This window comes from Paraburkholderia diazotrophica (genome assembly GCF_900108945.1).
Taxonomy (GTDB): Bacteria; Pseudomonadota; Gammaproteobacteria; order Burkholderiales; family Burkholderiaceae; genus Paraburkholderia; species Paraburkholderia diazotrophica.
Genome location: NZ_FNYE01000011.1, coordinates 1 through 115,343, shown reverse-complemented (window position 1 = coordinate 115,343; position 115,343 = coordinate 1). Strand labels below are relative to the sequence as shown.

107 protein-coding genes and 1 pseudogene (1 of these 108 running past the window's edge) are annotated in these 115,343 nt (G+C 63.3%); 49 read left to right on the top strand and 59 right to left on the bottom strand.

From position 1 onward, the window contains the following. A protein-coding gene (gene ald / locus BMW76_RS16250) for an alanine dehydrogenase (RefSeq protein ID WP_090866738.1) crosses the window boundary here: on the top strand, window positions 1–782 show its 3' portion. Its footprint begins 337 nt before the window's first position; 782 of the gene's 1,119 nt are visible here — the last part of the coding sequence; its start codon lies off the left edge, out of view; it ends in the stop codon at window positions 780–782. Between the two features lie 113 nt (window positions 783–895). Here ald and BMW76_RS16245 read toward each other — a convergent pair whose 3' ends face one another. Further along, window positions 896–1,327 (bottom strand): CBS domain-containing protein, encoded by a 432-nt coding sequence (locus tag BMW76_RS16245; RefSeq protein ID WP_090866736.1) that lies wholly within the window; start codon window positions 1,325–1,327, stop codon window positions 896–898. Between the two features lie 541 nt (window positions 1,328–1,868). Here BMW76_RS16245 and BMW76_RS16240 point away from each other — a divergent pair. From BMW76_RS16240 to BMW76_RS16200, 9 genes are all read left to right on the top strand, one after another. Then, window positions 1,869–2,594: an ABC transporter permease gene (locus BMW76_RS16240; RefSeq protein ID WP_090866734.1), complete on the top strand. Its 726-nt coding sequence runs from the start codon at window positions 1,869–1,871 to the stop codon at window positions 2,592–2,594. A 2-nt stretch (window positions 2,595–2,596) separates the two neighbouring features. Further along, on the top strand, window positions 2,597–3,715 hold the full coding sequence (locus BMW76_RS16235) for an ABC transporter ATP-binding protein (protein ID WP_090866732.1): 1,119 nt from the start codon (window positions 2,597–2,599) through the stop codon (window positions 3,713–3,715). After that, window positions 3,712–4,443 (top strand): ABC transporter permease, encoded by a 732-nt coding sequence (locus BMW76_RS16230; RefSeq protein WP_090866730.1) that lies wholly within the window; start codon window positions 3,712–3,714, stop codon window positions 4,441–4,443. Before BMW76_RS16235 ends, BMW76_RS16230 begins: the two co-directional genes overlap by 4 nt. 36 nt (window positions 4,444–4,479) lie before the next feature. After that, entirely contained in the window at window positions 4,480–5,376 is an 897-nt protein-coding gene (locus BMW76_RS16225; protein WP_090866728.1) for a glycine betaine ABC transporter substrate-binding protein, read from the top strand. Window positions 5,377–5,411: 35 nt separating this feature from the next. Beyond that, on the top strand, window positions 5,412–6,290 hold the full coding sequence (locus BMW76_RS16220) for a nitrilase-related carbon-nitrogen hydrolase (protein WP_090866726.1): 879 nt from the start codon (window positions 5,412–5,414) through the stop codon (window positions 6,288–6,290). A gap of 13 nt (window positions 6,291–6,303) precedes the next feature. Next, window positions 6,304–7,494, top strand: a complete 1,191-nt coding sequence (locus BMW76_RS16215; RefSeq protein ID WP_090866724.1) for an acyl-CoA dehydrogenase family protein — start codon at window positions 6,304–6,306, stop codon at window positions 7,492–7,494. A gap of 18 nt (window positions 7,495–7,512) precedes the next feature. Continuing rightward, on the top strand, window positions 7,513–9,102 hold the full coding sequence (locus BMW76_RS16210; protein ID WP_090866722.1) for a class I adenylate-forming enzyme family protein: 1,590 nt from the start codon (window positions 7,513–7,515) through the stop codon (window positions 9,100–9,102). Between the two features lie 2 nt (window positions 9,103–9,104). Next, on the top strand, window positions 9,105–9,905 hold the full coding sequence (locus BMW76_RS16205; RefSeq protein ID WP_090866720.1) for a crotonase/enoyl-CoA hydratase family protein: 801 nt from the start codon (window positions 9,105–9,107) through the stop codon (window positions 9,903–9,905). A 100-nt stretch (window positions 9,906–10,005) separates the two neighbouring features. Then, window positions 10,006–11,076, top strand: coding sequence for a GlxA family transcriptional regulator (locus tag BMW76_RS16200; RefSeq protein WP_245763253.1), 1,071 nt, complete (start codon window positions 10,006–10,008; stop codon window positions 11,074–11,076). Window positions 11,077–11,153: 77 nt separating this feature from the next. Here BMW76_RS16200 and BMW76_RS16195 read toward each other — a convergent pair whose 3' ends face one another. Further along, window positions 11,154–11,822 (bottom strand): helix-turn-helix domain-containing protein, encoded by a 669-nt coding sequence (locus tag BMW76_RS16195; RefSeq protein WP_090866718.1) that lies wholly within the window; start codon window positions 11,820–11,822, stop codon window positions 11,154–11,156. Between the two features lie 102 nt (window positions 11,823–11,924). On the opposite strand from BMW76_RS16195, the gene BMW76_RS16190 reads away from it, so the two are divergent. The 4 genes from BMW76_RS16190 to BMW76_RS16175 are packed head-to-tail and all read left to right on the top strand — an operon-like array spanning window position 11,925 to window position 16,408. Beyond that, window positions 11,925–13,211, top strand: coding sequence for an MFS transporter (locus tag BMW76_RS16190; protein ID WP_090866715.1), 1,287 nt, complete (start codon window positions 11,925–11,927; stop codon window positions 13,209–13,211). Window positions 13,212–13,251: 40 nt separating this feature from the next. Continuing rightward, a complete protein-coding gene (locus BMW76_RS16185) occupies window positions 13,252–14,778 on the top strand; it encodes an amidase (protein WP_090866713.1) in 1,527 nt (508 codons plus the stop codon). A gap of 18 nt (window positions 14,779–14,796) precedes the next feature. Then, complete coding sequence (locus BMW76_RS16180; RefSeq protein WP_090866711.1) at window positions 14,797–15,150, top strand: RidA family protein; 354 nt, start codon at window positions 14,797–14,799, stop codon at window positions 15,148–15,150. A 25-nt stretch (window positions 15,151–15,175) separates the two neighbouring features. Continuing rightward, window positions 15,176–16,408: an NAD(P)/FAD-dependent oxidoreductase gene (locus tag BMW76_RS16175; protein ID WP_090866709.1), complete on the top strand. Its 1,233-nt coding sequence runs from the start codon at window positions 15,176–15,178 to the stop codon at window positions 16,406–16,408. 92 nt (window positions 16,409–16,500) lie between these two features. Here BMW76_RS16175 and BMW76_RS16170 read toward each other — a convergent pair whose 3' ends face one another. Beyond that, window positions 16,501–17,628: a formylglycine-generating enzyme family protein gene (locus BMW76_RS16170; protein ID WP_090866708.1), complete on the bottom strand. Its 1,128-nt coding sequence runs from the start codon at window positions 17,626–17,628 to the stop codon at window positions 16,501–16,503. A 51-nt stretch (window positions 17,629–17,679) separates the two neighbouring features. Continuing rightward, window positions 17,680–19,329 (bottom strand): sulfatase-like hydrolase/transferase, encoded by a 1,650-nt coding sequence (locus tag BMW76_RS16165; protein ID WP_090866706.1) that lies wholly within the window; start codon window positions 19,327–19,329, stop codon window positions 17,680–17,682. A 230-nt stretch (window positions 19,330–19,559) separates the two neighbouring features. On the opposite strand from BMW76_RS16165, the gene BMW76_RS16160 reads away from it, so the two are divergent. After that, window positions 19,560–20,498 (top strand): LysR family transcriptional regulator, encoded by a 939-nt coding sequence (locus tag BMW76_RS16160; protein ID WP_090866704.1) that lies wholly within the window; start codon window positions 19,560–19,562, stop codon window positions 20,496–20,498. A 1-nt stretch (window position 20,499) separates the two neighbouring features. Here the strand turns inward: BMW76_RS16160 and BMW76_RS16155 are convergent, their stop codons facing one another. From BMW76_RS16155 to BMW76_RS16145, 3 genes are all read right to left on the bottom strand, one after another. Further along, complete coding sequence (locus BMW76_RS16155; RefSeq protein ID WP_090866931.1) at window positions 20,500–22,896, bottom strand: phosphoketolase family protein; 2,397 nt, start codon at window positions 22,894–22,896, stop codon at window positions 20,500–20,502. Window positions 22,897–23,093: 197 nt separating this feature from the next. Continuing rightward, window positions 23,094–23,369: a hypothetical protein gene (locus BMW76_RS40365; protein ID WP_143062274.1), complete on the bottom strand. Its 276-nt coding sequence runs from the start codon at window positions 23,367–23,369 to the stop codon at window positions 23,094–23,096. Window positions 23,370–23,399: 30 nt separating this feature from the next. Next, a complete protein-coding gene (locus tag BMW76_RS16145; protein WP_090866700.1) occupies window positions 23,400–24,455 on the bottom strand; it encodes a LacI family DNA-binding transcriptional regulator in 1,056 nt (351 codons plus the stop codon). Window positions 24,456–24,661: 206 nt separating this feature from the next. Between BMW76_RS16145 and BMW76_RS16140 the strand changes: the two genes are divergently transcribed. From BMW76_RS16140 to BMW76_RS16120, 5 genes are all read left to right on the top strand, one after another. Continuing rightward, window positions 24,662–25,684: a TRAP transporter substrate-binding protein gene (locus tag BMW76_RS16140; protein ID WP_090866698.1), complete on the top strand. Its 1,023-nt coding sequence runs from the start codon at window positions 24,662–24,664 to the stop codon at window positions 25,682–25,684. 93 nt (window positions 25,685–25,777) lie between these two features. Continuing rightward, entirely contained in the window at window positions 25,778–27,688 is a 1,911-nt protein-coding gene (locus tag BMW76_RS16135) for a TRAP transporter large permease (RefSeq protein WP_090866696.1), read from the top strand. 80 nt (window positions 27,689–27,768) lie between these two features. Next, complete coding sequence (locus BMW76_RS16130) at window positions 27,769–28,308, top strand: VOC family protein (RefSeq protein WP_090866694.1); 540 nt, start codon at window positions 27,769–27,771, stop codon at window positions 28,306–28,308. Beyond that, window positions 28,305–29,591 (top strand): ribulose-bisphosphate carboxylase large subunit family protein, encoded by a 1,287-nt coding sequence (locus BMW76_RS16125; RefSeq protein WP_090866692.1) that lies wholly within the window; start codon window positions 28,305–28,307, stop codon window positions 29,589–29,591. The genes BMW76_RS16130 and BMW76_RS16125 overlap by 4 nt, the downstream gene beginning before the upstream one ends. Beyond that, a complete protein-coding gene (locus BMW76_RS16120) occupies window positions 29,588–30,907 on the top strand; it encodes a four-carbon acid sugar kinase family protein (RefSeq protein WP_090866690.1) in 1,320 nt (439 codons plus the stop codon). The genes BMW76_RS16125 and BMW76_RS16120 overlap by 4 nt, the downstream gene beginning before the upstream one ends. Window positions 30,908–30,911: 4 nt before the next feature. Here BMW76_RS16120 and BMW76_RS16115 read toward each other — a convergent pair whose 3' ends face one another. Continuing rightward, window positions 30,912–32,576, bottom strand: a complete 1,665-nt coding sequence (locus BMW76_RS16115) for an alpha-amylase family protein (protein WP_090866688.1) — start codon at window positions 32,574–32,576, stop codon at window positions 30,912–30,914. Between the two features lie 53 nt (window positions 32,577–32,629). Between BMW76_RS16115 and BMW76_RS16110 the strand changes: the two genes are divergently transcribed. Next, entirely contained in the window at window positions 32,630–34,204 is a 1,575-nt protein-coding gene (locus BMW76_RS16110; RefSeq protein ID WP_090866686.1) for an alpha-amylase family glycosyl hydrolase, read from the top strand. 169 nt (window positions 34,205–34,373) lie between these two features. After that, window positions 34,374–36,794, top strand: coding sequence for a penicillin acylase family protein (locus BMW76_RS16105; RefSeq protein ID WP_090866684.1), 2,421 nt, complete (start codon window positions 34,374–34,376; stop codon window positions 36,792–36,794). Between the two features lie 94 nt (window positions 36,795–36,888). Here BMW76_RS16105 and BMW76_RS16100 read toward each other — a convergent pair whose 3' ends face one another. The 3 genes from BMW76_RS16100 to BMW76_RS16090 all read right to left on the bottom strand — a co-directional run bounded on the left by BMW76_RS16100 (window position 36,889) and on the right by BMW76_RS16090 (window position 38,589). After that, window positions 36,889–37,365 (bottom strand): hypothetical protein, encoded by a 477-nt coding sequence (locus tag BMW76_RS16100; RefSeq protein WP_090866930.1) that lies wholly within the window; start codon window positions 37,363–37,365, stop codon window positions 36,889–36,891. A 119-nt stretch (window positions 37,366–37,484) separates the two neighbouring features. Further along, window positions 37,485–38,135 carry a BON domain-containing protein gene (locus BMW76_RS16095; RefSeq protein ID WP_090866682.1) on the bottom strand — a complete coding sequence of 217 codons (651 nt, stop codon included), beginning with the start codon at window positions 38,133–38,135 and terminating at the stop codon, window positions 37,485–37,487. Window positions 38,136–38,268: 133 nt separating this feature from the next. After that, window positions 38,269–38,589 (bottom strand): HPF/RaiA family ribosome-associated protein, encoded by a 321-nt coding sequence (locus tag BMW76_RS16090; protein WP_090866680.1) that lies wholly within the window; start codon window positions 38,587–38,589, stop codon window positions 38,269–38,271. Window positions 38,590–39,054: 465 nt separating this feature from the next. Between BMW76_RS16090 and BMW76_RS40360 the strand changes: the two genes are divergently transcribed. Continuing rightward, window positions 39,055–40,020, top strand: coding sequence for a hypothetical protein (locus BMW76_RS40360; protein ID WP_143062273.1), 966 nt, complete (start codon window positions 39,055–39,057; stop codon window positions 40,018–40,020). A gap of 492 nt (window positions 40,021–40,512) precedes the next feature. Continuing rightward, the gene (locus tag BMW76_RS16075) at window positions 40,513–42,186 is read left to right on the top strand and encodes a phospholipase C (protein WP_090866673.1); all 1,674 of its coding nucleotides are present in this window, start codon (window positions 40,513–40,515) and stop codon (window positions 42,184–42,186) included. A 107-nt stretch (window positions 42,187–42,293) separates the two neighbouring features. Here BMW76_RS16075 and fba read toward each other — a convergent pair whose 3' ends face one another. From fba to BMW76_RS16030, 9 genes are all read right to left on the bottom strand, one after another. Further along, a complete protein-coding gene (gene fba / locus BMW76_RS16070; RefSeq protein ID WP_090866671.1) occupies window positions 42,294–43,340 on the bottom strand; it encodes a class II fructose-bisphosphate aldolase in 1,047 nt (348 codons plus the stop codon). 87 nt (window positions 43,341–43,427) lie between these two features. Beyond that, the gene (gene gap / locus BMW76_RS16065; RefSeq protein ID WP_090866669.1) at window positions 43,428–44,444 is read right to left on the bottom strand and encodes a type I glyceraldehyde-3-phosphate dehydrogenase; all 1,017 of its coding nucleotides are present in this window, start codon (window positions 44,442–44,444) and stop codon (window positions 43,428–43,430) included. 35 nt (window positions 44,445–44,479) lie between these two features. After that, entirely contained in the window at window positions 44,480–45,145 is a 666-nt protein-coding gene (gph, locus tag BMW76_RS16060) for a phosphoglycolate phosphatase (protein WP_090866928.1), read from the bottom strand. Then, entirely contained in the window at window positions 45,145–47,190 is a 2,046-nt protein-coding gene (gene tkt / locus BMW76_RS16055) for a transketolase (RefSeq protein ID WP_245763252.1), read from the bottom strand. Before tkt ends, gph begins: the two co-directional genes overlap by 1 nt. Before the next feature lie 36 nt (window positions 47,191–47,226). Next, on the bottom strand, window positions 47,227–48,105 hold the full coding sequence (locus tag BMW76_RS16050) for a phosphoribulokinase (RefSeq protein WP_090866665.1): 879 nt from the start codon (window positions 48,103–48,105) through the stop codon (window positions 47,227–47,229). Between the two features lie 39 nt (window positions 48,106–48,144). Next, window positions 48,145–49,224, bottom strand: a complete 1,080-nt coding sequence (locus BMW76_RS16045; protein WP_090866661.1) for a class 1 fructose-bisphosphatase — start codon at window positions 49,222–49,224, stop codon at window positions 48,145–48,147. A gap of 9 nt (window positions 49,225–49,233) precedes the next feature. Beyond that, window positions 49,234–50,112: a CbbX protein gene (cbbX, locus tag BMW76_RS16040; protein WP_090866659.1), complete on the bottom strand. Its 879-nt coding sequence runs from the start codon at window positions 50,110–50,112 to the stop codon at window positions 49,234–49,236. A gap of 64 nt (window positions 50,113–50,176) precedes the next feature. After that, the gene (locus BMW76_RS16035; protein ID WP_090866926.1) at window positions 50,177–50,596 is read right to left on the bottom strand and encodes a ribulose bisphosphate carboxylase small subunit; all 420 of its coding nucleotides are present in this window, start codon (window positions 50,594–50,596) and stop codon (window positions 50,177–50,179) included. A gap of 14 nt (window positions 50,597–50,610) precedes the next feature. Further along, a complete protein-coding gene (locus BMW76_RS16030) occupies window positions 50,611–52,095 on the bottom strand; it encodes a form I ribulose bisphosphate carboxylase large subunit (RefSeq protein WP_090866657.1) in 1,485 nt (494 codons plus the stop codon). A gap of 444 nt (window positions 52,096–52,539) precedes the next feature. On the opposite strand from BMW76_RS16030, the gene BMW76_RS16025 reads away from it, so the two are divergent. Then, window positions 52,540–53,121 carry a hypothetical protein gene (locus BMW76_RS16025; protein WP_090866655.1) on the top strand — a complete coding sequence of 194 codons (582 nt, stop codon included), beginning with the start codon at window positions 52,540–52,542 and terminating at the stop codon, window positions 53,119–53,121. Between the two features lie 54 nt (window positions 53,122–53,175). Here BMW76_RS16025 and BMW76_RS16020 read toward each other — a convergent pair whose 3' ends face one another. From BMW76_RS16020 to BMW76_RS16010, 3 genes are all read right to left on the bottom strand, one after another. Continuing rightward, entirely contained in the window at window positions 53,176–53,922 is a 747-nt protein-coding gene (locus tag BMW76_RS16020) for a lipoyl protein ligase domain-containing protein (protein WP_090866925.1), read from the bottom strand. Between the two features lie 85 nt (window positions 53,923–54,007). Further along, entirely contained in the window at window positions 54,008–54,922 is a 915-nt protein-coding gene (locus BMW76_RS16015; protein WP_090866653.1) for a LysR family transcriptional regulator, read from the bottom strand. A gap of 267 nt (window positions 54,923–55,189) precedes the next feature. Continuing rightward, window positions 55,190–56,398, bottom strand: coding sequence for an NAD(P)/FAD-dependent oxidoreductase (locus tag BMW76_RS16010; protein WP_090866651.1), 1,209 nt, complete (start codon window positions 56,396–56,398; stop codon window positions 55,190–55,192). Between the two features lie 319 nt (window positions 56,399–56,717). Between BMW76_RS16010 and BMW76_RS41150 the strand changes: the two genes are divergently transcribed. Then, a complete protein-coding gene (locus BMW76_RS41150; protein ID WP_177200401.1) occupies window positions 56,718–56,858 on the top strand; it encodes a hypothetical protein in 141 nt (46 codons plus the stop codon). A gap of 10 nt (window positions 56,859–56,868) precedes the next feature. On the opposite strand, the gene BMW76_RS16005 is transcribed toward BMW76_RS41150, so the two are convergent. Next, the gene (locus BMW76_RS16005; protein ID WP_090866649.1) at window positions 56,869–57,252 is read right to left on the bottom strand and encodes a cupin domain-containing protein; all 384 of its coding nucleotides are present in this window, start codon (window positions 57,250–57,252) and stop codon (window positions 56,869–56,871) included. Window positions 57,253–57,368: 116 nt separating this feature from the next. Between BMW76_RS16005 and BMW76_RS16000 the strand changes: the two genes are divergently transcribed. Both BMW76_RS16000 and BMW76_RS15995 read left to right on the top strand, forming a co-directional pair. Next, window positions 57,369–58,226 carry a LysR substrate-binding domain-containing protein gene (locus BMW76_RS16000; protein WP_090866647.1) on the top strand — a complete coding sequence of 286 codons (858 nt, stop codon included), beginning with the start codon at window positions 57,369–57,371 and terminating at the stop codon, window positions 58,224–58,226. A 159-nt stretch (window positions 58,227–58,385) separates the two neighbouring features. Then, a complete protein-coding gene (locus tag BMW76_RS15995) occupies window positions 58,386–59,231 on the top strand; it encodes an FAS1-like dehydratase domain-containing protein (RefSeq protein WP_090866645.1) in 846 nt (281 codons plus the stop codon). A gap of 183 nt (window positions 59,232–59,414) precedes the next feature. Here the strand turns inward: BMW76_RS15995 and BMW76_RS15990 are convergent, their stop codons facing one another. From BMW76_RS15990 to BMW76_RS15910, 17 genes are all read right to left on the bottom strand, one after another. Beyond that, window positions 59,415–60,095, bottom strand: a complete 681-nt coding sequence (locus tag BMW76_RS15990; RefSeq protein WP_090866643.1) for a GntR family transcriptional regulator — start codon at window positions 60,093–60,095, stop codon at window positions 59,415–59,417. 57 nt (window positions 60,096–60,152) lie between these two features. Continuing rightward, window positions 60,153–60,911: a 2,3-bisphosphoglycerate-dependent phosphoglycerate mutase gene (locus BMW76_RS15985; RefSeq protein WP_090866641.1), complete on the bottom strand. Its 759-nt coding sequence runs from the start codon at window positions 60,909–60,911 to the stop codon at window positions 60,153–60,155. A gap of 11 nt (window positions 60,912–60,922) precedes the next feature. After that, window positions 60,923–61,159: a hypothetical protein gene (locus BMW76_RS15980; protein WP_090866639.1), complete on the bottom strand. Its 237-nt coding sequence runs from the start codon at window positions 61,157–61,159 to the stop codon at window positions 60,923–60,925. A 7-nt stretch (window positions 61,160–61,166) separates the two neighbouring features. Then, on the bottom strand, window positions 61,167–61,958 hold the full coding sequence (locus tag BMW76_RS15975; protein WP_090866638.1) for a carboxymuconolactone decarboxylase family protein: 792 nt from the start codon (window positions 61,956–61,958) through the stop codon (window positions 61,167–61,169). A gap of 85 nt (window positions 61,959–62,043) precedes the next feature. Beyond that, window positions 62,044–62,439: a cupin domain-containing protein gene (locus BMW76_RS15970; RefSeq protein ID WP_090866636.1), complete on the bottom strand. Its 396-nt coding sequence runs from the start codon at window positions 62,437–62,439 to the stop codon at window positions 62,044–62,046. A gap of 26 nt (window positions 62,440–62,465) precedes the next feature. Then, a complete protein-coding gene (locus tag BMW76_RS15965) occupies window positions 62,466–63,374 on the bottom strand; it encodes an NAD(P)-dependent oxidoreductase (protein WP_090866634.1) in 909 nt (302 codons plus the stop codon). Between the two features lie 30 nt (window positions 63,375–63,404). After that, window positions 63,405–64,754: an MFS transporter gene (locus BMW76_RS15960; protein WP_090866632.1), complete on the bottom strand. Its 1,350-nt coding sequence runs from the start codon at window positions 64,752–64,754 to the stop codon at window positions 63,405–63,407. Between the two features lie 73 nt (window positions 64,755–64,827). Next, window positions 64,828–65,223: a carboxymuconolactone decarboxylase family protein gene (locus tag BMW76_RS15955; protein WP_090866630.1), complete on the bottom strand. Its 396-nt coding sequence runs from the start codon at window positions 65,221–65,223 to the stop codon at window positions 64,828–64,830. Between the two features lie 138 nt (window positions 65,224–65,361). After that, a complete protein-coding gene (locus BMW76_RS15950) occupies window positions 65,362–66,792 on the bottom strand; it encodes an aldehyde dehydrogenase family protein (protein WP_090866923.1) in 1,431 nt (476 codons plus the stop codon). A 22-nt stretch (window positions 66,793–66,814) separates the two neighbouring features. Next, a complete protein-coding gene (locus tag BMW76_RS15945) occupies window positions 66,815–67,726 on the bottom strand; it encodes an NAD(P)-dependent oxidoreductase (RefSeq protein WP_090866628.1) in 912 nt (303 codons plus the stop codon). A gap of 12 nt (window positions 67,727–67,738) precedes the next feature. Beyond that, a complete protein-coding gene (locus BMW76_RS15940; RefSeq protein ID WP_090866626.1) occupies window positions 67,739–68,065 on the bottom strand; it encodes an NIPSNAP family protein in 327 nt (108 codons plus the stop codon). A 44-nt stretch (window positions 68,066–68,109) separates the two neighbouring features. Beyond that, a complete protein-coding gene (locus tag BMW76_RS15935) occupies window positions 68,110–69,033 on the bottom strand; it encodes an NAD(P)-dependent oxidoreductase (protein ID WP_090866624.1) in 924 nt (307 codons plus the stop codon). Between the two features lie 31 nt (window positions 69,034–69,064). Further along, complete coding sequence (locus BMW76_RS15930; RefSeq protein ID WP_090866622.1) at window positions 69,065–70,462, bottom strand: MmgE/PrpD family protein; 1,398 nt, start codon at window positions 70,460–70,462, stop codon at window positions 69,065–69,067. Continuing rightward, entirely contained in the window at window positions 70,452–71,237 is a 786-nt protein-coding gene (locus BMW76_RS15925) for an SDR family oxidoreductase (RefSeq protein WP_090866620.1), read from the bottom strand. Before BMW76_RS15925 ends, BMW76_RS15930 begins: the two co-directional genes overlap by 11 nt. A 13-nt stretch (window positions 71,238–71,250) precedes the next feature. Next, complete coding sequence (locus BMW76_RS15920) at window positions 71,251–72,051, bottom strand: N-acyl homoserine lactonase family protein (RefSeq protein WP_090866616.1); 801 nt, start codon at window positions 72,049–72,051, stop codon at window positions 71,251–71,253. 54 nt (window positions 72,052–72,105) lie between these two features. Next, window positions 72,106–73,539, bottom strand: a complete 1,434-nt coding sequence (locus BMW76_RS15915) for an MFS transporter (RefSeq protein ID WP_090866614.1) — start codon at window positions 73,537–73,539, stop codon at window positions 72,106–72,108. A 151-nt stretch (window positions 73,540–73,690) separates the two neighbouring features. After that, complete coding sequence (locus BMW76_RS15910; protein ID WP_245763251.1) at window positions 73,691–74,332, bottom strand: response regulator transcription factor; 642 nt, start codon at window positions 74,330–74,332, stop codon at window positions 73,691–73,693. 615 nt (window positions 74,333–74,947) lie between these two features. On the opposite strand from BMW76_RS15910, the gene BMW76_RS15905 reads away from it, so the two are divergent. The 4 genes from BMW76_RS15905 to BMW76_RS15890 all read left to right on the top strand — a co-directional run bounded on the left by BMW76_RS15905 (window position 74,948) and on the right by BMW76_RS15890 (window position 78,097). Next, window positions 74,948–75,325 carry a transposase gene (locus BMW76_RS15905; protein WP_143062272.1) on the top strand — a complete coding sequence of 126 codons (378 nt, stop codon included), beginning with the start codon at window positions 74,948–74,950 and terminating at the stop codon, window positions 75,323–75,325. After that, complete coding sequence (locus tag BMW76_RS15900; RefSeq protein ID WP_090866608.1) at window positions 75,325–76,146, top strand: EAL domain-containing protein; 822 nt, start codon at window positions 75,325–75,327, stop codon at window positions 76,144–76,146. Before BMW76_RS15905 ends, BMW76_RS15900 begins: the two co-directional genes overlap by 1 nt. 327 nt (window positions 76,147–76,473) lie before the next feature. Continuing rightward, window positions 76,474–77,163, top strand: coding sequence for a response regulator transcription factor (locus BMW76_RS15895; RefSeq protein ID WP_090866606.1), 690 nt, complete (start codon window positions 76,474–76,476; stop codon window positions 77,161–77,163). A 556-nt stretch (window positions 77,164–77,719) separates the two neighbouring features. Further along, a complete protein-coding gene (locus BMW76_RS15890) occupies window positions 77,720–78,097 on the top strand; it encodes an ESPR-type extended signal peptide-containing protein (protein WP_090866604.1) in 378 nt (125 codons plus the stop codon). A gap of 17 nt (window positions 78,098–78,114) precedes the next feature. Here the strand turns inward: BMW76_RS15890 and BMW76_RS15885 are convergent, their stop codons facing one another. After that, window positions 78,115–78,780 carry a response regulator transcription factor gene (locus BMW76_RS15885; RefSeq protein ID WP_090866602.1) on the bottom strand — a complete coding sequence of 222 codons (666 nt, stop codon included), beginning with the start codon at window positions 78,778–78,780 and terminating at the stop codon, window positions 78,115–78,117. Window positions 78,781–78,903: 123 nt separating this feature from the next. Continuing rightward, window positions 78,904–79,332: a hypothetical protein gene (locus BMW76_RS15880; RefSeq protein ID WP_218162539.1), complete on the bottom strand. Its 429-nt coding sequence runs from the start codon at window positions 79,330–79,332 to the stop codon at window positions 78,904–78,906. Window positions 79,333–80,190: 858 nt separating this feature from the next. Here BMW76_RS15880 and BMW76_RS15875 point away from each other — a divergent pair. The 9 genes from BMW76_RS15875 (at window position 80,191) to BMW76_RS15835 (ending at window position 92,477) form a co-directional block, all read left to right on the top strand. Further along, entirely contained in the window at window positions 80,191–81,600 is a 1,410-nt protein-coding gene (locus tag BMW76_RS15875; protein WP_090866598.1) for a NarK family nitrate/nitrite MFS transporter, read from the top strand. An 18-nt stretch (window positions 81,601–81,618) separates the two neighbouring features. Continuing rightward, window positions 81,619–85,452 (top strand): nitrate reductase subunit alpha, encoded by a 3,834-nt coding sequence (locus BMW76_RS15870; protein WP_090866596.1) that lies wholly within the window; start codon window positions 81,619–81,621, stop codon window positions 85,450–85,452. Beyond that, window positions 85,452–86,975 carry a nitrate reductase subunit beta gene (narH, locus tag BMW76_RS15865; RefSeq protein WP_090866594.1) on the top strand — a complete coding sequence of 508 codons (1,524 nt, stop codon included), beginning with the start codon at window positions 85,452–85,454 and terminating at the stop codon, window positions 86,973–86,975. The genes BMW76_RS15870 and narH overlap by 1 nt, the downstream gene beginning before the upstream one ends. 3 nt (window positions 86,976–86,978) lie before the next feature. Then, window positions 86,979–87,764: a nitrate reductase molybdenum cofactor assembly chaperone gene (narJ, locus tag BMW76_RS15860; RefSeq protein ID WP_177200400.1), complete on the top strand. Its 786-nt coding sequence runs from the start codon at window positions 86,979–86,981 to the stop codon at window positions 87,762–87,764. Continuing rightward, window positions 87,761–88,483: a respiratory nitrate reductase subunit gamma gene (narI, locus tag BMW76_RS15855; RefSeq protein ID WP_090866592.1), complete on the top strand. Its 723-nt coding sequence runs from the start codon at window positions 87,761–87,763 to the stop codon at window positions 88,481–88,483. Before narJ ends, narI begins: the two co-directional genes overlap by 4 nt. A gap of 16 nt (window positions 88,484–88,499) precedes the next feature. Next, window positions 88,500–89,279: a peptidylprolyl isomerase gene (locus BMW76_RS15850; protein WP_090866590.1), complete on the top strand. Its 780-nt coding sequence runs from the start codon at window positions 88,500–88,502 to the stop codon at window positions 89,277–89,279. A 49-nt stretch (window positions 89,280–89,328) separates the two neighbouring features. Beyond that, window positions 89,329–89,730, top strand: a complete 402-nt coding sequence (locus BMW76_RS15845; RefSeq protein WP_090866588.1) for a SirB2 family protein — start codon at window positions 89,329–89,331, stop codon at window positions 89,728–89,730. 213 nt (window positions 89,731–89,943) lie between these two features. Further along, a complete protein-coding gene (locus BMW76_RS15840) occupies window positions 89,944–91,815 on the top strand; it encodes a type IV pili methyl-accepting chemotaxis transducer N-terminal domain-containing protein (protein ID WP_090866586.1) in 1,872 nt (623 codons plus the stop codon). Beyond that, window positions 91,812–92,477, top strand: coding sequence for a response regulator (locus tag BMW76_RS15835; protein WP_090866584.1), 666 nt, complete (start codon window positions 91,812–91,814; stop codon window positions 92,475–92,477). The genes BMW76_RS15840 and BMW76_RS15835 overlap by 4 nt, the downstream gene beginning before the upstream one ends. Before the next feature lie 17 nt (window positions 92,478–92,494). On the opposite strand, the gene BMW76_RS15830 is transcribed toward BMW76_RS15835, so the two are convergent. Further along, window positions 92,495–96,619 carry an ATP-binding protein gene (locus BMW76_RS15830; protein WP_090866582.1) on the bottom strand — a complete coding sequence of 1,375 codons (4,125 nt, stop codon included), beginning with the start codon at window positions 96,617–96,619 and terminating at the stop codon, window positions 92,495–92,497. Window positions 96,620–96,798: 179 nt separating this feature from the next. Between BMW76_RS15830 and BMW76_RS42600 the strand changes: the two genes are divergently transcribed. Next, window positions 96,799–97,164, top strand: a complete 366-nt coding sequence (locus tag BMW76_RS42600; protein WP_322789272.1) for a ChaB family protein — start codon at window positions 96,799–96,801, stop codon at window positions 97,162–97,164. Here BMW76_RS42600 and BMW76_RS15820 read toward each other — a convergent pair. Both BMW76_RS15820 and BMW76_RS15815 read right to left on the bottom strand, forming a co-directional pair. Beyond that, a complete protein-coding gene (locus BMW76_RS15820; protein WP_090866577.1) occupies window positions 97,115–98,179 on the bottom strand; it encodes a 1-phosphofructokinase family hexose kinase in 1,065 nt (354 codons plus the stop codon). The genes BMW76_RS42600 and BMW76_RS15820 overlap by 50 nt on opposite strands. Window positions 98,180–98,299: 120 nt before the next feature. Next, window positions 98,300–98,989, bottom strand: coding sequence for a CBS domain-containing protein (locus tag BMW76_RS15815; protein ID WP_090866574.1), 690 nt, complete (start codon window positions 98,987–98,989; stop codon window positions 98,300–98,302). Between the two features lie 203 nt (window positions 98,990–99,192). On the opposite strand from BMW76_RS15815, the gene BMW76_RS15810 reads away from it, so the two are divergent. Beyond that, a complete protein-coding gene (locus BMW76_RS15810) occupies window positions 99,193–99,789 on the top strand; it encodes a rhomboid family intramembrane serine protease (RefSeq protein ID WP_090866571.1) in 597 nt (198 codons plus the stop codon). 184 nt (window positions 99,790–99,973) lie between these two features. Here BMW76_RS15810 and BMW76_RS42450 read toward each other — a convergent pair. After that, window positions 99,974–100,096, bottom strand: a pseudogene (locus tag BMW76_RS42450) (hypothetical protein); the annotation flags it as partial. 65 nt (window positions 100,097–100,161) lie between these two features. Then, window positions 100,162–100,809, bottom strand: a complete 648-nt coding sequence (locus BMW76_RS15800; protein WP_177200399.1) for a BON domain-containing protein — start codon at window positions 100,807–100,809, stop codon at window positions 100,162–100,164. Between the two features lie 226 nt (window positions 100,810–101,035). Here BMW76_RS15800 and BMW76_RS15795 point away from each other — a divergent pair, with 226 nt between their 5' ends. The 3 genes from BMW76_RS15795 to BMW76_RS15785 all read left to right on the top strand — a co-directional run bounded on the left by BMW76_RS15795 (window position 101,036) and on the right by BMW76_RS15785 (window position 105,145). Next, on the top strand, window positions 101,036–101,998 hold the full coding sequence (locus BMW76_RS15795; protein ID WP_177200398.1) for a polysaccharide deacetylase family protein: 963 nt from the start codon (window positions 101,036–101,038) through the stop codon (window positions 101,996–101,998). A gap of 142 nt (window positions 101,999–102,140) precedes the next feature. Further along, window positions 102,141–103,448, top strand: a complete 1,308-nt coding sequence (gene phaZ, locus BMW76_RS15790; RefSeq protein WP_090866919.1) for a polyhydroxyalkanoate depolymerase — start codon at window positions 102,141–102,143, stop codon at window positions 103,446–103,448. Then, on the top strand, window positions 103,445–105,145 hold the full coding sequence (locus tag BMW76_RS15785) for a bifunctional aminoglycoside phosphotransferase/ATP-binding protein (RefSeq protein WP_090866565.1): 1,701 nt from the start codon (window positions 103,445–103,447) through the stop codon (window positions 105,143–105,145). The genes phaZ and BMW76_RS15785 overlap by 4 nt, the downstream gene beginning before the upstream one ends. Before the next feature lie 13 nt (window positions 105,146–105,158). Here BMW76_RS15785 and BMW76_RS15780 read toward each other — a convergent pair whose 3' ends face one another. Continuing rightward, the gene (locus BMW76_RS15780) at window positions 105,159–105,443 is read right to left on the bottom strand and encodes a DUF1488 family protein (RefSeq protein ID WP_177200397.1); all 285 of its coding nucleotides are present in this window, start codon (window positions 105,441–105,443) and stop codon (window positions 105,159–105,161) included. Window positions 105,444–105,684: 241 nt separating this feature from the next. Here BMW76_RS15780 and BMW76_RS15775 point away from each other — a divergent pair, with 241 nt between their 5' ends. Then, the gene (locus tag BMW76_RS15775) at window positions 105,685–106,347 is read left to right on the top strand and encodes a SagB/ThcOx family dehydrogenase (protein ID WP_090866915.1); all 663 of its coding nucleotides are present in this window, start codon (window positions 105,685–105,687) and stop codon (window positions 106,345–106,347) included. A 95-nt stretch (window positions 106,348–106,442) separates the two neighbouring features. Here BMW76_RS15775 and BMW76_RS15770 read toward each other — a convergent pair whose 3' ends face one another. The 10 genes from BMW76_RS15770 to atpD are packed head-to-tail and all read right to left on the bottom strand — an operon-like array spanning window position 106,443 to window position 113,559. After that, window positions 106,443–106,898: a hypothetical protein gene (locus tag BMW76_RS15770; RefSeq protein WP_245763250.1), complete on the bottom strand. Its 456-nt coding sequence runs from the start codon at window positions 106,896–106,898 to the stop codon at window positions 106,443–106,445. An 8-nt stretch (window positions 106,899–106,906) separates the two neighbouring features. Further along, window positions 106,907–107,800, bottom strand: a complete 894-nt coding sequence (locus tag BMW76_RS15765) for a F0F1 ATP synthase subunit gamma (RefSeq protein WP_090866563.1) — start codon at window positions 107,798–107,800, stop codon at window positions 106,907–106,909. After that, the gene (locus BMW76_RS15760; protein ID WP_245763249.1) at window positions 107,781–109,355 is read right to left on the bottom strand and encodes a F0F1 ATP synthase subunit alpha; all 1,575 of its coding nucleotides are present in this window, start codon (window positions 109,353–109,355) and stop codon (window positions 107,781–107,783) included. The genes BMW76_RS15765 and BMW76_RS15760 overlap by 20 nt, the downstream gene beginning before the upstream one ends. A gap of 1 nt (window position 109,356) precedes the next feature. Further along, window positions 109,357–110,103 (bottom strand): F0F1 ATP synthase subunit B family protein, encoded by a 747-nt coding sequence (locus BMW76_RS15755; RefSeq protein ID WP_090866558.1) that lies wholly within the window; start codon window positions 110,101–110,103, stop codon window positions 109,357–109,359. A gap of 8 nt (window positions 110,104–110,111) precedes the next feature. After that, on the bottom strand, window positions 110,112–110,357 hold the full coding sequence (locus BMW76_RS15750) for a F0F1 ATP synthase subunit C (protein ID WP_090866556.1): 246 nt from the start codon (window positions 110,355–110,357) through the stop codon (window positions 110,112–110,114). Beyond that, the gene (locus tag BMW76_RS15745; RefSeq protein WP_090866554.1) at window positions 110,354–111,052 is read right to left on the bottom strand and encodes a F0F1 ATP synthase subunit A; all 699 of its coding nucleotides are present in this window, start codon (window positions 111,050–111,052) and stop codon (window positions 110,354–110,356) included. The genes BMW76_RS15750 and BMW76_RS15745 overlap by 4 nt, the downstream gene beginning before the upstream one ends. Beyond that, a complete protein-coding gene (locus BMW76_RS15740; protein ID WP_407668965.1) occupies window positions 111,049–111,342 on the bottom strand; it encodes an ATP synthase subunit I in 294 nt (97 codons plus the stop codon). Before BMW76_RS15740 ends, BMW76_RS15745 begins: the two co-directional genes overlap by 4 nt. After that, complete coding sequence (locus tag BMW76_RS15735; protein WP_090866552.1) at window positions 111,335–111,649, bottom strand: AtpZ/AtpI family protein; 315 nt, start codon at window positions 111,647–111,649, stop codon at window positions 111,335–111,337. Before BMW76_RS15735 ends, BMW76_RS15740 begins: the two co-directional genes overlap by 8 nt. Beyond that, window positions 111,646–112,077, bottom strand: a complete 432-nt coding sequence (locus BMW76_RS15730; protein ID WP_090866550.1) for a F0F1 ATP synthase subunit epsilon — start codon at window positions 112,075–112,077, stop codon at window positions 111,646–111,648. The genes BMW76_RS15735 and BMW76_RS15730 overlap by 4 nt, the downstream gene beginning before the upstream one ends. 15 nt (window positions 112,078–112,092) lie before the next feature. Further along, a complete protein-coding gene (gene atpD, locus BMW76_RS15725) occupies window positions 112,093–113,559 on the bottom strand; it encodes a F0F1 ATP synthase subunit beta (protein WP_177200396.1) in 1,467 nt (488 codons plus the stop codon). Between the two features lie 221 nt (window positions 113,560–113,780). Between atpD and BMW76_RS15720 the strand changes: the two genes are divergently transcribed. Then, a complete protein-coding gene (locus tag BMW76_RS15720) occupies window positions 113,781–114,416 on the top strand; it encodes a LemA family protein (RefSeq protein WP_090866909.1) in 636 nt (211 codons plus the stop codon). 86 nt (window positions 114,417–114,502) lie between these two features. Continuing rightward, on the top strand, window positions 114,503–115,343 hold an 841-nt coding region (locus BMW76_RS15715), incomplete at its 3' end, for a zinc-dependent alcohol dehydrogenase (RefSeq protein WP_090866907.1).

The following is a 115,343-nucleotide window of genomic DNA, read 5'->3' as shown; positions in this document are numbered from 1 at the left end:
TCTGCATCGCCTACGAGACAGTCACGCAGCCGGGCGGCGGACTGCCGCTGCTAGCGCCGATGTCGGAGGTCGCGGGACGCATGTCGATTCAGGCAGGCGCCTTTTGCCTGGAGCGCGCGCACGGCGGCAAGGGCATTCTGCTCGGCGGCGTGGCAGGCGTTCCATCCGCGAAGATCGTGATCCTTGGCGGCGGCGTGGTCGGCTCCAATGCCGCGCAAATTGCAGTGGGCACGGGTGCGCAGGTCGTCGTCATCGACCGGAACGTCGACGTGTTGCGCCGCATGGACCGGCTGCTTGGTGCACGCGTGGTCACTGTGTATTCGAATCAGGACAACATCGAGCAGCACGTGCTCGACGCCGATCTCGTGATCGGCGGCGTACTGGTGCCCGGCGCGGCCGCCCCAAGGCTCGTCACGCGCAAGATGGTCGACGCGATGCGTCCGGGCTCGGCAATCGTCGACGTGGCGATCGACCAGGGCGGATGCTGCGAGACGGCAAAAGCCACGACTCACGCGGAACCGACGTACAAGGTCGGCGAAGTGGTTCACTACTGCGTGGCCAATATGCCCGGCGGCGTGCCGCGCACGTCCACGTACGCGCTGAACAACGCCACACTGCCCTTTGTCCTCCAGATCGCGGACAAGGGCTGGCGTAAGGCACTCACCGACGACGAGCATTTGCGCCGCGGTCTCAACGTGGCCTTCGGCAAGGTGACGTGTCCGGAGGTTGCGACGGCATTGAGCTACGCATGCGAAGACGCAGGGGCCGTCGCCGCAGGATAACGAATGGTGTGGACCGGGCCGGCCGCCGGATGCTTCGGCGGCCGGCCCGCAACGCTTGCATAGGCATCTACAGGCGCCGGCTGCGGGCATCGGGAGTTCGTCGGCCGGGGGCTTTATTTCCCCTCTTCGGCCTGTGCCGTATCTGCTGCTGGCCACGCCTTGAAAATATCCCGCCAACTGACGATTCCGACCGGCCTGAATTCGCCATCGACAATGGGAATGCACGAGATCGGCTTGTCGAGAAACAGGCTGATTGCCGCTGACACCTCGGCATCGGGCGTGAGCGTGGCGGGCTTACGGCTCATGATCTGATGCACCCGCTTGTTGAGCGTCGCGACATCGCGCGGCGACTCGACGACGCTATCGATGAACGGGCTTATCGCGCGCAACAAATCCCGATCCGACACGACGCCTTGCAGTTGCCCGTCCTCCACCACCAGCAAATGGTGAAAAGCGACTGAGTCGAAGATCTCCTTTACTGTCGCCAACGTGTCGTCAAAACCAACCGTCACGACACGACGCGTCATGATCTCTGCGATTTTCATTTGATGTTCTACCCCGTTCGCCGCTCGCCTCTTCGTCATTGCTTTCCGTTACTGGCTGAACAGGCGCGGCGCGCCAGGCGTGCGATTTAAAGAACGGATTATAGGGTTTTGCCACTTTCCGATTGAAAGAACGTCAGCGAGAAAAAGAAATAGAACGCCCGTCGGCAACCCCGGATGCAAACGTTCGACAGTCTGTCGCTTTCAAGCAAGGGATAACCCGTAATCATCTGGCCTGCCGCCCCTTGCCCGATAAAGGAACCGCACCGCAGCAAAATCGCGATGTCGCATTTGTGACAAAGAAGGTCGACAACAGATGAGAGGCTCAGGATTTTGTCCGGCTATCTTTTGCTCAACGCAAACGAAGCAAGAAACACCTGAATACGCCGTAGGGCATGGGACCGGAGTAAGTGCTCTGCATGGGGCGGGAGTAAGTGCTAAAGCACCAACTTCCGCCGACAGCTAAAGCACCAACTCTGGTCGACTGCTCTGCATGGGACCAGAGTAAGTGCTCCGCACTAACTCTGGTCGACAAGGAGACAACGTGGAAACACTTGCTTTTATCGTCGACAACTTCGCGTCGATCGTCCGGCTCACCGTCGAACACATCGAGATCGTCGGCGTCGGTGTCGGCTTCGCGATCCTCACTGGCGTGCCGCTCGGCATCGCGATCACAGCCAGTCCGCGCGCCGCAAAGATCGTGTTGTACACGGCCGCCATCGTGATGACGATTCCATCCGTCGCGCTGTTCGGCCTGATGATCCCGATTCTTTCCGTGATCGGCCAGGGTATCGGCTTCCTGCCGACAGTCATCGCGCTCTTCCTGTATTCGCAACTGCCCATCGTGCGCAACACGTACACGGCGATCACCAACATCGATCCTGCGTTGCGCGAGGCCGCACGCGGCATCGGCATGACGACGCGCGAGCGTCTGTGGAAAGTCGAGATTCCGATCGCGCTGCCCATCATCATGGCGGGCGTGCGGATGGCCGTCGTGATCAACGTCGGCATTGCAGCCGTCGCCGCGTACATCGGCGCGGGCGGGCTCGGCAAGCTGATCAGCCGCGGCATTTCGCAATCGGACCCGCGCCAGCTGATTGCCGGCGCGATCCTCGTCAGCGTGCTCGCCATAGCCGCCGACTACGGCCTCGCCTGGGTGCAGCGCCTGCTGACGCCGAAAGGCCTGCGCGGGCCGTCGCGCACCGCCACGCTCGCACTGCGTCTCGGCGCATGGGCTTCCCTCCGTAAATCTCCTCGTCACGCGCAATAACCATGATCAAGCTCTCCAACATCACGAAGCGCTATGAAGGCGCAAGCGCCCCGGTGGTCGACGGCATCGACATGGAAGTCGGCGCGGGCGAAATCTGCGTGCTGCTCGGCCCTTCCGGCTGCGGCAAGACGACCACGCTGAAGATGATCAACCGTCTGATCCAGCCGAGCTCGGGCAAAATCTTCATCGACGGCCGCGACACTGATGAATTCGATGTCGTCGAACTGCGCCGCCAGATCGGCTATGTGATCCAGCAGATCGGCCTCTTTCCGAACATGACGGTCGAGGAGAACATCGGCGTCGTGCCGCGTCTGCTCGGCTGGGACAAGGCGAAGACGAAGCGCCGCGCCGCCGAGTTGCTGGAGATCGTCGCGCTCGATCCGTCGATCTACCTGTCGCGCTATCCGAAGGATCTGTCAGGCGGGCAGCAGCAGCGCATCGGCGTGGCGCGCGCGCTGGCAACCGACCCGCCCGTCATGCTGATGGACGAACCGTTCGGCGCGATCGACCCGATCAACCGCGAGCTGATCCAGGACGAGTTTCTGCGTATCCAGCAACAGGTGAAGAAGACGATCATGTTCGTGAGCCACGACATCGACGAAGCGGTGAAGATGGCGGACCGCATCGCGATCTTCAGCGGTGGCAGGCTCGAACAGTTCGATACGCCGGACACGATCCTCGCGCGGCCCGCGAGCCAGTTCATTGCAGGCTTCGTCGGCGCGGATCGTGCGTTGAAGCGGCTGCGCCTCGTGCGCGCAAAGGATGCGTTGTCGGCGTGCGAGTGCGCGGCGCGTGTCGGCGAAAGCAGCGACCGCGCGCGTGCATTGCTCGAACAGCACGGCATCGAACAGATCATCTTGCTCGATGCCACGGACAAGCCGCAAGGCTATCTGAGCGCCGCCGAACTGCGCACGATCGACGGGAACCTGATGGCCGCGCACGCGAATCCGGTGGAGGGCTTCGCGCGCCAGAGCGACGATCTGCGCAGCGTAATTTCGTCGATGTTCGCGCTCGGCCAATCATGGCTGCCGACTGTCGACGACGACGGCCGCTTCGTCGGCTACGTGAATCAGGCGCATATCGTCGACATGCTGCGGCTGCCCTCGGAGACACGCGCATGAACACCCGCAAGAAAGCGCTCTTTTCACGCTGCGTCGCGCTTGCCGCATGCACCGCGCCCGCGCTCGCACACGCCGAAAACCTGCTCGCCTCGATCGGCCAGTATCGCGGCGACATCCTCTACCAGTCGATCCAGCAAATGACGATGGTCGCGATTGCAGGCGGCCTCGCGATTATCGTCGCCGTGCCGCTCGGCATCTATCTGAGCCGCGCGTCGGGCAAGCAGGCGCACGTCGCGCAAGCCGTCCTGCAAACGATCAACGTGGGCCAGGCGGTGCCGAAGCTCGCGTTGCTCGCACTCGCGATGAGCGTGCTCGGCATCGGCCGCTGGCCGTCGATCTTCGGGCTCTGGGTGGCGACCTTGCTGCCGATCGTGTTGAACACGCTCGAAGGCTTGCGCGCCGTCCCTCCCGCACTGATCGAAGCAGCGACGGGCATGGGCATGACGCCCACGCAGATCCTGCTGCGCGTCGAATTGCCGAACGCGCTGTATGTGATCTTCGCGGGCATCCGCACCGCGCTCGCGATCACGGTCGGCACGGCGCCGCTCGCCTTTCTCGTCGGCGGCGGCGGGCTGGGCGAACTGATCTTCACCGGCATCGACATGAACGACTTTTCGATGCTATTGGCGGGCGCGATTCCGACTGCGCTGCTCGCGATTCTCACTGACTTGCTCGTCGGCCAGATGCAGGCGCATCTCGTGTCGAAAGGCGTCAATCCGCAACGCTAGTTCAACCACACGCTAACGCGTTTCTTCGAGGACATCATGAAGACTGCCTTTTTCAAGCGAGCCTGCGCGCTCGTCGCCCTCTCGTTTGCCTCCTCCTGGGCCATCACGTGCGCGGCGGCGAGTGTCGTCGTCGGCGGCAAGAACTTCACCGAACAGCAGTTGCTCGCCGAAATGACGACCGAGCTTTTGCAGGCCAAGGGCTTCGACGTCACGAAAAAAGACGGCATGGGCAGCGCCGTGCTGCGCCAGGCACAGGAAAACGGACAGGTCGACGTGTACTGGGAATACACGGGCACGTCGCTGATCACGTACAACAAGATCAATGACCGCCTTTCGCCCGAAGATACCTACAAGAAGGTGAAAGAGCTCGATGCCGCAAAGGGTCTCGTGTGGCTCGATCCGTCGCGCGCGAATAACACCTACTCGTTCGCGATGAATCAGGACGAAGCGAAGAAGCTCGGCATTGCGACACTCAGCGATCTCGCGAAAGCGATCAAGGCGGGCAAGACGCTCACCTTCGCATGCAACTCGGAGTTCTATGCGCGTCCGGATGGTCTGCGTCCGCTGCAAAAACTCTACGGCTTCGACTTCTCGCAGGACGAAATCAAGCGGATGGATTCGGGCCTCACGTATCAGGCGCTCAAGGACCGTCAGGTTGACATCGCGCTCGTGTTCGCCACCGATGGCCGCGTGCCCGCGTTCAACTTCGTGATTCTCAAGGACGACAAGGGCTTTTTCCCGTCGTATGCGCTGACGCCCGTGATCCGCAAGGCGACGCTCGATGCCAACCCGAAGCTCGGTCCGATCCTGAACGCGCTTTCTGCAAAGCTCGACGCACCGACCATGGCGCGCCTGAACGCCTCCGTCGACGTGCAAAAGAAGTCGTTCAGCGAGGTCTCGCATGACTTCCTGAAGGAAGCGGGTCTGCTCTAACGCATCAAGAACACGCAAACCTGAGAGACAAGAACATGCCTTCCCCTTCTTTCGATACGGCGCGCGGCGGCGCGCTGACGGTTGCAGCCGCGCAGATCGACAGTTCATACGGCGATCTCGATGCGAATCTCGCGAAGCATCTGCGCATGATCGACGAGGCGCGCAAGCGCGCCGTCTCGATGCTGCTGTTCCCCGAGCTGTCGTTATGCGGCCATAGCGCCGGAAAAGACGCATTGCGGCTCGCGATGCGACTCGACCACCCTGCGCTCGCCGCGCTTGCGGAAGCGAGCGTCGACCTGCATACGTCGTTCGGCTTTATCGAAGAAGCGCCCGGCGGCCAGTTCTACAACAGCCAGGCAACGGTGACGCGCGGACAGATCGTGCACGTGCATCGCAAGGTGCAACTCGCGACGTACGGCAAGCTGCGCGACGGTCTCTATTACGCGCCGGGAGCGGAACTCGGCGCATTCGATATCGACAGCCGCTGGCGCATCGCCACGCCGATCTGCAACGACCTGTGGAATCCCGGCCTCGTGCACGACCTGATGTGCGACGGCGTCACGCTGCTCGCGGCTCCCATCAGCTCGGCGCGCGAGGCCGTGGGCGGCGGATTCGACAATCCGTCGTCATGGGAACTGAACCTGCGCTTTTACGCGGTGACGTATGGCGTCGCCGTCGTGATGGCGAATCGCATCGGCACGGAAGGCATGCTCGGCTTCTGGGGCGGCTCACGCATTCTCGATCCGTTCGGCAACACGGTCGCGATGGGCTCGACCACCGAAGAAGAACTGGTTGTCGGCGAACTCGACTTCGCCTCGCTACGCGAAGCACGCTTTCTGCTGCCGACGGTACGCGATTCGCGCGTATTCGCCGAGCGCGGCATTCGCACCACACGTCAACCTGCCACGAACTGAAGCGTCGTCAGCCATGCAAGACTTTCTCCTCACCGAAGAAGACCGCGCGTTTCGCAGCGAAGTGCGCGCCTTTCTGCAACGCGAGCTTGCGCCGCGCGCCGTCGATATCGAAGACCGTCAGGACTGGAACGCCGTCAAACATGTCGTGCGCGCATTGGGCGAAGCGGGCTACTTGCGGCTGATGTTTGCGGATCTCTATCGAGGCTCGCTGAAGAAGCCGGGCCTCACGCACGCAACGATCCTTTCCGAAGAAGCATCGGCGATCAACTACGCGTTCGAAACGACCATTGCGACGGCATTGAGCTGCGCGTATCCGTTGCATCGCCATGCGAGCGCACGGCTGCGCGACACGTACCTGGAGCCGATCCTCGATGGCCGTGCAATCGGCGCGATCTGCGTGACGGAGCCCGGCACGGGCAGCGATTCGGCGGACATGCAGACACGCGTCGAATACGATGCGCGCACCGACGAATGGGTGATCAACGGGTTCAAGCGCTACATCTCGAACGCATCGGTCGCGGACGTGTATATCGTCTACGGCATCACGCCGCGCGATGACGGCGCGAAGCCTGGCGTCACGGCCATCGCCGTGCCGAAGGGCGCGCCGGGCATCAGCTTTCCACGCAACTACACGTTCATGGGACGACGCGGCTGCATCGTCGGTGAAGTGAAATTCGACGATTGCCGCGTCAGCGCCGATCATCTGTTGGGCGAGCCTGGAGACGCTTTCAGGATCATGCGCGGCATGTTCAACTTCGAGCGCGCGATTCTCGGCGGCTCCGGTCTCGGCGTCGCGCGCAGCGCGTTCGAGATTGCGCGCCAGCATGCGCAAAGCCGTAGGACGTTCGGTCAGCTCCTCGGCTGCAAGCAGCTCATCTGGGACAAGATCGCGCAGATGAGCTGGCGCATCGACGCAGCCGAGCTCATCACCTATCGCGCAACGAAGATGTACGACGCGGGCACGGACGGCAAGGCGCTGATGAAGGAAGCGGCCATGGCCAAGCTCGTCGCGACCGAGACCGCGAATTTCTGCGTGAACGAAGCGGTGCAAATCCTGGGCGGCGACGGCCTGACGAAAGAATACGGCCGCACCGAGCAGCTCTATCGCGACGCGCGTGCGCTGACGATCGTCGGCGGCACATCGGAAATGGTGAAGTATCTGATCGCCTCGCGCGATCTGCCGGAACTCAAGATCAACCTTTGACCGTATTCCATTTCCATCATGCTGACTATTACCTCGCTGTTCGACAATACGGTCGCGAAGTATCCGGAGCGTCTCGCGCTCGTCTGCGGCGACACGCACCTCACCTACGCGCAATGGGACGTGCGCGTGCGCGGATTCGCGCAGGCGCTGTTCGATCTGGGCGTGCGGCAGACGGATCGCGTTGCGATCTTCCAGAAGACGTCTGACGCAACGGCGACCGCCTATTTCGCGTGCCAGTTGCTCGGCGCGATTGCCGTGCCGATGAACTATCGTTTGTCCGCGAACGAAGCGGCGTTCATCATTCGCGATGCGGGCGCTCGCGCGCTGATCTACGACGAGTCGATGTTGCCCGTCATCGCCAAGACCGAGCAGGCGCTCCCCGATCTGCGCCTCTACATCTGCGTGACGGGACACGGCGAAGAAGCCGTCGATACATACTCGCCCCTGCACCATCACAACTTCGACGCGCTGATCGACAGCACGCGCCATCGCGACGCGCCGCTGCCCACGCTCGCGCCCGACGACATCTCGGCGCTCGTCTACACGTCGGGCACGACGGGCCGCCCGAAAGGCGCGATCCACACGCATGGCAACGACGTCGCGATCGCGACGAACTGCGTGATGGAGTACAGCCTGACGAGCACCGATGCTGCGTTGCATATCGCCCCGCTCTATCACGTCGGCGGCATGCAGGCGTATTTCATGCCGCATCTGATGGTGGGCGCGGCGAACATCGTGCTGCCCCGCTACGACCCGCAGCGCACGCTGGCCGCGATCGCCCGGCATCGCATCACCACGCTCTTCGCGGTGCCGACGCAGATTCAGGACATGCTGTTCCACCCCACGTTCGCGCAGACGGATCATCGCAGCCTGCGCATGATCACGACGGGCGGCGCGGCCATTCCCGCCGCGACCATGCAGCGTGTGATCGACGAGTTCTGCCCGAACATCTATAACGGTTACGGGATGACGGAAGCGAGCCTCACGTTGCTGCTGCATCCGCGCGATGCGCTGTCGCGCCTCGGCTCGTGCGGCAAGCCGACGTTGATCAGCACGTGCCGCATCGTGACGAACGACCCGGAGCGCGCGGTGCCGCCGACCGAATGCGTCGAAGCGGGCACAGTCGGCCAGTTGATCGTGCGCGGCCCGCAACTGGCGCGCGCATACTGGAACAACCCCGTCGAGACGGCGAAAAAGTTTCGTGACGGCTGGCTCTATACGGGCGATCTCTTCAGCGTCGACGAAGGCGGCTACTTCCACTTCCACGGCCGCGCCGACGACATGATCGTCTCAGGCGGCGAAAACATCTATCCGCGCGAAGTCGAGGAAGTGCTGTATCACTGCCCAGGTGTGCAAGAGGCCGCCGTGATCGGCATACCGGATGCGAAGTGGGGGCAGGCCGTGACGGCGTTCGTCGTGCGCAGCGACACGCAGTTGACGGAGGACGCAGTCATCGCGTTCTGCAAGGCCAGCGACGACCTCGCGCCATACAAGCGGCCGAAGAAAGTGCTGTTCGTCGACAGGCTGCCGCTGAATCCGAGCGGCAAGGTGCTTCGGCGCGAGCTCGCGGCTTCCGTGGCTCAGGACCTCTTGCAAACGGGAACGTAATCATGAATGAACCGGTACTGTACGAATTCGACGGCGGCGTGACGACCATCACGCTGAACCGCCCGGAAACGCGTAACGCGTTGACGGAGATGGAAGTGGTCGATGCGCTCGTCGCGAGTCTCGAGCGCGCGCAAGCCGATCTGTCCGTGCGCGCGATCGTGCTGACGGGAGCAGGCCCGGCGTTTTCGTCGGGCGGCAACATCAAGCACATGCGCGACGAGGTCGGCACCTTCGGCGGCAACTCGGCGCAGATACGGGAGAACTACCGGCGCGGCATCCAGCGCATCCCGCGTGCGTTTCATGAACTGGACGTGCCCTGCATCGCCGCCGTCAACGGCCCGGCGCACGGCGCGGGCTGCGATCTCGCGTTGATGTGCGATATCCGCATCGCTGCGCAAAGCGCACTGTTCGCGGAAAGCTTCGCGAAAGTCGGCATTATTCCCGGCGACGGCGGCGCGTGGCTGCTGCCGCGCGCGATCGGCATGTCGCGCGCTGCCGAAATGATTTTCACGGGCACGCCCATCGACGCCCAATGCGCGCTCGAATGGGGTCTCGTGTCACGCGTCGTGCCCGATGCGCAGTTGCTGTCCGCCGCAAAAGAACTGGCGCAACGGATCGCGAGCAATCCGCCCAACGTGCTGCGCATGAGCAAGCGCCTCATACGCGAAGGTCAGCGGATGGATCTGCCGAGTCTGCTGGAACTGTCGGCGGCGTTTCAGGGCATCGCGCATCGCACGGCGGATCACCGTGAGGCCATCGCCGCGACCTTCGAGAAGCGCGCGCCCAACTACACGGGCGAATGACGCCGGCGCTGGCCTGAGCGCCCCATGGCACGCATGACGCGATGGACCCGCGCATCGCGATATGCGACAGTCTCCTTATCTTGGCCCCTCCACCATGGACATGCGCAGGAAAAGCAACGAGGCGCCGAAGCTGGCGGCGGCGCTGCATCTGGAACGGCGGACAGCCGACGCGGGCGCGGACGCGGCCGGCATTGCGCGCAGTGCGCACGAGCGGCCCGTCGTCACGCAACGCATCGGCTTTTTTCTGGTGCCGAACTTCTCGATGATGGCGCTCAGCTCGGCAACCGAGCCTCTGCGCGCCGCGAACCGGATGAGCGGCAAGCCGCTCTATAGCTGGCATCTGATCAGCGCCGACGGCGAGCCCGTGTCGTCGAGTTCGGGTTTTTCGCTGCTGCCGGAATCGGCGATGACGTCGTCGATTGCCGTCGATCAGCTATTCGTGGTGGCAAGCATCGATGTCGAGAACTACCGCAACGCGTCGGTGTTCGACTTTCTGCGCCGCTATGCGGCGAGTGGCCGGCCGCTGGGCGGCATCAGTCTGGGCACGATGATCCTCGCGCGCGCCGGGTTGCTCGACAGGCGCCGCTGCACGATCCACTGGGAGGCGTTGAAAGCGCTCGCCGACGAGTTTCCGTCATTGACGGTGACGCGCGACCTCTATTGCATCGACGGCGACCGGCTCACGTGCGGCGGCGGCACGGCCGCCATCGATCTGATGCTCGACATGATTGCTCGCGCGCATAGCCACCGGCTCGCTGCCGACGTCGCCGATCAGTTCCTGCACACGCGCATTCGCGCATCGCAGGAAAGCCAGAAAATGGCGATTCAGTGGCGCTACGGCATCGAGGACCGGCGCATCGTCAATGCGATCACGTTGATGGAACAGAACATCGAACGGCCCGTGCCAGTGCAGACCATCGCTTCACTGGTGGGCATTTCGCCGCGTCAGATCGAGCGCATGTGGCTAAAGCACTTCGGCATGGGGCCGTCGCAGTTCTATCTCGACGTACGCCTGAAGGCTGCGCAAAAACTGCTGCACGAATCGACCTCGTCCATCTTCGATATCGCGTTGCAGTGCGGATTCACGAGCGCCTCACATCTCGGACGTTGTTATCGCAAGGCTTTTTCCATCACGCCGGGACAGGAGCGCGCGTCGAAGGCGAACATCTGAGGCCCTCGACATCCCATCGAATCGTTGCAAGAAAGCGCGGTAGCGGCCGGAACGCCGGCGCGTCCGCTGAACTGCAATCAGATCGCGTCAGCAGGCCGATGCGCATCCGTGTCGACGCAACACACCAGCACTTCCGCGGGCTTTTTGCCCGTGCTCAGATACACGTGCCCGACAGAACTGTCGAAGTACAGGCTGTCGCCGGGTTTCAGTTCGAACACCGCTCCCGTGTCGAACCGCAGTTCAAGCGAGCCGTGCAAGAGAAACACGAACTCTTCGCCGCTATGACGAATGAAGTCGGGGAAATCGGATAGCTTGCGCGCCCTCACATGCGCGCGCATCGGCACCATGCGCTTGCCCGTCAGATCGTTCGCGAGCATGCCGTACTCATAATTGGGCGTGTCGTAGATCATCTGCTGGCCCGACGCCGTAAAGGTCGGCGTGATGTGACTCACAGCGGAACTAGCAGCGGACCCCGCAGCGGCTCTTCGCCCGCGTCCGAAGATGGCGTCGAATTCGAGTTTCAGCGCGTGCGCGAGCGCGGCGAACTTGTCGTAGGTCAGCGCGATGTCGCCGCGCTCCGCCTTCGAGATCGTCGACACGGCAATGCCCGACTGCTCCGACAGCTGCATCAGCGTGAGGCCACGCGCCTTGCGCGCGTCGCGCAGCCGCGCGCCGACCGCCTTGTGATCGATCTGCGATGAAGCCTCGGCGGCTACGGGCTCTCTTCGCCCGACAGATTTGGCCATGAGACACGCTCTGCGATGGTGAGGGTTTTGTCGTATACGAGAATTTATTTTTTCTCGTATATGATAACCCGCGTCGATGCCAGTCCCTGAGGAGCGGTCACCGTGTCAACGCTTGCATTGCAAAAAGCCGGCCTGTCGAAGACCCAGGTCATCGCCGCGACGACGCTCGGCACGGCGCTGGAGTTCTACGACTTCACGATCTACAGCTTCTTTGCGATCCAGATCGGACAGTTGTTCTTTCCGTCCGCCTCGCCCGTGAACCAGTTTCTGCTGTCGATCGGCGTGTTCGGCGTGGGTTTCGTCGTGCGGCCGCTGGGCGGCATCGTGATCGGCGCCTATGCGGACCGCGCGGGACGCAAGAAGGCGATGGTGCTGACCATCATGCTGATGGCGCTGAGCTGCGCGCTGATCGCCTGCGCGCCGACGTATGCGGTGGCGGGCATGGCCGCACCGTTTATCGTGCTCGCGGCGCGGTTGATCCAGGGCTTCGCGGCGGGCGGCGAGTTCGGCCCCGGCACGACACTGCTTGTCGAATACGCATCGGATTCGACGCGCGCTTTTTTTGCCAGCTGGAACTTCGCCGCCACGGCACTCGGCCTTGCGCTCGGCGCGGCCGTCGCGACGCTCGTCAACGTCACACTGCCGAAGGATGCGGTGCTCGCATGGGGCTGGCGCATTCCGTTCCTGCTGGGCATCGTCGCGGCGCCCGTCGGCATGCTGATCCGCCGGCGCCTCGAAGAGACGCTGAGCAATGCATCGTCGAGTAATACACATCGGCGCGGCGCGTTGAAAGCGGCGCTCACCACACATCTGAAACTGACGATACTCGGCACGTTCGCCGAACTCGGCGGCTCGGTCTCTGTGTACATCACGGCGTTCTTTTTGCCGAGCCACGCGGTGCGCACGCTGCATCTGTCGTCGACGGCATCCGTTGCATCGGGCGTGATCAGCTCGCTCGTGCTGTTCGTCGCGGCGCCCATCGCGGGCAAGCTCGCGGACCGCTATAGCCGCAAGCGCGTGCTCGTCGTGTCGCGCGTGATCCTGCTGCTGACCATCTATCCCGCGTTCGCGTGGCTGTCCGCTGAGCCTTCGATGCTGATGCTGTGCGCCGTGTCGGCTTTTCTCGCGGTGTTCGTCGCCGGGCAGATCGTGCCCGTGCTCGTGATGATCCCGGAGCTGTTCCCGAAGCACGTACGGGCAACGGGTATCGCGCTAACCTATGTCGTGAGCGCTTCGTTCTTCGGCGGCTTCTCGCCGTTCGTGGCAAGCTGGCTCGTCGCGCTGACGGGCAATCCGCTTGCGCCCGCGTGGTACGTGGCGGCCGCGTGCGCCATCTCGCTCGTCCCCGTGATCTGGCTGCGCGACCGCACGGGTGAAGCGCTCACCTGACCTTACTTCTGGCCTTACTTCGCCCCGAGGATTTCGAACCATGTCTGCTCACGACGATCTCGTCAGCCGCAATGCCGTCGAGCTGCGCCGGATGATCGGCGCAAAAGAGATTTCGCCCGTCGAACTGCTCGATGCGTGCATCGAACGGATCGAAGCGATCAACCCCGCCGTCAACGCGATCACGGCAACCTGTTACGACGATGCGCGCGAAGCCGCGAAGGCCGCCGAGCGCAAGGTCCTCGCGGGCGAGCCGCTCGGACTGCTGCATGGCCTGCCGCTCGGCGTGAAGGATCTCGAAGACACGGCGGGCCTGCTCACCACCTACGGCTCGCCGATGTCACGCGGCCACGTGCCTTCGCGCGATGTCACGCTGGTTGAACGGCTGCGCGCGGCGGGCGCGATTCTCGTCGGCAAGACGAATGTGCCGGAACTCGGCGCCGGCGCGAACACGCGCAATCCGGTATGGGGCGCGACGGGCAATCCGTTCGACACCGAACTGAACGCGGGCGGTTCATCGGGTGGCTCGGCGGCGGCACTCGCGTGCGACATGCTGCCCGTCTGCACCGGCTCGGATACGGGCGGCTCGCTGCGCATTCCGGCATCGAAATGCGGCGTGGTCGGCTTTCGACCTACTCCCGGACTCGTGCCGAACTCGCGTCGACTGCTCGGCTGGACGCCGATTTCGGTAGTCGGTCCGATGGGCCGCGATGTCGAAGAAACGGCACTGCAGCTCGCGGCGACGGCGGGCCTGTCGGCAAGCGACCCGCTCAGCTACGAAACCGATCCGCTCGGTTTCGCGGCGCTGCCTGCGCTCGATCTCGCCACGCTGCGCGTCGGCTACACGGAAGACTTCGGCTCGTGCGATGTCGACGACGATATTCGTGTGCTGTTCCGCTCGCGCATGGCCGCGCTCGCCAAGCTGGTGCGCACGTGCGAGCCCGTCAACTTCGATCTCGGCGACGTGCACCGCTCGTTCGATGTAATCCGCGCGGAGAGCTTCGTCGCGGGGCTGCGCGATGCGTATGCGCGCGACCCGGGCGCGCTGGGTCCGAACACGCGCGCGAACTACGAAATGGGCGCGGCGATGACGCTCGCCGACAGCGCATGGGCGCAGGCGGAACAGACGCGCATCTTCCGGCGCTTTCAGTCTGCGTTCGAGCGCTACGACGTGATCGTGTCGCCGACGACGCCCGTTTCGCCGTTTCCGTGGCGCGAGCTGTACGCGGCGCAGATCAACGGACGCGCGCAGGAGAACTACTATCGATGGCTCGCGCTGACCTACGTCGTGACGCTGACGACGCATCCCGCGCTGTCGCTGCCGTGCGGCGTCGATCATGCGGGCATGCCGTTCGGTTTGCAGATCGTCGGGCCGTATCATGGCGATCTCAAGACGCTGGCCGTCGCGCGCGCGATGGAACAGGCTTTCGACAGGGAGCCTGCATTGCGCCGTCCGCGACCCGATCTGTCGCGTCTCACACAGCCGAACGCAGCGCTGAAGTCGATCGTCACCGCGCCGCCCATTTTCAACTCTGCTGGCGACGGTGATGCCAGCCTGTCATCCATGTAACTCACACACAAGAACATCATGTCCAGCGAAATCAAAAGACTGCAAAGCAACGCACGCATGAGCCAGGTGGTGATCGCCAACGGCATCGCCTATCTGTCCGGCCAGGTGCCCGATACAGCCGGCGCGTCGATCGCCGTGCAGGCGACGGAAATCCTCACGCGTATCGACACGCTGCTCGCATCGGCAGGCGTCGACAAGACGCGCGTTCTCACCGCCAACGTGTGGCTGAGCGACCCGAAACACTTCGATGAATTCAATGCCGTGTGGGAAGCGTGGGTGCCGTCGGGCCATGCGCCTGCGCGCGCCTGCGTGCAGGCATTGCTGATGAGGCCCGGCCTCGACGTCGAAGTCGCCGTGACCGCGCTCGCATGACATCATCGGCAAGGAATACGCTGCAATGAAGTTCGATACCGTCGTACTCGGCGCGGGCATGGTGGGCGTATCGGTGGCCGTGCATCTGCAACAGCGCGGACTGTCCGTTGCGCTCGTCGACCGCAAGGCGCCCGGCAACGAGACATCGTTCGGCAACGCGGGACTGATCCAGCGCGAGGGTGTCTATCCGTACGCGTTCCCGCGCGATCCGGCGACGCTGCTGCGCTATGCGCGCAACCGCTCGCTCGACGTGCGCTACCACCCGCGCGCGATGCCGAAGCTGCTGCCGTTCCTGTACCGCTACTGGTATCACTCGCGCGCGGACCGGCACGCGGCAATCGCGCGCTCGTACTCGACGCTGATCGAGCATTGCGTCAGCGAGCATCGCGCGCTGATCGCGGCGTCGGGGGCGCAGGAGTTGCTGCGCACGGGCGGCTGGCTGAAAGTCTTCCGCAGCGCGCGCAAGCAGGACTCGGAACTACGCCAGGTCGAGCGATGGAGCGCGGAATATGGCGTCGCATTCGAGGCACTCGATGCAGCCCGGCTGCGGCGCGAAGAGCCGTCGCTGAGTCACGCATTGCTGGGCGCGCTGCGCTACACCGATGCTGATTCCATCAGCGATCCCAATGCGCTCGTCACCGCTTACGCGCGTTACTTCGAGCAACTGGGCGGCCGCATCTTCATCGGCGATGCGATGACACTCGAACCGCACTGGAGCGTGAATACGGAAGCTGGCCGCATCGACGCGCATTCGGCCGTTGTCGCGCTGGGACCGTGGTCGGATACCGTCAGCGCGCGGCTCGGCTATCGTCTGCCGCTCGCCGTCAAGCGCGGGTATCACATGCATTACTCGACAGTGAACGGCGCGCGCCTGAAGCAGCCGGTGCTCGATACGGAGATCGGCTACATGATCACGCCGATGGCGCGCGGCATCCGCCTGACGACGGGCGCCGAACTGGCCACGTGCGATGCACCTGCAACGCCCGTGCAACTGGACGCAATCGAACCCATCGCGCGTAGGACCTTTCCGCTCGGCGCCAGACTCGACGAGCGCCCCTGGCTCGGCCGACGTCCCTGCACGCCCGACATGATGCCGATCATCGGGCCGGCGAAACGTCACAAGGAATTGTGGTTCGCGTTCGGCCACGCGCATCACGGACTGACGCTCGGTCCCATTACAGGGCGTCTGCTCGCGGAGATGATGGTGGGCGCCGAACCGGTTGCAGATCCGTTTCCGTTTCGGGTCGATCGCTTTTAGGTACCAACGGGTTTGCTGCGTTTCGCAATCAGGGACTACGGCCGCCTGTCTTGCAGATCGAAACAGCTTTCGGCAGCCGATCGCTACCCGAACTATCGACCCGATTCGCGCTGCCATTCGCTTTCATCCATCGCAAGGCGAAATCCGAGGTGCGACATGCTGTTCATTGGATCGGTACCACGCCGTGCGCTCGTCCGATAACTCACGCAATACGTCTCGCTGCACAAGAACGAACCGCCTCTTGTAACCCTGGCAGGCGCGTGCGCGAGCGCCCCCCGATCGGGATCGAAACTGTTCGTCGGGCCCGCCGGATCGGTGATCATCCGCCCGCCTGCTGCCTCGATACGAAATGCGTCCGCGCGATACCGGTCTCCCACCCACTGCCATACGTTGCCCGCCATATCGTAGAGACCGTAGCCGTTAGGGGCATACGTACCTACCGCCGACGTGCCCACTTGAACCTTTTCGCTTGAGTTGCGTACCGACGTCACCGGGAATGGTCGCGCGCTGTCTTCCCATGTGTTGGCCATCTTCTTCCCGCCAGGCGAGAACTCGGCGCCCCACGCGTAATCGGCCTGTTCGAGCCCGCCCCGTGCCGCGTATTCCCATTCCGCTTCGGTGAGCAGGCGTTTGTGAGCCCACTTCGCGTAGGCCAGCGCATCCTCGTATGAAACCTGCACGACCGGGTGATTGTCCTTTCCGGCGATCGAACTGCCCGGACCCATGGGATGCCGCCAGTTCGCCCCGGGCACGAACTTCCACCAGCGGGAGTAGTCGTCCAGCGGTACGGGCGCGTCCGTACCGGTGAATACCAGACCACCGGGCTGAAGGACACTGTCATCAGGCTTTGGGGTGCCTGGCGGCAATTGAATCCTGAGGTCTTCCCACTTCGGCTTTCTCTCCGCCGTCGTGACGTAGCGCGTCGCCGCGACGAAACGCGCGAATTGCGCGTTCGTCACGTCGTGCCGGTCGACCCAGAATCCACTCAGCTTCACGCGGTGCGCGGGACGTTCGTTGGGCAGTGCGTGCGGATGTTCGCTGCCCATTGTGAACTTGCCGCTCGGAATCCAGACCATGTCGTTCGGGCCGGTCCTGCCATCGCCGACTGTCAGAGCGGCCGGCATCCGGCTCCATCGGTACGCGGCGAGGCCGGCCGCGGAGATGACTGCGGCCAATGCCAGCGCTCCCCACAAGCGCCTGTTGCGACTTACCAGTTTCATTCGAAATCCTTGCAACATGGCGCCGCCGTCCGCGACGACGCCAACGCATCCCTATTTGACGGATAGCTGGTGCCGCGGCGGGTACTTCTTCAGCACGGCAAGATAGCGTCGATATTCCGCGAGCAAGAAGACTTCCAGCGGCGTGTGACGCGCAAGAACCGACTCCTCTTCCTTAGGATCGCTATACAGATTGAACACCATCGCAGTCCACGCCTGCCCGACCGTCCCCGCGAATCCACCGTTGTAGCCCATGCGGTTGACGGAATCCGGCAGCTGCGCCTTGAACATCATCTTGAACTCGTCGACGCGCACAGCCGAGACTTCGTCGTTCCAGAAGTAGAAGATGCTCTTGCGGTTCGACACGCCCTTGTCGGCGAGAAGGAATGACGTCTGGTCGATGCCGTCGATATAGGTCGTCGACGGTACGGCTTTCGCCACCTCCGCGCCGGGCAGACCCGCCAGGGACAGCGACGTGTTGAACATGTCGGCGAAGTCGAAGAGGCCGTCCGATCTGCGGGGCGCGATCATGCCTTTCCAGTACACGAAGAACGGACTGCGTACCCCGCCTTCCCACGTCGAGCCCTTGCCGCCGCGAAACATCGTTTTCGCAGCCGGCTGGATCTCCTGCTCCGGGCCATTGTCGGAGCCGAAGAAAATGATCGTGTTATCCAGCTCGCCATTTGCTTCCAGGGTATCGACCAGCTTCCTGAATATGTCGTTCACCTCGACCATGCAGTCGCCATAGTTCGTATGCGCCGCGGACCTTCCACGGTAGTAGTCGTTCGGGTAATTATCGTAATGACACGCGCGCGGTGCGTAGTACAGAAAGAATGGCTTCGTGGCGTCCTTCTGCCGGTTCAGGAAACCAACGGTGTAGTCGAGCCACTTCTGGTCGAGATCCTTGATGTTGTCCGTGTTGATCTCGTACAGATTCTCCAGTTGGCCGCCTTTGGCGGCATGCACGTCGCTCTTGTTGAAAGGGAGATTGAGGATGTAGTTATAGCGTTGCGGACTCAACGCCACCTCGGGGTTGTACTGCGGGTCGCGCCACTCCGTGTACATGTCGGAAACGGAAAGGAAGCCGCGGAAATCGTCGAAGCCGACGTTTTGCGGCAGCGACGCCGTGTTTTCGCCCATGTGCCATTTTCCGACTGCTTGCGTGGTGTAGCCCTGTCGCGACATGAGCGTGGCAAGCGTGGTCATTCCAGCGAGGCCACCCGGCTGACCATACATCACGGGAATCTGGATGCCGTGGTGCGCCATGTTCTCGCCAGTCATGATCGTTGCGCGCGTGGGCGAGCAGCTCGGCTGCGAATAGGCGGAACTGAGAATCAGGCTCTGGCTCGCGACGCGGTCGACATCCGGCGTATCGTTGCCGACGGCCTGCCCGCCACCGTTAAACCCAAAGTCGCTGTAGCCGACATCGTCGAGCAGAAAGATCACCACGTTCGGACGTTTGCCGGCCCGCTTTTGCAGCGCGTCCAGCTTCTGCCGCGCGTCGGCGGTCTGGTCCGCGTTGTTGATGACCGGCTCCATGTTATCGGCCAGCCTGACGGTTTGGCCCGTCAGATACTGATTGGGCTGGTTGTAGCCGGGCTGGCCGGTCACTCTCGTCGGCTCGGTAATCGTTGACGCAGCAACCGCCTGGGTTGCCCAAATCGCGCCCCAGAGTGCAGCGATAAACCACACCGGGATCATCATCCGTTTCACGTTGTCTCCTGCAGTTCGTTACGGCAAGTACGATCAGTACATGCGTTTGTCCTGGCTGTATCGGCGGCGCGCGAATGCCTGCGCCTATCCGTTGTGCGCCCCCGGCAAGCATCGCCGGGGCACGTCGCGGACGTCCCCTATTTCGCAGCCTCCAAATCTAGACCAGACCGATCTATACTTCCATTGCAAATTACGAATGCCATCGTTGAGCGGAACTCATAATGAACCTGCGCCAGTTCGAACACCTTGTTGCCCTTGCAGATGAAGGCGCATTCGCAAGAGCCGCCGAAAAAGTGCACCTGACGCAATCTGCGCTCACGCGAAGCATTCAGTCGCTGGAAGACGAACTCGACATGCGGCTATGCGATCGTCATCCTCGTGGAATCGTCCTGACGCCGGGTGGAAGGCTGGTTGTCGAGCGTGCGCGGCGAGCGCTGTTTGAAATCCGGGCGCTTGATCGCGACGTGAAGCTCTTCAACAATCATGAGCTTGGCGAAGTCATGATCGGCGCGGGTCCCATTCCCGCTGCGGCGCTCTTGAGCGACGCGATCGCCGCGCTCGCGCGGTCTCACCCGCGCCTTTCCGTGCGTGTCAGTGTGGACGACTGGAGCGCGCTCCTCGATCGGCTCCACGCAGAGACCATTGATTTCATGATTACGGTGGAATCTGCCGTGTCGCCGTCACCGGAACTGGCGATCAGGTCGTTGCCATCCTGCCAATGCGGATGGTTCGCGAGGCCGGAACACCCTGTTTTTTCCGGCAGCCGGCGCAGGATTTCGATGCTGAGAGAACTTCAGGTGGCTTCGGTGCCGGCCCCGAAACACACGCTGGAGAATTTTCGCAAGCTGATGCAACTCAAGCCCTTTGAACAGCCTAAGTTCGCGGTCGAATGCAACAGCTTTCACACGCTAAAGGAGTTGGCAACAGACTCCGATATGGTGGTCTACGGTCCTTTCTCGGCGGTATGGCGAGAACTCGACAGCGGAGCGCTGCGAACGATCGACTTCGAAGACGCGAAGGAACTGACGACGCGATTCGCGATTGTGAGTCTGGCGCATCGCACCTTATCGCCCAGCGCCGAAAAGGCGATCGAAACCATCGTCGAATGCAACCAACGTCTGGAAGAACGCGCGACGAAGAGCCGAAAAAAGAAGCGATGATTTAACCCGCATCGCCGCTCTTCCACGTCCAGTTGCGAATTTCTTCCCGATCGATTCCTTCGGCATGCGCATACGTGACGTGTTCGATCCGCTGATCGCGCAAGCGCTCTTTTGCATGGTCGCCCACGCCGCGCAGCGCCGCGACACGGTCGATCACGTCGATGGCGAGCGTGAAGCGATCGATCCCGTTGATGATCGCGAGTTCCAGCGGCGTATTGATGTTGCCCTTCTCCGCATAGCCATGCACATGAATGTTCTCGTGATTGGCGCGGCGATACGTGAGCTTGTGAACAAGCGATGCATACGAGTGGAAGTTGAATATCACGGGCTTGTCCGTAGTGAACAGCGAATCGAAATCGCGCGATGACAGTCCGTGCGGATGATCGGTGTCGGGCATCAGACGGAACAGGTCGACCACGTTCACGAAACGCATCTTCAGATCCGGGAACAGCCCTTTGAGGATTTCGACGGCAGCGAGTGCTTCCATCGTCGCGATATCGCCCGCACTTGCAATCACGACATCCGGTTCCTGCCCCTGATCGGTCGACGCCCAGTCCCAGATGCCGACGCCCTTCGTGCAATGCGTGATCGCCGCCTTCATGTCGAGATACTGCAAATGCGGCTGCTTGTCGGCGACGATCACGTTCACGTAATCGCGTGAACGCAGGCAGTGATCGGCGACACTCAGCAGGCAGTTCGCATCGGGCGGCAGATAAATGCGCACGACGTCGGGGCTTTTGTTGGTCACGACATCGAGAAAGCCGGGGTCCTGATGCGTAAAGCCGTTGTGATCCTGGCGCCATACGAGCGACGTGATCAACAGGTTCAGCGATGGCACGGGTTGCCGCCAGCGCAATTCGCGCTTCGCTTTTTCGAGCCACTTCGCGTGCTGATTGAACATCGAATCGATCACATGCACGAATGCTTCGTACGTCGCAAAGAGTCCGTGTCGGCCCGTCAGCGTGTAGCCTTCGAGCCAGCCTTCCAGCGTGTGCTCGCTGAGCATTTCCATCACGCGTCCGTCGGCGGCCAGTTCGCCACCGTCGCTATCGCTTTCTTCCGCGAGCGCAAGCCACGTCTTCTTCGAAGCCTTGTAGATCGCCGAGAGCTTGTTGCTCGAGGTCTCATCCGGTCCGAATACACGGAAGCTCGTCATGTTCCGGCGCATCACGTCGCACAGGTATTTCGCGAGCGCATCGGTCGGCGACAGATAGGTTGCGGCCGGAACCTTAACGTCGACGGCATGATCTTCGAAGGGCGGCAGATCGAGCGACTTGCACAACGCCCCGCCGTTCGCGTGAGGATTCGCGCTGATGCGGCGGTCGCCTCGCGGCGCGAGCGCGCGCAGTTCTTCGATCAGTCTCCCCGACTTGTCGAACAGTTGTTCCGGTTTATAGCTGCGCAGCCATTCTTCGATGAGCTTGAGACTATCCGGATTGCTCTCCGGGTCCGCGATGGGAACCTGGTGCGCACGCCATGAACCCTCAACCTTGTGCCCGCCAACTTCACGCGGGCCTGTCCATCCCTTTGGCGTGCGCAGCACGATCATCGGCCAGCGCGGACGGCTGAGGTCACCATCTATACGCGCGCGCGCCTGGATCGTCCGGATTTCTTCGATGCAACGATCGATCGTCGCAGCCATCGTCTGATGCATCGTCTGCGGATCGTCGCCTTCGACGAAATACGGATTGTGTCCGTAGCCCGTCATCAACGCGGCAAGTTCCTCGTGTGGAATGCGGGCGAGAACAGTCGGATTGGCGATCTTGTAGCCGTTCAGATGAAGAATGGGCAGTACGGCGCCGTCGCGGGCGGGATTGAGGAATTTGTTCGAATGCCATGACGTGGCGAGCGGCCCCGTTTCCGCTTCGCCGTCGCCGATCATCGCCGCGACGATCAGATCGGGGTTATCGAACGCAGCACCGTAAGCATGCGAAAGGCTGTAACCCAGTTCGCCGCCTTCGTGAATCGAGCCCGGCGTTTCGGGCGTGCAGTGCGAGCCGATGCCACCCGGAAAGGAAAACAGCCGGAAAAAGCGTGCCATGCCTTCTTCGGTTTCAGCGCGGTCCGGATAGATCTCCGAATAGCGCCCTTCCAGGTAGCTATGCGCCAACGTCGCCGGCGCGCCGTGGCCTGGCCCGGATATAAAAATGACATCCAGGTCCTGCCGCGTTATTACTCGGTTCAGATGCACGAGCACGAAGCTTTGCCCGGGATCGGAACCCCAGTGGCCGAGCAATCGCCTTTTGATGTGCTCTTTTGCAAGCGGCTCGCGCAACAGCGGATTGGCGCGCAGGTAAATCATGCCGGCCGACAGATAATTGCACGCCTGCCAATACCGGTCCATGTCGTGCAGTTCGTCGGCGCTCAACGGGGTGGCATCGAGGAGAACATCGTCCATTTCGAGCATCTCCATAGTCGTGGTTCCGCGTGCGCAACATGGCCACCGCTCGATCACGCATCGGACGATGCACCCGGCCGCGTCGGACCTTCGTATCATAGGCGGCAATGTGGAATTTTTCATTTTCACGGCCACGCGACGGGCTGCGCTCGTGTACGCATTCGTCGATTCGGCAAGCTTTTCCGCAGCCGTACCGCTCAGCTTTTTCCTGAATGGCGTAGATGTTTAATGGCGAGTACGCACGCCGCCGGGACATGAACCACGCCGAATCCGACGACCAGCACGAGCCACGGCGAAGCAACCGACCCGAATACCATCGCGCTGACCGCACCGAAAAGAATGCCCACGACTGCCAGCGACAAATGAGCGATCACGCTTCTCGATCCCCTCAACGTATAGCGCGGGATGGTTGCATGAACGTATATGACGACCAAAGCAGACGCGACGGCGGCGACGGCATAACCCGATTGCATGGCGGCCTCTCCTCTGCGCTGAAGCTTGCTTCAGGGAAGATTCTCGCGCAACACGATGCTGAACTGCACGGGCTTCACGCCATCGAGCGCATCGCGGCCTTCGTGCACGTTACGGAAAATTTTCAGGGCGTTGCCGACCATCGATTGCGGCGTCTGTGTGATGAGCGCGTCCATTGTCCCGTCGATCAGCAATGCGCGCGTATCGGGCGTGAGTCCATGTCCGACGAAGAGAATCTTCTGCTCGGTCTTTGCCTCGATGATTGCGCGCGCGACGCCATCCGAGCCGCCGCCGCTGTTGTAAATCCCGGCAAGGTCCGGATGCTGCGCGATCAGATTGCGCGTCTGCACGTAGTTGCGTTCGCTGTCGTCCTGCCCTTCGCGCAGCCCGATCACCTTCACCTGCGGAAACGTCGATTCGATCAGATGCAAAAAACCGATCTCGCGCTCCTCGTGCCCGCGATAGTTGAGGCTGCCCGCAAGCATCGCGATCTTGCCCGACGGACGCGGTCCCATGAAGCGTCCCAGCAGCAGCGCCGCCGTGCGTCCCGCCGAACGGTTGTCGATGCCGACATAAGCGAGCCTGCGTGAATTCGACAGGTCGGAAATCAGCGTGATCGCGGGCACGTTCTGTTCCGCGAGCGCGTTCACGGCATCGCGGACGACGGGATGTTCGAGCGCCATGAACACCACGCCATCCGCGCGCTGGCCATAGTGCAACAGACGCGCGGCCAGTTCATTCGGGTTGAAGCTCTCCACGTAATGCACGCGGCAGCGCATGCCTTGTGCGGCCCACTGGTTGTGCGCGAACTCGATGTAATCGCCGAGCATGCGCAGATAGCGGTTCGTGCCGGCCGGCACCAGAAACTCGATCTTCAATGGCCGCGCGGCTTGGGTCTCGGGCGCCGGCGCGTCGATCACATAGCCCGCCTGCGCGGCGGCCTGCATCACGCGACGCGCCGTCATCGGCCGCACGCCGTCGCGGCCGTTCAATACGCGATCGACGGTCGCCGTCGAAACACCCGCCGCAGCGGCGATGTCGGCGATCCGCGCGCGCGGCGGAAAAAGAGGAATGGGCGCGTCAGCCATGCTGATTTCTGAGGGCGTAATCCATCAAAAACAATCAGGATTGTGGTTTGACACGGCGAGTGGCCGTCCCTAGTCTTGCAGCAACATCATGCAGACAGCACAGAGCGTAACCAAAAAGACGCATTGGCGCCTGTGCGGATCGTGATGGTTTTTGATTGAGCATGATGCCACAGCGGCACACACAAACAAAACCTGGAGACATTCGAATGACCAACCTTGTCAGGCGCTCGCTGCTGCGCGCCGCGGCGGCCGCGCCCGTCGCCGGTGCGCTGGGCTTTCCCGCCATCGTCCGTGCCGCTGCGCCACAGTACGTGTTCAAGTACGGCAACAACCTGCCGCTCACGCACCCCCTCAACGTTCGCGCGAAAGAAGCGGCGGACCAGGTGAAGGAGCAGTCCAAAGGTCGGATGGAAATCCGCATCTTCCCGAACAATCAGCTAGGCGGCGATACCGACATGCTCGCGCAGGTGCGCAGCGGCGGCATCGAAATGTTCACGCCGTCGGCGCTCGTCGTGTCGACGCTCGCGCCCGTTGCCGCGATCAACGCAATCGGTTTCGCATTCAACGACTACTCGCAGGTGTGGAGCGCGATGGACGGCAAGGTCGGTGCGTATGTGCGCGCGGCGATGGCGAAAGCCGGTCTCGAGTCGTTCGAAAAGATGTGGGACAACGGCTTTCGCGAGACCACGTCCAGTTCGCGCGCAATCGCGAACGCGTCGGACATGCGCGGCCTGAAGATCCGCGTGCCCGTCAGTCCGCTGAGCATCGACATGTTCAAGGGCCTGGGCGCAGCGCCGACGAGCCTGCAGTTCAGCGAGGTCTATTCGTCGCTGCAGACGCATATCGTCGATGCGCAGGAAAACCCGCTGCCTATCGTGCAGGTGGCGAAGCTGTACGAAGTGCAGAAGTACTGCTCGCTGACGAATCACATCTGGGACGGCTTCTGGTTCGTGCTGAACCAGCGCGCGTGGCAGAAGCTGCCGAAAGAACTGCAAGGCATCACGTCCGATGCGTTCAACCAGGCGGCACTGCGCCAGCGCGACGACGTGCGCAAGCTCAACGACGCCGCCGTCGCCGATCTGCAAGGCAAGGGACTGTCGATCAACCGGCCTTCGCCCGACACGTTCCGCGCCGCGCTGCGGCAAGCGAACTTCTATTCCGACTGGAAGGGCCGCTTCGGCAACGAAGCGTGGTCGCTGCTGGAAAGCTACACGGGCAAGCTCGCTTGAATTCACGCACGCTCGCGCAACTTCGCGCGCGACGCCGCGCGGCACGTGCTGGGGCGTAACGTGCCGCGCGCATCGCGGACTGGGGAGATCGACATGACGGATCAGGCGCTGCCGCATGCAGCCATCGCCGATGCCACGGCCGCTTCATCGTTCGACACGGCGCTCGCCGCAAGCGGCCCGAGGCGCTGGCTGCGCCACTTCGACCGCGCGTTGATCGCACTCGTCGAATGCGCGTGCGCGCTGCTGCTCGCTGTCGAAATCGTCGTGCTGCTGGCGGGCGTCGTGTTCCGCTACGCGCTGCATCAGCCGCTCGTGTGGTCGGACGAACTGGCGGGCATGCTGTTCCTTTGGATGTCGATGCTCGGCGCAGTGTTGGCGCTGCGGCGCGGCGAGCACATGCGGATGACGGCCTTCGTCAGCCGCCTGTCGCCGCAGCGGCGTGCGCTCGTCGATACGCTCGCGATCGTGCTGTCGATTGCGCTGCTCGCGCTCGTGCTGTGGCCCGCGTACGACTTCGCCGCCGCCGAGACCGTGATCCTCACGCCCGCCTTGCAGATCAGCGATGCATGGCGCGCGTTCGCGCTGCCCGTCGGCGCGGCGCTGATGCTGCTCGTCGGGCTGATACGGCTCGCGCAGGTGGGCCGCATGCGCGACATCGCGATTGCGCTCGCGTTCGTCGGCGTCGTGGCGGGCGCCATCGCGTGGGCCGCGCCCGCGCTGCCCGATCTCGGCAAGGCGAACCTGCTGATCTTCTTCGTCGGTGTCGTCGCAATCGGCATCTTCTCCGGCGTGCCGATCTGCTTTTCGTTCGCGCTCGCGACGTTCGGCTATCTGAGCCTCACGACGGATACGCCGCTCGAAGTGATCGTCGGCCGCATGGACGAAGGCATGTCGCATCTGGTGCTGCTCGCGGTGCCGCTGTTCGTATTCCTCGGCCTGATGATCGAGATGACGGGCATGGCGCGCGCGATGATCCAGTTTCTCGCGAGCCTCGTCGGCCATGTGCGCGGCGGGCTGTCGTATGTGCTGATCGGCACGATGTATCTGGTGTCGGGCATCTCGGGCTCGAAGGTCGCCGACATGGCCGCGATCGCGCCCGTGCTGTTCCCCGAAATGAAGCGGCGCGGCGCGGACGAAGGCGATCTCGTCGCGCTGCTGTCGACGGCGGGCGCGCAGACGGAAACCGTGCCGCCCAGCATCGTGCTGATCACGATCGGCTCGGTCACGGGCCTGTCGATCTCCGCGCTCTTCACGGCGGGCATGCTGCCCGCGCTGGTGCTCGCGCTGATGTTGTGCTTCGTCGTGTGGCTGCGCTATCGCAAGGAAGACCTGAGCCGCGCGCAGCGCTTCAACGGGCGCGAGATCGGCCGCATGTTCATCGCCGCGTTCCCCGCGCTCGCGCTGCCGTTCGTGATTCGCGGCGCGGTCGTCGAAGGCATCGCGACGGCGACGGAAGTATCGACGATCGGCATTGCCTACTCGGTGCTGATCGGCCTCTTCGTTTACCGGCGCTTCGCGTGGTCGCGTCTGCCGCGCATGCTGATCGACGCGGCGACGTTGTCGGGCGCGATCATCTTCATCATCGGCTGCGCGACGGCGATGGCCTGGGCACTCACGCAGTCGGGGTTCTCGCAGGATCTCGCGTCGCTAATGACATCGCTGCCCGGCGGCTCATCGAGTTTTCTCGCGCTGTCGATCGTCGTCTTCATCGTGCTAGGAAGCGTGCTCGAAGGCATTCCCGCAATCGTGCTGTTCGGCCCCCTGCTCTTTCCGATTGCGCGCGCCGCCGGCGTCAACGAAGTGCATTACGCGATCGTCGTGATTCTCTCGATGGGCGTCGGGCTGTTCTCGCCGCCGTTCGGCGTCGGCTATTACTCGGCGTGTGCCGTGAGCCGCATCAATCCCGATGCCGGCATGCGGCCCATCGTCGGCTATATGAGCGCGCTCGCGCTCGGGCTGATTCTCGTCGCGTTCGTGCCGTGGATATCGACGGGCTTTCTCTGAGCGCCTGTCTTTCCCGACTGTTCGCATCAACCGTTTCGCAGTTTCATCGCCATCCCTTCTCTGGCATTGGGAGTGTATTCATGAGTCGTTTTTTCGGCGAGATCCGTCAGGCCGGTTATGTCGTGCGCGACATCGAAGCGGCGATGGACCACTGGAGCCGCGTGCTCGGCGTCGGTCCGTGGTTCTATAACGAACGCGTGCCCATCGAGGATTATCGCTATCGCGGCGAACGCTACGAGGTCCACAACTCGGTTGCGCTCGCAAACTCCGGCGATTTGCAGGTCGAGCTGATCCAGACGCGCAACGACGCGCCGTCGATGTATCGCGACTTTCTCGCAGCGGGCCATACGGGTTTGCAACACAACGCATACTGGACCACTTCGTTCGACGCCGACCTCGAACGTCTGCTGAAACAGGGCTTTACGGTGGCGATGAGCGGCAACGTCGGCAAGAACGGACGCTTCGTCTACTTCGACACGGAGCAGCATCCGGGCACGGTGATCGAGCTGTCAGAGATCGCGGGCCCGAAAGGCAAGCTCTTCGACATGATCCGCGAGGCGTCGCTGAACTGGGACGGCCGCGATGCCGTGCGTCCGTTTCCCGATCTGGGCACGCTATGAGCGCGCCTTCATCACGCGACGACAGCATCGAAGCCGATTATCTGATCGAGACGCCGCTCGATCTCGCGAAAGTCGCGGAGACAATGGCGGGCGAGCAGTCGAGCGGCACGTTCGTGCGCGTCGCCGGCGAAAGCGACGAACTGCGCGCGCGCAGCCGTGCAAGCGTGCTGCGCATCGACGAACGGGAGCCCGTACCTCACGCATCGCTGCCGAGTGCATGGCTCACGCGGCAGCGCGTGAATGGGCCGTTCAGGCGCGCACGCGTGACGCTGTCGTTTCCCGTTGCGAACATCGGCGCCAATCTGCCGACGCTTGCCGCGACGGTCGCCGGCAATCTCTACGATCTCGGGGAAGTGACGGGCATGCGGCTGCTGTCGCTGCGCGTGCCGCGTGCGTATCGCGAGCGCTTCGATCTGCCCGCGCACGGCGTCGCTGGCACGCGGCGGCTGACGGGCGTCCAGCAAGGGCCGATGGTCGGCACGATCATCAAGCCCAACGTCGGGCTGTCGACGCAAGAGACCGCGCATCTGGTGCGCACGCTATGCGAGGCGGGCGTCGATTTCATCAAGGACGATGAAGTCTGCGCGAATCCATCGCATGCGCCCCTCGATCAACGTGTTCGCGCCGTGATGCGCGAAGTCCGCGCGTTTCGCGAGCGCACGGGCAAGCGCGTGATGGTCGCGTTCAACATCACCGACGATACCGATGCGATGCGGCGTCACGCGGAACTGGTCGAGCGCGAGCAAGGCGACTGCGTGATGGCGAGCATCAACTGGTGCGGGTTCTCTGCGATCCAGACGCTGCGCCGCTCGACGCCCCTTGTTCTGCACGCGCATCGCAACGGCTTCGGCATGATGTCGCGCGATGCGGCGCTCGGCATCGGCTTTCACGCGTATCAGACGTTGTGGCGGCTCGCGGGCGTGGATCACATGCATGTGCATGGGCTCGCAGGCAAGTTCGCGCAAAGCGATACGGAAGTGACCGAGTCGGCGCGCGATTGCGCGACGCCTCTCGCCGAGCGTCTCGACGATTGCGTGCTGCCCGCGTTTTCGTCCGGCCAATGGGCGGGCACCGTGCCCGCGACGTTCGCTGCGACCGGCAGCGCGGATCTGCTTTTCATGTCGGGCGGCGGCATTCTCGCGCATCCGGACGGACCGGCGGCCGGCGTGCGCAGCGTTCGCCAGGCGTGGGACGCTGTGCAATCCGGCACGCCGCTGCACGACCATGCGGCCCACGCGCCGGAACTGCGCGCCGCGCTCGCGTTCTTCGGTGCGCGCACATGAGCGCATCGAGCGCCGCGCCGTACGGCTTCTACGGCGACGACTTCACGGGCGCGACGGATACGCTCGCGCATCTCGCCCGCGCCCGTCTGCGGACGCTGCTGTTTCTCGCGCCGCCGACTCGCGCGCGCCTCGACAGCGTGGGCCCGCTCGACGCGATCGGCATGGCGGGTGCGGCGCGCGCGATGTCCCCCGCCGCAATGGCCGACGAACTCGCGCGTGTCGGCGCATGCTTCGCCGCGCTCGGCGTGCGCGTGATGCACTACAAGGTCTGCTCGACATTCGACAGCGCGCCGCAAACCGGCAACATCGCGACGGCCATTGCTACGCTGCGCCGCCATTTTGCGAATCCGTTCGTGCCCATCGTCGGCGGTCAGCCTGGATTGCTGCGCTACTGCGCGTTCGGCCAACTGTTTGCGGCCGCGGGAAGCAGTACGCACAGTACGCACGAAGTCCATCGGATCGACCGCCATCCGACGATGAGCCGCCATCCCGTCACGCCGATGAACGAAGCCGATCTGCGCGTGCATCTCGAACGGCAGAGCATGCGCGACGTGGCGCTGATGGACTGGCGCGCATACGCATTGCCGTTTGACGAAGTGGATGCAATGGTCGATGCGAAGCTGTCGGCGGGCGCGTCCGCGATACTGTTCGACGTGCTGCGTGACGATGACCTCGCGACGATCGGCCGGCTGATCGATAAACGCTCTCGCCATGCGCCGATGCTTGCCGTTGGCGCGAGCAGCGTCGCGCAGGCATGGTGTGCCGCGGTGCCTTCAGCGGCTTCGGATGTATTGCATGCGGATACCGCATCGCAAGCGCTCGGCCGCGCGCAAGGCCCGGTGTTCGCGCTCGCGGGCAGCCTGTCCCCGTTGACGGCCGCGCAGATCGAAGCCGCTCACTCGTACTGGAAGATCGAACTCGATCCGCTCGGGCGCGACGGCGACACGTTGCGATTCGACGCTGCACCTATCGTCGATATGTTGCGCGAAGGCCGGCATGTGCTCGCCTTCACGCGGCGTGCGCACAATCAAAACGACGCAAGCCGCGTGCAGACCGCGCACGCGACGGCAGCGCTGCTGCGCGAGGTGGTCCGGGCTGCGCGCCCCCGGCGCATCGGCATTGCGGGCGGCGATACGTCGAGCCACGCGGCGCAGGCGCTCGACGCATGGGGCCTTTCGTATCGCGCGCCGCTGACAACGGGCGTCACAGTCTGCCGCCTGCATGCAGACGAGCCTTCGCTCGACGGCACCGAAATCATGTTCAAGGGCGGGCAGATGGGCGGCACGGATGTGTTCGAGCGCCTGATCACGGGCTGAACATCTAAACCTCGGTGCGCCTCAGCAGATAATCGAGTCCGCCGACGCGATACCACCTGTACCCGTAAGGCTCGAGCACGACGGCATGCCGGCCGTCATCGCCCGCGTGGCTGTGATCGTCGGACAGCAGATTGATCAGCCTGTCGTCACCCGTTTCGTTGTAGCCGGAGCGGAATCTCACGGTGCACGCCTCGTCGCCGAAGTTATGCACGCACAGCACCGAGTTGTTGCGCCAGTCGTAACGCAGCGCGAACACATCGTTTCGCGACGTGCGCAGCACTTCGAAATCGCCCCAACTGATTTCCGGCACTTCGCGGCGCATACGGATCATTCGCTCCATCCAGTTCAGAAACGAATTCGGATCGCGTCTCTGGCTCGCCACATTGACGCGCTCGAAGCCATAAGCCCCGCCCGAAATCACGCGGACGGGCGGCTTCGGATGCTTCGTAAAGCCGCCCTGCTGTTCCGTCGACCATTGCATCGGCGTGCGCGTGCTTTCGCGCTCGTGCCGGCGCAGGTCGTCGCCCATGCCGATCTCGTCGCCATAACGGAACACGGGCGTGCCGGGCAAAGTCAGCATCAGGCTGTACGCGAGTTCGAGGCGGCGTCTGTCGCCCGCCAGCATCGGCGCGAGTCTGCGGCGAATGCCGCGCCCGTAGAGCTGCATGTCGGGCTCCGGAGCGAACTCGGCGAACACAGCCGCGCGCTGGTCGGGCGTGAGGCGCCCCAGATCGAGTTCGTCGTGATTGCGCAGGAACACGCCCCATTGCGCAGTCGGCGGGCGTGGCTTTGTCGCGATTAGCGCTTTCTTCAATGGATTCGTGTCGCCCGTCGCGAGCGTGTAAAACGTGTTCTGGTTGAGCTGGAAGTTGAACATCATCGGCAGGCGCTCGCCTTCGTCGCCAAAGTATTCGAGGTCCGTATCGGGCATCACATTGGCTTCCGCGAGAATGATCGCGTCGCCCTCGCGCCACTGCAAGAACTCGCGAAAGGTCCGCAGCATGTCGTATTGCTCGACGGGTCGTCGCACCTTCGTGCCCTTCGTCGCAATCACGAACGGCACGGCATCCATGCGAAAGCCCGACACGCCAAGCTGAATCCAGAAGCCCATGATCTTCAGCAACTCGGCCTGCACGTAAGGATTGGACGTGTTCAGGTCCGGTTGAAAATCATAGAAGCGATGGAAATACCAGCGCTTTGCGCGCTTGTCGAAACTCCATGTCGACTTTTGCACGCCCGGGAATACCACACCGCTTTTCGCATTGGACGGCTGGCTGTCCGACCAGACATACCAGTCGCGATATTTCGAAGCGGGATCGCTACGTGCTTCCTTGAACCACGGATGCTGGTCGGACGTGTGATTCACCACGAGATCGATGATCACGCGCATGCCCCGCTCGTCGCATGCGTGCGTGAATTCGGCGAAATCACCAAGCGTGCCATATTTCGGGTCGACGTTGTAATAGTCCGAGACGTCGTAGCCGTTATCGCGCCCCGGCGATGGCTGAAACGGCATCAGCCAGATCGTCGTCACGCCCAGGCCCTGCAAATAAGCGAGCCGGCGCATGAGACCCTGAAAGTCACCGACGCCGTCGCCATTCGCGTCCATGAACGTGCCCACCGACAGGCAATAGATGATCGCGTTCTTGTACCAGAGATCGTTTAGCATGGGCTTCGCTTCGCGGGTGTCGCCAGAACAGTCAATCGTTGAGAGGAATTGCAATGTCGAAGCTGGCGTGGTGGCAACGCGGCGTGATCTACCAGATCTATCCGCGCTCGTTTCAGGACAGCAACGGCGACGGCATCGGCGATCTGCGCGGCATCGACGCACGCCTGGACTACCTCGTTTCGCTGGGCGTCGATGCAGTCTGGATCTCGCCGATCTACCCGTCGCCCATGGCCGACTTCGGCTACGACGTCGCCGACTACTGCAACATCGACCCGATGTTCGGCACACTCACCGACTTCAAGCAATTGGTGGACCACGCACATCGGCTCGGGCTCAAGGTGCTGCTCGACTTCGTGCCGAATCACTCGTCGGACCGCCATCCGTGGTTCGAGGAAAGCCGCTCGTCACGCGACAATCCGAAGCGCGACTGGTACCTGTGGCGCGATCCCGCGCCCGATGGCGGCCCGCCGAACAACTGGCTGAGCCGCATGGGCGGCTCCGCGTGGGAGTGGGACGAGCATACGCGTCAGTACTACTACCACGCGTTCCTGCGCGAACAGCCCGACCTGAACTGGCGCAACCAGCAAGTGCGCCGCGCGATGAACGATGTGCTGCGTTTCTGGCTGGATCGGGGCGTTGACGGATTCCGCGTCGACGTGCTGTGGCTCCTGATCAAGGACGCGCAGTTTCGCGACAACCCGTTGAATCCCGCGTATGGGCCTGGTGCTCCCGACCATCATCGGCTATTGCAGACTTACACCGAGGATCAGCCGGAAGTGCATGAAATCGTGCGCTCGATGCGCGCGACGCTCAGTGAGTACGGCGAGCGCGTGCTGATCGGCGAGATCTACTTGCCTGTCCCGCAACTGGTGAAGTACTACGGCACGAACGGCGATGGCGCGGACATGCCGTTCAATTTCCAGTTGCTGAGCGCGGCCTGGAACGCGGGCGAGATCGCCCGCATGATCCGCGATTACGACAGCGCGTTGCCCGAGCACGCATGGCCCAACTGGGTGCTCGGCAATCACGACAATCCGCGCGTCGCGTCGCGCGTGGGCACGGCGCAGGCGCGCGTGGCCGCCGTGTTGCTGCTGACGCTGCGCGGCACGCCGACGCTTTACTACGGCGACGAAATCGGCATGACGGACGGCGCCATTGGGCCCGATGAGATTCAGGACCCGGCCGAGCGCCGGCAACCCGGCATCGGCCAGGGACGCGACCCCGAGCGAACGCCGATGCAATGGGATAGCTCTCTGCCGAATGCAGCCTTTACAAGTGGCAAGCCGTGGCTACCCATTGCCACGACCACGAGCGTGCGCGACCAGGACAGCGATGCGTCAAGCGTGTTGTCGCTCTATCGCCGCCTGTTGATCTTACGGCGCAACAACGCGGCGCTCGTGCAGGGCACGATCGAGCATGTCGCCGCAAACGGCGATGTGCTGACTTATGAACGGCGCTACCACGATCAACGGCTGTTCATCGCGCTGAACATGGGCGTCGAAGAGGCGACCGTGCAAACAGGCGCGGGCGTGGTGCTGCTATCGACGCTTGCGGACCGTGACGGTGAAGTGCTTGTCGAAGGTGCCAATCGGCTTGCGGCCGGCGAAGCGCTTATCGCGTCCTTCTGAGTTTCTATCGGCGTCCTGCCGCCAGCGCCTCCACTCACGCAGAATGTTGCGCCCGCAAACGCACTCTCGTCGCGCATAGCGCAAAACGCCATTAGCGCAAATACGAAGAACTCCGGTACATTCGATACGCTCGAGTAGACATTGCATTCCAACCATAAGGAGGAAACAAGTGAAGGCAAGACACACTCTCGCAGTCGTTTTTACATGCGCGGCGCTTGGCGCATTGCCCTTGCAACATGCGCGCGCCGACACCGCGCCCGAAGAAACGATCACTGTCGAAGGGCTGACGCATCCAACAGACATCCTGATCGACAAATGGGGCGTACCGCATATCTTCGCGGATAACGAGCACGACGCATTCTTCGTGCAGGGTTTCAACGCGGCGCGCGACCGCATGTTTCAGATCGACTTGTGGCGCCGTCGGGGCCTTGGACAATTGGCCGAAGTATTCGGCCCTGCGTATGTCGAGCAGGACAAGGCGACGCGGCTCTTTCTCTATCGCGGGGACATGTCGGCGGAATGGAAACGCTATGGTCCCGATGCGAAGCCCGTCGCGATGCGTTTCGCTGCGGGCGTGAATGCGTATATCGACTGGCTCGCCGCGCATCCGGACCGCTTGCCTTACGAGTTCCGCAAGGTCGGCTACTGGCCCGCGAAGTGGTCGGCCGATGACGTCGTGCGTATCCGCAGTCACGGTCTCACGCGCAATCTGACGAGCGAAGTGGCGCGCGCAAAGGTCGCGTGCAAGAGCTCGCTTGCCGCGGATTCGGTGCGCTTCGGTTTGCAGCCGCCGTGGCAGCCGCAGATGCCCGAAGGACTCGATCCGTGTCTGCCCGACGATGTGCTCAAGGTCTTCACGCTTGCCACGCAAAGCGTGCACGTGACCCGCGATTCGCTGAAAAGCGCGGACGCATCGACCACGATGATCGCCGCCGCCGACAATCCCGAAGAGGTGACGGAAGGCAGCAACAACTGGGTGATCGCGCCGGGCAAATCGGCGACGGGCCGCGCGATCATGGCCAACGATCCGCATCGCGCATACGCGGCGCCGAGCCTGCGCTACATTCAGCAGGTCAGCGCGCCGACGCTCGATATCATCGGCGGCGGCGAGCCGTCGGCGCCCGGTGTGTCGATCGGACACAACGGCACGATCGCGTTCGGTCTCACGATCTTCAACATCGATCAGGAGGACCTGTACGTCTACGAGCTGAATCCGGCGAACCCGCATGAGTATCGCTACAAAGGCCACTGGGAGCCGATGCGCATCGTGCACGAGATGATCGCTGTGCGCGGCGGCCCGCCCGTGAAGGTGGACTTGGCCTTCACGCGGCACGGCCCCGTGATCTATACCGAGAACGAGAAGCATCGCGCGTTTGCCGTGCGCACGGCATGGCTCGCACCCGGCATGTCGCCGTACTTCGATTCGATGCGCTACATGCGAGCGAAGAACTTCACGCAATTCAAGCGCGATCTTTCGACATGGGGCGCGCCGACCGTCAACCAGGTCTATGCGGACACGCATGGCGACATCGGCTGGGTGCCGAGCGGTCTCTCGCCAAGGCGCCCGAACTGGGATGGCCTGATGCCCGTGCCCGGCGACGGCCGCTACGAATGGGCGGGATTCTGGCCGCGCGACGACATGCCCTCCGCTTTCGATCCGCGCGACGGCTACTTCACGACGTCCAACGAGATGAACCTGCCCGCTGGCTATCCGTACAAGGAGCGCAAGCTCGGTTTCGAGTGGACCAACGGGTCGCGGCATCAGCGCATCGACGAAGTGCTGAAGGCGTTGACGAAGGTATCGATCGAGGACAGCGAGCGCTTGCAGAACGACGACGTATCGATTCCGGCGCGCCGGCTCGTCGCGCTGCTTACACCGCTTACGAGCGAGGACGCCGATACGCGCGCCGCGCTCTCGATGCTCAAGGGTTGGGATGCGCACATGCGGGCGGATTCCCCCCAGGCGGCGCTCGAAGAAGTGTGGCTGAGCCATCATCTCGGACGCGCGTTCAAGCAGGCCGTATTGCCGAAGGAAGCCGCCGATTCGTTCGGCGCGCCCGACACGGCCGTCATGCTCGACACGCTCGAACATCCCGAGACGCGCTTCGGCGATAACGCGCCGGCGAAACGCGATGCCGTGCTGCTCGCGAGCCTGCACGATGCGTATGGCGAAATGGTGCGTCTGCAAGGCGCGGATGCGGGCGCATGGCGATGGGGCAAGCTGCAGACCAACCTCAATGCGCATCCGTTCGCCGATCTCGTCGATAGCGACATGCGCGCGAAGCTCAACGTGGGGCCGATCGGCAAAGGCGGCAGCGCGTACACGCCGAACCAGTCGACGTATCGCGCGAACGATTTCCGGCAGACCAACGGACCGTCGTTTCGCGTGATCGTCGACGTGGGCAACTGGGACAACTCGCGTGCAGTGAACCTGCCTGGAGAGTCGGGTGATCCGGACAGCCCGCATTATCGCGACCTTGCGCAGATGTGGCTGAACGGGGAGTATTTCCCGTTGCTCTATACCCGCGCCTCCGTCGAAAAGGCGACGGAAAAGCGCATTCATCTCGTGCCCGGCACGCGGACGCAATGACACGTTAGCGCGCTAAATCAATCAGGCGGTTCGCGCGACCGGCTACTGATCGGCCGCGCGAAACCAGTCCCTCGCGCGCCACTAGATCTCTCCGCTAAAGCTTCGCCGACGGGCGACAACGCGGACACATCGCGGCCGCATCGGGCGTGACGGATTCCTGCAGCGAAACGTGCAGATCGACGCCCCCGCGACGCGGCACGTCCACCAGCCTGACTACGTCCGCGCGCCCCGCATTCGCGACGATCCGATAGCGCCCGGCGGGCAGCATCACATAGAGGAACGGACCGTCGGTGCGCGCGTCGAGAATGGCCTTGCCGTCCACAGTTGCAATTTTCACGTCGACATCCGCGAGGTAATTGCCTTTCCCCGATGTCAACATCAACCGCAGGCTGTAGCGAGGCGCAAGCGCAAGAAACGTCTTCGCCTCGTCTTCGCCGATTCCACCCGTCATGTACAGCACGCCGTTTCGGCTCACCGCCTCCGGCAACGATTGCGCCGACGCCGCCACGCTCGCGACGCCCAATGCAAAGGCGACGCACAGTCGAATCAGTATCGGATTAAGGAATTTCATATCGAGCTCAACCTTCAGATAACGCTGCGATGAGCGAGCAAGCGCGAGTACGGCATCCTCGCCTGGAAGAACGCCGATTGATCTGCCGCCCAATCGTCGCTGCGCGACAGCGCCACATCTCATTCGACAACGAGATCGTCCACTACGGCATGCACGCCGGGCGCGCTCCAGGCGGCTCCTCGCGCGACAGCGCGTTCCGCGTAAGAACCCACTCTGCCCGTCAACGTCACCATTCCATCCTTGACATGAATGCCGATGTGTTTGACTTCGCGTTCGGCATGCCGCTGCATGGCCTGCGCGATCTTTTCGCCGATGTCCTCGGACGCGATCTTGCCGCGCACTTCGATGCGATTAAGCACACCGCGCACGCCGCGCATATGGCTGACAGCGCGCGCGGCGACATGGCTCTGATACGCCCAATCCACCGTGCCCCTCAGCGTGATCCACCCTTTCTCCACCTGAACCTTCACCGAATCGTCCGGCAGGCCGACCGTCCAGTGCAGAATCGCGTGGACGGCGTTGGCGATTTCTTCATCGGTGCGCTCGTCTTTTTGCGGCAAGTGAACCTGCATTTCCACCACGACTGCCTTCACGCCCGCCACCCGATGCGCGGCCTTTTCTGCTGCGAGCTTTTCCGCAAAGCTCGGCGGATGCCCCGAAAGCGTGACGACGCGATCCGTTACCTCCACGCCGATGTCCGTCGACGTGACGGCCGGGTCCCAATCGAGTTCCGCTTCGATTTCGTTCTTCAACTCCCGGTCTGTTTTCATCGCGCATCTCCTCGAAGCAAATCGTCGCATGAACCACCATGAGAAGAGCTTCCGTCCGCGACAAGGTGGGGCGTCTGATGCAGATCAATCGCATGCGTGTTCGCGGCGTCGATCGATGCACGAATGCCTGAGTTCAATGCCGTCGTTGTGCTGACGCATCGGCTGCTGTATGGAGTTCTTTCTCTGCGACGTCGAACGCACAGCGAATGGCTTCCTCCGCGTTCTCGCCCGAGTAGTGCGCGATGGGTTTGAGATCGTGCGTGGGTGTGATGAGGTCGAGGCGAACATCGTATGTCGGCTTTCCCGATTGCGAGCGTATCGCTTCGATCGCCAGATGACAGTTCGATATAAGCGCACTATAGCGATCGAGCCTCACTAACTGTGCGGCGGCTTCCGATTCCAGCTGCTTCGTCCCGCAGAAGCCGAGATAGACAATCTGCATACCAATGCCCATCTTCGTCTCCGTTCGATATCGATGTTGGACGCGGCTTGCGAAACACGCAGGCCTTCATCGCATCATCGCGTGACGCGGACTGTCGTCGTTGACCTGGGTCAATCGGTGCAATCGCGTGCGTTCCTTCCCGGCGCGTATCGATTCCAAGTGGTGCTCTTCTGTGCAATGGGTCGTCACGTTGCGCTGACGCGCAACGAAAAGCGAAGAGCCGTTTTGGCTCGCAAGAGCAGAGAAAAGCACCCACATCGAATTCACGAGCGTGCGGCTGCTTGCGGCGTGCGCTTGCCGTTGCGGGCTTGCGGCATATAGAGGCGCACATCCTGCACGATGCACTTGCCACCCGAACCGTCGATTTCGAAGCATGAGGACAACAGCAACGCTTGGCATTACCCACACTCCTGCGATATTTTTCGACAACGGGCAGGCAATTCATGCGTCCCATGCCGACCGGGAGGGTGGATACAAATGAAGTTCACTCGTCGAAATTGTGCGGGCGTGCTATCCGGGCTGCTCGCGCTGCTTTGTGCCGACCCGACGGTCGTCGCGAAGCATGATCGCGTGTGGTGGCCGCCGCAATGGCAACTGGCTGCTGGGCGCGTCCGGGTTACGCCATCCAGTAAGAGCGTCCTGATCGAGCGCGTGAATTTTGTTCTGGACCAGGAGGCCCAGACTAAGGAAGAGGAAGCAAAAAAGAAACGCAAGGCCGAGCAGCAGCATCGTGCCGCAACGGCCAAGCCGAAGCCCGGTCCAAAGGCTGCTTCCGCCGCTGCAGCGTCGATCGTGCAGCCGACAGCGAGCCAACCACAGGCATCTTCCAGCTCGGCCGCCGCCACACGAACCGAGCATGGGGCGCAATCAACTGCGTCCGAGCCCACGCCCGCACAGGGCGGCGCATCCGCGGCACCTGCTGCGAAACTCGCGCCTGCGTCATCCGCTGCATCTTCTGCCGCCGTCGCGAGCGCAGCCGCGCCGGCATCGCCACATGGCGGGAATCCGGGTACATCGACAAATGCGGCTACAACAGCGGCACTGAACCCGGCCGAGCCGGGTAATGCGTCGCGCCAGGGCGCCAGCCAACTTTCGCGGCTGACCAGGGAGCAACTGATTCCGTTGATGCGGGGCGCCACCATACTGCGGACGAACACGTCGGGCGCGCTGAGACAGTGGGTCAATGGCCCCGACGGTACGCTGACGGTTTACTGGGCGGGCGGCGGTTTTCTTCAGTCACACAGCGCCAGCGGCAAGTGGAGCGTGACCGAGGACGGCCGCTTTTGTCTTCAGATCGATTGGCCCGACGTGCCCGAAAACTGGTGCCGCTTTATGGAACGGACAGCCAACGGCGCGTATCAACCCATCCCCGACTCCGCCGACGCGACCTGGACTCCGCCGAAGGATAAAACCGAGTGGAGACCCATGACCATTCGCCGCTAGCACAACGGGTGACGCAACCGCGATCCAACTGGACAGATATCGTTTTCGGTCTGCGTATTCAAAGCGACGCCAGCGAACTACGCGATGTATATAAAGCGGTATAGCGGATCGCCTTCATCCATTCAGAAGTACTCCCGTATCCGATGCCTGTCACTCACACCATCGAATAAGTGACACTCGCACGCATCTATTCGCCCCTCGCATTCAGCCATCGCATGGCGTCAAAGAACGACTAATAGGGCTTCATTTGCGACGCCCTCTCAAAGAGTACTCGCAATCCGACGCCTGATTTTCAGGGGCGAAAATATTCCGTAAGGACTCTGACGCTCAGCATTCATACGTCGATGCTTTAATGACTTCGCTTTCCTGTACCCCCACTGCCGCGTAGCTTCCCCCTCCGAACGGCGTCAGCGATGTGATGCGGATTTAATTCCCTCTGCGCCCGGGCGCCGCGGTCATTACCGCCAATACGAATCCAAACAGGAGCCTGATATGCAATGGCGTCAGATAGCACTTGGTTCGCTTACAGCAGCAGCATTCGCATCGACAGTAGCGTGGAGCGCCTCCGACGAGCATGACAAAAACCGGCCGGACGAAGTTCATACGGCTACGCCCATCAAGCATCTGGTCGTGATCTATGGCGAGAACGTTTCGTTCGATCACTACTTCGCGACCTATCCGCATGCGACCAACCCGTCTGGTGAGCCCGAATTCCGCGCGCTGCCCGGCACGCCTCAAGTGAACGGTCTCTCCGGCACCTTGCTCACGAACAACCCGAACTTCGCGAATACGGCCAATGGAACAGGCGCCGCCAATCCGTTCCGTCTCGACCGCACGCAAGCGTCCACTGCCGACCAGAATCACGCCTATACGGCCGAGCAGCAAGCGTACGACAACGGTGCTGCCGATCTCTTTCCGAAGTACACGGGTAAAGGTTCGAGCGGCGGTGCCGGCGCATTCGGCACGACGGGCCAGGTGATGGGCTATTTCGACGGCAACACGATCACGGCTCTGTGGAACTACGCGCAACGATTCGCGATGAGCGACAACGCCTATACGTCGACCTACGGACCGTCGACGCCGGGCGCGCTCGAAGTGGTGTCAGGCCAGACCAACGGCATGAAGGTCGTGCTGACGACGAAGCAGCCTTCCGCCTCAGGCTCGTACTATGTGAACGACGGGCAAGACGGATTCACGATGATCAATGACGTCGACCCGGCCTACGACAGCTGCTCCAGCACGACCGATACCGCGTTGATGACTGGCAAGAATATCGGCGACCTGCTGAACGCGCGCAACATCACGTGGGGCGGCTTCATGGGCGGCTTCAACCTCGCGACAGTCAACAGCAACGGCACGACGGGATGCAAGCGCAGCACGCTGTCGACGGTCGTCGGCTCCGCGACGGCCGACTATATTCCCCACCACAACTGGTTCCAGTACTACGCGTCGACGGCTAATCCGAAACACTTGCGCCCGAGTTCGATCCAGGCAATCGGCCACAGCATGCAGAAGGATAGCCACAGCGCGGACCCCGCCAATCACCAGTACGATACCGACGATTTCTTCAACGCGGTGAACGCAGGCAATTTCCCGGCAGTGAGCTTCCTCAAGGCCCCAGCGTTCCAGGACGGCCATGCTGGCTATTCCGATCCGCTCGACGAGCAGGCTTTCGTCACGAAGGTGGTCAACTTCCTGCAGCAGCAAAAGGACTGGAACGATACGGCCGTCATCGTGGCATGGGATGACTCCGACGGCTGGTACGACCACGCCTATGCGATGCCGACGAGTGCATCGTACGATTCCGTCGCCGACCAGTTGAACGGTGCTGGAATCTGCGGCACGGGCTCGGCGGACAATGGTGTGAAGGGCAAACCGGTGAACGGCCGCTGCGGTCCGGGCACGCGTATTCCGTTTGTCGTGATTTCGCCGTGGGCCAAGGAGAACTTCGTCGACCATACGCTGATCGATCAGTCGTCGGTTGCGCGCTTCATCGAAGATAACTGGCTCGATGGACAACGCATCGGCGGCGGATCGTTCGATGCGAAGGCGGGCAGCATCATGGGCATGTTCGACTTCAACCGCCGTGGCGACGGCCGCTATCAACGCAAGCTCTTCCTCGACCCGACGACGGGCGTGCAAGTCGAGCGGCCGCCGAAGATCTGATGCGCGAACTCAACTGACCATCGAAGCATGACGGGAGTGCGCCCTTCCCCGCTGCCAATGCAGCAGGGCGGGCGCACGCTTCCATTCAAATCGGGTGCTTTCTGACGTCAGGCTGTCACCGCATAACGCTCGGCCATCTGCTCGAGCGGAACAGGCTTGATCCGGGGCGCCTGCCCTGCGCAGCCGAACGCTTCGAAGCGCGCGGCGCACATGCCGCGCGCAGCCTTTCTCGCGGCCGCGAATGCCTTGCGCGGATCGAATTCCGACGGCTGCTCCGCAAAGACCTGCCGCATCGCCCCCGTCATCGCGAGGCGGATGTCGGTGTCGATGTTGACCTTGCGCACGCCGCTGCGAATCCCGCGCTGAATCTCTTCGACGGGCACACCGTACGTCTCCTTGATCTCGCCGCCGAACTTGCGGATGATCGCCAGCCATTCCTGCGGCACCGAAGACGATCCGTGCATCACCAGATGCGTGTCCGGAATCTGCGCATGAATCTGCGCGATGCGGTCGATCGCGAGAATGTCGCCGCTCGGCTTGCGGGTGAACTTGTACGCGCCATGGGACGTGCCGATCGCAATCGCCAGCGCATCGACACCCGTGCGCTCGACGAAATCGCGCGCCTGTGCGGGGTCCGTCAGCAGCATGTCGTGCGACAGCTTGCCCTGCGCGCCGACGCCGTCTTCCTCGCCGGCATCGCCCGTCTCGAGCGAACCGAGACAGCCAAGCTCGCCTTCGACGGACACGCCGACGGCATGCGCCATCTCGCACACGGTGCGCGTGACGCGCACGTTGTACTCGTAGCTAGAAGGCGTTTTCATGTCCTCTTCCAGCGAGCCGTCCATCATCACACTCGAAAAGCCCGAACGGATCGACATCTGACACACGGACGGACTCCCGCCGTGATCCTGATGCAGCACGACGGGGATGTCGGGATGCGATTCCGTCGCGGCGAGCACCATGTGACGCAGATAAGGCTCGCCCGCATACTTTCGCGCGCCGGCGGAAGCCTGCAGGATCACGGGGCTTTGCGTGTCTTCGGCGGCCTCCATGATCGCCTGGATCTGTTCGAGGTTGTTGACGTTGAAAGCGGGGACGCCGTAGCCGTGCTCGGCGGCATGGTCAAGCAGTTGGCGCAGCGAGATGAGTGCCATGACAAGTCTCCTGATGATGACGCGATTGCTTGCGAGACCGTCGAGTGCAACCGCGTGCTCGACGGCGAATCGTTCGGCAACGGCGCGTCATGGCGCCGCCTTCATCCACGCGACCGTGGTGTCCAGCATGCGGTTGCTGAAGCCCCACTCGTTGTCGTACCAGCTCAGCACCTTGACGAGCGTGCCGCCTGTCACGCGCGTCTGCGTCGCGTCGAAGATCGATGAGCGCGCGTCGTGATTGAAATCGACGGAGACCAGCGGCGCGTCGTTGTAGCCGACGATGCCTTTGAGCTCGCCTTGCGCGGCCTCCTTGACGATCGCGTTGACTTCGTCGGCGTTCGTCGGACGCATCGACGTGAAGGTCAGATCGACGACCGACACGTTGATCGTCGGCACGCGAATCGCGAAGCCGTCGAGCCGCCCGTTCAGTTCGGGAATCACGAGACCGACAGCGGCGGCCGCGCCCGTCTTCGTCGGAATCATCGACTGCGTGGCGGCGCGTGCGCGGCGCAGGTCCGTGTGATACACGTCCGTCAGCACCTGATCGTTCGTGTACGAATGAATCGTCGTCATCAAGCCGTGCTCGATGCCGATCGCCGCATGCAACGGCCTGACGAGGGGCGCGAGGCAATTGGTCGTGCACGACGCGTTCGAAATGACGGTGAACGACTGTCTGAGCAGTCCGTCGTTGACGCCGTAGACGATCGTCGCGTCCACATCCTTGCCGCCCGGCGCGGAAATCATCACCTTGCGCGCGCCCGCTGCAAGATGGGCAGAAGCCTTTTCCTTGCTCGTGAAGAGACCCGTGCATTCGAGCACGACATCGACGGCAAGCGCGCGCCACGGCAGTTCCGCCGGATTGCGCACGGACAGCACCTTGATACGGTCGCCGTTCACGACCAACGCATCTTCTTCCACGTCGACCGTGCCGACAAACGGACCATGAACGGTGTCGAAGCGCGTCAGATGCGCGTTGATCCGCGCGTCGCCGAGATCGTTGATCGCGACAATGCGGATTTCGTCCGTCCGCTTCGATTCGTACAGCGCACGCAGGATGTTGCGGCCGATACGGCCATAACCGTTGATCGCCACGTTGATGGGCATGTCGACTCCTTTATCGTGAGTACATGTCGAATCGCTCAGTGCGGCGACACGACGTGATCGGCCATCTCGTCGATGGTCGCGAATACGCGGTCCGGTCGCGCGTTTGCAATCGGCTCTCCGTGGTTGTAGCCGTAGGGCACGGCCCATGCCGCGACGCCGGCGCGGCGCGCGGACTGCACGTCGGTGCGCGAATCGCCGAGATGCGCCGCCGCATGCACGGGCACCTTCAGATGATCGAGGCAATAGCGGATCGGCAGCGGATGAGGCTTCTTGTACGGAAGGCTGTCGCCGCCGAGCACCACGTCGAAGTACGACGCAAGCCCCGCTTGCTGCAACAGGCGCTGTGCGAAGCGAAAGTCCTTGTTCGTGACGACGGCCATGTGTATATCGGCGGACCGCAGGCGCGCCAGCGCATCGTGCACGCGCGGATACGGCTGCACAGTGGTGCCCGCGATAGTGTCGTAGTGCGCGTCGAACACGGGCATGATCTCGTCCAGCGCGATATCCGCTTCGACGCCCAAGCCCGTCAGTACCTGCTGCATCAACACGCGTGTGCCGTTGCCGATGTGCCCGATGACGGTATCGAGCGTGACAGCGGGATAGCCGTACCCGTCGAGTACACGGTTGACGGCCATCGCGAGTTCCGGCGCCGTGTCGATCAGCGTTCCGTCGAGGTCGAACGTGATGAGCCGCGTTTTCATCACACGCATGCCTCGACGACGCGTTCGACCGTCACGCCGAAGTGCGCATACAACTCGCCCGCCGGAGCCGATTCGCCGAACGACGCGAGGCCGATTACGCGCCCATCGGGTCCGACGTATTTGTGCCAGAAGTCGCTGTGCGCGGCTTCGACCGCGACACGGCGCACGCCCGGTGGCAACACTTGCGCGCGATACTCGGCATCCTGCCGGTCGAACACGGATGTCGACGGCATCGACACGACGCGCGCACACACGCCCTGCTCGTCAAGCTGGCGTTGTGCGGCAAGCGCGAGCGCGACTTCCGATCCCGTCGCGATGATCACCACGTCGGGCGAGCCGCCCGTCGCCTCGCTCAGCACGTAGCCGCCTCTGCGCACGAGCGCCATCTGTGTGTCGTCGCGCGTCGCCTGCGGCAGGTTCTGACGCGACGCGACGAGCGACGTCGGGCCGTTCGCGCGTTCGATCGCCATCTGCCACGCGATCGCTGTCTCGACGGTATCGCATGGACGCCACACGTCGAGGCCCGGAATCAGACGCAAGCTCGCAAGATGCTCGATTGGCTGATGCGTCGGGCCGTCTTCACCGAGGCCGATCGAATCGTGCGTGAGCACATGGATGACGCGCTGCTTCATCAACGCGCTCATCCGTATCGCGTTGCGCGCGTAGTCGGAGAACACGAGAAACGTGCCGCCGTATGGAATGAAGCCGCCGTGCAGCGTCATCCCGTTCATGATCGCCATCATCCCGAACTCTCGCACGCCGTATGACAGGTAGTTCGCGTGCGGATCGATCGCTTGCCCCGGCACGAATCTCCGCGACGCCTTCACGGCCGTCAGGTTCGAGCCCGTCAGATCCGCAGAGCCGCCGAACAGCTCGGGAAGTTCGGGCACCAGCACGTCGAGCGCGATCTGCGATGACTTGCGCGTCGCGGTCGGCCCGGTCGCGTCGCGCGCGACATCGACAAGCTGCTGCGTGATGCGTGGCCAGTCTGGCGGCAGTTCGCCGCGCATGCGCCGCTCGAATTCCGCGGCGTCGTCCGGATATTCGACGCGATACGCTTCGAGCATCGCGTTCCATTCGCGCACGCGTGCCGCGCCGCGCTCGCGCTGGCTCCAGTTCGCGCGAACGTCATCGGGAATCTCGAACGGCGGATGGTCCCAATCGAGCGCGCGCCGGGTTGCGTCGATTTCATCCGCGCCGAGCGGCGCGCCGTGCACGTCGTGCGTATCCGCCTTGTTCGGCGAGCCCCAGCCGATCGTCGTGCGACACACGATCAGGCTCGGACGCGCGCCGCTCGCTTTCGCGTTCGTGTGCGCATCGCGTATCGCCGCATCGACCGCCAGCGCGTCGTGGCCGTCTATCGGTCCGATCACATTCCAGCCGTATGCGCGAAAGCGCGCCGCCGTATCGTCGGTAAACCAGTTGCTCACGTGACCGTCGATCGAGATGCCGTTGTCGTCGTAGAAGCAGATCAGCTTGCCGAGCCCGAGCGTGCCCGCGAGCGAACCGGCTTCGTGGCTGACCCCTTCCATCAGGCAGCCGTCGCCGAGAAACACATACGTGTGGTGATCGACGATGGGGAACCCTGCGCGGTTGAAGCGCGCGGCGAGCAGCTTCTCCGCGAACGCCATGCCGACGCCATTCGCAAGCCCTTGCCCGAGCGGGCCCGTCGTCGTCTCGACGCCGGGCGTGAGGCCGACTTCCGGATGCCCAGGCGTTTTCGCGTGCAATTGCCGGAAGCGCTTCAGTTCGTCGAGCGGCAGATCGTAACCAGACAGATGCAGCGCCGCGTAAAGCAGCATCGAGCCGTGACCGTTCGACAGGACGAAGCGGTCGCGATCGGGCCACGACGGATCGGACGGGCTGTGCCGCAGATGATCGCGCCACAACACTTCGGCGATATCGGCCATGCCCATCGGCATGCCCGGATGGCCCGATTTCGCGGCCTCGACGGCATCGATTGCGAGAAAGCGGAGCGCGTTCGCGAGACGGCGCCGGCTCTGCGGCAACGCCGCCTCCAGGCACATGTGAGCGGAATCATTCATTGCGAGAGTCCTCCTTCATGACATCGGCACGCGCCTTCACATCGTGGCCTGCTCGCGGTTGCCCATCAGGCGCAGGATCATCGGCGTGAAGATCAGTTGGATCGCGAGGCCCATCTTGCCGCCAGGGCACACGATCGTGTTCGGACGCGACATGTACGAGTCGTGCAGCATCGACAGCAGATACGGAAAGTCGATTCCTTTGGGATTCGCGAAGCGGATCACGAGCATGCTTTCGTCGAGCGACGGGATATCGCGTGACGTGAACGGATTCGATGTGTCGACGACGGGCACGCGCTGGAAATTCACATGCGTGCGCGAGAACTGCGGGCAGATGTAGCTCACGTAGTCGGGCATCCGGCGCAGGATCGTGTCGACGACGGCCTCTTGCGAATAGCCGCGCATGTTCTTGTCGCGATGCAGCTTCTGAATCCATTCGAGGTTGATGATGGGGACCACGCCGACGAGCAGGTCCGCATGCTGCGCGACGTTGACGCGATTCGTGACGACCGCGCCATGCAGTCCTTCGTAGAACAGCAGGTCGGTGCCTTCGTCGACGTCGGCCCACGCCGTAAACGTGCCCGGCGGTTGTCCGTGCGCCGCGCCTTCCGCCTCATCGTGCAGATACTTGCGGGACTTGCCCGTGCCCGTCGAGCCGTATGTGGAGAACAACTGCTCCAGCTCTTCGAACAGATTTCCCTCCGGTCCGAAATGGCTGAAGTGCTGATCGCCCGTCTCTTCGGCTTCTTTCAGCTTCTGCCGCATCTGCTGACGATCGAACGCATGGAACGAATCGCCTTCGATGATCGCCGCCTTGACCTTCTCGCGCCGGAAGATGTGCTGAAACGATCGCGTAATCGTCGTCGTGCCCGCACCCGACGAACCCGTTATCGCGACGATCGGATGTTTAGTCGACATGTCTCTTCCTCGTGTTCGATATCGTGGAGCCCGGGCGCGTCACTGGGTTGCGCGGAACAGCGAGCGCGTGTTGAACAGCGGCGACTCGAAGCGCTCGTCGGTGCCGCTGTCGTACTCGACGTGATAACGCTCGAGCCGCTCGACTTCTCGCCGCGAGCCGAGGATCACGGGCACGCGCTGATGCAGCGCCTGCGGCATGACATCGAGAATGCGTCCGCGTCCCGTCGATGCACGCCCGCCCGCCTGCTCGACGATCATCGCCATCGGATTGGCTTCGTAGAGCAACCGCAAGCGTCCGGGTTTCGCCGGGTCCTTGTAGTCCTTCGGGTACATGAACACGCCGCCGCGCATCAGGATGCGATGCACCTCGGCGACGAGCGACGCGATCCAGCGCATGTTGAAGTCCTTCTGCCTTGGACCGGCCTGGCCCTTCACGCACTCGTCGATGTAGCGCTGCACGGGCGGCTCCCAGAAGCGCCTGTTCGACGCGTTGATCGCGAACTCCTGCGTGTCCTCGCCGATGTGCAGATCGGGATGAGTCAGGATGTATGCGCCGATCTGCGGATCGAGCGTGAAGCCGTGCACGCCACGGCCGAGCGTCAGCACGATCATGTCGGCGGGACCGAACAGCGCGTAGCCCGCGCAGACCTGCTTGCTGCCCGGCTGCAAGAAATCTTCGACGCGCGGATCGGTAATGCCCGGCGGCGCTTCGAGCACCGAGAAGATCGTGCCGACGGTCAGATTGACGTCGATGTTCGACGAGCCGTCGAGCGGATCGAATAGCAGCAGATAGCGTCCGCGCGGATACTCGGCGGGAATCTCGTACGCGTGCTCCAGTTCCTCGGAGACCATCCCCGCGAGCTGCCCGCCCCACTCGCAGCACGACAGCATGATCTCGTTCGAAATCACGTCGAGCTTCTGCTGCGTCTCCCCCTGCACGTTCTTCGCGCCCGCAGCGCCGATCGCGCCGTCGAGCGCGCCGCGCGCGACGCGCGTGCCGATGTACTTGCACGCGGTCTGGATGTCGTTGATGAGCGCCGTCAGCTGCTCGTCCTGCGCCGGATGGCGGCGGTGCTCTTCGATGATAAACTTCGAGAGCGTCGTTCGGCCGTGCTGCATGTCTGCCTCCTATTGGGTATTGCGGAACACGCGGCTTGCGCGAATATCGGCATCGACGATCGTCTCTAGCACGTCACGCGTCACCGTTCCTGTCGACGAGAAGACGCGGTTGGCCTGGCGCAGCCGCGCACGATCGAGTGCGTTGCGAATCGAGCGCGCATTCGCGAAGTTCGGTTGGCTCTTGCGTCGCCCGATGTACTGGCGCAGCGCGACCTTCGCGTCGGCATCGAGCCTGTAGTGCATGTCGCGCAGCATCAGTTCTGCGATCTCGAACAGCTCCTCGTCCGTATAGTCCGGAAAGTCGATGTGATGCGCGATGCGCGACGTCATGCCCGGATTGCTCCTGAAGAACGTGTCCATCCGGTCCTTGTAGCCCGCGAGAATCACGACGAGATCGTCGCGCTGGTTCTCCATGATCTGCAGCAGAATCTCGATTGCTTCCTGGCCGTAGTCGCGCTCGTTCTCCGGGCGGTACAGGTAATACGCCTCGTCGATGAAGAGCACGCCGCCCATCGCCCGCTTGATCACCTCCTTTGTCTTCGGCGCTGTGTGGCCGATGTACTGGCCGACGAGATCATCGCGCGTGACGGCCACGACGTGCCCCTTGCGCACATAGCCGAGGCGATGCAGGATTTCCGCCATGCGCATCGCCACCGTGGTCTTGCCTGTGCCGGGATTGCCCGTGAAGCACATGTGCAGCGACGGCGCGGCGGTCGCCATGCCCAGCTCCTTGCGCGCGCGCTCGACGACAAGGAACGCGGCGATCTCGCCAATGCGCGACTTGACGGGTGCGAGCCCGACCAGCTCGCGATCGAGCCGTTCCAGCACATCGTGGATTTGCGCGTCGCGCACTATCGCTTGCAGGTCAATGGCGTTTTCGGTGCTCATGGGCGTCGAGTCTCGTCAACGGGTTGGACTATGCGGCGATCCGTTCGGGTACTACGTTCGGGCACTACTCGTAGCGCTCGCCCTCCGGCCGGTCGTCTGCATACGGACGCAGCCGGTAGCGGATCGTGCGTGCTTCGCCTTCGTCGCGCACGAGGCAGAAACCACGCTCGTTGTCCGGGCGGGCCACGATGAACGACAGCCGCATCGTCTCGAAGCCGGGCGTCGAATCGAACGCATTGACCTTCACGTAGTGCCCCGGCTTCGCCTTGCGGCACGCATCGACTTCGAGCATCACGCCCGCCGCGTCCTTGAGGTCGAACATCGGCAGGCCCCACATGTCCCAGAACGAATTGCGCGGATGCGGATCGTCGGTGAATTCGACGGAACAGGCCCATCCCTGGCGCAGTGCGTATTCGATCTGTCCGCGAATGTCGTCGTCGGTCAAATCGGGCAAGAAAGAAAACGTTCCCTGAGTGAGTCGCATGTCGTTCTCCATCTTTACGATGCCGTTGCTGTCGGCACGAAGTCGGGCGTATCCGTCGACGTGTAGTTGAAGGTCACGTCGCGCCATGTGTCGAGCGCCTGCTTGAGCGGCGTGCACCAGCGCGCCGCGGCTTCGAGAATCGCTGGTCCTTCGTTCGCGATGTCGTGCCCTTCGTTGCGCGCCTTCGTCATCGCTTCGAGCGCGACGCGGTTCGCCGTCGCGCCGGCCTGGATGCCCATCGGATGGCCGATCGTGCCGCCGCCGAACTGCAGCACGACGTCGTCGCCGAACAGCGCAAGCAACTGATGCATCTGTCCCGCGTGAATGCCGCCCGAAGCGACGGGCATCACCTTCTTCAGCGCGGCCCAGTCCTGCTCGAAGAACAGACCGCGCTGCAGATCGACCTCGTTGCGCGATTCGCGGCACACGTTGTAGAAGCCCTGCACGGTGTGCGGATCGCCTTCGAGCTTGCCGACGGCCGTGCCCGCGTGCGCATGGTCGACGCCCGCGAGGCGCAGCCACTTCGCGATCACGCGAAACGACACGCCGTGATTCTTCTGCCGCGTATAGGTGCTGTGACCGGCGCGGTGCATGTGCAGGATCATGTCGTTCTTGCGCGCCCAGTTCGACATCGACTGGATCGCAGTCCAGCCGATGACGAGATCGACCATCACGATGCACGAGCCGAGCTCCTTCGCGAATTCGGCGCGCTCGTACATGTCTTCCATCGTCGCGGCGGTGACGTTCAAGTAATGTCCCTTGATCTCGCCGCTCGACGCTTCTCCGCGCTTAACCGCTTCCATGCAGAACAAAAAGCGGTCTCGCCAGTGCATGAAAGGCTGCGAATTGATGTTCTCGTCGTCCTTCGTGAAGTCGAGGCCGCCCTTGAGCGCTTCATACACGACGCGCCCATAGTTCTTTCCGGACAGGCCGAGCTTCGGCTTCATCGTCGCGCCGAGCAGCGCGCGGCCGAATTTGTCGAGACGTTCGCGCTCGACGACGATGCCTGTCGGCGGCCCCTTGAACGTCTTCACGTACGCAACGGGAATGCGCATGTCCTCGAGACGCAGCGCCTTCAACGGTTTGAAGCCGAACACGTTGCCGATCACCGACGCGGTCAGATTCGCGATCGACCCTTCCTCGAACAGATCGAGCTCGTATGCGATGTACGCGAAGTACTGCTGCTCGGTCGGCGTGCCCGGCCCGGTGTTCGGCACGGGATCGACGCGGTACGCCTTCGCGCGATACTTGTCGCAGGCGGTGAGCCGGTCGGTCCAGACCACCGTCCATGTCGCCGTCGACGATTCGCCCGCCACGGCCGCCGCTGCCTCGTCGGGCTCCACGCCCGGCTGCGGCGTGATGCGGAACAGTGCGATGACGTCCGTATCCTTCGGTTGATAATCCGGCTGCCAGTACCCCATCTGCCTGTACTTGAGTACACCCGCTGCATAACGCTGCCTGGCATCGGTGATCACGCTGCTTTCCACGGGAATGGTCATCGTCTCGCTCCTCGTTGGCTGACCTCATGGAAAACAAGGTTATGCGGCCTGGTAATCGTTAGGAATTCATTTCTTCTTTGGTCTCGATTAAGCGTTGCTTAGTGATGGGTTTTACGCTTCGGCAGCTTCGCGTATTCGTGGCCGTCGCGCGTCATCTGAACTTCACGTGAGCCGCCGGGACGTCGGGTCTGTGCCCCGGCATATTGCAGCGCCGCAACCCGCCTGCATGTATGGCCGGGAGCCTGCCTCCGTCACTGTCGACGGGACGGGCGAAGCGGGTGACGAACGGGGTGCGGGATCAGGCCATGCAGCCCAAGGACATGTCCCTGTGCACGCCATCGCGGGATGTGAGAAAGTCCAATTGAATGGGAGCAACCGATTTGATAGTGAGGCTAGTTCCGCATCGAGCGATGCTGCCTCACCGCCATCCCGAGGAGCACGGCAATGAAGATCCAGCATTTCCTTGTGGCCGCCGTCATCGCGATGACGGGCTGCCCGGCATTTGCCCAGCAACAGCCGTCTGTGGAGATCAAGCAGGGACCAGGCAAGAGCACCGTGACAGGAACGACAACCGTCGTCGCCACGGTCGTCTCCATCGATCCCGCGACCCGGACCGTCACGCTCAAGGACAAGAACGGCCGCGTCGAACAACTTGCGGCAGGCGACCGGGTGCGCAACTTCGATCAGCTCAAGGTCGGCGATGTGGTCACCACCGAGTACCAGGAGGCGCGCTCTCTGAGCCTGAAAAAAACGAGCGGCCCGCGCTCTTCCAGCGAGCGGCAGACCTTTCAGCCGGCCGCGTCCGGGACCAAACCGGGGGGCACAATCAGTCGTGAGATAACGGTAGTGGGCGATGTCGTTGCGGTGGATGCAACGCGGAACCACGTCACGATAAGGGGGCCGCAGGGTGCAATGGATGTGCTGGTGGACCCCGAGCAACTGAAGGACATTCGCAAGGGTGATCAGGTCGAGGTCGTGCACACCGAAGCGGTTGCGATATCCGTCACGCCAGGAGCGAGCAAGTAGTCAACGGGCAGAGTCAGACGTCGCGTTTTGCGCCATTCTGTAGCGGTCTCCGGACTATTGCGGCAATGCGATGCCGTCGAGGCCTTCCTTCAGCGCACGCGAAACCATCGACATCAGCGACCCTTCCCGGCCAACCGCGACATCGCCCATCGCTTCCTGAACGCTCACCACCTTGCGCGCGTCATAGTGACGGCCGCTGCCTGCTTCGTTCTCGAAGGCATTGGCCCGCTGATTGATCTCGTCGATATCCGCGCTCACCACTAGCACCGCGTGTGCAAGAACAAGGTGTCGTTGATTGTCGTCCGTTTGCATGCTGGCTGGCGCGCGCCGCCAGTACTGGGCGGTGCCGGCGATCTTGCGCGCCTGTTCCGCCGGCCCCCAGGCGAGATTGAAACGGCCGTCGCAGAACGACCCATCCACGGACTGCCAGTGAGTAGCTACGCCAAGCGAGCGCAACGCACCGCCGACGACCTCGCACAGATGCAGATAGACCGCCTCGCTCAACGCTCCGGGCGGCCGCGTCACCGCATACGCGAGGCTCAGATTGAGGATGCCGGGTCCCTGTGGAACCAGCCCGCCGCCCGACATGCGCAGCCAGACGGGACAGCCGCGCCCGGCGAAGCTCGCACGTGCCGTCTCGAACCCCGGATAGCGCAGATAGCTGCGCGGCACCACCAGCGACACGGGCGCTTCCCATAGCTGCGCCGCGCGGCGACCTTGCGCCGCCAAGTCCAGCAGCGCCAGCTCTTCTTGCAGCGGGTCAGTCCCGGATGGATCGGACTCGACGAATACGAATGGCATGTTCTTCATCATTGCGCGGGCGGTTCGACAAGGTCTTCACAAAGCGATTATGAATGGTCTTCGTGCTTCCGCACGTGCCCGTTCTTCAATGCACAGGCGAGCGTGCGAACTCCGTCGCCTTGACGGCCTCGACCAGATAATCGACGAAGGAAGCGATCCGCGCCGATATCGCCGTGTTGCGGTAGTAGACGGCATTGATCGGTTGACGGACGTCCTGTGTCTGTCGCGGGAAAAGCTGAACGAGCCTGCCCTCTCGACGGTCGCGGCCCGTCATGAAGTCGGACAGACAGACGATGCCCGCACTTTCCAACGCAAGCTGTCGCAGCGTTTCGCCGCTGGATGCCGCGATAGTCGGTTCGATTCGACAGGGCTCGTTGTCCGGTCCGATCAACGGCCATACATTGAGCGACTCGGGCTGCGTGAATCCGAGCAGCGAATGCTTCGCGAGGTCGTCCACGCGTTTCGGATGACCCTGTGCTTTCAGATACTCGGGCGTGGCCAGTACCCGTATCCGGCTGCTGCCGACGGGACGGCTGTGCAAGGTCGAATCTTTGAGCTTGCCGATCCGGATCGCGACATCGGTGCGCCGTTCGAGCAAATCGATAACGCCTTCGTTGCTGTTCAGTTCCAGTTCGACTTGCGGATAACGCGCCCGATAGCCTGCCACGAGAGGCACGATCACGTGGAGCATGAACGGCGTGGCGGCATCGACGCGCAAACGTCCGGAAGGCCGCTCCCGCCGCGCGGCGAGTTGCTCTTCGGCGTTTTCTACCGCGCCGATGATCTCACGCGTATGTTGAAGAAAGGCTTTTCCTTCTTCCGTCAATTCGAGGCGCCGTGTGGTCCGGCGCAGCAGCGTGGTTTGCAGCTTTTCTTCGAGTCTGCCCAGCGTCCGGCTCGCACCCGACACGGTCTGATCCAGTTGCTCGGCTGCGGCTGTGATGGAGCCGGTGTCGACTACTGTCGCAAAGGTCTGCAGTTCGTCGAGGGTGACTTTCATATTTGATCTGGAATCAATAGTGCCTCCTTTATAGATCAGTTTTTCCGCAAAAGTAAAGAACCAGGCCTGGGAACTGGATTTGCCTCTTTGCGGCAGAGGAATGAGGATGTTCGTGGAGCCGGGGAAATGCGGACGCGATTCTATTGACACGCCCGATTGCGGGTTTCAGGAGATTCGACGGACACGCGTTTATGCGGGCACAAAGACCTCGATCGAAGCCCTTTGCCCGCAGTCGAATTGCTGGCGCTCTTCTAGCGCAGAGTTCTTCTAGCCGAATGACGCTTGCGGATTACCCGCTGCCAATGCTTCCGCACGATTGGGCGCCGGCGGATAGATCCACTTCGTGTTGATCATCTGCTTGCGCGCCTTGCCTTCGGCGTGCGTGAGTTTGACCTGTCGATCCCAACCTTCCGAATAGATCGCGCCCCACTCGCCGAGATCGACGCAAGTGGCGTAGAACGGCTGACGATATTCCAGAGTCGGAACGCCGATCAAATCGGCGGCAACATTGTGCCCGCCGAATTGGCCCATCACGATGGCGTGCTGACACGACATCAGCGCGAAGTGACCGTCATCGTCGGTCCGCGCCCGCGCAACATCGCCCGCGACGAAGACATCGGGTGCTTCCGGCACACGCAGATCCGGCGCCACTTCGGCACGTCCGAGCGGATCGACATGCGACGAAACTTGCGCGGCCAACGAGCTTGCACGCATGCCGCCTGCCCAGATCACCGTTTTCGCTTCAATGCGCGTGCCCGATGCGGTGCGAACGCCGTCCGCATCGACTGACACCACGCCAGAGCCCAGCACCGTTTCGACGCCCAGCGATTGAAACGCCTCAGCGATAAACGGACGCGGATTCGGCCCAAGATCAGGACCGATCGTGTCCTGCGAGCCGATCACGACAACGCGAACGGCCGCATCGGCACCGAACGATGCGCGCAGCCGCTTCGGCAGTTCGGTCGCAACCTCGATACCCGTAAAGCCGCAGCCGACAACTGCGACGGTATTGCGCGCAGGCGAATCCGGCAGCTTCGCCAATTCCGCGAAGTGGTTGTCGAGCGCGACCGCATCCTCGATTCGATCGACGGAAAAAGCGTACTCCGCGAGGCCTGGAATCGGCGGCCTGTTCAGCTTGCTGCCGCTGGTCAACAGCAGCCGGTCGTATGCGAGCGAACGCTTTTGTCCGTTGGCCGACACGACACTCAGCGTCTTCTCCTTCACGGAAATCTCGTCGACGCTGCCTTCGACGAATTTCACGCCAATGGCATCGAGCAAAGGCAGCAGCGGTGCAGCCATCTTCTGCGGCTCGCTTTCATACATCCGCGGACGGATTTGCAACTCAGGCTTCGGCGAGATCAACGTGACTTCAACGTCACTGCTCCTTACGCCAGCTGCGTCGAGCACGCGTGCTGCGCCGAGTGCGCCCCACACTCCGGCAAAGCCGGCACCCACGATCAGGATCTTTTGCGACATGACATTACCTTCCGTTAGAAAGTTGCGGAGTCGACGACAGTTCGAAATGACTGAGCATGATCGACATAGGGGACGTTGTTTGTGCAATTGCTTGCGCGACTGCATGTGCAATTGCCTATGCCCCTCGTCGACACGAATTCTAGGTTTGGCCATCGAGCGCGAGTAGCGCCGCGGATGCGTTCACCGTGTTGCCCGCACGGCAACAATCGACAGAGTGAACAACGGAACTCGTGTGGGGCGCCGCAGGCTGAGCCGCTATTCGTGAGATGCATCGCGGCGCGACACGCAAGCACGCACCGCATTTGGCCGAAGCGCGTCGGTGGGCATCGGCGTGCGGCTCACCGACAGCCGGCACTACATCCTCGATCTGTCGATCGCAAAAGCAGTCGGCGATGCGCCGATCGAAAGCGCATCGCGCAGCACGCGCGTCAACGCAACGTTTTCGTATCAGCTGTTGTGATCGCGCTCTGTCACGCGAGCTGCTGGTCGATGGTCTTTGTCAGCGGCGACTTGACGTCGCCTGTGTGCTTCGTCGATGCAAGCTCGACGAGCATGATCCAGCATTCTTCGTCTGCGACGGGGTTGTGACGTGTGCCGCGCGGCACTACATGCATCGAGCCGGCGGGCAGTTCGACTTCCCGGCCCCCTTCGTACTGGATGCGCAAGCGGCCTCGTACCACGTAGAACAGTTCATCCTCTTCGTCGTGGCTGTGCCAGACGAGTTCGCCGCGCACTTTCGCGACTTTGATGTACTGGTCGTTGACCTGCGCGACGACTTTGGGAGACCAGTACGACGCAAGCTGATCGAACTGCGCAACGAGGTCGAACGTGTCGGCAAAGGGAGGGGCAATCATATTTATCTCCAGCGTGTGAATTGGGTTCTCTATAGCGAGCGAACACTGTAGCCAGTCGATCGAAATCAGAAAAACCAAAAATCTTGATGCCGCCCATTACGCGGCATAATGAACGGATGACGCGAAACCTGGACATGGCGCTCGTGCGCACCTTCGTCGCTGTTGCCGAGCGAGGCAGCATGACGGCGGCTGCGAATCTGCTGAACATGACGCAAGGTGCCGTGAGCCAGCAGATCAAGCGGCTTGAAGATCTGCTCGGCTGCGCGCTGCTGGTTCGCGAGGCACGGCGCCTCGATCTGACGCGTCAAGGCGAGCACTTCCTTGCGAAAGCACGGCAACTGCTGCGTCTGAACGACGAGATCTGGAGCGACATGACGGCGCAGCCGTTGCATGGCCGGCTCAAGGTCGGCGTTCCGCACGACCTCGTAGGCACCCATCTCGCGCCCGTGATGAAGATGTTCGCTGACGAGCATCCGCAGGTCGAAATCACCCTCGTTTGCGGGACCTCGCCTCAACTGATGGAGGCGGTCGACCAGGGCACGCTCGATCTCGCGCTTATCGAAGAGCCTGCGCATTCGGCGCCGCCCGATGTGTTGCGTATCGAGCCGCTCGTCTGGGTCGGCGCGCGCGGCAGCGACGTGCATCTCAAGCGGCCGCTGCCCCTTTCGATGGTTGACGAATCATGCGCATTCAGGCCGTTTGTGCTTGACGCGCTCGCGAATCGCGACATCGCCTGGCGCACCGTGTTCGAGAGCGGGAACATCGAGGCGACGGCCGCGACGGTCCGCAGCGGACTCGCGATCACGGCGTGGCTCGTGTCCACTGTGCCCGCTGACCTCGATATCCTGCCGGACGCCGCCGGGCTGCCGCCTCTTCCACCGTTTGCGATCAGCCTTCGCGTGCCATCGACGATACAACCCGTGGCACTGACGTTCGCTGCGTTCGTGCGCGACGCGATGATGCGCGGGCGCTAGGTTTCGCGTTGGCTGGATCGATCGTGGCGGGCTGCGAGTGTGGAAGCAATCGACGCCGGAGTCTGCGCATCGATTTCACACGCGGAACATTCCCCAACCCTTCCCGTCGATAACAGATACGCTGACTACGCTGGAATATGCCAGCGACGGAGACTTCACATGGACGACCCGTCCGCATCGAATGAAAAGTGCACGGAAAGCGCCGTCGACATCGTCGCGCCCACCTCCGTAGCGGCGCTCGCGGCCACGCTCGACTACGACACCGCCCCCGCCGAGCGCGATGCGCTTCCGCCTTTGTGGCACTGGATCTTCTTCAGGCCGATCGTCAGGCAGTCGCTGATCGCCGAAGACGGCCACCCGCGCAAAGGCAGCAAAGGTACCTTTCTCCCCGATCTCGGCCTGCCGCGCCGCATGTGGGCGGGCGGCCGGCTGCGCTTTACGGCGCCCGTGATCGTCGGCGAGCGCATCACGCGCGCATCGAGCATTCTCGACGTGCGCGAAAAACAGGGGCGCACGGGCAAGCTCGGCTTCGTCACGGTCGGACATCGGATCGAGTGCCTCGGCGCGCTCGCGATCGACGAAGAGCACGACATCGTCTATCGCGAACTGTCGGCTTCCGCTGCACACGCGCCGACCGCCGCGCCCGCCGACGCCGCATGGCAACGCACGCTCACGCCCGACGAGACATTCCTCTTTCGCTACTCGGCGCTGACCTTCAACGCGCATCGCATCCACTACGACACGCCTTATGTGACGCAAACGGAGGGCTACCCGGGTCTCATCGTGCACGGGCCGCTGATTGCCACGCTGCTGATGGATCTGCTGCGTCGCGAGCGGCCCGATGCCGTCGTGCTCGACTTCTCGTACCGGGCGATGCGGCCTTGCTTTGCGGGCAACGCACTGCATCTGTGCGGCCAACCTTCCGCAGACGGCAAGACGGTCGAGCTCTGGTCGAAGGATCACGAAGGCTGGCTCGGCATGAGCGCTCGCGCCACGCTCGCCTGACGACGCACACACACAGGCACACGGGCAAATCATGATCGACATTGCAGGCACCAGCGACGACGCGTATCAGGACATCCGGGAGGCAGTGCGCGATCTGTGCGAATGCCGAAGATCGCGTCGGGCGAATTCCGACTGCAGTCGGCGAAGTGCTCAGCCACGCTTCGGCCTTCGACGCGTCAACGCCTAAGCTTCGTCTTCACCCTGCCCTTCTAGCATCCGAAACGCCGCCTTCTCCGCGTTCAGCACGTGCTGGCGGGCAAGCTCCTGTGCCTCGTCCGCATCGCGCGCCTTCAGCGCCTTGTGCAGCCTGTCGATTTCGCGCAGGCTGCTCGGCAGCCGGTCGGGATGCATCAGCGATGTCGCGCGCAGCAGATTCACGCGCGAGTAAAGGCTGTTCAGGATTTCCTTCACGAGATGGTTGCCGCAGTTGTCGAGCAACACATCGTACAGGGCCGCCTTGGCCTTGAGCACGCCGTTCTGGTCTTGCGCGGTCGCCTGGGCACGCAGCATCTTCGCGGCCTCGCCGAACTGGGCGATGGCCTCGTCGCTGGCGAGCCGCGCGAATTCGTGCGCCGCGAAGCCTTCGAGCAACGCGCGCAACGCGTAGAGTTCGGCGGCCTCGGCGCGCGACATCACCGCGACCACGGGCCCCTTGTGCGGCACATTCCGCACGAGCTTTTCCGCCTCCAGCTTGCGCAACGCCTCGCGCACCGAGGTCCGGCTCACGCCCAGCGTCTCGCAAAGCTCGCGCTCGATCAGACGCGCGCCCGGCGCAAAGCGCCCGCTCATAATGGCCTGGCGCAGCACGTTTTCGACCTGGTGACGCAGCGTCTCCGGCCGGACCAACCCGATATCAGTCGACATTATTGTCTTCCCGTCCGACAAAAACCCAGTCGCTATGATACTTCACCGCTGCCCGTTTCAGACGTCCGGCGAGCATAATTTCGGGTCGGCGGACGCGCGCCGAGCTTGCATCAGCGAACCGAGCCCGGCGCGCGACACGATTCGCAGCGCGTCGTCGAAGCGGAGCACGAGCGGTTCCGCGTGCGCGACTTCGAGCGAGGCGATCCGCGCGTCGTCGATTCCGTCGAGATGCTTGAACAGCGCGCGCAACGCGTTGCCGTGCGCGACCATCAGCACCGATTCGCCATTGCGCAACGCGGGCGTCACCGTTGTTTCCCAGAGCGGCAGCACGCGCGCGAGCGTATCGCGCAGGCTTTCGGTGCGCGGCAACGCATCGGGATGCGGCAGCGCAGCGCCGGCGAATTGCGCGACGATCGCCTGCTGCCGCGCGGCATCGAGCGGCGGCGGCGCTTCAGCGAAACCACGCCGCCATGCGCGCACCTGCGCAGCGCCGTAGGAGCCGGCCGCTGCGTCCTTGTCCATGCCCGTGAGCGCGCCGTAATGGCGGTCGTTCAGACGCCACGAACGCACGACGGGCTGCCTCGGCGCTCCGCACCGGCCGACGATCAGATCGAGCGTGTGTCCCGCGCGGCTCAGCACCGACGTGACGGCCAGATCGAAGCGCAACGACAGCGAGCGCATCTGCTCGCCGATGTGCATCGCCTGCTCGACGCCGTGCGCCGACAGCGGGACGTCCATCCAGCCCGTGAAGCGGTTCGTGCGGTTCCATTCCGACTGGGCGTGACGCAAGACCACGAGCGTTGCGTAATCCGCCATGCTGACCTCGTCTAGTTGTAGCCCAGGATCGCGGCTGTGCGGACGTGCGCGTGCTCGTTGCCGTTCGATGCCAGCCGCGACAGCGGCGCCGCCTGGAACGCGCGGAACGTCGAGTTTGCGTTGCGTGCGCGCAGCGTCATTGGCGGCCGCGCGGACTCGCGCGCCGGGTTGCGCACAGCGCCGCGCGCAGGATCGCGGACCATATCGCGCACGATATCGCGCGGCAGATTCGTGCTGTTGCGTTTCATCTGCGTATCACGCCTCCGCAGCGATGCGCTGCTTCGCCAGCGCCGCTTCGAGCAGCGGCGCGCCGAGTTCCGCGCCGTGAATCCCCGTCGTGCTGACGATCTCCAGCAGTTCCATGAGTTCTTCCGCCGTCGCGCCGTAGCGCAGCGCGTTGCGCATGTGCAGCTTGAGGCCCGGCACATACAGATGCGTCGACGAAGCGTCGAACGCGCAATACATGAACTCCTTGACCTTAGGACTCAGCACGCCCGTGCGCCAAGGCACCGACGAAAACGCTACATAAGCCTCGAACAGATCGGGATCGAGTTCGAGCAGGCCTTCCCATGTCGGATGCCAATACCCGCGATTCTTTTCGAAGGCTTCCTTCAGCGCGCGGCGCCGTTCGTCGAGCGGCGTTGGCCCGGCGCGCAGTCCTTCCTCTTCGAGCACTTCGAGCAGCACAGGCACGCCGACATTGCTCGTATGTATGCCGATCGTGCTGATCAGTTCGAGCACTTCCATCAGTTCCTCACCCGTCGCGCCAAATGCAAGCGCGCGTTCCAGATGATGCGCGACGCCGGGCCCGTACAACTGCGTTGCGCATGCATCGGCGGCGAGCGCGATGAACGCGCGCACCTTGTCGTCGAGATGATTTCTACGCTGCGGCACCGCCGAGAACTGCACATATGCATCGACAAAGCCCGCATCGAGACGAAGCATGCTGTCCCATGCGGCGTTCCAGACGCCGTGCACGCGCACGAAGTCGTCCTTGATCTGCTGCGCCTCGCGTTGCGCGCGCGCCCGCTGCGCTCCCTGATCCATTCACTCGTTCCTCATGATGGCGATGATCGAATGCCCGCCTGCGCGGAACGCGAAACACGGCACGCGCCGCATTCCGCGCTCTGCATCAGCGCGCGTCGAGCCCCTTCGGATAATCGGCCTCGGCCACTTCTTCCTGCCACGTCGCCTTGCCGATCGACGTGGCAATGTGCACCATGTAGCTGCCGTCGCTCGCGCCGTGCCAGTGGCGCTCGTTCGGCCCGATGAACACGATGTCGCCCTGGCGGATTTCCTGCGGCGCCTCGCCTTCCTTGCAGATCCAGCCTTTGCCCGCCGTCACCTGCAGCACCTGGCCATGCTCGTGCGTATGCCAGTACGTGCGCCCGCGCGGCGCGAAGAACACTGTGTTGATCGTGACGCCGTCCGTCGCCGGCATCACGGGGTCGGCCCACACCGTGCCCGAAAACGTCTCGCCGCGCTGCTCCGACAGTTTGCCGTCCGCCCTGCCGTGAAATACCTTCATGCCTGCTTCTCCTCTGCTTTTCCTGGTTACGAACCCTTGCGCTGGCCGTCGAACAGCCGCACGCCGCCCGACACGTCGCCGATCGCATCGACGACCCGGTTGCTGATCACATCGCCATAGCCGAGCGCCGTGCCCAGCCCGAAGCTCGCGAGCGGCCCCGCCGCGTTCAGCGACACCACACCCAGCTCGCGCGCGAGATCGACATAGAGCACGACGTCCTTCGTCATCAGCTTGCCCGTCAGCCCGCCTTCCAGATAGTCGCCGTCGACGATCTTCGGAAAGCGGTTCAGCGTCGCGAAGTTCACGCCGCTGCTGCTGTTGAGCACGTCGAGCAGCAGATGCAGATCGAGCCCCGCCTTCTTGCCCGCCACCATGACTTCCGCGCTCGCCGCGAGGCTCACGGCATTGAGGAAGTTGTTCAGCAGCTTGGTCGTATGTCCCGCGCCGCTGTCGCCCATGTGCGCGACCTTCGCGGCGATCGGCGCGAACGCCCATTTGAGCGCCGCGACGGCGCTCGCGTCGCCGCCGACCATCAGCGTCAGCGTGCCCTTCCCGGCGGCCGCCGCGCCGCCCGAGATGCCCGCGTCGACATACTGCGCGCCGCATTGCGTGAAGCGCTGCGCGAGCCGTATCGTCGAGCTTGCGGCCGCCGTGCTCAGATCGACGACGATCTGTCCCGCGCGGCAATTCGCGAGCACGCCGCCCTCGCCTTCGACCACCGCCTCGACGACCTTGCTGTCCGGCAGCGACAACATGACGACGTCGGCGAACTTCATCACGTCGGCCACGCTCGCCGCGACCTGCGCGCCCGCGGCCTTCACGCGCTCGGGCACGGTGTCGTAGCCGAGCACGGCGATGCCCGCATCGACGAGACGCCGCGTCATCCGGCCGCCCATGTTGCCGAGACCGATGAATCCGATCCGTTCCTTGTTCATTTCCGCTATTCCCTTACTGGTAGTCGTTCGTCAGAAGTCGACGTCCTTCGTTTCCGGTCCCATCAGCGCGCCGATTGCGCCGATCAGTCCGCCGATGCAAAGCAGCACCACCGACGTCAGCCGCAACGGCATGAACGCACCGAGCCAGTTCATGTAGAACGCGTAGAACGACGGGATGATCACCGACAGGCTGAAGCCGACGCCGAAGCCCGTTGCGCGCACATCGGTGAGGAAGCGTTCGTTGATGTACGTGACGATCACGCCCCACGGCGACGTCACGAGCACGGCAAGCACGCAGACGAGCGCGATGATGGTCGCCAGCGACAGCCCGTCGACGTTCGCGAGCACATACAGCAGCGCCGCACCGACCGTTGCGATCAGCGGGCCGACGATCGCGAAGAAGCGCCGCCGCCCGATGACCTGCGCGATCATCCCCGAGCCGATGTAGCTGAAGAACAGCACGAAGTACGTGATCATCAACGTGGACGTCATCTGGAAGCCCGTCAGATGCAGCGTCTTCACGAGCAGCCCCGTCGGCAGAAAGATCGTGATGATGTTTTGCGTGAGCCAGAAGCCCGTCATCATGACCAGCACCTGAAGCAGGTTGCGTCCGCTCTTGCCGCGCAGAAGATCAGTCAGCGGCAGCTTCTCCGGCTGAGGGCCTTTCTCGGCCGTTTCGCTTTCCCAGATCTCCGATTCGGCAACCTTGTGCACGTAGTACATCGCGAGGATGCCCGCGAGCACCGCGCCCAACACGAACGGAATGCGCCAGCCCCATTGCGCGTAAGGCGAGTGCATGCCGTTGAGCGGAAAAAGCGCGAACATCAGCATCGCGACGAGGTTGATCGACACATACGCAGCCGGAAAGCCCGCGATGATGAAGCCGCCGACAAAGCCGCGCTGCCCCTTCTTCGAATACTCGATGGCGAGCGGCATCGCGCCCGTGTAGCCGCCGCCGAGAAAGATGCCGTCGACGAAGCGCAATAGCACGAGTGCCCAGTACGACACGATGCCGATGCTCTCGTAGCCCGGCAGCAGCGCGATCAGCAGCGTGACGACGCCGAAGCCCGACACCGACCAGATCGACGCCTTGCGGCGCCCGATGCGGTCCGCGATCATCCCGAACAGCAGCGCGCCGATCGGCCGCCCGAGCAGCGTCGTGATGAACACGAGCGACGCGAGTATCGTCTCCATGCCGCTCGACAGATGCGGCGGCTGAAAGAACGCCAGCACGGGGGACAGCACGACGACGGGCAGGTAAATATCGAACATGTCGATGTACTCGGAGAAGAACGCGCCTTTGATGGCGTTGCGTCTTTTCGTTTCTATCGACTGCTCGCGTTCCGACTGTATGACATCAGTCGCAGTGAGGGTCTTCATCGATGTCTCCATTCTTTGTCGGCACCGTGTGGTGCTTTGGTGTGGTCAATTCCGTAGATCAGTGAACTCGCATTCAGACTGCCGAAGTCTCCGCTTCGTATGCCTTGATCGCTTCCGTCGCGACGCGGAACGCGGCCAGCGCGAGCGGCACGCCGCAGTAAATGGCCGCCTGCATCAGCACCGCGCGGATCTCTTCCTTCGTCACGCCGTTGCGCAGCGCGCCCTTCACGTGCACGGACAGCTCGTGGTGCTGGCTCATCGCCGTGAGCATCCCGAGGTTCAGCATGCTGCGCGTCTTGAACGACAGCGTCGTGTCGCCCCAGATGTCGCCCCAGCAGCACTCCGTGACGTACTTCTGCATGGGCCGGTTGAAGTCGTCGGCGTTGGCCCACGACTTCTCCACATGCCCCGCGCCGAGCACTTCCTTGCGGTTTTCAAAGCCTTTATCGAAACGTTCGTTGCTATCCATCTTCAAGGTCCTCTCTGTTGCTCTACCCGTTCAACCGCTCCGCGCACCCGGACTGCCTGACGCGATGATTGTCTGACAATCAAGATGCGCAAAATTTTTTTGACTCGCGGCCTGACTCTCGCCGCGAGCCACTACCCATCAATCCGTGCCGTAACCGACCAGCGCCTTCGTTTCCAGATACTCGCGCAAACCCCCTTCGCCCCACTCCCGGCCGTTGCCCGAGCGCTTGTAGCCGCCGAACGGCGCGTTGAAATCGGCGGGCGGATAGTTCAGATGCACGCCGCCCGCGCGCAGCGCACGGCCAACCTTGCGGGCGCGCGCGACGTCGCCCGATTGCACGTAAGCGGCGAGACCGTAGTCGGTGCCGTTGGCAATCGCGATGGCTTCGTCTTCACTGTCGTACGCGATCATCGACAGCACCGGCCCGAAGATTTCCTCGCGCGCGATCGTCATGTCGGGCGTGACGTCGGCGAAGACGGTCGGCTTTGCGTAATAGCCTTTCTCGATGCCGGCGGGCAATCCCGTGCCGCCCGTCACGAGCCGCGCGCCTTCGTCGATGCCCTTCTGGATCAACGCCTGCACGCGCTCGAACTGGTTGCGGTTCACGAGCGGTCCGAGCTGCGTCGACGGCTCGTCGGTCGGCCCGACGCGATAGCCTTCCGCCGCGCGTTTCGCGATCTGCGCCGCATCGTTCATCAGATGACGCGGCACCAGCATGCGCGTCGGAATCGAGCACGACTGGCCCGCGTTCGTGAAGCATGCGGCGACGCCGCGCTTCACTGCTTCGTCGAGATCGACGTCGTCGAGCAGGATGTTCGCGGACTTGCCGCCCAGTTCCTGCGCAACGCGCTTGACGCTCGGCGCGGCTGCCTGCGCGACCAGCACGCCCGCGCGCGTCGAGCCCGTGAACGACACCATGTCGATATCCGGATGACTCGCGATCGCCTCGCCGACGCCGGGACCATCGCCGTTCACGAGATTGAACACGCCTGCGGGCACTTGCGCTTCGTCGAGCACTTCGGCGAACAGCAGCGCGCTCAGCGGCGAATACTCGCTCGGCTTGAGCACCATCGTGCAACCGGCCGCGAGCGCGGGCGCGATCTTCACGACGATCTGGTTGACAGGCCAGTTCCACGGCGTAATCAGCCCGCACACGCCGATCGCTTCGAGCACGACACGCGTGCTGCCGCGCTGCTCCTCGAATGCGAAGCGCTCCAGCACGTCGATCAGCGCATTCAGATGCGCCGGACCGCGTGCCGCCTGGCCGTTGCGCGCGAACGTGATGGGCGCGCCCATCTCGCGGCGCATCGCCTCCGCGAATTCGTCGTAACGGCGCTCGTAGATGCTCAGCACGCGCCGCAGCAACGCGACACGCTCCGCGACACTCGTCGCGGACCATGCAGGAAACGCGCGGCGCGCGGCGGCAACCGCGCGATCGACGTCTTGCGCATTGCCGATCGCGAGCCGTTCGAACGGCACTTCAGTCGACGGATCGACGATATCGAACCATCGTGGGGACGCGGGCTCGGCCCAGCGTCCGTCGATATAAAACTGCGCTGCATGTGACATGGCAGGCTCCGGAGCAAAGAGATCAGCGCGCATCGCCATCGAGCAGGCGGTACACATCGAGCAGGCGGTACATTTCGGTGTGGTCGGTCGTGGGCGTCGAATGTTGCGCGGCTTCGTCCCACATCGACGTGCAGGTCGCACCGAGCGTCATCGGATAGCCGACCGACTGCGCAAGCGCACGCGCGATCTTCAGATCCTTGTTCATCAATTGCAGCGCGAAGCCGGAGGCGAACGTGCCGCTCAGCATGAACTGCTTGACCTTGTTTTCCGATGTGTTGCTGCGGCCAGACGATGCGTTCAGCACGTCCGTCATCGCGTCCGGCTCGATGCCGAAGCGCTGCGCGACGTGCAGCGCCTCGACCGTCGCAGCCAGTCCCGTCGCCGACACATAGTTATTCAGCGCCTTCGCCGCGTGCCCCGCGCCTGCGCCGCCGATGTGCAGAATGCTCTTGCCCATCGCTTCGAGCACGGGCTTGCATTGCGCGAGCACGTCTTCGCGGCCGCCGACGAGAATCGCCAGCGTGCCTTCCTTCGCTTTCTTCACGCCGCCCGATACGGGCGCATCCAGATACGCGAGACCGCGTTCTTCGAGCACCGAGCCGAGCTTGCGCGAGCGCTCCGGTTCCGACGAGCTCATGTCGATGACGACGGCGCCCTTCGCTAGCAAGCTCGCCCATCCGTTCGCGCCGCCGCCGAGCAGCACGCTTTCGACGATCGCCGAATTCGGCAGCATCGTGATCAATGCGTCGAGCGACGCGGCATTGTCCTTGCGCAGACGCTGAGCGCCCGTTTGTGTGGCGAGCGCGTCGGCGCGCGTCGCATCGGCATCGTCGATGTACAGGTCGAAGCCGGCGTTCGCGAGGCATTGCACCATCGGCCCGCCCATCATGCCGAGCCCGATGAAGCCGATGCGCGTGGGTCGTTGCTGTGCCATGAGAGCCGTCTCCTAGCGCAGCGCGGAGAACGCGGTCGGCGTGAGGAAGTGATTCTCGATGCGCTCCACAATCGGCTTCTCCGCTTCCGTCGCGGCGCGCTTCGCGATCCATTCGGCGTCGGCCTGAAACGCGTTCCACTTCTGCTCGCGCTCGGCGAGGCTTTCCCACTTCAGCATGTACGTGAGCGCGTGATTGCTCGGGCCGATCAGCGTGGTCCAGAAACCGATCTGCTGGATGCCGTACTTTTCGAAGAAGCCCAGCGTCGTGTTCGTGAAGCGGTCGAGCAAGGCCGGCAGGCGCGTCGGCGCGCAGTGATAGATGCGCATTTCAACGATCATGTGATTCTCCGTGGTTGTGTGCTATTCAGATTCGTGTGCCCGGTTCAGTCCGCAAGCCCGTCGACGGACGACCAGCGTTCGACGTACTTGACCAACTCCGTCATGTCGCGCGCGGCGCCGTCTTGCATCGCGGCGTAGTTCCACATCTGGCGCGCGACGCTGCCCACCCACATCGGCACGCCGAGCGCCTGGCATTCGTCGACGGCGAGGCCAATGTCCTTGCACACGCTGCCGACAGGAAAGCCGAAGTCGAATGTGCGCGGCAGCACGTGCTTCGGAAACTTGTCGAGCGTCGCGCCGTTCTTGCCGCTGCCCGCGTTGATCACCGACATCATGACTTCCGGGTCCAGCCCGCCGCGCATGCCGGCGACGAAGGCCTCGGACGTGATCGCAAACGCCGTCGACGACAGCATGTTGTTCAGCAGCTTGAGCAACTGCCCTTGCCCCGCCTTGTCGCCAACGACGAACACCTTGCCGAGCACATCGAAGAGGCCGCGCACTTCTTCGAGCGCAACGGGATTGCCCGCTGCCATGATCGCGAGCGTGCCCTTCTTCGCGCCCGCTGCGCCCCCGCTCACGGGCGCATCGACGGTCTCGATTCCCTTTGCGAGCAAACCATCGGCGACTTCCTTTTCGATGCGCGAGCCGACCGTCGACAGATCGACGAGGATCTTTATCGCGTTGCCTTCGACAAGACCGCCATCGCCGAGCGCGACGTTCCTGAAGATCGCGGGCGTCGGCAGGCTCGTGAACACGATGCGTGCGCTATCGGCCACTTCGCGCACCGATGCGGCCGCCTGTGCGCCGATCGACTTGAGTTCCGCAACGGCCGCGTCATCGCGGTCGTACACGACGACGGCATGACCCGCTTCGATCAGCCGACGCGCCATCGGCCGGCCCATCGTGCCGACGCCGACGAAACCGAGCAACGGTCCGCGTTGCTCACTTGATGCCTGACTACTCGACATGACAATCCTCGTGAATGAAAAAACTTCTGCGTCAATTCGAGCCACGAGCGCGCGTGAGACGCACCACAGCGGCTGCGTCGGGCTCGTGCTCGAACTTCCATAAGCGCTCGACGAGCGGTTGCGCGTCGATGCCCGAGCGCCCATATGCCGTGAGGCGATGCAGCTTGTCCGCAAGCTCGACGTTCGCGAGCGGCGCGGCAAGACTGCCGCGCGCGGCATGCACGCGATGCGAGAGGCGTTCACCGGAACGCAGCACGATCGTCACTTGCGCCGCTTCAACGGGCCACGATGCGTCATCGACGAAACGCAGCCGGTTTGCCAACGCGCGCAGCGACGGATCGGCGACGGCGGCATCGCTGAACTCTTCGAGCCCCGCCTTGCCGCGCGACAACACGACAGCGACCGCATGTTGCGCGCTGACCTGCGATTCGCGGCCCGTGCGCACGCCTGGCCGGTCGGTGCGCTCGCGCAGCAGCGGATGCCCCGTCAGCTCGACCTGCTCGATATCGTCGATGGACCAGCGCGCGTCGTTGCTGATGATGCGCCGCAAGTCGAGGCACGCGTCGATTACCGGATTGAGCACGACGCCGCACGGATACGGCTTGTAGGTGTTGCTCAGCAACGCCCACTCGCACCCGAGCGCTTGCGTAAGCGCGTGCCAATGCGGATGCGACGCCGTCACACGCAGGAAGCCGCGCTCGCCTTCGAGCGGCGCATCGGGTCCGGAGAAGCCGTCTTCGGCAAGCAGCGCCGACAGCAGCCCATTGCGCGCCGCATTGCCGACGCTGATGCTCTTCGACATGGTGCCGAGCGTTTCGACCAGTCCGCCCGTTTGCGCGGACGCATTGCCGAGCGCCCACACGATTGCGTTTTCATCGAGCCCCTGTGCCTTCGCAACGGCGGCCGCCGCGCCGAACACGCCGCATGTCGACGTGATGTGCCAGCCGCGCTGATAGTGCTCCGGCGACACCGCGTTGCCGATGCGGCACTCCACTTCGACGCCGAGCACGAACGCGAGCAACAACGCTTCGCCGCTCATTGCATGCGACTCGGCGAGCGCGAAGAGCGCGGCGGCGACGGGCGCCGTCGGATGGATGATGGTCGCGATGTGCGTGTCGTCGAAGTCGTACACGTTTGCGCTCATCGCGTTGAGCGCGGCCGCGTTCAGCATGTCGGTGCGCTCGCTGCGGCCGACAATCGTCGCATTGTCATCGGCGCGAAAACGGCCATAGACGGACACGGCCTTGTCGAGCGTCGGATCGTGCGAGCCCGCGAGAGCGACTGCAAAGTAATTGACGAGCGCGCGTTTCGCTTCGCTGCGCACGGCAGCGGGCAGATCTTGCCACTGCGTATCGGCGACGAAGCCTGCGAGCGTGCGGGTCAATGCGCCGTTGCGCATGGTGCGAGTGTCGATTGAATCAGCCTGCAAGCCAGCCTCCTTCTATTGGCATCATCGCGCCCGTTATCTGGCTGGCCGACGGCCCGCACAGAAACACGACCATATCGCCGACATGTTCTGCAACGACGAGTTCGCCCGTCGGCTGCTTGCCCTTGAGGAATTCGCGCACGGCGTCGCTGCGATTCAAGCCGCGCTCGTCCATCAATGCATGGATGCGGCCGTCGATGTTCGGCGTGAGCACCGAGCCCGGACAGATTGCATTGCACGTGATGCCCTGATTCAGCGTTTCGATCGCCACCGAGCGCGTGAGGCCGAGCAGCGCCGTCTTCGTCGTCACATAGTCGACGCGATTGGCAACCGCACGCGTGCCATACACCGACGTCATGTTGAAGAGGCGTCCCCAGCCGCGCTCGCGCATGCCGGGCAACACCTGTTGAATCGCGCGAAACGCGGCCGTCAGATTGACCGCGAGCGAGTTGTTCCAATGATCGAGCGGAAATGCTTCGATGCCCGCGAAATGCCGGACGACTGCATTGTTGACCAGCACGTCGAGTGAACTCACGCGCTCGCGCGCCGCGCCGATCAGCGCATCGACGCCCGCCGGCGTCGCGAGATCGGCTTGCACATAGGCGACGTTCACATCGAAAGCGTTCGCCAGTTCGTCCGTCGTGCCCGTCATCTGCTGCGGCGCTTCGAGGCCGTGCAGCACGACGTCACAGCCCGCAGATGCGAGCGCGCGCGCCATCGCGAGTCCCAATCCGTTCGACGAACCCGTGACGAGCGCGCCCTTGCCTTTCAACGTCATGTCTCGTACCGCCCTATCGCTCTTGAGCATCGAGCCGCACGATCCAGCCCTCGGTTTCCCGATCATGCGACGGATAGCGCGTCAGCACGGCGGGATCGTGACCGGGAATCACGTGATTCGGCGAACTCGCCAGCCGATGCGCGGTTTCGTAGCCTTGCAGCATGTCGCCGACGTTGTAGACGACGGGAAACGGCCGATGCTCCTGCATGTTCGCGTAGAAATGCGACGCATCGGATGCGAGTACGATCCAGCCGCGCTGCGTATGCACGCGCACGATCTGCAGGCCGTTCGTATGGCCGCCGACCCAATGCACGCTCAAGCCCGGCGCGATCTCCGATGCGCCTTCATGAAACTGCACACGTCCTTCGAACAGACGGCCGACCATCGACTTCACGTCCTCGGGTTCGAACGGATGGCTCAGCGCGTGATGACACATGCAGCGGCCCGTGCAATACGCCATCTCGCGGTCCTGAAGGTGATAACGCGCGCGCGGAAACAGCGAGTGGTTGCCCGCGTGGTCGTAGTGCATGTGCGTGATGATCACGTCTTCGACGGTATCGGCGCGAATGCCGATTTGCCTGAGCCCGCCCTCGACCGTGTTCGTGATCGTGCGGCCGCGCTTGTCGGCCATCGCCTGATCGAAGCCCGTGTCGACGATGAACGTGCGCGACTCGCCCACCACGGCCCACACGAAGTAATCGAGCGGCATCGGCACATCATGAGAATCGCCGCCGATGAAGTTGTCGCCGGAGCGGCGCTCGAAATGCGCGTACTTGACTGCGTAGATCCGGTAGTTCCCAGCGGGCGATGACATGTCTCAAGTGTCCTTTTTCATGGGGTGATCGTGTGCAAATGCATGCGCGGCCATTCACTCCATCGCAGCCGCCGCGCGTCCTTCCTGTGCTTCCGCGCTCGTGACACCGGCATCGGCGGCGATCGCTTCGAGCGAGCGCTGCGTCGTTTCCGCGCCGAGCACGCCGACGATCAACGCCTGAACCAGCAGCGTGCCGACGATCAGCGTCAGCACGCCCGCGATGCCGAATCGCATGAACGCGCTCGCGACCGCATACGGCACGACGATGCTGACGGCGCGGCCCGCCGTGTTCGCGAGCCCCGAGCCGCGCAGCCGCAGTTCCGTAGGGAACAGTTCGGGCACATACGTCGCGACGCTGAACGACGACAGCACATAGATGCAGCACGTGATCGCAAAGCCGAGCGCCGTGATCGCCACCGCCGACTGCGCGAACGGGTAGGCAATGCCGAAGCCCACGCAGACGAGCGAAAACAATACGATGCCCCACTTTCGTCCAAGGTGCTCCGCGAGTGCAAAGGCGATCAGCGAGCCGACAGGGCCGCCCGCGAACATCAGCGCCGTGATGCCGAGCGATTTCGACACGCTGTGCCCTTGCTTGACGAGGAACGTCGGTATCCAGCTGACGAACGCGTAATTGACTGTGAACAGCGCGACGAGAACCGTGATGGCCGTGATCGTGCGCGTCAACAGACGGCGCGAGAACAGGTCGCCGAGACGGCCGCTATCGCTGGTTTCGCTGGTTTCGCTGGAATAGAACTCGCGCGCTGATGACTCCGTGACTGACTCTATGACACGCGGCTTGCGGTTCACTGTGCTGCCGCACGCCGTCTCGATGCGCTCGACGATCTGCCGCGCTTCGTCGGCGCGTCCGCGCGATGCGAGCCAGCGCGGCGATTCCGGCATCGACTTACGCAGGAACCACACGACCAGCGCGCCGCATCCCGCGATCGCGAACATCCATCGCCAGCCGTAATGCGGCACGATCAGCCAGCCGAGAAACGTCGACAGGAACAGCGACGTATTGATGATCAGATTGAGGATCGTGCCGAAGCGGCCGCGCCAGTCGGCGGGAATGAACTCGCTGAGCGTGCCGTACCCGACGACGATTTCCGCGCCCATGCCGACGCCCATCACGAGACGGAAGAAGATCAGCCAGTAGATCGACGGCGCGAGTGCCGCCGCAACCGACGCGAAGCCGTAGATGCCGAGATTGAACTGATAGCAGAAGCGGCGGCCAAACCGATCGCCGAGCAACCCGGAGAGCCACGCGCCCGTCATCATGCCGATAAAGGTGACGGATACGAATGTCGCGTTGAGGCTTAGCGTGGACTCACCGCTATGGACCATCGCCGCAAGGACCGTGCCGGCGATGTAGATATCGAAAGAATCGAAGTACATGCCGGCCGCGATCAGGCCCAGCAGACGCCAATGGAAGCCCGACAGAGGAAGTCTGTCCAGACGCGCTCCGATACTGGCATCCATCTGCATGGTGCTGTCTCCGTCATGTTGGCGTTCTTCGACGGGCCGGCCTTCTTTTCAGATCGCCAGAAGGCAAACCGTCCGCTTGTTGACGGATTATATTCCTGTCATACAATCCGTCAAGAAGATAAATGGCCTGGCGTGAGGCAGCGAGCGAGGGTCATGAAAGGCCGAATTCGGATGCGAAGCGAACCAGGTCTGCCCCGTTATCGAAGTGGAGTTTCCGCATGGCCGAGTACTTTTGCGTTGCAACCGTCGCTTTCGAGCGATTCAGCTTTCGCGCGATTTCCGTCAGCGACATTCCGTTCGCAATCAACCGGACGACCTCTGTTTCGCGCGGAGACAAAGGTTGTGCACGGTGCAAATCTCTTTGGGTTTTTCCCGCCATCGAAAGGCTGCGCGTGATGGTCGAAGAAAGTATCGTTTCTTTCTCGACGAGCGCGCGCATGCAGATCCTGGCCAGCACGCTGACGTCCTCATCCTTTCCGACGATGGCCGCCACGCCGAGGCGACACAATTGATGGAGAACGCCTCTGTTCGTCGTCATCGTGAAGACGACAATCCGCGCTTCCGGTCGTTGCCGGCGCAAGCGCTGAACGAGCTTGAGGCCGTCGTCATCCGGGTCTTTCGAATGCATGACAAGATCGGTGACGATCAGTTGAACAGCGCCTGACTCCGTTGCGCGCAGCAACTCGGTACCTGTAGCCGCAGTCGCCATCACGTTGAAAGACCGCACAGCGGCCAACGCGTCGCAAATCGCAAGAACGACAATGGGGTGATCGTCTGCGACCGCGACGTTCACGCAGTCCGCTAAATTCGCCATAATTTTTCAGAGCTATCGAAGTGATCTTGCGAAGGACGCTTAACCCCGGCGCGGATTCGTGCGACACCAAAACGGCGATTAACCCGTTCATAGCGCAGCAGCTCGCAACGTCACGGCGCTCTGACTCACGCCGGTCGTGAACGATATGTAAGATCGGACGACGACGTATATCAAACAATTCCCAATGCTGAAAGACCCCAGGCGTCGCGTGAAATGACACAGGCCGTTCGGCACAAAACTACTTCGTTCATCCATACGGGGAAACGTGGAGAACAAGCACACCACTTTCCCGGCACGTGCGCCCCAAGACCAAATTTTCGAATTTCTTCGATTGCATTGGGTGGTCGCCACCGGCAATCTGAATGAACGCGATTTGACACCGCGTATATGTCTTTTTCTCTCCGATTTCGGCGCACCCTAAACGGTGCGCTTTTTTTCGCGCCCTGGCTATAGAAGGATTTCTATTTACTGGATCTTCGCTCACCTGATTTGCGTTGAACCTTGTAATGGAGGTCGGTCTTTCGAAATTCGAAGTTATTCGATGGAAGCATCTTGCTCACGTTCGTATCGTTGGAAGTATTCCTGGAGATCGATATGAACGTGAAATTCGAATCTGTGTTGACAGACGAGCAATGGACTCGCGTGAGTCAGATTTTCGACCGCGAGCCGAAGGTGGAAACGCGTGGCCGTCCCGGCTATCGCAATCGGGACGTTTTCGAATGCGTGCTGTGGGTCATTTCGAATGGCGTACCCTGGTCCGCACTGCCGACACGCACGCCCGACTTTCGCACATGTCATCGCCGCTTCAAGATCTGGTCGCAGAAGGGTTTGCTGGCTGAAGCGCTTCCACAACTATTCGGCGAATCCGCCGACACGATGCTTCAGTCGATCAAAACCCGGTCGCGCTTGAGGCGGCAGGCATCCTCAGCGCGACAGCACGGACAGTCACTGGAAGCCGTGCGACGGATGTGATGCACGGGCAAGCGCAATTATTCCACGAACCGTATCGGACCTACCAGCACGCACACACCCACGAGTGGCCGGCAGAGAACGACTTGCCGCCAATATCGGCGTGGTATCAGCCGAAGTTCGAGCTTGCGACGGGCAAAATCACCGGCGTTGAGGCGCTTGCGCGAGTGATGGACCCGGTGCATGGCGCTTTGTCTGCGGCGAGATTATTGGAAAGCGTTACACCCGCTGCACTCCGGAAGTTGACGTATTCGATGCTGTCGCAAACGCTTGTCGCGCAACGCGACTGGGCGGCAACAGGTTATCCGCTTACCGTTTCGGTCAACGTTCCGGCCGGCATGTTGGGAGAACGCACTGCACGCGAGCATCTGCTTTGGACGGTGCGGGAAAGCGGCGTGAAGCCGGAGCACATCGTGCTTGAAATCGTCGAAACGGGTTCGGCCGACGACAATGCCGCGCTGCCCGAAGCGACCGAAGAACTGAGAACCTGCGGCTTTGGAATTGCGATCGATGACTTCGGCATTGGACATAGCTCGTTGCTTCGCCTCATGCAGTGCCATTTCACCGAACTGAAGATCGACCGCGCGTTTGTACAACATGCGGAGCAAGACACAAGAGCTCGTGCAGCGCTGGATGCCTGCGTACTGGTCGGCAAGCGTCTAGGTTTGCACATCACGGCCGAGGGCGTCGAAACAGCCGTCGACATCGAGCGAGTGAGAACGGCGGGCTGCGATTACGTGCAAGGCTTTGCCATTTCGCGAGCACTCCCTCAACAGGCGTTGAAGGACTTTCTGTCACGCAGGCAGGAGTTTTGCGCGATCTGAAGATAGCGATGCCCATTCATCAGGATATCGAATAACATGCATCCGCTATTTGTTTTCAACGCCTTTCTATATGTCGGCTCCATCGACGTCGGTTATTGTTTGCAACAGATCATGAGGGGCAGTATCTCAATCAACCGTGTCGCCGAGATCGTAGAGAATCCGACGCCGGGACAGCCGACGGTCTAAACGGGATCGTCAGCGTCAATATGATCAGGACGGCATCTCCGTTGCCGCACACAAGGCATTGCAATATCAACAGACGGAGACGGCCGGTATTGCTGACAAGCCATCGAATTGGAAAAGCAGCATCAATTGGCTTTTCGAAGGATGAATGTGAAAGAAAAATGCATCAAGGTTGCGATCGCTGACGATCATCCGCTCGTGCTATACGGGCTTCGCAAAGCGCTGGAAAATTCAGGCGTTAGCGTGACGGGGGAAGTAAGCAATTCCTCGCAATTGATGGCGTTGTTAAACGATGCCGCTTGCGACGTGTTGATAACGGACTACTCGATGCCCGACGAACGTGCGCTCAATGGATGGCGTTTTCTTGCATCCGTTTCGAGTGAGTATCCGCACTTGCCTGTGCTCGTGTATAGCGAGTTCGAAGATCCGTTCCTGATCGGAAGTCTGGTCAAGCGAGGCATTGCGGGCATCGTCAGCAAGCGCGAAGAGATGTCCGAGGTCGTGGCCGCTGTTCGGCGCGTCGCGGCGGGCAGGCGCTATTTTTCTCCGATCATGCAGGCCGCGATGGATCAGTTCGATGCGTTACCTCAACTGCGGCGCTTCGCCGGACTCACACGGCGGCAGATGGAAGTCGCGGGACTGATGCTGTGCGGACTGACCGTCTGCGAGACGGCTCGCCTGCTCCATCGTCGCCCCAATACCATTAGCACGCAACGCGCGGCAGCATGCAAGCGGCTAGGCTTTTCAGGCGAGTCAGAAATGTATCGCTTTGCCGCTGGACACGGCTTATGGCTGGACAGATCGAGCACGGATCAGACGCTCGAATTCGCGTGATCCGGCCGTCGATGGTCCCTCTTTTCTATCTTCTTTCAAGGCGCCTTGACTGTGCTTCGGGCGCCCCGGCCGCCGCCTGGACACTGAAGTCGAGGCGCTCGCTTTTTCTGAACTGACAAAGTCGCACGCAGGTCCGCTCTTTGCCGCGACTATCGCGATGCAACGTCAAGCGGCCGCATCCTCTGTCCCGCCTGCAGTGCCCCCTCCTTCGCAGCCCGCGACGCGTCATCTGTCTGCGAGCATGCAAATTCGAACTTCTTCTATATAGCCCGCCCGGCCCTCTCTCTACCATCCACTTCGGGAATTCGTAAGTGCGGCTCCGACTCGCGCAGCGACCTGGAAATAGAACTTTTCCGAAATCGCGACGCTGGGGATCGCCAGAAAACCGGGTGTTTCGAGCCGCTTGCGTGGCTCACAAAGGCATCGGATTCCTGATCATCAAAGGCTTGTAACAGGTGTGCGCCGCCCATCAGCCACACATCTGCCAGCGCCTCATGCAGGTCCGCGCTCGTCCAGGTCGGGGCGGTACATTCATTTACACGGAAGTCTTCCATACATGAACAAGAATCGGTTTCGCCGGGTCTTCAGCAAGCGTCTCGGCATGCTGGTCGCAGTCGCAGAACACGTGATGAGCCAGGGCAAGCAGCCCGGCGAAGGGTCAGCCGCAACGGGCGGCGCAGAACTCGGTGTCATCTCGACGATGACGGCCGTCGCCCTCGCCCTGCTGGTCACGCAACCCGACGTCGCGCACGCGCAGGCCCTGCCCACGGGCGGCCAGGTCACGGCCGGCCAGGCGACGATCTCGCAGCCCAACGGCAACACGATGACCATCAATCAGGGTAGCCAGCCCGACGGCGATGGAAAAGATGCGGCGCTCGCGCTTGAGATTGCGCTCGAGCATCCGCAGCATCTCGAGGGGCGAATCCTGCCCTGAAGCAAAGAGACGCTCCATCAGGCAAGTCCCATCTCGGTTGCGTATTTGACGAGCTCAGCGTGGTTCTCGACGTGCAGCTTGCGCATGGCCGAGCGCTTCTGCGTCGCGACGGTCGGCACCGAGCGGCTCAATGTGCGCGCGATCTCCGTCACGGAGAGACCTTGCGCGAAGAGGCGCACCACTTCGAGTTCGCGTGGCGAGAGCTTCTGCTCGCGGCCCAGGTCTTTCGTCCGCGCGCCTTCGCGCGCGAGACGCTGCTGGATCTTCGGCGAAATGACCGTGTCCTTGCTGACCAAAGCCCGCATGCAGATCTGCGCAAGTTCGGATGTCGGCTCTTCCTTGCTCACGATTGCGGCGACACCCATCTTGCAGAGCTCATGAAACATGCCGCCGCTCGTGACCATCGTAAAGACGACGAGCGGAATATCCGGATGCGCGCGCCGCAGCATGCTGATGAGACGCAGCCCGTCGAGTTCGACCTGCTCGTCGCCCTGCATCACGAGATCGGTGATGATGAGATCGGCGCGTTCTTTTTCGAGCAGGCGAACCAGTTCCGCGCCCGAATGGGCCTTTGCCGCTACCGTGTAGCCCGGTATGTCGGCGAACGTGTCGGAAATGGCCAAAAGGACAATTGGGTGGTCGTCTGCCAGCACGACCCGGACGTTACGCGTCGTGCTGCTCATGAGCGCACCGAATGAAGAGCCGTTGGTATTTGCCTCGACAGATCGAACAGACGAACAGCATGGTTCATCACAATCTCCGCGGGTTGGGTATACGGCCCTTTACATTGTAAGACATGCCTGGTTTTATTGAGAAATCCGCGAGTCGAATGTGCGCTGTTCATTGTGAACAGAAATGTGAATAAAGTCCTTCCGCCTTGACGATAACGAAGCGTTGCATGCTGTCTCGCCATCGCAGCAGGCGCGGTGCTCACAGGCAAGGCGCAAGCCGCTGCCGCCACCCATTGCGCACAGCGCGCAATCCGGCGACGCTCCCTGGCATCCCTGAGCTTCTCCGACCGATGCGTGCGCGGCGTGCGGCATGGACGGCTCCAGTCCACGTAACGGCATGTGCAGCGGATTGGAGAGCTGCGATCGCCGAAGCTGCTCGCTCGCGGCCAGCAGCATCCCTGTGACGATGACCATCGACGCAGAAAACGCGAACGCAGTCGACACCATCGTGCGAGTCGCTCTGCCGTGCAGACTCAGAGCGCCGAGCAGCGCAAGCGACAGCAAGAAAAATGCCGGTAGCAGAAATATCGAAGCGTCACCCACTCCTTCACACCACTTTCGCAATGTTGGGCTGAACTGCCTGGAAGCGAACATACGCATTGGACCTGGTCGAAGAAAAATAGCTAAGTGCCGATTGGCGTAAAGGCGCGGGACGTGCATTACCCCGCTGCGTTGCGCGACGAATGCGTCCGCGTGCTGGAGTCCGCGCGTTATTCAGACTGTAAAAAAACCGTATTCACCGAGATATAGAAGAATGTCGATTTCGCGCGATACGAGTGATCGATTTCCACTGCCTTGCATGACAGACGCTCGTCTGCCTCGCTCCACGTTCCGGGCCCGCTGCGATGATCAAAATCGCGAAACAAAAAAATGCCGCCCCACTCGGGGCGGCAAGGCCGAAAATCGGAGCATATTCACCAGCCGTATTGCGGTGACGACTGGGTGATCGTTATTTCAAGGCTTTTGGTGGCCAAGTCCTATAGAAGGATTTCGAATTTTTGCGATGGCGGTGCGTATATTGGACTTCGACTAATTCGACCGCGAATATTCGACCGATTGACGCGCGCATTCCCCATTCGGTGCTGTCGATAATCGGCCCGGGAAATGCCTGTTGATACCGCCTGGCGCTGCCTACGAAATCCCGTCCATCGCATTGATCAATCTCAACCTTCGGCCACTGGGCGATCGACATAGTTCGAAAGAACTATGTCCGGGCCGTTTCGCCTAGTTCCAACGGATCGCTCCGACTGACCATCCGGCGGATATTCATCCCGATGCCGGACGAACACAATCGTGCTCAGCGACTTGCATGCCGTCCCGTGGCTGCCCACGCACGCCGGGACGTATCAAAGGAGAAGCACGATGAGTTCAAGACCGTTATCGACGCGGCGCGGCCGCGTGATCGAAATCTGGACACCCGAGGACAAAGCGTTCTGGGAACGCGAGGGCGAAGCCGTCGCCAAGCTCAATCTGTGGATCTCGGTCCCAGCCCTCTTCCTCGCGTTTGCGATCTGGCAGGTGTGGAGCGTCGTCGCCGTGAGCCTGCCGACGCTCGGATTCCGGTATTCGACCAACCAGCTCTTCTGGCTCGCCGCCGCGCCCGCGCTCAGCGGCGCGACGCTGCGCATTTTCTATTCGTTCATGGTGCCGCTCGTCGGCGGTCGGCGCTGGACGGCCATTTCGACGGCATCGCTGCTGATCCCCGCCGTCGGCATCGGCATCGCTGTGCAGGACACGTCCACGAGCTATCCGACGATGCTCTCGCTTGCGTTGCTATGCGGCTTCGGCGGCGGTAACTTCAGCTCGAGCATGGCCAACATCAGCTTCTTCTTCCCGCGCGAGCGCAAAGGCTCGGCGCTCGGCGTCAATGCGGGGCTCGGCAACCTGGGCGTGTCGGTGGTGCAGTTCCTTAGTCCCCTCGTCGTGACGGCGGGGATCTTCGGCGTGTTCGCCGGCGATCCGCAAAGCATCGTCAAGGATGGACAGATTTCGCACGTGTGGACGCAGAACGCCGCGTTCATCTGGGTTCCATGGATCACGATCGCGTCACTGGCCGCATGGTTCGGCATGAACGATCTCGCGGAGGCCAAGGCGTCGTTCGCCGAGCAGGCCGTCATTTTCCGGCGCAAGCACAACTGGCTGATGTGCGTCCTGTATCTCGGCACGTTCGGCTCGTTCATCGGCTACGCGGCGGGATTTCCGCTGCTGATCAAGAGCCAGTTCCCCGGCGTGAATCCTCTCGCGTATGCGTGGCTCGGGCCGCTCGTCGGCGCCGTCGTCCGGCCGTTCGGCGGCTGGCTCGCGGACAAGCTCGGCGGCGCGCGCGTGACGCTGTGGAACTTCGTCGTGATGGCATGCGCGGTGGGCGGCGTCCTCTGGTTCCTGCCGTCGGGTCCGTCGGGCGGTGCCTTCTCGGGCTTCTTCGTGAGCTTTCTCGTGCTGTTCCTGACGACGGGCATCGGCAACGGCTCGACCTTCCGCATGATCCCCGTGATCTTCCTGTCCTCGAAGCTGAAGGAAGTCGACGCCAACGATCGCGACGCAGTGCAGCGCGCAACCAGGGAAGGCAATACGGAAGCGGCCGCCACGCTCGGCTTCGCAGCGGCGATCGCGGCTTATGGCGGCTTCTTCATCCCAAAGAGCTACGGCAGCTCGATCGCCCTCACGGGCGGCCCGCAGGCCGCGCTGTACATCTTCGTCGCCTTTTACCTGATCTGCATCGCGCTGACCTGGTGGCACTACGCCCGCCGCAACGCGCCGATGCCTTGTTGAACCCCGGAGCGCAACCCTATGAGCCACTTTCTCGACCGACTGAGCCACTTCGCTCTGCCCAAGGAGCGCTTCGCGGACAGCCACGGTCTGACCACAGCTGAAGACCGCACCTGGGAAGACGCGTACCGGAACCGCTGGTCGCACGACAAGATCGTGCGCAGCACGCACGGCGTGAACTGCACGGGCTCCTGCTCTTGGAAGATCTACGTGAAGGGCGGCATCGTCACGTGGGAAACGCAGCAGACCGACTATCCGCGTACGCGCTGGGACATGCCGAACCACGAACCGCGCGGCTGCGCACGCGGCGCGTCGTATTCGTGGTACCTGTACAGCGCGAACCGCATCAAGCATCCGATGGTGCGCGGCCGGCTGCTCAAGCGCTGGCGCGAGGCGCTCAGCGTCCATCGCGATCCCGTCGATGCGTGGGCGTCGATCGTCGAGAACGCCGATGCCCGGCGCGATTATCAGAAGGTGCGCGGCATGGGCGGCTTCGTGCGCAGCACATGGGACGAAGTGAACAAGCTCATCGCCGCGGCCAACGTCTACACGATCAAGCAGCATGGTCCCGACCGCGTGATCGGCTTCTCGCCGATTCCGGCAATGTCGATGGTCAGCTATGCAGCGGGAAGCCGCTACCTGAGCCTGATCGGCGGCGTATGCATGAGCTTCTACGACTGGTATTGCGACCTGCCGCCCGCCAGCCCGCAAGTCTGGGGCGAGCAGACGGACGTGCCCGAGTCGGCGGACTGGTACAACTCCTCGTACATCATCGCGTGGGGCAGCAACGTTCCGCAGACACGCACGCCCGATGCGCACTTCTTCACCGAAGTCCGCTACAAGGGCACGAAAACGGTCGCCGTGACGCCGGACTACAGCGAAGTCGCGAAGCTGTCCGACCTGTGGCTGCATCCTCGGCAAGGCACGGACGCGGCGCTCGCGATGGCGTTCGGCCACGTGGTGCTAAACGAGTTCTACTTCAGGACACGCAGCGCCTATTTCGATGACTACGCGCGGCGCTACACCGACCTGCCGATGCTCGTGATGCTCAAGGAGCACACGCTGCCCGACGGGCGCACGACGCTCGTGCCGGACCGCTACCTGCGCGCAAGCGACTTCAACGGCGCACTCGGACAAAGCAACAACCCCGAATGGAAGACGATCGCGTTCGATGCGACTGGGCGCGCGGTGTTGCCGAACGGCTCGATCGGCTTTCGCTGGAGCGCGCAGGATGGCGACGACAAGGGCAGGTGGAATCTCGAAGACAAGGAAGCGCGTCACGATGCACAGGTCAAGCTCAAGCTCTCCATGCTCGAAGACGGCGAGCAGGCGCATGAGATCGTCGATGTCGCGCTGCCCTACTTCGGCGGCGTCGAGTCGCCGCACTTCACGGCCAATCCGCTGAACGGGCAGATCAATCACGTCCGCGTGCCCGTAGTGCGCCTGCCGCTCGGCAAGGAAGGCGAGCGCCGCGACGCGCTGGTGGCGACCGTGTTCGACCTCCAGGCTGCGCAGTACGGCATCGATCGTGGGCTCGGCAGTGGCGCGTCCGGCTACGATGACAATGCCGCCTATACGCCCGCCTGGGCCGAGTCGATCACGGGCGTGCCGCGCGATCAGATCATCACCGTCGCGCGCGAGTTCGCAAGCAACGCGGACAAGACGCAAGGCCGCTCGATGGTGATCATCGGCGCGGCGATGAATCACTGGTATCACGCCGACATGAACTACCGCGGCGTGATCAACCTGCTGATGATGTGCGGCTGCATCGGCAAGAGCGGCGGCGGCTGGGCGCATTACGTCGGCCAGGAAAAGCTGCGTCCGCAGACGGGCTGGACGGCGCTCGCCTTCGCGCTCGACTGGGCGCGCCCGCCGCGCCAGATGAACAGCACGAGCTTCTTCTATGCCCACACGGACCAATGGCGCTACGAGAAGCTCGACATGGAGGAAATCGTCTCGCCGCTCGCGGACCGGCAGATCTACGGCGGCAGCATGATCGACTACAACGTGCGCGCGGAGCGCATGGGATGGCTGCCGAGCGCGCCGCAACTGCGGACCAACCCGCTGCATCTCGCCAGGGATGCCGCCGCTGCCGGCATGGAAGCAAAGGACTATGTGGCGAACAGCCTGCGCGACGGCAGCCTGCAAATGAGCTGCGAAGACCCCGATGCGCCGCAGAACTGGCCACGCAACATGTTCGTGTGGCGCTCGAACCTGCTGGGCTCATCGGGCAAGGGTCACGAATATTTCTGCAAGCACCTGCTCGGCACGGAAAACGGCGTGCAGGGCAAGGATCTCGGCGACGACGACGCACGCCCCACCGAAGTGAAGTGGCACGGACAAGCGCCCGAAGGCAAGCTCGACTTGCTGGTGACCCTCGACTTCCGCATGAGCACGACGTGCCTGTACTCGGACATCGTGCTGCCGACCGCAAGCTGGTACGAGAAGAACGACCTCAATACCAGCGACATGCATCCGTTCATTCATCCGCTTTCGGCCGCCGTCGATCCTGTCTGGCAGTCGCGTTCCGACTGGGAAATCTACAAGGGATTTGCGAAGGCTTTCAGCGAAGTGTGCGTCGGGCATCTCGGCGTCGAGCAGGACGTCGTGCTCACGCCGCTGATGCACGACTCGCCTGCCGAGCTCGCGCAACCGTTCGGCGTGAAGGAATGGCACAAGGGCGAATGCGAGCTGATTCCGGGCAAGACCGCGCCGCAGATCGCCGTGGTCGAGCGCGACTATCCGAACCTGTACAAGCGCTTCACCGCACTCGGCCCGCTGATGAACAAGGTGGGCAACGGCGGCAAGGGCATCGCGTGGAAAACGGAAACGGAGGTCAAGCAGCTCGGCCAGCTCAACGGCATCACGGAAGCGGAAGGCTCGACGAAAGGCATGCCGCGCATCGTGTCCGACATCGACGCGTGCGAAGTGATCCTGCAACTCGCGCCCGAAACGAACGGACACGTTGCCGTGAAGGCGTGGGAAGCGCTGTCGAAGGCAACCGGCCGCGATCACCGTCACCTAGCGCTCTATCGCGAAGACGAAAAGATCCGCTATCGCGACGTGCAGGCGCAACCGCGCAAGATCATCAGCTCGCCGACGTGGAGCGGCATCGAAAGCGAGACGGTCAGCTACAACGCGGGCTATACGAACGTGCATGAACTGATTCCGTGGCGCACGCTCACGGGCCGGCAGCAGTTCTATCAAGATCATCCGTGGATGATCGCATTCGGCGAAGGATTTTCGAGCTATCGCCCGCCCGTGGACCTTAAAGCGACGTCGGATATCCACGAGATCAAGCCGAACGGTCATCCCGAGGTCGTGCTGAACTTCATCACGCCGCACCAGAAATGGGGCATTCACAGCACGTACAGCGACAACCTGCTGATGCTCACGCTCAATCGCGGCGGCCCTGTCGTCTGGCTGAGCGAGGACGACGCGCGGCGCGCCGGCATCGAGGACAACGACTGGGTCGAGCTCTTCAACATCAACGGCGCAATTGCGGCGCGCGCGGTGGTCAGCCAGCGCGTGAACCCCGGCATGGTGCTGATGTATCACGCGCAGGAAAAGATCATCAACACGCCGGGCTCGGAGATCACGGGCGTGCGGGGCGGCATCCACAACTCCGTCACGCGAATCGTCCTGAAGCCCACGCACATGATCGGCGGCTACGCGCAACTCAGCTACGGCTTCAACTACTACGGCACGATCGGCACGAACCGCGACGAATTCGTGGTGGTGCGCAAGATGAAGAACGTCGACTGGCTGGATACCCCGCGCGATGACGGACTCGCGCGGGCATACCAGACCCAGGGCGAAAACCCTGACCTGTCGACGAACCGAAGGAGTCAATGATGAAAGTACGCGCACAGATCGGCATGGTGTTGAATCTCGACAAGTGCATCGGATGCCATACCTGCAGCGTGACCTGCAAGAACGTATGGACCAGCCGGCCGGGGGTCGAGTATGCATGGTTCAACAACGTCGAAACGAAACCGGGTATCGGCTACCCGAAGGAATGGGAAAACCAGGACAAGTGGAATGGCGGCTGGGAGCGCCGTGCGGATGGTTCGATCGCGCCACGTCAGGGCGCGAAGTGGAAGCTGCTGATGAAGATCTTCGCGAATCCGAATCTGCCGCAGATCGACGACTACTACGAGCCCTTCACGTTCGACTACGAGCATCTGCATCGCGCGCCCGAAATGAAGGCGGCGCCCACTGCGCGGCCGCGTAGTCTGATCACCGGGCAGCGCATGGAGAAGATCGTCTGGGGGCCGAACTGGGAAGAGATTCTGGGCGGCGAATTCAGCAAGCGCAGCAAGGACCGCAATTTCGACGATATCCAGAAGGATATCTACGGCCAGTTCGAAAACACCTTCATGATGTATCTGCCGCGCCTGTGCGAGCACTGCCTGAACCCGGCGTGCGTCGCGTCGTGCCCGTCGGGCTCGATCTACAAGCGCGAGGAAGACGGCATCGTGCTGATCGATCAGGACAAGTGCCGGGGCTGGCGCATGTGCGTGAGCGGCTGTCCGTACAAGAAGATCTACTACAACTGGAAGAGCGGCAAGGCCGAGAAGTGCATCTTCTGCTATCCGCGCATCGAGGCCGGCCAGCCGACCGTCTGCTCTGAAACCTGCGTCGGACGCATCCGCTATCTGGGCGTGCTGCTGTATGACGCCGATCGCATCGAACAGGCGGCAAGCGTCGAGCACGACAAGGACCTGTATCAGGCCCAGCTCGGCGTCTTTCTCGATCCGCACGATCCCGCCGTGATCGCGCAGGCGCTCAAGGACGGCGTGCCGCAGAACTGGCTCGACGCGGCTCGCGCGAGCCCTGTCTACAAGATGGCCGTCGAGTGGCAGGTCGCACTGCCGCTGCATCCCGAGTACCGCACGCTGCCGATGGTCTGGTACGTGCCGCCCCTTTCGCCCATCACGGCCGCCGCGAACGCTGGGCACGTGAGCGCGAACGGCGAAATCCCTGACGTGAGCCAGTTGCGCGTGCCCGTCCGATACCTCGCGAACCTGCTGACGGCCGGCGACACCGCGCCTGTCGTCCGCGCACTCGAACGCATGCTGGCCATGCGCGCGTGGCAGCGGGGCCGTCACGTCGATGGACGCGAAAACCACGCGGTGCTTCAGCAGGTCGGGCTCAGCGTCGCGGAAGTCGACGAGATGTATCGCGTGATGGCCATTGCGAACTACGAAGACCGCTTCGTCATCCCGACGTCGCACCGCGAATATGCGGAGAACGCCTTCAATGTGCGCGGCGGCTGCGGTTTCAGCTTCGGCAACGGCTGTTCGGAGGGCGTCACGGAAACGAGCCTGTTCGGCAGCGAGAAGAGGCGCACGATTCCGATTCGCGTGGAGGGCTGAGCGATGTCCACTATCTATACCGATCAACCTTCGCTCAAGACGACGCTGCGCGTGCTCGCGCATCTTCTCGATTATCCGGATGCGGCGTTGCGAGCGGCCCTGCCCGAGATGCGCGACGCGCTGCATGCGCAAGACACGCTCTGTGCGCAACGGCTTGGCGAAATCGACTCGCTCATCGACACGCTGCTGGGCGACGACGGCTTCGACACCGAGGCCGCTTACGTCGATCTGTTCGATCGCGGTCGCGGCACCGCGCTGCATCTGTTCGAGCACGTGCACGGCGACTCGCGCGAGCGCGGTCCGGCGATGATCGATCTGATCCAGACCTACGAGCAAGCGGGGCTGTATCTCGCGTCGGATGAACTGCCCGATCATCTGACCGTGCTGCTCGAATACGCATCGACGCAGCCGCCCGAATCCGCGAGGGGCCTGCTCGGCGAAACCGCGCATATCCTGCGCAATCTCTACAGCGCACTGACCCGTCGGCAAAGCGCGTATGCGAGCGTGCTGGCCGCGCTGCTCGACCTCGCGGGAGAACCGGTGCGTGCCGTCGAACTGCCGCGCGAGCCGGGCCTCGACGAAACCTGGAGCGAGCCCGCCGCCTTCGACGGATGCTCGTCCCAAGGCCAGCGACGCCCCGGCGAGCCACAGCCCGTGCGCATCGTCAGAAACGAGCGCGAGCCTCTTCAAACGCAATCCCGCATGCAACTTCATGCGCAACCTGATGCGCAATCTCATGCGCAGTTTCGTGCGCAACCTGTGCAACCTGAGCAAGGAGCATCGGCATGAACCCCGTGCACAACTTCTTCTTCGGCGTCTATCCGTATGTGTGCCTCGCCGTGTTCCTGTTGGGCTGTCTCATCCGCTTCGACCGCGACCAGTACACGTGGAAAAGCGATTCATCCCAGCTCTTGCGGGCCGGACAGTTACGCTGGGGCAGCAACCTGTTTCACATCGGCATCCTGTTCCTGCTGTTCGGGCACACGGTCGGCCTGCTGACGCCGCATGCGCTCTATGAGCCGTTCATCAGCGCGCAGCACAAGCAGTTGCTCGCGATCATTTCGGGCGGAACGGCGGGACTGATCTGCTTCGTCGGGCTGACGCTGCTCCTTCACCGGCGTCTGTCCGATCCGCGCATCCGCCTCACGAGCCGCCGCACGGATATCGCGATTCTCGTGATCCTGTGGGTGCAACTGTGCCTCGGCCTGATCACGCTGCCCTTCTCGTTCGCCGACCGCGCGGACGCGCACACGATGCTCGTGCTCGCCGACTGGGCCCAGCGGATCGTGACGTTCCGCCCGGACGCGAGCGGACTGCTTACCGTCGAGTGGCCGTTCAAGGTGCACATCGTGCTCGGCATGACGATTTTTCTGCTGTTCCCGTTCAGCCGGCTCGTGCACGTGTGGAGCGGGTTCGCATCGGTGGCCTATGTGTTCCGGCCTTACCAGCTCGTGCGTTCGCGTCGGCTGAACGTGCGCTCGCAGGGTCAGTCGGCCCGCAAACTCTGAACTCAGGGAGTCAACCATGCAGAACGATCCGACGGACGTCGCAACGGTCAATGGCGTGGCGCTTCATCGTCCGGACGAAATGCTCGACGCCGGAACGCTGCGCCAGCGCGCGTGCACCGAGCTATTGCGGCAGGCGGCCATTGCGCAAGGACTGCTCGACGCGGACGACCCCACATCCGCGGACGGCGCAACGAGTCCCGCGGCGACGGCCGCCATCGACGCGCTGCTCGAACGCGTGCTGCACGTGCCGGAACCCGCCGACGACGCGTGCCGCCGCTACTACGCCGCTCACCCGGCCCGCTACGCGGTGGGCGAATGCGTGCACGCGCGGCATGTGCTGTTCGCCGTGACGCAGGGCGTGGACGTCAACGCGCTTCGTCAGCGGGCGGAAGCGTGTCTGCTCGACGTGCGATGCAGCGATGCCGACAAAGTCGACCGTTTCGCCCGCGCGGCGGCCGAGTTGTCGAATTGCCCGAGCGGCGCTGCGGGCGGCGACCTGGGATGGCTCGCCGCCGACGAATGCGCGCCCGAATTCGCCTCGCAACTTTTCGGCCAGACGGAGATCGGCGTATTGCCACGGCTGGTGCATACGCGCTTCGGCTTGCATGTGGTGGAAGTCCTCGCGCGCAAGCCCGGCGCGCAGCAAGACTTCGAGACGGTGCGTACAGCCGTCGCGCAGACCCTGCGGCAATTGGCGTTTTCGACGGCAGTACGTCAGTATGTCAGCCTCGAGGCCGCACACGCGGATATCATCGGCGTCGATATCGAAGCGGCCGCAACGCCGCTCGTCCAGTAATCCGCTCTATCGAAGCCCTTTCACCCGCCCTTGCCCGCTTGTCCATTCCATGCCGCTGATCGAACTCTATCCGTATGTGAAGCTCGCTCATGTGTCGTTCGTGGCTAGCAGCGGCCTGCTGTTCGCGACGCGCGGCGCGGCCACGCTGACCGGGCAAGCCTGGCCCACGCGTCCCGGCTGGCGCCGGCTCAGCTACGTGATCGACACGTCACTGCTGGCAGCCGGCGTCACGTTGTGGCTCATGCTGCATCTGAACCCCGTACGGGACGCATGGCTTGGCACCAAGCTGCTTCTGCTGGTTGCCTATATCGTGGCTGGATCGTTTGCGCTGAAACACGGCCGCACGCGGTTCGTCCAATGCGTGAGCTTCGGATGCGCGCTCGCGCTGTATCTGCTGATTGCGTCGGTTGCCGTCACCCATCGGCCGCTCGGACTGCTCGCGCACGCGTAGTGCTCGTCCATCCCAGGTCACGCTCAACTGCTTTGCAGCCTGCTTTTGTCATCTGATGTCACCAGCCCAACCAGCCTGACGACACAACGGCAAACGCTTGATCTGGATCAGACTTCTCTCGACCAGGCAACGGCACATTGTCGGAAGAAGGCTCTGGGTGTCGACCGCCAGCCGAATTACCGGCCGACGGTTCCGAGCAACCTACCGACGTCAATGAAAAAATTCCAGACTCTCGCGGCGAAGCTAGGCATCATCGGCGGTTTGCTGCTGCTTGCGGCGTCCGTTTCGATTGGCTACACGCTGTGGGCAAGCTGGCAGCTCGAAGGCGGCGCGGCCGCCGTCAATGAAGCGGGCCGCATGCGCATGCAAACCTGGCGGCTCGCGCAAACGCTCGCGCGCGGCGATCCCGCGCACATCGAGGCACAAGCCGATCAGTTCGAGCAAAGCGTCGCGCTGTTGCGCAACGGCGATCCTGCGCGGCCACTGTTCGTGCCGCGCGACGCACGCTCGACGGACGCGTTCGCGGACGTGCAACGCGCATGGACCCTGGTGCGCGGCCACTGGACCGCTTCCCCCGTGCCCGATTCGGCGCAGGCAGCCGCCGAGGCCGAGGATTTCGTCAAGCATATCGATCGGCTCGTGTCGGCCATCGAGGGGCGACTGTCCTATCTGACCGCGATCCTGAACATGCTGCAGGTTTTCATGATCGGCTTGACGATTGCGAGCGCGGTCACGCTGCTTTATTCGGCCTATATCTTCGTGTTCAATCCGCTCGAACGGCTCAAGACGGGACTCGCGCGCGTGCGGGAAGGCGATCTGACGGCGCGCGTCAAAGTCGACTCGAACGACGAATTCGGCACGCTGTCCGAAGGCTTCAACCGGATGGCCGAAACGCTCCAGGAGCTTTATCAGAATCTGGAGGTGAAAGTCGAGGAAAAGACCGAACGGCTCGCCGCGCAAAATGCCCGGCTCAGCACGCTCTATGAGGCAAGCGCGTTTGCCGCGCACGCGGCGACATTCGACGAACTCGCAAGCGGCTTTGCGAGACTGGCGCGGCTGGCGGTGAAGGCCGATGCGACCGCCGTGCGATGGACCGACGAAGCCAATCAGCGCTATCTGCTCGTGGCATCGGACGGCCTGCCGACTGAGATTTCCGAAAGCGAAAAGTGCATTCCGACAGGCGGCTGCCATTGCGGCCAGCAGCACGCGCAAGCGGGCACGCGCGTAATTCCGATCCACCCCGCTCATCCGGGTTCGTTCGGGCATTGCTCGAAAGCCGGTTTCAGCACCGTGATCGGCGTGCCCGTCAAATTGCAGGACAGAATGGTCGGCGAACTGGATCTGTTCTTCAACGTCCCCGCGACGCTGACGGACGAGGACCGCGTGCTGATCGAAACGATGGGAAGTCACCTTGCCGTCGCGCTCGAAGGTCTGCGCGCGGGAGCGCTGGAACGCGAAGCGGCCGTCGCTGCCGAGCGCAATCTGCTTGCGCGCGAAATGCACGACTCGATCGCGCAAAGCCTCGCCTTCATGAAGATCCAGATCGGCCTCTTGCGCGGCGCGATCAGGCATGCGGACGAGCCGCGCGTCGAGCGGACGGTAGGCGAACTCGATGCCGGCATTCACGAGAGCCTGTCCGACGTGCGGGAGCTTTTGCTGAATTTCCGCACGCGCACGAGCGGCGAAGACATCATTCCCGCGCTGCGCACGACGTTGCAAAAATTCGAGCACCAGACGGGACTCGCGACGCATCTGTCCGTCGAAGGACACGGCGTGCCGCTGCCCGCCGACGTTCAGGTGCAGGTGCTGCACGTCGTTCAGGAAGCGCTGTCGAATATCCGCAAGCACGCTCACGCAACCGAGGTATGGCTCGACGTGCAGCAGGAACCGCCATGGCGCGTGACGGTCCGCGACAACGGATGCGGCTTCGTCAGCGGCGCTGTGCAAAACGATCGCCATATCGGCTTGCGGATCATGCACGAGCGCGCCGAGCGCATCGGCGCCGCCGTATTAATCGACTCGATGCCCGAATCGGGCACGCGCATCGTACTCACCTTGCCCGAACGCAGGAGGCTGGCAGCATGACAGACCCGACATTGATCCGCGTGCTCGTGGTCGACGATCACACGCTGTTCCGGCGCGGCGTCACCGCGCTGTTGAGAGCCGACTCGCGCTTCGAAGTAGTCGCCGAGGCGGGCGATGCCGGCGAAGCCTACCGGCGCGCCGCCGAAACGCAACCGGACATCATCCTGCTCGACAATCATCTGCCGGGCGTCAGCGGCGTCGATGCACTGCCGGGACTTCTCGAAGCGGCGCCGCATGCCCGTGTGCTGATGCTGACCGTCAGCGAAGACGAAAGCGATCTGTCTGCCGCGCTGCGCGGCGGCGCGCGCGGCTATCTGCTCAAGACCGTCGACAGCGACGTGATGGCCGCGGCGATCGTGCGAACGATGGCAGGCGAATCGACCGTCAGCCCGGAGATGACCAGCAAGCTCGTCACCGCGTTTCAATCGCTGCAAGGCAAGGACGAAAAAGCTGCATCCGAAGAGGACCCGATCCATAATCTGTCGCCGCGCGAAGAGCAAATCCTCGCGCAGGTCGCGCAAGGCCGGACCAACAAGGAAATCGCGCGCGCGATGAATATTGCGGAAACCACCGTCAAGATTCACGTGCAGCACATTCTGCGCAAGCTGAAGCTCAGCTCGCGCGTGCAGGCAGCCACTTACGCGGTCGCGCGCGCAACGTAGGATTCCCCCGTGCTGTTTCACTGACGCGCGAGATGGTCGGCAATCTCGCGCAACTCGCGCAGCATCCGTTCGCCTGCCGCGACGTACTGCGGCGGATCGCCCGTCAGCACGCTGGCGCGGAACGTCTGCAGCGCGCGCTTCAGCGGTTCGTACCGGAGCACCGACGCGCCGCCGTCGACGCGATGAATCCATTGCCGCAGCGCGGCCGGCCCGGTGCCGGGCTCGTCCAGCAGAAGTTGCAGTTCGTCCGCGTCCGAGATCAACGTCTGGGCGATGACCGCGATCAGCGCGTCGTCGCGTCCGCTGCTGCCGAAACTCTGGTTGATGGCGGACCAGTCGAGATCCGGCAGAGCGCTTGCCTCGCTCGCCTGGGTAGCGACGGCTGCGGAAGCTGAGTCCATCCCGGCGGCAACGCCTCCGCGAACGAAGCCTGCATCGGCTACCGTCGCACCAGCATTCGACGCAACCGCTTCTTCGCTCGCCCATGCTTCGGGACCCGGCAGGCACTGAGGCGCAAACCGGGCGATGCACGTGACCAGATCACTGAGCTTTGCCGGCTTGTAAAGGCATTCGTCCATCCCGGCGGCAACACATTCGCCGCGCTCTTCACGCCCGACGCTCGCCGTCAATCCGACGATCGGCATGCGGCGCGCGCCATCTTCCCGGGCGCGTATGCGCGTCGCGAGCGTGTAGCCGTCCCTCTTCGGCATGTGGCAGTCCGTGATCAACAACGCATAGTCCGTGGACTCCAAAGCCTCCAGCGCTTGTGCGCCGTCTTCAACGGCATCGCACGTGCAGCCGAGCAGTTCGAGCTGCTGCCGGATCAGATGACGGTTGATGGGGTTGTCTTCGGCAATCAGGATCAGAACGTGCTGGCGCAACGCGTCGTCGCGGCTGCGTGGCACAAGCGGCACAAGCGGCGCGAACGCCGATGCGGGCGACTCCAGGCCGGGTTCCGCATCGCCGTGCAGTGCGGCGTTGCGTACGGCCGAAACACCCTGCAACGTGACGGGATAAACGCCCAGATAAAAGACGTCTCCCACCCGCAGATATCCGCTGGACTTGGGCGCGGCAGTCGTAGGAATGACAGGCACATGCCCCGTCTGCTCGTGAACGACGGGCTCGTGTCGATCGTGCGCGAGCAGTCCGTCCGAAGGCCGTTCTGCCGCCGTCAGATAATCGTCGATGATCAGCTGACACTGCGCTGGCAACGTGCCGGCAGTGCCAGGCAACCCGTTCGGGTCCAGCGTCGCCACGGCGCCTCCGAGCGTACGCACGGCTTCCGTCAGACTGCGCAGCACATAGGCGTCACGGATACGCAGGCCAACCGTCAAGCCCCCGAGCGGACAGCACTGAAACTCCCGCTGACAGACTTCCAGCGGCACACGAAACTCCACGCGCGTGCCACGGCCAATCTCGCCGTTCATGCCGATGGTGCCGCCCAGCATATCCACGAGGCGCCGGCAGATCGACAGCCCGAGGCCCGTGCCGCCGAAGCGCCGCGTCGTCGACGCCTCGGCTTGCACGAATGGTTGGAACAACTGCGCCTGCTGCTCCGCGCTGACGCCGATGCCCGTATCGGTGACGCGCCACACGATGCTTTGCACGCCATCCGCTTCGTCCGCCCGTTCGACGTCGAGCGTGACGCTGCCCTCCGTGGTGAACTTGATCGCGTTGCTGAGCAGATTGAAAAGAACCTGCCGCAGCCGCACGCCGTCGCTCCAAACCAGGGGCGCCACGGCCGCGTCGATGCACAACCCGAGCCTCAGGCCTTTTTCCTGCGCGCGCCAGAAAAGCAGGCCGAGGCTGCTCGCACACAGTTCGCGGATATCGACGGACGCGCGCTCGATAACGATCTTGCCCGTTTCGATCTTCGAGTAGTCGAGTATGTCGTTCAGTATCTGCAGCAACGATTCGGCGGCCTGCGAGATCAGCTTTACCTTGTCGGTCTGATCGGGGCGAAGGTTGCTGTGAGCCAGCAACTCGATCAGGCCCAGCACGGCACTCATCGGCGTGCGTATTTCGTGGCTCATCGTCGCGAGAAAGTCGCTCTTCGCGCGCGACGCCTGCTCGGCGGCATCACGGGCCGCGGCAAGCGCAGCCGCGTATTCGTGCTCCTGCTCCGCATCGCGCCAGTAGCCATTCCAGACGAGATCGCCGTTGCCCGCTGTCTGCGGCACCGCATGCAGCCGCGTCCATCTGAACGCGTCGTGACGCTGCACGCGGACCTCACGGCTGACGGCCGTCAAGCTCTGGCCGGCATTGCGGAGATCCGCTAAAAGCGCGTCGCGGTCGTCGGGATGGATCGACGACAGCATGTTCGCGCCGACTTGCAGTTCGGCGCTGGTCTTGCCGAACAGCTCGACGGAACTGCCACTCAGCCACGTGTAACCCGGATCGCGGTTCTTCCCGCGTCGAAACTGGAAGGCCGTCGCCGGCAACTGGCTCGTCACGTCGAGCAGCCGGAGTTCCGCTTCGCGGCGCACCTGCGCCTCTTTGCGCAGCAGTCGCCGCGAGCGCCACAACACGGCGATGACCACGAGCATCGCGATCGCGAAGGGCGCAATCCGCGCGGCGATGTCTCGCCAGGACGGACCGAGCACGTAGTTCGCGGCGAAGTAGCGGTTCTGGATTGCCAGCCGCTCGGTGTCCGGCATCGAAGCCAGTGCGCGGTTGACGAGCGGCATGAGCCGGGCGGCCAGCGTCGGCGCCATCGCAATGCCAGTCTGCAGCGGAGCGCCGCCGGAGCCGATGACGCGAAGATTGCCGCCATGCATCCGATTCAGCATGTAGTCGGCGGCGGCCAGATCGTCCACATAGACATCGGCCGTTCGCTGAGCGACGGCGTTCATGCCGGTTTCGATATCCGGAACCGCAATGATGCGCGCCTGCGGCGCCGCCGATATCACGAGGGAGCGCAGACCGCCGCCCTCGGCGACGGCCACGCGCTTGTCGTTGAGTTCGCGCATCTGGCCGATCGCGGGCGTATCCCGCGCGCCCACGACGACGACGGGAAACGTCGCGTACGGACGCGACACGGGAATGCCACGCAGCGCGGAATCGCCTGGCACGGCGACGGCGATGAGATCCAGCTTGCCGGATTGCAGCGCATCCACTGTCGTGGCGAAGTCGGGCAGGCGCTCGCGCACGAAGGTGACGCCCAGCTTGTCCGCCAGATAGCGGAGATAGTCGAGCGCCATGCCGTGCGGCTCGCCACCGTCGTCGACATACGCGTAGGGCGCCAGTCCCGTATCGGCGGCTACGCGCAGCGGCGGCAGCGAGCGCAGATAGGCGCGCTCGTCACCCGTCAGAAAGAACGGCCCCGCGGTCTGCTGCTGGATCGGTCCCGTGCTCATCCAGCGGCTCACGATGCGCTGGCGGGCATCGGCGGGCAGCGCGTTCAGCCGCTCGTTGAGCGCGTCGCGCAGCATTTGCCGTGCGCGGGGAAAGCCGAAATGGACGCCGCTTTCCGTTTCCCGGTAGCGATTGATTTCTGCCAGCCCGGCAAACTCTGACTGCGACAACGCGTATTCGACAACGGGCGCCAGCGTGATATAGACATCGGCATCGCTGTGCAACACCGCGCTCAGGCCGGCGTGCGCATTGGTCACGTGCACGAAGATGGAATCGGGGTAGCGCTCGTGCGATACCCGCTCGATGTAAGAGCCGGCTTCCGTGGCGATGCGTTTGCCGGCGAGGCGCGCGAGCATGCTGCCCGCCGCTGTATCCGACGCACGTCCGACCACCAGCACATCGGAATCGAAATACGCATCCGAAAGCACCAGGCAGGGCCTCGGTCGGCCCGGTCCCTGGAGGCCGAGCACGATATCCACAGAGCCCGCGCATACAGCCGCGTTCAGTGATTCGAAGTCTGGAAAGATCTGAACCCGCACCTGCGTCGAAGGGTCCAGAACGGCCTTCAGGAAATCGAATGCGGCGCCGGACAGCTGACCGTTGTTCAGAATCACAATCGGGGGCCAGCCTCCTTCGACCACCCCGACGGTGAGGTTGTCCGACGTGGTCGTCTGCGATGGTGTCTGTGGTGATGTCTGTCCGACGGCCCCGCTCGACAGTACGGCAAACGTCACCAGCAAGAGCAGAAGCAGGGGCAGTCTGACGCGAAAGATCGAGGTCTTGTGCATGGCACTCCGGAAAAACGCGAACAGCAAAGTCAACCGCTGACGTTGACGCGCTGGCGAAGCCGCGTGGAATGAAGTTTGCGACGCAGACTGCACGCGCTGATGCACCGACAGATAATTAGCTGGCCATCTGTTGTCAAATGCATTTGAAAAGTGGGCCGCGGCTGGAGTGACCCGTTCGGATGGAGGCGGAAGCAGGATCGGAAGCGGGATCGGCGCGGAAAGCGGGGATGCTTGCCGCCGTCTTGCAGAGACTCGCAGAGACTCGAAACGTCAGAGCATCATGGGTTTGTGTCCAGGCGTGCCATGCGTTCACGACCTGTCCAACGGGAGATGCGATGCCCTATCAGACAAACGAGGATCTTCCGGCGTCCGTCCGGGATCACCTGCCCTCTCACGCCCAGGATATCTATCGCGCCGCGTTCAATCACGCGTTCGATGCGCATGCCTCTGATCCGCGCCGCGAAGAGGCGGCTCACCGGATCGCGTGGGCGGCCGTCAAGCGGTCCTACGACAAGGAAGGCGAAACGTGGGTCCGCAAATCCTAGACGTGTCCTTGTGAGAACGCGACGCGCCTCTCGTATCCGGGAACCGTGTTCCCGGATCGGGCGGCTTGCGCGGCGACAGGCGATTCTCCGTGACATACGCGCGGGCCACGTCGCGCGCATCGCAAAGCCGCGTACCCGGCTGCTTCATCGTTGCGGCGGCCGCGGCAGTCCCGTAACCGAGCGCTTCGCGGGGCACTGCGCCCTGGTCCAGCGCCCAGAGCATGCCGGCGAGAAAGCTGTCGCCTGCGCCGATCGCACTTCGCACCTCGGCTTTCAGCGCGGGCATGCAGTAGGTCTCGTCGCGCGTCGTCAGCAGCGCGCCATTTTCCGCAAGCGTCAGCGCGACCATCCGCGCCTTGCCGTCCGCGATCAACGCCCGCGCCGCGTCGGCCTGGCTGTCGGCATCCGGCAGCGGCAAGCCCGTCAGCTCGCGCAGTTCGTTGAGACTCGGCTTGACGATATCGACGAGTCCGCTGTCCAGCACGGCGGCGAGAGCGGGCCCCGACGCATCGACGGCCACGCGGATGTTCGGCCTCACAGCGACTGCCACGCGCGCAAGCTGGGCGTAGGCATCGACGGGCACGCCGCGCGGCAGGCTGCCGCTCAGCACGAGAAAGCGGGCGTCCCGCAGATTGGTGGCAAGGCTGCGCAGACAGGCATCCCATTCGTCCGCCATCACGTGCGGTCCTGGGAGAACGAAGCGATATTCCAATCCGCTCGACGATTCGACGACCGAGAAATTCTCGCGGGTCTCGCCCGCGATCTCCACCCAGCGCGTATCCAGCCCTTCAGCCGCGAGCAGGCTGCACAGCGTGCGGCCATGATCGCCGCCCGCGAGAAAGAGCGCCGCACATCGCGCGCCCAGACGGTGCAGGACACGCGCAACATTGATCCCTCCGCCGCCAGGATCGCGTTGCGCTACTTCGCATCGGAGCTTGCGCGTATCGACGATGCGATTGACGGACGTCGAAATATCGACGGCGGGATTCAACGTAACGGTGAGCATGTCGGTCATCGCTATTTCCTTTACGTCTCAGCCGGCTCGATGCGTTCGATGCGAAGCACGCTCTCGATGCATGCGTCGTTTCGATTGCTCATCGCCGGCCAGCGCTCAAATGTGTACCTGCATCAACGCTCACATCAGCGGCATGATAGTGGGAAAGGCCAGATGCGCCTGCACGCGCTTCACGCCCTTCACTTCGCTGGCGGCGATGCACAGCGCTTTCTCTTCTTCGTCGGACTGGATCATTCCCCACAGATGCGCGACGCCATCGACGACGATCACATTCTCCTTCGGCAACGCCCACCGCTTGCCGTGCAAAGCGGCGACGATCGCGTCGGCAATTTCCCTATCGCCGACGGGCGCATCGTCTCGTATCGGCGGCGGCGCGCTTGCAAGCGCGCGGATCAGATTCGAGCGGCTCACGATGCCGACCAGCTTGCCGTCGCGCATAACCGGCACGCGTTTGATGCTGCGCCTTTCCATCATGTCGGCGATATGCATCAGCGATGTCTGCTCGTCGACGGTCATCACTTCGGACGTCATCACGTCGCCCACGAGGCGCCCGCGCTCTTTCACGAAGGTCGTCGCCAGCTCGCGCGTGGACGAAAGGAATTCCAGCCACCAGGGGTTTCGCGTCTGCGTCGATGTTTCGACACGCCGCAACAGATCCCCCTCGCTGACGATGCCAACGAGCGCGCCGCTTTCGTCGACAACGGGCATGCCGCTTATCCCGTTGTCCACGAGACGCTTCGCCGCTTCCTGAACGGTCATGTCAGGTTGTGCGCAAATCACGGACGGTGTCATCACGTCGATGGCTCGCATGGTCTTCTCCTGAAAACGGACGCAACTGAATGTGCGGTACCGGCTGCATGAACGCAGGGACGGCCGATCCGACCTGATTCAAGCTTCCGTCCGCAGCGACCCGGCAGGACTGATGCAGATCAACAGCCAGTGACTTGCGGGCAGTAACCTGAATGCCTAGCCAAAATGCTCGTTCTCCTCGCCCGCCACGGTCACCGCCCTTCATGACTCTTTTGCTGATCGCACTGAACGTGCTCGCGTTCGCCGTGGAGGCGCTCAATCCGAATTCGCTGATCGACGCCTTCGCGCTATGGCCGCTGAACACGGTAGGCAGCGGCGCGCCCGCTTTCCACACCTGGCAACTGCTCTCGTATAGCGCGCTGCACGCCAGCGCGACGCATCTCGCGTTCAACATGCTGGGTCTGTTCATGTTCGGCAACGAGGTTGAGCGCATGCTCGGCGGCCGGCGAATGCTCGCGCTTTATGTGACGAGCGTCGCGTGCGGAGGCGTCGTGCAAACGCTGACCACGCTGTCGATGACGGGCGACGCCTATCCGACGATCGGCGCGTCCGCCGGTGTGTTCGGCGTGCTCATCGCCTACGCGATGATGTTTCCGAGGCGCCGTGTCGTGCTGTTGTTCCCACCCATACCGATGCCTGCATGGCTCTTCGCCACGGGCTACGCGATGCTCGAACTGGTGCTCGGCGTCTCGCGCGAAGCTTCGGGTGTCGCGCATTTTGCGCATCTGGGCGGCATGGCGGGCGCGGTCGCGCTGATCGTCTACTGGTCGGGCAAGCTCGATCGCGGTCCCGTCGACTGAAGCGATTCGCCTGGCCCTGGGTCGGGTGCGCGTTGTATTGCGCGTCTGAAGTTCTCGCGGCTTCAGCCCGAACAGGATTCCTTGTCGCGCCCCACTTCGCTTTCTTCGTGATGGCTCTTTTGCAGAGCGAAACGCGGAACCTGCACGTCCTGCGCTTGCGTCTCGACGACGGCCGGTTCGGCAGACGTGAACTCATCGGATGACGCATCGCCGTCGCGCGATCGAGATCGTTCTCAGCACCCGTCGATACATCGCCGAACATGAGCTCTTCCGCGACCCGCCCGCCGAGCATCACATCGAGCCCGTCGCGAGCCACCACCGCTGCTAACCGCGAACCGCGGCGATCACAACATCGCCGCGCGAGGCAATCGCTCAGGCCACGCCCAGCCGGTCGACGACCTGCCGCACGCCCTGCACCTGCGACGCCGCGAGGCACGCCGCGCGCTTCTCGTCGAGCGACCCGACGGTGCCGGAGAGCGTCACGACGCCGTCGTGCGTATCGACGGATATGCTTTCGATTTCCCGCTGCAGACGCTCGCTGAGCGTCTGCGCGATCTGCGCGGCGACGTCGGCGGCGGGCGGCTCGCATACGGCGAGCCGGTTGCTCACGCCGACGACGCCCTTCATCCGGCCGACCAGCATGTCGATCGCGCGCCGCTGCTTTTCCGTATCGACCCAGCCCGTGAGCGTCACGCAGCCGCGCTCGTTCTCGACACGCACGCGGTCGGCGGACAGATGCATCACTCGCGACAGCGTCGCGACGATCCGCGCGGAGAGCATCTCATCGGATTTGACGTAGCCGCTTGCGGGCGGCAGCGACAGTTCCATCACGAGCGCGCGACAGTCCACGATACCGCGCAGCGTCTGTTCGACGAGCTGCTTTTGCAACGCATTGGGCACGGTTCCCGTCAGCGTCACCACGCCGCCGTGCACGTGCACGCGGATTTGTCCCACATCGATCGTCGCGTCCGAATGCAACGATTGTTCGATCTGCTGCCGCAGTGCTTCATCCTGTTTCATTGCGGTCTCCATTTCTGCAAACGCATACAGTCTCAGCATCGTCGATGGTGTGGCTCGGCGCTTGATGTCGATCAACGACTTGCGATCTGCACTGGGCGCTTCGCCCGTCCCGGCCCCGTTGACTCAGATCAAGCCTACGTCTAGCGCCCACGCTTAAATGATCGGACATAGTCCACTACGGTTGCGCGAAATGAGCGCCATCCGTCGAACCACGCGGAGGTCCGCCATGTCACGCAGTAAGTTCGTATTTCACCCGCATGCACGGTCGTTGCCGAGCGCGGCGCAGCGGGCCGGCGCAGCAGTTTGCGCGAGCACGGCCCTTCCCCTTCGCTGGTCGCTCTCTTGCGGCGCAGCAGCGCATCCGGGCGCCGACTGGCTGTTGCTGTTCACATGCCTGCTGGCGCTCGCGACGCTGCTCGCGGCTCCGACGCCCTTCGCGGCGCCGGGCTCGCACGATGCCGTCTCGCTTGTCGCGATTCTTGTCTACCACCGCTTTTCCGGCGGGGACGACGATTCGACGGCCGTTACCATCGCCACGTTCCGCGCTCATCTGCGCTTCCTGCGAGAGCGCGGCTATGCGATCGTGCCGCTGCGCCAGATCGTTGCGTGGTTGCGCGAGCCGCGCGCGCCGCTGCCGCAGAAGGCCGTTGCGCTGACCGTCGACGATGCGCAGCAGTCGGTCTATGAACGCCTGTTGCCGATTGCACAGCGCGAGCAGTTGCCCGTCACGCTCTTCGTCTATCCGTCCGCGATCTCGAAGGCATCGTGTGCGCTGACCTGGGAGCAATTGCGCGCGATGCGTGCGACGGCTCTGTTCGACGTGCAGTCGCACACCGGCTGGCATCCGGGCTTCGCCGTCGAACGCAGCCGCCAATCGTCTGCTGCGTTCGAGCGTTTCGCAACGGCTCGACTGCAAGATTCGCGCGAACAGATCGAGGCTGAACTCGGAACGCAAGCCGACATGCTCGCCTGGCCGTTCGGCGTGTGCGATGTCGACGTCATGCGCATTGCGGGCGCGCTCGGCTACGTCGCGGGGTTCACGCTGAGCGCGCGTCGCGTCGAAAAGTCTTCGACGTTGCTGGCCTTGCCCCGGTTCCCGATGGTCGACGATGTGACGCCGCGCATCCTCGGCCGTCTGCTCGGCGAGCCCGACACGCCATCCGTCCATGCGCCGCGCGCACGTTCGTGACAGCGCGCGCCGCTTATGGGCACGCGAGCGCGCGCGCAACAGTCGCGGCGTCGCGCTCGTCCAGACGCTGCACGCGATGTATGCTCAGGCTATCGCCGTATGCAACGCCACCTGCGCTATCGACGGATGCACAGAGCCGATCATGTGGTATGCCCTCATCGATGCACAACGACGCATGACCCGCGCGATGGCCGAAAGGCTGCCGGAGGAATGCGCGTGTCCGCCTGCTGCGCAAGCGCCGTGGGTCGTGCCCGGCGAAGCGGCAAGTGCGTTCCGACACTGGCTGCTCAGATCCACCTGTGCGTTCGAGCAGGCGCCGCCGTTCGCGATCGACGCCGTCACGAGCAACCTCACGGGCGACGGATGCCGGATTTCCATCGATGAATCCGTCGTCGACACACTGCCTGTTGGTGTGCTGCGCAAGTTCACGCGCAACCGCATCGCGCCGGAGCCGGCCGGAAAATGGCCCGTCATGCTGTGCTCGCCGCTCGCCGGCCATCACGCCGTGATGATGCGCGAAACGGTCGAAACGTTGCTCGAACACCGCGACGTCTATATCACCGACTGGGCCGACGCCCGCGATGTGCCGCCCGAAGCCGGCCCTCTGCCGCTCGACGATTACGTGCTCGCGCTCGAACGTTTCATCGGCGCCGCTCGCGCGCAAGGAACGCCCGTCCACGTGATGGCCGTCTGCCAGGGGACCGTGCCGGCGCTCGCGGCGACCGCGTTGCTCGCAAGCTCGCAGGACGCTCCATTCGCCAGCGTGGCGCTGCTGGGCGGGCCGATCGATACGCGTCTGCATCCGACGCTCATCGACCGCTTCGCCCGTTCGCACACGCTCGACTGGTTTCGCACCAACGCGATCGACGCCGTGCCCGCGCCGTATCGCGGAGCCGGACGGCGCGTGTATCCGGGCTTCGTCCAGCAGGCGGCCATCAACGCCGCGCACCCGGAACGGCATCTGTGCCTGGAGGGCCGCTACTGGGCGAGCTGGCTCGCAGGCGACATGTCCGGCGCACTGAAAGCGCTGCGTTCGCTGAACGAGTACGCCGCCGTACTCGATATGGCGGAGTGCTATTTCCTCGACATCATTCGCGTCGTGTTTCATGAACATCTGCTGCCGCGCCAGACGTGGTCGGTCGCGGGACGGCATGTAGTGACGGACGCGCTTCGCGATACGCCCCTGTGCACGGTAGAAGGCGACGACGACGACATCGCAGGCAAAGGGCAAACCCATTGCGCGCACGAACTGTGCAACACATCGCAAGCGCGGGCGGGCGGGAAGATCAGCGTTCCGCACTGCAATCACTACGACCTCTTTACGGGCGAGCGCTGGCGCGACGTCGTGCATCCCAGCCTGTGCGAATTCTGGCGCAAAATCGAAAACGCCGCGTCCGCAATCCCGCACAGGCGACGCGAGACAAGACCCGCCAAGCGGAGACAGGCATGACGCGCCGTCGAGGGCACAAGAAGTCTGCGCCCCGCTTCCGCCGTTCTGATGCTGTGCATCGCGGTGCGCAGCATGCGGCGAACCGCATCCGCGCCGCGCAGCGCGGCGTGCGCGGGCTCGATCCCGCGATGCGAAGGCCTGGCACGTATCGTCATCCGGCGGGCAGGATCGTCAGGATTGAAACGCATATCTCCGTTGTGTATCTCGCCGGGCGCTTCGCGTATAAGATCATCAAGCCCGTCGCTCCCGGCTTCGCGGACTTCACGGCGGCCGGGACGCGGCGGCGCTGCTGTGAAGCGCAGGTGCGTCTGAACAAACCGCTTGCGCGCGCGCTCTATCTGGGTGTGCTGCCCATCGCGCGCAAAGCCGGACGCTTGCGACTCGGCGCACACGGTGCCGCAATCGAACATGCGGTGAAGATGCGCCGCTTCGACGAGGCCATGCTCTTTTCGACGCTCGCAAAGCACGCGGCACTGACGCCGCGCGATATCGACGGCGCAGCTCAACGGCTCGCGGACTATCATCGGCATGCGCCGCATGACGTGCCTGTGTCCCGATATGGCAGCGCTGCGCTGCTGCGCGCGCAGGTCGAAGCCGTCAACGCATCGCTGCGGGCAAACGTCAGTCATCCGGCGCTGCGTGAGATTGCCGCATGGTGCGCGCAACAACTCGACAAGCACGCATCCGCTATCGAAAGACGCCGCGCCGATGGTTTCGTGCGCGGTTGTCATGGCGATCTGCACCTCGATAACGTGGTGCGTTGGCGCGGCCGGATCGCGATGTTCGACTGCATCGATTTCGACGATGCGCTGCGCTGGATCGACGTCGCAAACGACGTCGCGTTTCTCGTCATGGATCTGCGCGCGCGTGCCGGAGCGCGTCTTGCAAACCGGCTGCTGAATGGCTGGCTCGAAGCGTCCGGTGATTATTCGTCGCTTGCGCCGATGCCGTTGTACGTCGTCTATCGCGCGCTGGTGCGCGCGTGGGTCGCGCATCTCAAGGGCAGAAATGCATCTGCCCGCAGAGCCGCCAATGCCGCGCTCGATACGCAGCGCTACATCGAGGTCGCCTGCGCGGAGATACGGAGGCCACGGCCTGTTTTATTGCTCTGTCACGGCTACTCGGGTTCGGGCAAATCGGTCGCGAGCCGCGCATTGGCTGAACTGAGCGGCGCTGTGCATCTGTCGAGCGACGTCGAACGCAAGCGGTTGATTTCATCGCGTGGATCGAATGGCCGCCTTGGCGTCGAGCACTACACGCACATCGCGCGCGATGCGATATACGACCATCTGCTTCGTCTCGCATCCGATGTGCTTCAGAACGGATACAGCGCGATCGTCGACGCGACATTCATCATGCGCATCCACCGCAACGCGTTTCTCGCGCTTGCGGAGCGCCTTTGCGTTCCTGTTCGCATTCTCGACTTTCATGCCGAGCCGTCGGTGCTCATCGAACGCATCGAGGCGCGCAACCGGGGGCCGCGCGATGCATCCGACGCCGATGTGTCGACGCTCACGCTGCAACTTGCAAGCGCCGATCCGTTGACAGATGATGAAAAAGCGCTGACCTTCACCTTCGATACGGCCGTCCCGCTCGCCGCATTCGACTCAAACGCTTACTGGCAGTCCGTTATCGAATTCATGCAGCGCGCCGCCGAGCCCGCCGAACCCAACGAACCAACAGCGCAAGCGTGCTAGCTCAGCTGCGGATTCAGTCGCAGAAGCGGAAATACCCGCTATGCAGCAGCACAGGCTTGCCGCCCACTTCGTTCAACATCCGCTGCGTAGCGCGCTCGATTTCCAGGCGATGCGCCGTGAACGCGCCGATCAGATCGTCTTCCCGCAGCGAACGCGCGCCGAAATGATCTTCGAGTGCTTCCGCCGTGATCGCGCACTGGACAGGCTGAGCGTCGACGAGCGCGGGAAACGCCAGCACCAGATCACGTGCGCAATATTCAGGGGCACAGAAAGGAAACGAAATATTCATGATGCCCACCCCACTCGCGAATGAAATGACGCATCGGAAAAACTCGCGGGCCCTCTGCGCGCCACCTGCCCAAACCAGCTTAGCCCGCCGCAACCCGCCGCGCTTGATGCACGTCAATGCAGACAGCGCACGGCGCGACTGCGCATCGCTTGACCTGCATCAACGCCATCGACTCGCCGCATGGGACGATCGATTTGACCTTGTCGCGTTCATGAAGGTCGACCTGTTTCTTGATGCGGATGACCACGCCATGATCAAACCTATCTTCCGGATCGGCGCAGCGCTGCTGAACACGCCCGCGCCGCGGCCCGTCGAAGGGACGCCGGCACCCCACATCGGTTTGCCCGTCGCGCATCGCAGCGGCGGCATGCCGTTGCTCGATGCATTGGCGGCGCGTCAGACCTCGCGCAGCTTCGCCGATACGCCGATCGACCATGGCACGCTCAGCGATCTGCTGTGGGCCGCCGACGGCATCAACCGCGACGCCGACGGCGGACGTACCGCGCCCTCGGCGCTGGGCGGCTATGAGATCGACGTCTACGTGCTGCTCGCAAACGGTACGTATCGCTACGACCCCGTCAATCACGCGCTCGAACTCGTCGCGTCGGCGGATCTGCGAAGCATGACGGGATATCAGGACTTCCACGGCCATGCGCCCGTCAACCTCGTGTACGTCGCCGATCTCACGCGCATGCAGGACATTCCGCAAACGCAGCGCGAAGCGTTCGCTTATGCGAGCGCTGGCGCGATTCTGCAGAACGTCTATCTTTTTTGCGCATCGGCGGGACTCGCGGCGGCCGCGCGAGGATGGATGAACCGGACGGCGCTCGCCGTCAATCTGAAATTGCCCGTCGGGTCGGCTGCGCTCCTTGCGCAGACCATCGGTCATTTTTCCGGCACCGATAAGCCATAAGCGCGCGGGATCGATGCGGCTGCAAATGCATGGACGTGTGACAGCGCGCACCATCACCATCATGAACGCAACAGCCGCAAACCCATCCGCCCGCATCATCGCGCTGGTCCCATCCACGCGCGAAACGCCCCTTCCACTTCGACAATCGACTGCGCGCACGTCGAATACATCAGCGCGGCGTTGCCGTCGCTGTCGTACATGCCGCGGCACATCGCCCTGAGCTGTATCAGCGTGTTGCCGTCGTCGGTCAGGCTTTTCGTCGCCGCGAGATACACGAAGCCGAACGAATGCGGATCGCCCGTTTCGATGACGGTATCGTCGGCACGAACGATCCGGCTCGCCGAATGAGTCTTGATGAACGATCGGGTGCGCGCCCACGCGCGGTCGCAATCGACGCTCGAATTGCAGACCACCGATGCGTCCTGTCGCGCCCGAAAGAGCTCGACTTGCCTGTTTTGAAAAGCAGCGTCGCGCGATGCGCTCGCACAGCCGCCGAGAACCGCCGCGCACAGCATCGAAAGAAGAAACGCCCTGAACCATGCACGCTTCACGTTTGCACCTATCCGTATGAGCCCGCCTGCGCGAAAGCGGAAGTCGACGCAAGCTCGACGATCTCGGACGTGATCTCGTCCTGTCGCACGATACGGTAGTCGCGCGTGAGCGCTTCCAGCTTGTCCTTGACGTGCTGGCTCGCCGCGAGCATGGCCGCGACGCGTGCCGCGTTTTCCGCTGCGAACGACTGCATCAGCCCTTCGCACACTTCGACGTAAACATACCGCTCGGTCAGCCCTTCGAGCAGCCGGTCGAGCGGCAAGTTGAGCAAAGGCGGCTGCATCCGCGAGGACATGCTGAACCGCGCGAAATCGAACGGCACGAGACGCCGCGTCACGATGCGGTCCTCGAGGCCCGGACCGGGCATTGCATGGACCAGCCACACTTCCGACGTGTCGCGGTTGTTGAAGCGCGCATACACGGCATCCGTGATCGCACCGGCGACGCGCATCACGTCGTCGGCGTGCGCGGCCATCGGCACGGACCACGCGCACTTCAGTCCGCGCTCTTGTGCCAACATCGCGCCGCGGGTGCCGACCACGAAAATCTCGGCGGCGGCGTCGGCGTGCAGATGCTCGACGCGCTCGATCAGACGCTCGTTGAAACCGCCGACGAAGCCCTGCTCGGTGCACACGACGATCACGATTCGCGCGAGGCCCCTTTCGGGCTCCGTCCCGGCCGCGTGGATGGACGGGGCGGCCGATACCAAGCAGGACGGCGCGACAGCCAGCACCATCCCGATCGCCTCTCCAACCGTTGCCGCCGCCGAGCGGATGCCAGCGAGCCGCCCCTGGGCTTCGCGTTCGCGCGCGGCAGCGATGCCGCGCATCGCGCTGATGACGGATTCGAGCTGCCGCGCGGTCGCCGTGCGGCTTTCGATCTCACCGAGTCTGCTGCTCATCGGAGGGTCCCTGTGCTTCGTGATCGTGAGCCGCATTGCGCATCGCACGCTCGACCAGCTCGCGGATCGGATCGGTCAGGCGCTTGCGCAGCGCGTCGTCGAGCGGGCCCGACAGCCAGGCCGCTGCGCCGGCATCGGAGGCTTGTCCCTGCGCTTCATCCGCTGCGATGAGCCGCTGCCTGACCCAGCCCGGCACGTGCAGCGGCGCATGGTCGAAGGCGCCATCGGCGAGCGCCGCGAGCAACGCGATCTGATCGGCGGGGCGCAATGCGGCAAAGCGCGGTTGCGTGATGAGCGCGCGTATCCGCTTGCCCCGCTCGACTTGCGCATTGACGCGCGCATCGGCGAGTCCGCCGAAACGGCTGAACATTTCCAGTTCCAGAAACTGCGCGTACTCGAGCCGCAAACGACCCGCGACGTCGCGCAGCGCGGCATGCTGCGCCTTGCCGCCGACGCGGCTGACGCTCAAGCCCACATCCACGGCCGGCCGCTGATTCGCCGCAAAGAGTCCCGCGTCGAGCACGATCTGCCCATCGGTGATCGAGATCAGGTTCGTGGGGATATAGGCCGACAGATTCCCCGCGTCGGTCTCCGCGATCGGCAAGGCCGTCAGCGAGCCGCCTCGCAGCGCGGCCGACAGTTTGGCCGCGCGTTCCAGCAGGCGCGCGTGCAAATAGAAAATGTCGCCGGGGTAGGCCTCGCGTCCGGGCGGCTCGCGCGTGAGCAAGGCCAGCTCGCGATGCGTCGCGGCGTGCTTCGTCAGATCGTCGATGACGATGAGCACGTGCTGTCCACGGTCGCGAAAGTACTCGGCGATCGAAAACCCGGCGAAGGGCGCGATCCATTGCAAGCCCGCCGACGAAGCCGCCGACGCGACGACAAAGATGCAACGCTCGGACGCCCCATGCTGACGCACGGCATCGATCACTCTCTGCACGGCCGTCGCGCGCTGGCCGACCGCGACGTACACGCAGATCACATCACTGTGCTTCTGGTTGACGATCGCATCGACGGCAAGCGATGTCTTGCCCGTCGCGCGGTCGCCGATGATCAGCTCGCGCTGTCCGCGCCCGATTGCGAACAGCGCATCGACGATCAGCACGCCTGTTTCCAGCGGCTCATGAACGAAATCGCGCTCGATGATCGCGGGCGCTGGACGCTCGACAGGCAGGCGCGCATCGGCCTTCAACGCATCGCCGCCGTCGAGCGGCCGTCCGAGCGGATCGACGACGCGCCCGAGCAGCGCCTCGCCGACGGGCACATCGAGCACCGTGCCCGTGCGGGCGACGTGCATGCCCGCGCGCACCGACGCGCCGCTGTCCAGCAGCACGATGCTCGCAACGGCGGCATCGAGCGAATGAACGAAGCCGCGCACGCCGCCTTCGACCTCGACCAGTTCGTCGAGCGCGACGTCGGACAGGCCCGTTACGAACGCGATGCCATCGGCGACGTGCTCGACACGGCCGATGCTCGTCGCGCGCGCTTTCAGCGTGAGCCGTTCGAGCGCATCGCGCTTGCCCGCGAGCCATTCGCTTGCGGGCCGCTCGTCGTTCATGTCAGCGCGTGTGTCCATCATCGCGAAGCAGCCCCGTGCGAATCTGTTCCAGCTGGTCCCGCCAGCTATTGCGCACGACGCCGTGCGCGCCCGACAACTCCAGTCCCGCGATCAGCGCGCGATCGACTTGTGCATGCAACGCGATCGTGCTTCCGAGCGCGGCGGAAAGCGCCGTTTCGCATGCGGCGCGCTCGTCGGGTGTCAATGCGCGCGGCGCGATCAGTTGCAGCGATGCATTTGAGGCCATCTGCGCGCGCGCGGCGGGCGAAAGCGAGCGCACGCCGTCAGCGAGTCCGTCTACGAATGCCGTGACACGCAGACTATCCGGCACGCGGTCGAGCAGCTTGCCGGCGATATCGACGGCCAGTTGCACCGCGAGCGCCGACGCCGCCTCCGACTGCGCCGCGCTTTCGCGCGCCCGGTCCGCCGCCGCCTGCGCATGCAGCCGGTCGGCTTCTTCGTGCGCGGCGGACAACAGGGCCGCGCGCTGCTTGTCCGCGTCCGCCTCGGCTTGCGCCAACGCCTGCGCGCGCTGCGTCGCAAGCCGTTCGCGTTCTGCCGACAGCGCATCGCGTTCGGCCTGTGCCGAAGCCTTCGCCGCATTCGCGTCGTTCATCAGCGCATGCGCGCTCGCCTGCCGTTGCGCAATGATGTTGGCCACGGGACGAAACAGAAAACGCGCGAGCAGCCAGACGAGAATCAGCGCGTTGACCGTTTGCAGCGCCAGCGTCGACCAGTCGATTTTCATCGCGCGCCCTACTTCACGAACGGATTCGCAAACAGCAACAGCAACGCGACCACGAGGCAATAGATCGCCATCGTTTCGATCATCGCGAGACCGACGAACAGCGTGCGCGACACGGTGCCCGCCGCATCCGGCTGGCGCGCGATCGCATCCATCGCGGCCGCGACGGCGCGGCCTTCGGCGAGCGCGGGACCGATCGCACCGAACGACACGGCAAGCGCAGCCGCTGCGATGCTGACGATTTCGATGAGGTTCATGCCTGTCCTTTCTGTTTGTTCTGAACGTGAGTGTGTACGTCGCCGACGGCAGCCCCGATAAATACCATCGCGAGCACCGCGAAGATATACGCCTGCACGGCGCCCGTCAGCAGATCGAGCGCCATCAGCGGAATCGGCACGAGCAGTCCGGCGAGTGACAGCACGATGCCGACCACGAAAACCCCGCTCATCACGTTGCCGAAGAGACGCACGACGAGCGAAAACGTGCGCGTGATCTGCTCGACGACGTTGAGCGGAATCATCACCCACGTCGGTTCGGCGAAGGTCGCAAGGTAGCCTTGCATGCCGCGCGTGCGCACGCCGTAGACGAACGTCGCGACGAGAACGAGCAGCGCGAGCGCCGCATCCGTTTCGAGGTGCGCAGTGGGCGGCTCGATGCCCGGAACGAGCGACGACCAGTTCGCGATCAGCACGAACAGAAACAACGTGCCGATCAGCGAGCGATACGGCGCGGGATCGGTTTGCATCGTGTCGCGTATTTGCGCGTCGATCGTGCCGACGAGCAGTTCGAGCACCGTCTGCGTTCGCGACGGCATGATCGAGAGCTTGCGTGTCAGCAGCACGGCGGCGATCGTCATGCAGGCCATGATTGCCCACGTGACGACCACGGGCGCGGTGATGGCGACGGCGCCTACGTGAAGCAGCGGCTCGGTGACAAGGGGCGAATGAATCATGGCGTCGCTCGCTCGAGATGAAGCGCGATGCTGCGCGTCCAGATAAAGCCGCCGATTCCGCCGAGCAACGCAAACGCGCCCGCCTTCGCAAGCAGAAAGAAAATCGCCGTCGTCAGCGCGAGGCGGGCGAGCTGCACGGCGAACGCGATCTGCGCGCGCCCTCGCGCGAAATACATGGCGTTCCAGCGCAGCGAAATGAAATGGACCGCGCCTGCCAGCAGGCCGACGGCCAGCCCCGCGACCACGAGCGCGATGGCGCCGTGCAGATGAGCGATTGCTGCGTTAATCACGATCTTTCCTTTGCTGTCGATGCATCCATCGCCATGCGGACCAGAGGCCGATTGCCGCTCCGATCATCAGGAGCGGCGCCGAGAAAAAGATCCGTGTGCCCGCGATCCGGTCCAGCCAGCGGCCGAGCGCGAGACACAGCAGCGTCGGCAGCACGATGGTCCAGCCCAGAATGCCGATCTGTCCAAGACGCGCGCCGAGCGACGGCTCGGGCTGCTCGCGTCCCGTCTCGTCTCGCGCTGCCGCGCGTCGCGCGGCGCGCGCCACGCGGTCGCCGTCGTTCTCTTGCGAAGGCGGGCGGTCCGTCATCCCGGTTCTCCGTGCGTTCTCTCAGGACGCAGATAACGCAGCATCTGACGCACTGCCTGCGCATGGAGACGCGTCTGCTCGACGCGCGCGCGCCGCATCGCGTCGAGGCGCGCGGCGCGCACGCCGCGCACTTCTTCTTCGAGCCGTTGCAGCGATTCACCTGGCACAGCCTCGCGGCAAGCCACCGACACCGTCGTGCCACGCGACACGATCAGCACGCCGCCATCGACGGCACAGTAATGTTCGATGCCGTCCGCCGTCGTCCAGCGCACGACCGATGCGCTCAACAGCGTCACCATGTCCGCGTGCCCGACACGAATGCCGAACGCGCCACTGTCGTCCTCGGCGCGCAACGACACGATCTGCAGCCCGTCGACGACGACGCGCGCCGGTGTCGCAATCGTCAATGCGAGGGAACTGGGCGGCATCGTGATGTCCTCCGCTCAGGCCGCGACGGGCGCGATGCCCGCCTCTTTGCTGCGGGCTTCCTTCGCGCGCGCCTCGTCGAGCGTGCCGACCATGTACAACGAGCTTTCCTGCCAGTCGTCGCACTCGCCGTTAAGAATCGCCTTGCAGCCGGCAATCGTGTCGGTGAGCGCGACCGATCGGCCGGGCTGCCCGGAGAACGCTTCCGTCACGGCGAAAGGCTGCGTCAGAAAGCGTTGCAGACGGCGCGCCCGCTGCACGATGCGACGGTCGTCGATGCCCAGCTCCTCTATGCCGAGCAGCGCGATCACGTCCTGCAACTCGCGCTGATGTTCGATCACGCGCCGCACGTCGTTCGCGACCGCCGCATGCGTGGCGCCGACGACGAGAGGATCGAGCAGTATCGACGACGACGCGATGGGATCGATCGCGGGATACATGCCCTCCGCCGCGAGCGCGCGCGACAGCACGACCATGCTGTCCACGTGCGACGCGATGGTCGTGACGGCGGGATCGGTGAAATCGTCGGCGGGGACGTAGACGGCTTCGATGGCCGTCACGGCCACGTCGCCGACCGACACGATGCGCTCCTGCAACGCCGCGACCTCGCTGGCAAGCGTCGGCTGATAGCCGACACGCGACGGCATGCGTCCGAGCAGCCCCGACACTTCGGCGCCCGCCTGCACGAAGCGGAACACGTTGTCCATCAGAAGCAGCACGTTCTGGCGGCGCTCGTCGCGAAAGTGCTCGGCGATCGTCAGCGCGGTGAGAGGCACGCGCCAGCGCGCGCCCGGCGGCTCGTTCATCTGTCCGTAGACGAGCACGGCACGCGGCAACACGCCCGAGCCGCGCATGTCCGACAGCATTTCGTGCCCTTCGCGCGAACGCTCGCCGACACCGGCGAACACGGAGATACCGCCGTACTGCTCGGCCATTGCGTGAATCAGCTCCATCACGAGCACGGTCTTGCCGACGCCCGCGCCGCCGAACATCGCCGCTTTGCCGCCATGCGCGAGCGGCGTCAGCAGATCGACGACCTTGATGCCCGTTTCGAAAAGACGCGTCGCGCCGCGCTGCGCCGACAACGGCGGCGGCGCACGATGGATCGGACGGCGCGCGACGTCATCGGGCAGCGGCGCGCCGCCATCGCGCGTGACGCCCGCTACGTCGAGCAGCCTTCCGAGCACCGCTTCGCCGACGGGCACTTCGATGGGGCCCGCGCCGACCTGCACGATCGTCCCGCGCGCGAGACCCGCTGTCGATTGCAACGCGAGCGCTCGCACGGCTGTCTCGCTGATGTGCGCCTGCACTTCGGCAAGAACGGGCGCGCTGTCCTGCATCGAGATCCAGAGCGCCGTATCGACGCGCGGCAGCGCATGCCCGGCGAAGTCGACGTCGACGACTGCGCCGCGCACCGCGATCACATGTCCCGTTGCCGCGTTCGCTTCTGTCTTCTCGCGCTCGGCGCCGTTGCGTGTCGACACTTCGTGCACCCCGAAAACAATTCCTGAACCCCTTCAAGATAACGGTGGATGTCGGCGGAAAGCTGATCCTGGTCAACGATTGTCGGCATCGCGTGCTCGCTCTTTGGCACGACGCGCGCATCGAGGACGATCGTCGTCCGATTGATGTCGATCAAGCGCTGCAGGCCATGCACGCCTACGCTGATCACCATCGCAACGGCGTGAAAGCAGCCACAACGACGATGAAATCCACCTCGATCATTTCGCTCCTGCTCGGCCTGCTGTTGCTTGCCTCGTGCGGGATCAATCCTTCGATGACTTCCGATCGCGAAGTGAAGGCCGCGTACTCCGACGTGCTCGATCAGTACGGCGAACGCCTCGACCTCGCCGCCGATGCATCGACGCTCGCGCGAAAGTATCTGCCGGCGGGTTCGCTGGCGCTCGCTCAGGTGGACGATTCGCGGGAGGCCGTCGCGGCGCTGCATGCGTCGCCTGAGTTCGTGGACACGCCCGCATCGTTCGACCGCTTCGATATCGCGCAACGTCAGCTGACGGAGGCGATCTCGCAGCTGATGGTCGCGTGCGAAGGCGTGCGCCGCCTGAACAACGAGCCGAAGTTCCGCGCGCTTCAGTCGCGGCTCGCCTCGTCGGCGGGACGGATCGCGCTCGCGCGCGATCGCTACGACGATGCTGCGCGGCGCTATAACGCGTCGCTTCATCATTTTTCTTCGGGGCTTCCTTCGGGTGTCCCCTTCGATCTCGCGGACGCGATTCACGCGGGACGTGACAAGCCGACGTTCCCGGTGAAGGACAGCTCGCCTGTCCATCGTCATCCACGCACTGACTTCGGCGCGTTGCGCGGATCGCTGCGCGTGTAGCCGTCGCCCCCTTCTATCGCGGATGCGGACTGTCGAATCCCGCAGTCCGCTTCCATGAACGCATCACTTTTCCCAAGGAGCCCGACATGCCCCGTCATATGAAAGCCGCCGTCGTTCACCAGTTCGGCGCGCCACTCAGCATCGAAGAAGTGCCCGTGCCCGAAGTCGGGCCCGGCCAGATTCTCGTCAACATTAGGGCGTCGGGTGTCTGCCATACCGACCTGCACGCCGCCGACGGCGACTGGCCCGTCAAGCCCACGCTGCCGTTCATCCCGGGACACGAAGGCGTCGGCTACGTGACGGCCGTCGGCAGCGGCGTCAAGACGGTCAAGGAAGGCGACCGCGTCGGCGTGCCCTGGCTCTACACCGCATGCGGCCATTGCGAGCACTGTCTGAGCGGCTGGGAAACGCTGTGCCACGAACAGCAGAACACGGGCTATTCGGTCAACGGCGGATACGCGGAATATGTGCTCGCCGATCCGAACTACGTCGGGCACCTTCCCGACAACGTCGAGTTCGACGAAATCGCGCCGATTCTCTGCGCGGGCGTGACCGTCTACAAAGGCATTCGCGTGACCGATACGCGTCCCGGCCAGTGGCTCGCGATCTCCGGTATCGGCGGACTCGGCCACGTCGCCGTGCAATACGCGATCGCGATGGGCCTGCACGTCGTCGCCGTCGACATCGCCGACGACAAGCTCGAACTCGCGCGCAAGCTCGGTGCGAAGCTCGCGATCAACGCAAGAAATGTGGACCCCGCAGCGGAGATCCAGAAGGAAATTGGCGGCGTACACGGCGTGCTCGTCACGGCCGTATCGCGCAGCGCGTTCGCGCAGGCGCTCGGCATGGTTCGGCGCGGCGGAACGGTCGCATTGAACGGCCTGCCGCCGGGCGATTTCCCGTTGCCCATTTTCTCGACCGTGCTCA

Coding starts and splice junctions, on each gene's coding strand:
- BMW76_RS16245 (WP_090866736.1), bottom strand. CDS start 1,327: ATGAAAATCGCAGAGATCATGACGCGTCGTGTCGTGACGGTTGGTTTT.
- BMW76_RS16235 (WP_090866732.1), top strand. CDS start 2,597: ATGATCAAGCTCTCCAACATCACGAAGCGCTATGAAGGCGCAAGCGCC.
- BMW76_RS16230 (WP_090866730.1), top strand. CDS start 3,712: ATGAACACCCGCAAGAAAGCGCTCTTTTCACGCTGCGTCGCGCTTGCC.
- BMW76_RS16225 (WP_090866728.1), top strand. CDS start 4,480: ATGAAGACTGCCTTTTTCAAGCGAGCCTGCGCGCTCGTCGCCCTCTCG.
- BMW76_RS16220 (WP_090866726.1), top strand. CDS start 5,412: ATGCCTTCCCCTTCTTTCGATACGGCGCGCGGCGGCGCGCTGACGGTT.
- BMW76_RS16215 (WP_090866724.1), top strand. CDS start 6,304: ATGCAAGACTTTCTCCTCACCGAAGAAGACCGCGCGTTTCGCAGCGAA.
- BMW76_RS16210 (WP_090866722.1), top strand. CDS start 7,513: ATGCTGACTATTACCTCGCTGTTCGACAATACGGTCGCGAAGTATCCG.
- BMW76_RS16205 (WP_090866720.1), top strand. CDS start 9,105: ATGAATGAACCGGTACTGTACGAATTCGACGGCGGCGTGACGACCATC.
- BMW76_RS16200 (WP_245763253.1), top strand. CDS start 10,006: ATGCGCAGGAAAAGCAACGAGGCGCCGAAGCTGGCGGCGGCGCTGCAT.
- BMW76_RS16195 (WP_090866718.1), bottom strand. CDS start 11,822: ATGGCCAAATCTGTCGGGCGAAGAGAGCCCGTAGCCGCCGAGGCTTCA.
- BMW76_RS16185 (WP_090866713.1), top strand. CDS start 13,252: ATGTCTGCTCACGACGATCTCGTCAGCCGCAATGCCGTCGAGCTGCGC.
- BMW76_RS16180 (WP_090866711.1), top strand. CDS start 14,797: ATGTCCAGCGAAATCAAAAGACTGCAAAGCAACGCACGCATGAGCCAG.
- BMW76_RS16175 (WP_090866709.1), top strand. CDS start 15,176: ATGAAGTTCGATACCGTCGTACTCGGCGCGGGCATGGTGGGCGTATCG.
- BMW76_RS16170 (WP_090866708.1), bottom strand. CDS start 17,628: ATGAAACTGGTAAGTCGCAACAGGCGCTTGTGGGGAGCGCTGGCATTG.
- BMW76_RS16165 (WP_090866706.1), bottom strand. CDS start 19,329: ATGATGATCCCGGTGTGGTTTATCGCTGCACTCTGGGGCGCGATTTGG.
- BMW76_RS16160 (WP_090866704.1), top strand. CDS start 19,560: ATGAACCTGCGCCAGTTCGAACACCTTGTTGCCCTTGCAGATGAAGGC.
- BMW76_RS16155 (WP_090866931.1), bottom strand. CDS start 22,896: ATGGACGATGTTCTCCTCGATGCCACCCCGTTGAGCGCCGACGAACTG.
- BMW76_RS40365 (WP_143062274.1), bottom strand. CDS start 23,369: ATGCAATCGGGTTATGCCGTCGCCGCCGTCGCGTCTGCTTTGGTCGTC.
- BMW76_RS16145 (WP_090866700.1), bottom strand. CDS start 24,455: ATGGCTGACGCGCCCATTCCTCTTTTTCCGCCGCGCGCGCGGATCGCC.
- BMW76_RS16140 (WP_090866698.1), top strand. CDS start 24,662: ATGACCAACCTTGTCAGGCGCTCGCTGCTGCGCGCCGCGGCGGCCGCG.
- BMW76_RS16135 (WP_090866696.1), top strand. CDS start 25,778: ATGACGGATCAGGCGCTGCCGCATGCAGCCATCGCCGATGCCACGGCC.
- BMW76_RS16130 (WP_090866694.1), top strand. CDS start 27,769: ATGAGTCGTTTTTTCGGCGAGATCCGTCAGGCCGGTTATGTCGTGCGC.
- BMW76_RS16125 (WP_090866692.1), top strand. CDS start 28,305: ATGAGCGCGCCTTCATCACGCGACGACAGCATCGAAGCCGATTATCTG.
- BMW76_RS16120 (WP_090866690.1), top strand. CDS start 29,588: ATGAGCGCATCGAGCGCCGCGCCGTACGGCTTCTACGGCGACGACTTC.
- BMW76_RS16115 (WP_090866688.1), bottom strand. CDS start 32,576: ATGCTAAACGATCTCTGGTACAAGAACGCGATCATCTATTGCCTGTCG.
- BMW76_RS16110 (WP_090866686.1), top strand. CDS start 32,630: ATGTCGAAGCTGGCGTGGTGGCAACGCGGCGTGATCTACCAGATCTAT.
- BMW76_RS16100 (WP_090866930.1), bottom strand. CDS start 37,365: ATGAAATTCCTTAATCCGATACTGATTCGACTGTGCGTCGCCTTTGCA.
- BMW76_RS16095 (WP_090866682.1), bottom strand. CDS start 38,135: ATGAAAACAGACCGGGAGTTGAAGAACGAAATCGAAGCGGAACTCGAT.
- BMW76_RS16090 (WP_090866680.1), bottom strand. CDS start 38,589: ATGGGCATTGGTATGCAGATTGTCTATCTCGGCTTCTGCGGGACGAAG.
- BMW76_RS40360 (WP_143062273.1), top strand. CDS start 39,055: ATGAAGTTCACTCGTCGAAATTGTGCGGGCGTGCTATCCGGGCTGCTC.
- BMW76_RS16075 (WP_090866673.1), top strand. CDS start 40,513: ATGCAATGGCGTCAGATAGCACTTGGTTCGCTTACAGCAGCAGCATTC.
- fba (WP_090866671.1), bottom strand. CDS start 43,340: ATGGCACTCATCTCGCTGCGCCAACTGCTTGACCATGCCGCCGAGCAC.
- gap (WP_090866669.1), bottom strand. CDS start 44,444: ATGCCCATCAACGTGGCGATCAACGGTTATGGCCGTATCGGCCGCAAC.
- gph (WP_090866928.1), bottom strand. CDS start 45,145: ATGAAAACGCGGCTCATCACGTTCGACCTCGACGGAACGCTGATCGAC.
- tkt (WP_245763252.1), bottom strand. CDS start 47,190: ATGAATGATTCCGCTCACATGTGCCTGGAGGCGGCGTTGCCGCAGAGC.
- BMW76_RS16050 (WP_090866665.1), bottom strand. CDS start 48,105: ATGTCGACTAAACATCCGATCGTCGCGATAACGGGTTCGTCGGGTGCG.
- BMW76_RS16045 (WP_090866661.1), bottom strand. CDS start 49,224: ATGCAGCACGGCCGAACGACGCTCTCGAAGTTTATCATCGAAGAGCAC.
- cbbX (WP_090866659.1), bottom strand. CDS start 50,112: ATGAGCACCGAAAACGCCATTGACCTGCAAGCGATAGTGCGCGACGCG.
- BMW76_RS16035 (WP_090866926.1), bottom strand. CDS start 50,596: ATGCGACTCACTCAGGGAACGTTTTCTTTCTTGCCCGATTTGACCGAC.
- BMW76_RS16030 (WP_090866657.1), bottom strand. CDS start 52,095: ATGACCATTCCCGTGGAAAGCAGCGTGATCACCGATGCCAGGCAGCGT.
- BMW76_RS16025 (WP_090866655.1), top strand. CDS start 52,540: ATGAAGATCCAGCATTTCCTTGTGGCCGCCGTCATCGCGATGACGGGC.
- BMW76_RS16020 (WP_090866925.1), bottom strand. CDS start 53,922: ATGCCATTCGTATTCGTCGAGTCCGATCCATCCGGGACTGACCCGCTG.
- BMW76_RS16015 (WP_090866653.1), bottom strand. CDS start 54,922: ATGAAAGTCACCCTCGACGAACTGCAGACCTTTGCGACAGTAGTCGAC.
- BMW76_RS16010 (WP_090866651.1), bottom strand. CDS start 56,398: ATGTCGCAAAAGATCCTGATCGTGGGTGCCGGCTTTGCCGGAGTGTGG.
- BMW76_RS16005 (WP_090866649.1), bottom strand. CDS start 57,252: ATGATTGCCCCTCCCTTTGCCGACACGTTCGACCTCGTTGCGCAGTTC.
- BMW76_RS16000 (WP_090866647.1), top strand. CDS start 57,369: ATGACGCGAAACCTGGACATGGCGCTCGTGCGCACCTTCGTCGCTGTT.
- BMW76_RS15995 (WP_090866645.1), top strand. CDS start 58,386: ATGGACGACCCGTCCGCATCGAATGAAAAGTGCACGGAAAGCGCCGTC.
- BMW76_RS15990 (WP_090866643.1), bottom strand. CDS start 60,095: ATGTCGACTGATATCGGGTTGGTCCGGCCGGAGACGCTGCGTCACCAG.
- BMW76_RS15985 (WP_090866641.1), bottom strand. CDS start 60,911: ATGGCGGATTACGCAACGCTCGTGGTCTTGCGTCACGCCCAGTCGGAA.
- BMW76_RS15980 (WP_090866639.1), bottom strand. CDS start 61,159: ATGAAACGCAACAGCACGAATCTGCCGCGCGATATCGTGCGCGATATG.
- BMW76_RS15975 (WP_090866638.1), bottom strand. CDS start 61,958: ATGGATCAGGGAGCGCAGCGGGCGCGCGCGCAACGCGAGGCGCAGCAG.
- BMW76_RS15970 (WP_090866636.1), bottom strand. CDS start 62,439: ATGAAGGTATTTCACGGCAGGGCGGACGGCAAACTGTCGGAGCAGCGC.
- BMW76_RS15965 (WP_090866634.1), bottom strand. CDS start 63,374: ATGAACAAGGAACGGATCGGATTCATCGGTCTCGGCAACATGGGCGGC.
- BMW76_RS15960 (WP_090866632.1), bottom strand. CDS start 64,754: ATGAAGACCCTCACTGCGACTGATGTCATACAGTCGGAACGCGAGCAG.
- BMW76_RS15955 (WP_090866630.1), bottom strand. CDS start 65,223: ATGGATAGCAACGAACGTTTCGATAAAGGCTTTGAAAACCGCAAGGAA.
- BMW76_RS15950 (WP_090866923.1), bottom strand. CDS start 66,792: ATGTCACATGCAGCGCAGTTTTATATCGACGGACGCTGGGCCGAGCCC.
- BMW76_RS15945 (WP_090866628.1), bottom strand. CDS start 67,726: ATGGCACAGCAACGACCCACGCGCATCGGCTTCATCGGGCTCGGCATG.
- BMW76_RS15940 (WP_090866626.1), bottom strand. CDS start 68,065: ATGATCGTTGAAATGCGCATCTATCACTGCGCGCCGACGCGCCTGCCG.
- BMW76_RS15935 (WP_090866624.1), bottom strand. CDS start 69,033: ATGTCGAGTAGTCAGGCATCAAGTGAGCAACGCGGACCGTTGCTCGGT.
- BMW76_RS15925 (WP_090866620.1), bottom strand. CDS start 71,237: ATGACGTTGAAAGGCAAGGGCGCGCTCGTCACGGGTTCGTCGAACGGA.
- BMW76_RS15920 (WP_090866616.1), bottom strand. CDS start 72,051: ATGTCATCGCCCGCTGGGAACTACCGGATCTACGCAGTCAAGTACGCG.
- BMW76_RS15915 (WP_090866614.1), bottom strand. CDS start 73,539: ATGCAGATGGATGCCAGTATCGGAGCGCGTCTGGACAGACTTCCTCTG.
- BMW76_RS15905 (WP_143062272.1), top strand. CDS start 74,948: ATGAACGTGAAATTCGAATCTGTGTTGACAGACGAGCAATGGACTCGC.
- BMW76_RS15900 (WP_090866608.1), top strand. CDS start 75,325: ATGCACGGGCAAGCGCAATTATTCCACGAACCGTATCGGACCTACCAG.
- BMW76_RS15895 (WP_090866606.1), top strand. CDS start 76,474: ATGAATGTGAAAGAAAAATGCATCAAGGTTGCGATCGCTGACGATCAT.
- BMW76_RS15890 (WP_090866604.1), top strand. CDS start 77,720: ATGAACAAGAATCGGTTTCGCCGGGTCTTCAGCAAGCGTCTCGGCATG.
- BMW76_RS15885 (WP_090866602.1), bottom strand. CDS start 78,780: ATGAGCAGCACGACGCGTAACGTCCGGGTCGTGCTGGCAGACGACCAC.
- BMW76_RS15875 (WP_090866598.1), top strand. CDS start 80,191: ATGAGTTCAAGACCGTTATCGACGCGGCGCGGCCGCGTGATCGAAATC.
- BMW76_RS15870 (WP_090866596.1), top strand. CDS start 81,619: ATGAGCCACTTTCTCGACCGACTGAGCCACTTCGCTCTGCCCAAGGAG.
- narH (WP_090866594.1), top strand. CDS start 85,452: ATGAAAGTACGCGCACAGATCGGCATGGTGTTGAATCTCGACAAGTGC.
- narJ (WP_177200400.1), top strand. CDS start 86,979: ATGTCCACTATCTATACCGATCAACCTTCGCTCAAGACGACGCTGCGC.
- narI (WP_090866592.1), top strand. CDS start 87,761: ATGAACCCCGTGCACAACTTCTTCTTCGGCGTCTATCCGTATGTGTGC.
- BMW76_RS15850 (WP_090866590.1), top strand. CDS start 88,500: ATGCAGAACGATCCGACGGACGTCGCAACGGTCAATGGCGTGGCGCTT.
- BMW76_RS15845 (WP_090866588.1), top strand. CDS start 89,329: ATGCCGCTGATCGAACTCTATCCGTATGTGAAGCTCGCTCATGTGTCG.
- BMW76_RS15840 (WP_090866586.1), top strand. CDS start 89,944: ATGAAAAAATTCCAGACTCTCGCGGCGAAGCTAGGCATCATCGGCGGT.
- BMW76_RS15835 (WP_090866584.1), top strand. CDS start 91,812: ATGACAGACCCGACATTGATCCGCGTGCTCGTGGTCGACGATCACACG.
- BMW76_RS15830 (WP_090866582.1), bottom strand. CDS start 96,619: ATGCACAAGACCTCGATCTTTCGCGTCAGACTGCCCCTGCTTCTGCTC.
- BMW76_RS42600 (WP_322789272.1), top strand. CDS start 96,799: ATGGAGGCGGAAGCAGGATCGGAAGCGGGATCGGCGCGGAAAGCGGGG.
- BMW76_RS15820 (WP_090866577.1), bottom strand. CDS start 98,179: ATGACCGACATGCTCACCGTTACGTTGAATCCCGCCGTCGATATTTCG.
- BMW76_RS15815 (WP_090866574.1), bottom strand. CDS start 98,989: ATGCGAGCCATCGACGTGATGACACCGTCCGTGATTTGCGCACAACCT.
- BMW76_RS15810 (WP_090866571.1), top strand. CDS start 99,193: ATGACTCTTTTGCTGATCGCACTGAACGTGCTCGCGTTCGCCGTGGAG.
- BMW76_RS15800 (WP_177200399.1), bottom strand. CDS start 100,809: ATGAAACAGGATGAAGCACTGCGGCAGCAGATCGAACAATCGTTGCAT.
- BMW76_RS15795 (WP_177200398.1), top strand. CDS start 101,036: ATGTCACGCAGTAAGTTCGTATTTCACCCGCATGCACGGTCGTTGCCG.
- phaZ (WP_090866919.1), top strand. CDS start 102,141: ATGTGGTATGCCCTCATCGATGCACAACGACGCATGACCCGCGCGATG.
- BMW76_RS15785 (WP_090866565.1), top strand. CDS start 103,445: ATGACGCGCCGTCGAGGGCACAAGAAGTCTGCGCCCCGCTTCCGCCGT.
- BMW76_RS15775 (WP_090866915.1), top strand. CDS start 105,685: ATGATCAAACCTATCTTCCGGATCGGCGCAGCGCTGCTGAACACGCCC.
- BMW76_RS15765 (WP_090866563.1), bottom strand. CDS start 107,800: ATGAGCAGCAGACTCGGTGAGATCGAAAGCCGCACGGCGACCGCGCGG.
- BMW76_RS15760 (WP_245763249.1), bottom strand. CDS start 109,355: ATGAACGACGAGCGGCCCGCAAGCGAATGGCTCGCGGGCAAGCGCGAT.
- BMW76_RS15755 (WP_090866558.1), bottom strand. CDS start 110,103: ATGAAAATCGACTGGTCGACGCTGGCGCTGCAAACGGTCAACGCGCTG.
- BMW76_RS15750 (WP_090866556.1), bottom strand. CDS start 110,357: ATGAACCTCATCGAAATCGTCAGCATCGCAGCGGCTGCGCTTGCCGTG.
- BMW76_RS15745 (WP_090866554.1), bottom strand. CDS start 111,052: ATGATTCATTCGCCCCTTGTCACCGAGCCGCTGCTTCACGTAGGCGCC.
- BMW76_RS15735 (WP_090866552.1), bottom strand. CDS start 111,649: ATGACGGACCGCCCGCCTTCGCAAGAGAACGACGGCGACCGCGTGGCG.
- BMW76_RS15730 (WP_090866550.1), bottom strand. CDS start 112,077: ATGCCGCCCAGTTCCCTCGCATTGACGATTGCGACACCGGCGCGCGTC.
- BMW76_RS15720 (WP_090866909.1), top strand. CDS start 113,781: ATGAAATCCACCTCGATCATTTCGCTCCTGCTCGGCCTGCTGTTGCTT.